General features: G+C 73.5%; 110 protein-coding genes, 1 tRNA gene and 1 pseudogene (2 of these 112 running past the window's edge). 77 read left to right on the top strand and 35 right to left on the bottom strand.

Annotation, left to right across the window (positions count from 1 at the left end; genetic code table 11):
- The 11 genes from uvrA to ACWPXV_RS02220 all read left to right on the top strand — a co-directional run.
- A protein-coding gene (gene uvrA, locus ACWPXV_RS02170; RefSeq protein WP_454083681.1) for an excinuclease ABC subunit UvrA crosses the window boundary here: on the top strand, nt 1-780 show its 3' end. 2,061 nt of this gene lie to the left of the window's left edge; only the last 780 of its 2,841 coding nucleotides appear in the window; its start codon lies off the left edge, out of view; the stop codon is at nt 778-780.
- A 47-nt stretch (nt 781-827) separates the two neighbouring features.
- Nucleotides 828-1,313, top strand: a complete 486-nt coding sequence (locus ACWPXV_RS02175; RefSeq protein WP_454083682.1) for an OsmC family protein — start codon at nt 828-830, stop codon at nt 1,311-1,313.
- Between the two features lie 5 nt (nt 1,314-1,318).
- Nucleotides 1,319-3,517, top strand: coding sequence for an excinuclease ABC subunit UvrC (uvrC, locus tag ACWPXV_RS02180; protein WP_454083683.1), 2,199 nt, complete (start codon nt 1,319-1,321; stop codon nt 3,515-3,517).
- A gap of 4 nt (nt 3,518-3,521) precedes the next feature.
- The gene (gene rapZ, locus ACWPXV_RS02185) at nt 3,522-4,490 is read left to right on the top strand and encodes an RNase adapter RapZ (protein ID WP_454083684.1); all 969 of its coding nucleotides are present in this window, start codon (nt 3,522-3,524) and stop codon (nt 4,488-4,490) included.
- Complete coding sequence (locus ACWPXV_RS02190; protein WP_454083685.1) at nt 4,487-5,485, top strand: gluconeogenesis factor YvcK family protein; 999 nt, start codon at nt 4,487-4,489, stop codon at nt 5,483-5,485. The genes rapZ and ACWPXV_RS02190 overlap by 4 nt, the downstream gene beginning before the upstream one ends.
- Before the next feature lie 91 nt (nt 5,486-5,576).
- Nucleotides 5,577-6,557 (top strand): DNA-binding protein WhiA, encoded by a 981-nt coding sequence (whiA, locus tag ACWPXV_RS02195; RefSeq protein ID WP_454083686.1) that lies wholly within the window; start codon nt 5,577-5,579, stop codon nt 6,555-6,557.
- 225 nt (nt 6,558-6,782) lie between these two features.
- A complete protein-coding gene (gap, locus tag ACWPXV_RS02200) occupies nt 6,783-7,790 on the top strand; it encodes a type I glyceraldehyde-3-phosphate dehydrogenase (protein WP_454083687.1) in 1,008 nt (335 codons plus the stop codon).
- Nucleotides 7,791-7,886: 96 nt separating this feature from the next.
- Complete coding sequence (locus tag ACWPXV_RS02205) at nt 7,887-9,077, top strand: phosphoglycerate kinase (protein ID WP_454083688.1); 1,191 nt, start codon at nt 7,887-7,889, stop codon at nt 9,075-9,077.
- A gap of 4 nt (nt 9,078-9,081) precedes the next feature.
- Nucleotides 9,082-9,867, top strand: coding sequence for a triose-phosphate isomerase (tpiA, locus tag ACWPXV_RS02210; RefSeq protein ID WP_454083689.1), 786 nt, complete (start codon nt 9,082-9,084; stop codon nt 9,865-9,867).
- Between the two features lie 152 nt (nt 9,868-10,019).
- Nucleotides 10,020-10,262, top strand: a complete 243-nt coding sequence (gene secG, locus ACWPXV_RS02215) for a preprotein translocase subunit SecG (protein WP_454083690.1) — start codon at nt 10,020-10,022, stop codon at nt 10,260-10,262.
- 15 nt (nt 10,263-10,277) lie between these two features.
- Nucleotides 10,278-10,634, top strand: coding sequence for an RNA polymerase-binding protein RbpA (locus tag ACWPXV_RS02220; RefSeq protein ID WP_251838428.1), 357 nt, complete (start codon nt 10,278-10,280; stop codon nt 10,632-10,634).
- On the opposite strand, the gene pgl is transcribed toward ACWPXV_RS02220, so the two are convergent.
- Genes pgl through tkt form a run of 6 tightly spaced genes read right to left on the bottom strand, consistent with a single transcriptional unit; the run spans nt 10,594 to nt 19,062 of the window.
- Nucleotides 10,594-11,496: a 6-phosphogluconolactonase gene (gene pgl / locus ACWPXV_RS02225; protein ID WP_454083691.1), complete on the bottom strand. Its 903-nt coding sequence runs from the start codon at nt 11,494-11,496 to the stop codon at nt 10,594-10,596. The genes ACWPXV_RS02220 and pgl overlap by 41 nt on opposite strands.
- Nucleotides 11,493-12,425, bottom strand: a complete 933-nt coding sequence (locus ACWPXV_RS02230) for a glucose-6-phosphate dehydrogenase assembly protein OpcA (protein ID WP_454083692.1) — start codon at nt 12,423-12,425, stop codon at nt 11,493-11,495. Before ACWPXV_RS02230 ends, pgl begins: the two co-directional genes overlap by 4 nt.
- A gap of 11 nt (nt 12,426-12,436) precedes the next feature.
- The gene (gene zwf / locus ACWPXV_RS02235; protein WP_454083693.1) at nt 12,437-13,975 is read right to left on the bottom strand and encodes a glucose-6-phosphate dehydrogenase; all 1,539 of its coding nucleotides are present in this window, start codon (nt 13,973-13,975) and stop codon (nt 12,437-12,439) included.
- Nucleotides 13,976-13,996: 21 nt separating this feature from the next.
- On the bottom strand, nt 13,997-15,715 hold the full coding sequence (locus ACWPXV_RS02240; RefSeq protein ID WP_454083694.1) for a glucose-6-phosphate isomerase: 1,719 nt from the start codon (nt 15,713-15,715) through the stop codon (nt 13,997-13,999).
- Entirely contained in the window at nt 15,712-16,833 is a 1,122-nt protein-coding gene (gene tal / locus ACWPXV_RS02245; RefSeq protein WP_454083695.1) for a transaldolase, read from the bottom strand. Before tal ends, ACWPXV_RS02240 begins: the two co-directional genes overlap by 4 nt.
- A 57-nt stretch (nt 16,834-16,890) precedes the next feature.
- Nucleotides 16,891-19,062, bottom strand: coding sequence for a transketolase (tkt, locus tag ACWPXV_RS02250; RefSeq protein ID WP_454083696.1), 2,172 nt, complete (start codon nt 19,060-19,062; stop codon nt 16,891-16,893).
- A 300-nt stretch (nt 19,063-19,362) separates the two neighbouring features.
- Between tkt and ACWPXV_RS02255 the strand changes: the two genes are divergently transcribed.
- The 10 genes from ACWPXV_RS02255 to ACWPXV_RS02300 all read left to right on the top strand — a co-directional run bounded on the left by ACWPXV_RS02255 (nt 19,363) and on the right by ACWPXV_RS02300 (nt 27,834).
- Nucleotides 19,363-20,301: a heme o synthase gene (locus ACWPXV_RS02255; protein WP_454083697.1), complete on the top strand. Its 939-nt coding sequence runs from the start codon at nt 19,363-19,365 to the stop codon at nt 20,299-20,301.
- A gap of 7 nt (nt 20,302-20,308) precedes the next feature.
- A complete protein-coding gene (gene xerD / locus ACWPXV_RS02260) occupies nt 20,309-21,280 on the top strand; it encodes a site-specific tyrosine recombinase XerD (protein WP_454083698.1) in 972 nt (323 codons plus the stop codon).
- A 241-nt stretch (nt 21,281-21,521) separates the two neighbouring features.
- Nucleotides 21,522-21,866: an antitoxin gene (locus ACWPXV_RS02265; protein ID WP_307784916.1), complete on the top strand. Its 345-nt coding sequence runs from the start codon at nt 21,522-21,524 to the stop codon at nt 21,864-21,866.
- Nucleotides 21,867-22,152: 286 nt separating this feature from the next.
- On the top strand, nt 22,153-23,019 hold the full coding sequence (locus ACWPXV_RS02270) for a ParA family protein (protein WP_454083699.1): 867 nt from the start codon (nt 22,153-22,155) through the stop codon (nt 23,017-23,019).
- On the top strand, nt 22,988-23,884 hold the full coding sequence (locus ACWPXV_RS02275) for a segregation and condensation protein A (RefSeq protein ID WP_454083700.1): 897 nt from the start codon (nt 22,988-22,990) through the stop codon (nt 23,882-23,884). The genes ACWPXV_RS02270 and ACWPXV_RS02275 overlap by 32 nt, the downstream gene beginning before the upstream one ends.
- Nucleotides 23,877-24,497, top strand: coding sequence for an SMC-Scp complex subunit ScpB (gene scpB / locus ACWPXV_RS02280; RefSeq protein ID WP_454083701.1), 621 nt, complete (start codon nt 23,877-23,879; stop codon nt 24,495-24,497). Before ACWPXV_RS02275 ends, scpB begins: the two co-directional genes overlap by 8 nt.
- Nucleotides 24,494-25,237: a pseudouridine synthase gene (locus ACWPXV_RS02285; RefSeq protein WP_454083702.1), complete on the top strand. Its 744-nt coding sequence runs from the start codon at nt 24,494-24,496 to the stop codon at nt 25,235-25,237. Before scpB ends, ACWPXV_RS02285 begins: the two co-directional genes overlap by 4 nt.
- Nucleotides 25,238-25,301: 64 nt before the next feature.
- The gene (locus ACWPXV_RS02290) at nt 25,302-26,423 is read left to right on the top strand and encodes a prephenate dehydrogenase (protein WP_454083703.1); all 1,122 of its coding nucleotides are present in this window, start codon (nt 25,302-25,304) and stop codon (nt 26,421-26,423) included.
- A complete protein-coding gene (gene cmk / locus ACWPXV_RS02295) occupies nt 26,420-27,130 on the top strand; it encodes a (d)CMP kinase (protein WP_454083704.1) in 711 nt (236 codons plus the stop codon). Before ACWPXV_RS02290 ends, cmk begins: the two co-directional genes overlap by 4 nt.
- A complete protein-coding gene (locus ACWPXV_RS02300; protein ID WP_454083705.1) occupies nt 27,127-27,834 on the top strand; it encodes a lysophospholipid acyltransferase family protein in 708 nt (235 codons plus the stop codon). Before cmk ends, ACWPXV_RS02300 begins: the two co-directional genes overlap by 4 nt.
- Nucleotides 27,835-27,960: 126 nt before the next feature.
- On the opposite strand, the gene ACWPXV_RS02305 is transcribed toward ACWPXV_RS02300, so the two are convergent.
- Nucleotides 27,961-28,746 (bottom strand): ABC transporter permease, encoded by a 786-nt coding sequence (locus ACWPXV_RS02305; protein WP_454083706.1) that lies wholly within the window; start codon nt 28,744-28,746, stop codon nt 27,961-27,963.
- Nucleotides 28,743-29,639: an ATP-binding cassette domain-containing protein gene (locus ACWPXV_RS02310; protein WP_454083707.1), complete on the bottom strand. Its 897-nt coding sequence runs from the start codon at nt 29,637-29,639 to the stop codon at nt 28,743-28,745. The genes ACWPXV_RS02305 and ACWPXV_RS02310 overlap by 4 nt, the downstream gene beginning before the upstream one ends.
- A 130-nt stretch (nt 29,640-29,769) precedes the next feature.
- Here ACWPXV_RS02310 and ACWPXV_RS02315 point away from each other — a divergent pair, with 130 nt between their 5' ends.
- The 5 genes from ACWPXV_RS02315 to ACWPXV_RS02335 all read left to right on the top strand — a co-directional run bounded on the left by ACWPXV_RS02315 (nt 29,770) and on the right by ACWPXV_RS02335 (nt 34,476).
- Entirely contained in the window at nt 29,770-31,086 is a 1,317-nt protein-coding gene (locus ACWPXV_RS02315) for a sensor histidine kinase (RefSeq protein WP_454083708.1), read from the top strand.
- Entirely contained in the window at nt 31,056-31,745 is a 690-nt protein-coding gene (locus ACWPXV_RS02320) for a response regulator (protein WP_454083709.1), read from the top strand. Before ACWPXV_RS02315 ends, ACWPXV_RS02320 begins: the two co-directional genes overlap by 31 nt.
- Before the next feature lie 52 nt (nt 31,746-31,797).
- On the top strand, nt 31,798-33,279 hold the full coding sequence (gene der, locus ACWPXV_RS02325) for a ribosome biogenesis GTPase Der (protein ID WP_454083888.1): 1,482 nt from the start codon (nt 31,798-31,800) through the stop codon (nt 33,277-33,279).
- Nucleotides 33,279-34,307 (top strand): hypothetical protein, encoded by a 1,029-nt coding sequence (locus tag ACWPXV_RS02330; RefSeq protein WP_454083710.1) that lies wholly within the window; start codon nt 33,279-33,281, stop codon nt 34,305-34,307. The genes der and ACWPXV_RS02330 overlap by 1 nt, the downstream gene beginning before the upstream one ends.
- A 95-nt stretch (nt 34,308-34,402) precedes the next feature.
- Nucleotides 34,403-34,476, top strand: a tRNA-Pro gene (locus tag ACWPXV_RS02335).
- A 190-nt stretch (nt 34,477-34,666) separates the two neighbouring features.
- On the opposite strand, the gene ACWPXV_RS02340 is transcribed toward ACWPXV_RS02335, so the two are convergent.
- The 4 genes from ACWPXV_RS02340 to ACWPXV_RS02355 all read right to left on the bottom strand — a co-directional run bounded on the left by ACWPXV_RS02340 (nt 34,667) and on the right by ACWPXV_RS02355 (nt 37,645).
- Nucleotides 34,667-35,263: a hypothetical protein gene (locus ACWPXV_RS02340; protein WP_454083711.1), complete on the bottom strand. Its 597-nt coding sequence runs from the start codon at nt 35,261-35,263 to the stop codon at nt 34,667-34,669.
- Between the two features lie 121 nt (nt 35,264-35,384).
- Nucleotides 35,385-36,194 (bottom strand): alpha/beta fold hydrolase, encoded by an 810-nt coding sequence (locus ACWPXV_RS02345; RefSeq protein WP_454083712.1) that lies wholly within the window; start codon nt 36,192-36,194, stop codon nt 35,385-35,387.
- A 25-nt stretch (nt 36,195-36,219) separates the two neighbouring features.
- Nucleotides 36,220-36,783, bottom strand: a complete 564-nt coding sequence (locus ACWPXV_RS02350; RefSeq protein WP_454083713.1) for a DJ-1/PfpI family protein — start codon at nt 36,781-36,783, stop codon at nt 36,220-36,222.
- A 115-nt stretch (nt 36,784-36,898) separates the two neighbouring features.
- The gene (locus ACWPXV_RS02355; RefSeq protein WP_454083714.1) at nt 36,899-37,645 is read right to left on the bottom strand and encodes a GntR family transcriptional regulator; all 747 of its coding nucleotides are present in this window, start codon (nt 37,643-37,645) and stop codon (nt 36,899-36,901) included.
- A 173-nt stretch (nt 37,646-37,818) separates the two neighbouring features.
- Here ACWPXV_RS02355 and ACWPXV_RS02360 point away from each other — a divergent pair, with 173 nt between their 5' ends.
- Genes ACWPXV_RS02360 through ACWPXV_RS02390 form a run of 7 tightly spaced genes read left to right on the top strand, consistent with a single transcriptional unit; the run spans nt 37,819 to nt 46,061 of the window.
- A complete protein-coding gene (locus tag ACWPXV_RS02360) occupies nt 37,819-39,096 on the top strand; it encodes an iron-containing alcohol dehydrogenase (RefSeq protein ID WP_454083715.1) in 1,278 nt (425 codons plus the stop codon).
- Nucleotides 39,093-40,571 (top strand): NAD-dependent succinate-semialdehyde dehydrogenase, encoded by a 1,479-nt coding sequence (locus tag ACWPXV_RS02365; protein ID WP_454083716.1) that lies wholly within the window; start codon nt 39,093-39,095, stop codon nt 40,569-40,571. The genes ACWPXV_RS02360 and ACWPXV_RS02365 overlap by 4 nt, the downstream gene beginning before the upstream one ends.
- 56 nt (nt 40,572-40,627) lie before the next feature.
- Nucleotides 40,628-42,064 (top strand): extracellular solute-binding protein, encoded by a 1,437-nt coding sequence (locus tag ACWPXV_RS02370; RefSeq protein WP_454083717.1) that lies wholly within the window; start codon nt 40,628-40,630, stop codon nt 42,062-42,064.
- Between the two features lies 1 nt (nt 42,065).
- On the top strand, nt 42,066-43,010 hold the full coding sequence (locus ACWPXV_RS02375; RefSeq protein WP_454083718.1) for a carbohydrate ABC transporter permease: 945 nt from the start codon (nt 42,066-42,068) through the stop codon (nt 43,008-43,010).
- Entirely contained in the window at nt 43,010-43,921 is a 912-nt protein-coding gene (locus ACWPXV_RS02380; RefSeq protein WP_454083719.1) for a carbohydrate ABC transporter permease, read from the top strand. Before ACWPXV_RS02375 ends, ACWPXV_RS02380 begins: the two co-directional genes overlap by 1 nt.
- Nucleotides 43,921-44,985: an ABC transporter ATP-binding protein gene (locus tag ACWPXV_RS02385; RefSeq protein WP_454083720.1), complete on the top strand. Its 1,065-nt coding sequence runs from the start codon at nt 43,921-43,923 to the stop codon at nt 44,983-44,985. Before ACWPXV_RS02380 ends, ACWPXV_RS02385 begins: the two co-directional genes overlap by 1 nt.
- Nucleotides 44,985-46,061: an ABC transporter ATP-binding protein gene (locus ACWPXV_RS02390; protein ID WP_454083721.1), complete on the top strand. Its 1,077-nt coding sequence runs from the start codon at nt 44,985-44,987 to the stop codon at nt 46,059-46,061. Before ACWPXV_RS02385 ends, ACWPXV_RS02390 begins: the two co-directional genes overlap by 1 nt.
- A gap of 12 nt (nt 46,062-46,073) precedes the next feature.
- On the opposite strand, the gene ACWPXV_RS02395 is transcribed toward ACWPXV_RS02390, so the two are convergent.
- The 3 genes from ACWPXV_RS02395 to ACWPXV_RS02405 are packed head-to-tail and all read right to left on the bottom strand — an operon-like array spanning nt 46,074 to nt 49,993.
- Nucleotides 46,074-46,727: a response regulator gene (locus tag ACWPXV_RS02395; RefSeq protein ID WP_454083722.1), complete on the bottom strand. Its 654-nt coding sequence runs from the start codon at nt 46,725-46,727 to the stop codon at nt 46,074-46,076.
- Nucleotides 46,724-47,974, bottom strand: a complete 1,251-nt coding sequence (locus tag ACWPXV_RS02400) for a sensor histidine kinase (protein ID WP_454083723.1) — start codon at nt 47,972-47,974, stop codon at nt 46,724-46,726. Before ACWPXV_RS02400 ends, ACWPXV_RS02395 begins: the two co-directional genes overlap by 4 nt.
- Before the next feature lie 27 nt (nt 47,975-48,001).
- Nucleotides 48,002-49,993 carry a serine hydrolase domain-containing protein gene (locus ACWPXV_RS02405; RefSeq protein ID WP_454083724.1) on the bottom strand — a complete coding sequence of 664 codons (1,992 nt, stop codon included), beginning with the start codon at nt 49,991-49,993 and terminating at the stop codon, nt 48,002-48,004.
- Nucleotides 49,994-50,280: 287 nt separating this feature from the next.
- On the opposite strand from ACWPXV_RS02405, the gene ACWPXV_RS02410 reads away from it, so the two are divergent.
- The 5 genes and pseudogenes from ACWPXV_RS02410 to ACWPXV_RS02430 all read left to right on the top strand — a co-directional run bounded on the left by ACWPXV_RS02410 (nt 50,281) and on the right by ACWPXV_RS02430 (nt 56,084).
- The gene (locus tag ACWPXV_RS02410; RefSeq protein ID WP_454083725.1) at nt 50,281-50,958 is read left to right on the top strand and encodes a DUF4956 domain-containing protein; all 678 of its coding nucleotides are present in this window, start codon (nt 50,281-50,283) and stop codon (nt 50,956-50,958) included.
- The gene (locus tag ACWPXV_RS02415; protein WP_454083726.1) at nt 50,955-51,734 is read left to right on the top strand and encodes a VTC domain-containing protein; all 780 of its coding nucleotides are present in this window, start codon (nt 50,955-50,957) and stop codon (nt 51,732-51,734) included. Before ACWPXV_RS02410 ends, ACWPXV_RS02415 begins: the two co-directional genes overlap by 4 nt.
- An 18-nt stretch (nt 51,735-51,752) precedes the next feature.
- Nucleotides 51,753-53,717: a carbohydrate-binding domain-containing protein gene (locus tag ACWPXV_RS02420; RefSeq protein ID WP_454083727.1), complete on the top strand. Its 1,965-nt coding sequence runs from the start codon at nt 51,753-51,755 to the stop codon at nt 53,715-53,717.
- 140 nt (nt 53,718-53,857) lie between these two features.
- Nucleotides 53,858-54,631, top strand: a complete 774-nt coding sequence (locus ACWPXV_RS02425; protein ID WP_454083728.1) for a response regulator transcription factor — start codon at nt 53,858-53,860, stop codon at nt 54,629-54,631.
- A pseudogene (locus ACWPXV_RS02430) lies at nt 54,628-56,084 on the top strand (sensor histidine kinase). Before ACWPXV_RS02425 ends, ACWPXV_RS02430 begins: the two are co-directional and overlap by 4 nt.
- Before the next feature lie 60 nt (nt 56,085-56,144).
- On the opposite strand, the gene ACWPXV_RS02435 reads toward ACWPXV_RS02430, so the two are convergent.
- On the bottom strand, nt 56,145-56,585 hold the full coding sequence (locus tag ACWPXV_RS02435; RefSeq protein ID WP_454083729.1) for a hypothetical protein: 441 nt from the start codon (nt 56,583-56,585) through the stop codon (nt 56,145-56,147).
- A 196-nt stretch (nt 56,586-56,781) separates the two neighbouring features.
- Between ACWPXV_RS02435 and ACWPXV_RS02440 the strand changes: the two genes are divergently transcribed.
- Together ACWPXV_RS02440 and ACWPXV_RS02445 are read left to right on the top strand one after the other, a co-directional pair.
- Nucleotides 56,782-58,614 (top strand): BACON domain-containing protein, encoded by a 1,833-nt coding sequence (locus ACWPXV_RS02440; protein ID WP_454083730.1) that lies wholly within the window; start codon nt 56,782-56,784, stop codon nt 58,612-58,614.
- A 43-nt stretch (nt 58,615-58,657) separates the two neighbouring features.
- Nucleotides 58,658-60,031, top strand: a complete 1,374-nt coding sequence (locus tag ACWPXV_RS02445) for a purple acid phosphatase family protein (protein WP_454083731.1) — start codon at nt 58,658-58,660, stop codon at nt 60,029-60,031.
- 6 nt (nt 60,032-60,037) lie between these two features.
- Here ACWPXV_RS02445 and ACWPXV_RS02450 read toward each other — a convergent pair whose 3' ends face one another.
- Entirely contained in the window at nt 60,038-60,499 is a 462-nt protein-coding gene (locus tag ACWPXV_RS02450; RefSeq protein ID WP_454083732.1) for a hypothetical protein, read from the bottom strand.
- A gap of 88 nt (nt 60,500-60,587) precedes the next feature.
- Here ACWPXV_RS02450 and ACWPXV_RS02455 point away from each other — a divergent pair, with 88 nt between their 5' ends.
- On the top strand, nt 60,588-61,595 hold the full coding sequence (locus tag ACWPXV_RS02455) for a serine hydrolase domain-containing protein (protein WP_454083733.1): 1,008 nt from the start codon (nt 60,588-60,590) through the stop codon (nt 61,593-61,595).
- On the opposite strand, the gene ACWPXV_RS02460 is transcribed toward ACWPXV_RS02455, so the two are convergent.
- Nucleotides 61,582-62,976 carry a hypothetical protein gene (locus ACWPXV_RS02460; RefSeq protein ID WP_454083734.1) on the bottom strand — a complete coding sequence of 465 codons (1,395 nt, stop codon included), beginning with the start codon at nt 62,974-62,976 and terminating at the stop codon, nt 61,582-61,584. The genes ACWPXV_RS02455 and ACWPXV_RS02460 overlap by 14 nt on opposite strands.
- 320 nt (nt 62,977-63,296) lie before the next feature.
- Between ACWPXV_RS02460 and ACWPXV_RS02465 the strand changes: the two genes are divergently transcribed.
- Entirely contained in the window at nt 63,297-63,671 is a 375-nt protein-coding gene (locus ACWPXV_RS02465; RefSeq protein WP_454083735.1) for an HNH endonuclease, read from the top strand.
- Nucleotides 63,672-63,773: 102 nt separating this feature from the next.
- Nucleotides 63,774-64,049 (top strand): hypothetical protein, encoded by a 276-nt coding sequence (locus ACWPXV_RS02470; protein WP_454083736.1) that lies wholly within the window; start codon nt 63,774-63,776, stop codon nt 64,047-64,049.
- A 32-nt stretch (nt 64,050-64,081) separates the two neighbouring features.
- Here ACWPXV_RS02470 and ACWPXV_RS02475 read toward each other — a convergent pair whose 3' ends face one another.
- The 8 genes from ACWPXV_RS02475 to ACWPXV_RS02510 all read right to left on the bottom strand — a co-directional run bounded on the left by ACWPXV_RS02475 (nt 64,082) and on the right by ACWPXV_RS02510 (nt 72,127).
- The gene (locus ACWPXV_RS02475) at nt 64,082-65,353 is read right to left on the bottom strand and encodes a lanthionine synthetase LanC family protein (protein ID WP_454083737.1); all 1,272 of its coding nucleotides are present in this window, start codon (nt 65,351-65,353) and stop codon (nt 64,082-64,084) included.
- Entirely contained in the window at nt 65,350-66,282 is a 933-nt protein-coding gene (locus ACWPXV_RS02480; protein WP_454083738.1) for a T3SS effector HopA1 family protein, read from the bottom strand. The genes ACWPXV_RS02475 and ACWPXV_RS02480 overlap by 4 nt, the downstream gene beginning before the upstream one ends.
- Complete coding sequence (locus tag ACWPXV_RS02485) at nt 66,279-67,355, bottom strand: phosphotransferase family protein (RefSeq protein WP_454083739.1); 1,077 nt, start codon at nt 67,353-67,355, stop codon at nt 66,279-66,281. The genes ACWPXV_RS02480 and ACWPXV_RS02485 overlap by 4 nt, the downstream gene beginning before the upstream one ends.
- A complete protein-coding gene (locus ACWPXV_RS02490; RefSeq protein WP_454083740.1) occupies nt 67,355-69,193 on the bottom strand; it encodes a S8 family serine peptidase in 1,839 nt (612 codons plus the stop codon). The genes ACWPXV_RS02485 and ACWPXV_RS02490 overlap by 1 nt, the downstream gene beginning before the upstream one ends.
- A gap of 64 nt (nt 69,194-69,257) precedes the next feature.
- Nucleotides 69,258-70,082, bottom strand: a complete 825-nt coding sequence (locus ACWPXV_RS02495) for an AfsR/SARP family transcriptional regulator (RefSeq protein ID WP_454083741.1) — start codon at nt 70,080-70,082, stop codon at nt 69,258-69,260.
- Nucleotides 70,083-70,192: 110 nt separating this feature from the next.
- Complete coding sequence (locus ACWPXV_RS02500) at nt 70,193-70,393, bottom strand: hypothetical protein (protein ID WP_454083742.1); 201 nt, start codon at nt 70,391-70,393, stop codon at nt 70,193-70,195.
- A gap of 210 nt (nt 70,394-70,603) precedes the next feature.
- Nucleotides 70,604-71,002 carry a hypothetical protein gene (locus tag ACWPXV_RS02505; protein WP_454083743.1) on the bottom strand — a complete coding sequence of 133 codons (399 nt, stop codon included), beginning with the start codon at nt 71,000-71,002 and terminating at the stop codon, nt 70,604-70,606.
- A gap of 129 nt (nt 71,003-71,131) precedes the next feature.
- The gene (locus tag ACWPXV_RS02510) at nt 71,132-72,127 is read right to left on the bottom strand and encodes a TIGR01777 family oxidoreductase (protein WP_454083744.1); all 996 of its coding nucleotides are present in this window, start codon (nt 72,125-72,127) and stop codon (nt 71,132-71,134) included.
- A gap of 103 nt (nt 72,128-72,230) precedes the next feature.
- Between ACWPXV_RS02510 and ACWPXV_RS02515 the strand changes: the two genes are divergently transcribed.
- From ACWPXV_RS02515 to betT, 5 genes are all read left to right on the top strand, one after another.
- Nucleotides 72,231-74,303, top strand: a complete 2,073-nt coding sequence (locus tag ACWPXV_RS02515) for a DUF222 domain-containing protein (protein ID WP_454083745.1) — start codon at nt 72,231-72,233, stop codon at nt 74,301-74,303.
- Between the two features lie 99 nt (nt 74,304-74,402).
- A complete protein-coding gene (locus tag ACWPXV_RS02520; protein ID WP_454083746.1) occupies nt 74,403-75,041 on the top strand; it encodes a GyrI-like domain-containing protein in 639 nt (212 codons plus the stop codon).
- A 244-nt stretch (nt 75,042-75,285) separates the two neighbouring features.
- A complete protein-coding gene (locus ACWPXV_RS02525; protein ID WP_454083747.1) occupies nt 75,286-75,699 on the top strand; it encodes a YccF domain-containing protein in 414 nt (137 codons plus the stop codon).
- Nucleotides 75,700-75,702: 3 nt separating this feature from the next.
- Nucleotides 75,703-76,608: a Gfo/Idh/MocA family protein gene (locus ACWPXV_RS02530; RefSeq protein ID WP_454083748.1), complete on the top strand. Its 906-nt coding sequence runs from the start codon at nt 75,703-75,705 to the stop codon at nt 76,606-76,608.
- A 161-nt stretch (nt 76,609-76,769) separates the two neighbouring features.
- Nucleotides 76,770-79,025 carry a choline BCCT transporter BetT gene (betT, locus tag ACWPXV_RS02535; protein WP_454083749.1) on the top strand — a complete coding sequence of 752 codons (2,256 nt, stop codon included), beginning with the start codon at nt 76,770-76,772 and terminating at the stop codon, nt 79,023-79,025.
- Nucleotides 79,026-79,051: 26 nt separating this feature from the next.
- On the opposite strand, the gene ACWPXV_RS02540 is transcribed toward betT, so the two are convergent.
- Nucleotides 79,052-79,369: a hypothetical protein gene (locus tag ACWPXV_RS02540; RefSeq protein WP_454083750.1), complete on the bottom strand. Its 318-nt coding sequence runs from the start codon at nt 79,367-79,369 to the stop codon at nt 79,052-79,054.
- A gap of 168 nt (nt 79,370-79,537) precedes the next feature.
- The gene (locus tag ACWPXV_RS02545; RefSeq protein WP_454083751.1) at nt 79,538-80,830 is read right to left on the bottom strand and encodes an endo-1,4-beta-xylanase; all 1,293 of its coding nucleotides are present in this window, start codon (nt 80,828-80,830) and stop codon (nt 79,538-79,540) included.
- 99 nt (nt 80,831-80,929) lie between these two features.
- Between ACWPXV_RS02545 and ACWPXV_RS02550 the strand changes: the two genes are divergently transcribed.
- Nucleotides 80,930-81,511 (top strand): GNAT family N-acetyltransferase, encoded by a 582-nt coding sequence (locus tag ACWPXV_RS02550; RefSeq protein WP_454083752.1) that lies wholly within the window; start codon nt 80,930-80,932, stop codon nt 81,509-81,511.
- Here the strand turns inward: ACWPXV_RS02550 and ACWPXV_RS02555 are convergent.
- The gene (locus ACWPXV_RS02555; RefSeq protein ID WP_454083753.1) at nt 81,508-82,236 is read right to left on the bottom strand and encodes a competence/damage-inducible protein A; all 729 of its coding nucleotides are present in this window, start codon (nt 82,234-82,236) and stop codon (nt 81,508-81,510) included. The genes ACWPXV_RS02550 and ACWPXV_RS02555 overlap by 4 nt on opposite strands.
- 98 nt (nt 82,237-82,334) lie before the next feature.
- Here ACWPXV_RS02555 and ACWPXV_RS02560 point away from each other — a divergent pair, with 98 nt between their 5' ends.
- Together ACWPXV_RS02560 and ACWPXV_RS02565 are read left to right on the top strand one after the other, a co-directional pair.
- The gene (locus tag ACWPXV_RS02560) at nt 82,335-83,090 is read left to right on the top strand and encodes a LamB/YcsF family protein (protein WP_454083754.1); all 756 of its coding nucleotides are present in this window, start codon (nt 82,335-82,337) and stop codon (nt 83,088-83,090) included.
- Nucleotides 83,087-84,790, top strand: a complete 1,704-nt coding sequence (locus ACWPXV_RS02565) for a 5-oxoprolinase subunit B/C family protein (protein ID WP_454083755.1) — start codon at nt 83,087-83,089, stop codon at nt 84,788-84,790. The genes ACWPXV_RS02560 and ACWPXV_RS02565 overlap by 4 nt, the downstream gene beginning before the upstream one ends.
- A gap of 243 nt (nt 84,791-85,033) precedes the next feature.
- Here ACWPXV_RS02565 and ACWPXV_RS02570 read toward each other — a convergent pair whose 3' ends face one another.
- Entirely contained in the window at nt 85,034-85,201 is a 168-nt protein-coding gene (locus ACWPXV_RS02570) for a hypothetical protein (RefSeq protein WP_454083756.1), read from the bottom strand.
- Nucleotides 85,202-85,255: 54 nt separating this feature from the next.
- Between ACWPXV_RS02570 and ACWPXV_RS02575 the strand changes: the two genes are divergently transcribed.
- From ACWPXV_RS02575 to ACWPXV_RS02610, 8 genes are all read left to right on the top strand, one after another.
- Nucleotides 85,256-85,777: a hypothetical protein gene (locus ACWPXV_RS02575; RefSeq protein WP_454083757.1), complete on the top strand. Its 522-nt coding sequence runs from the start codon at nt 85,256-85,258 to the stop codon at nt 85,775-85,777.
- 185 nt (nt 85,778-85,962) lie between these two features.
- A complete protein-coding gene (gene rlmC / locus ACWPXV_RS02580) occupies nt 85,963-87,087 on the top strand; it encodes a 23S rRNA (uracil(747)-C(5))-methyltransferase RlmC (RefSeq protein ID WP_454083758.1) in 1,125 nt (374 codons plus the stop codon).
- Nucleotides 87,088-87,155: 68 nt separating this feature from the next.
- Entirely contained in the window at nt 87,156-87,593 is a 438-nt protein-coding gene (locus tag ACWPXV_RS02585; RefSeq protein WP_454083759.1) for a DUF2243 domain-containing protein, read from the top strand.
- Nucleotides 87,590-88,357, top strand: coding sequence for a cytochrome c oxidase assembly protein (locus tag ACWPXV_RS02590; protein WP_454083760.1), 768 nt, complete (start codon nt 87,590-87,592; stop codon nt 88,355-88,357). The genes ACWPXV_RS02585 and ACWPXV_RS02590 overlap by 4 nt, the downstream gene beginning before the upstream one ends.
- A gap of 76 nt (nt 88,358-88,433) precedes the next feature.
- Nucleotides 88,434-89,582 carry a zinc-dependent alcohol dehydrogenase gene (locus ACWPXV_RS02595; RefSeq protein ID WP_454083761.1) on the top strand — a complete coding sequence of 383 codons (1,149 nt, stop codon included), beginning with the start codon at nt 88,434-88,436 and terminating at the stop codon, nt 89,580-89,582.
- 13 nt (nt 89,583-89,595) lie between these two features.
- Nucleotides 89,596-90,186, top strand: coding sequence for a hypothetical protein (locus ACWPXV_RS02600; protein ID WP_454083762.1), 591 nt, complete (start codon nt 89,596-89,598; stop codon nt 90,184-90,186).
- A gap of 77 nt (nt 90,187-90,263) precedes the next feature.
- Nucleotides 90,264-90,686 carry a hypothetical protein gene (locus ACWPXV_RS02605; RefSeq protein ID WP_454083763.1) on the top strand — a complete coding sequence of 141 codons (423 nt, stop codon included), beginning with the start codon at nt 90,264-90,266 and terminating at the stop codon, nt 90,684-90,686.
- A gap of 109 nt (nt 90,687-90,795) precedes the next feature.
- Nucleotides 90,796-92,025, top strand: a complete 1,230-nt coding sequence (locus ACWPXV_RS02610; RefSeq protein WP_454083764.1) for a GDSL-type esterase/lipase family protein — start codon at nt 90,796-90,798, stop codon at nt 92,023-92,025.
- Between the two features lie 8 nt (nt 92,026-92,033).
- Here the strand turns inward: ACWPXV_RS02610 and ACWPXV_RS02615 are convergent, their stop codons facing one another.
- The gene (locus ACWPXV_RS02615; protein WP_454083765.1) at nt 92,034-93,056 is read right to left on the bottom strand and encodes an adenosine deaminase; all 1,023 of its coding nucleotides are present in this window, start codon (nt 93,054-93,056) and stop codon (nt 92,034-92,036) included.
- A 116-nt stretch (nt 93,057-93,172) separates the two neighbouring features.
- Here ACWPXV_RS02615 and ACWPXV_RS02620 point away from each other — a divergent pair, with 116 nt between their 5' ends.
- From ACWPXV_RS02620 to ACWPXV_RS02670, 11 genes are all read left to right on the top strand, one after another.
- Nucleotides 93,173-94,186: a class I SAM-dependent DNA methyltransferase gene (locus ACWPXV_RS02620; RefSeq protein WP_454083766.1), complete on the top strand. Its 1,014-nt coding sequence runs from the start codon at nt 93,173-93,175 to the stop codon at nt 94,184-94,186.
- Between the two features lie 24 nt (nt 94,187-94,210).
- A complete protein-coding gene (locus tag ACWPXV_RS02625; RefSeq protein ID WP_454083767.1) occupies nt 94,211-96,421 on the top strand; it encodes a chemotaxis protein CheW in 2,211 nt (736 codons plus the stop codon).
- Complete coding sequence (locus tag ACWPXV_RS02630; RefSeq protein WP_251839795.1) at nt 96,421-96,837, top strand: chemotaxis protein CheW; 417 nt, start codon at nt 96,421-96,423, stop codon at nt 96,835-96,837. Before ACWPXV_RS02625 ends, ACWPXV_RS02630 begins: the two co-directional genes overlap by 1 nt.
- Before the next feature lie 216 nt (nt 96,838-97,053).
- Nucleotides 97,054-98,553: a methyl-accepting chemotaxis protein gene (locus tag ACWPXV_RS02635; protein ID WP_454083768.1), complete on the top strand. Its 1,500-nt coding sequence runs from the start codon at nt 97,054-97,056 to the stop codon at nt 98,551-98,553.
- Between the two features lie 10 nt (nt 98,554-98,563).
- Nucleotides 98,564-100,210, top strand: a complete 1,647-nt coding sequence (locus ACWPXV_RS02640; RefSeq protein WP_454083769.1) for a methyl-accepting chemotaxis protein — start codon at nt 98,564-98,566, stop codon at nt 100,208-100,210.
- 85 nt (nt 100,211-100,295) lie between these two features.
- Nucleotides 100,296-101,405: a chemotaxis-specific protein-glutamate methyltransferase CheB gene (gene cheB, locus ACWPXV_RS02645; protein WP_454083770.1), complete on the top strand. Its 1,110-nt coding sequence runs from the start codon at nt 100,296-100,298 to the stop codon at nt 101,403-101,405.
- Nucleotides 101,402-102,223: a CheR family methyltransferase gene (locus tag ACWPXV_RS02650; protein ID WP_454083771.1), complete on the top strand. Its 822-nt coding sequence runs from the start codon at nt 101,402-101,404 to the stop codon at nt 102,221-102,223. The genes cheB and ACWPXV_RS02650 overlap by 4 nt, the downstream gene beginning before the upstream one ends.
- Nucleotides 102,220-102,603, top strand: coding sequence for a response regulator (locus ACWPXV_RS02655; protein WP_454083772.1), 384 nt, complete (start codon nt 102,220-102,222; stop codon nt 102,601-102,603). The genes ACWPXV_RS02650 and ACWPXV_RS02655 overlap by 4 nt, the downstream gene beginning before the upstream one ends.
- Nucleotides 102,600-103,076, top strand: coding sequence for a chemotaxis protein CheX (locus ACWPXV_RS02660; RefSeq protein ID WP_454083773.1), 477 nt, complete (start codon nt 102,600-102,602; stop codon nt 103,074-103,076). Before ACWPXV_RS02655 ends, ACWPXV_RS02660 begins: the two co-directional genes overlap by 4 nt.
- Before the next feature lie 2 nt (nt 103,077-103,078).
- Complete coding sequence (locus ACWPXV_RS02665; protein ID WP_110851675.1) at nt 103,079-103,441, top strand: response regulator; 363 nt, start codon at nt 103,079-103,081, stop codon at nt 103,439-103,441.
- Nucleotides 103,438-103,923 (top strand): hypothetical protein, encoded by a 486-nt coding sequence (locus ACWPXV_RS02670; protein ID WP_454083774.1) that lies wholly within the window; start codon nt 103,438-103,440, stop codon nt 103,921-103,923. Before ACWPXV_RS02665 ends, ACWPXV_RS02670 begins: the two co-directional genes overlap by 4 nt.
- A gap of 10 nt (nt 103,924-103,933) precedes the next feature.
- On the opposite strand, the gene ACWPXV_RS02675 is transcribed toward ACWPXV_RS02670, so the two are convergent.
- Entirely contained in the window at nt 103,934-104,740 is an 807-nt protein-coding gene (locus ACWPXV_RS02675) for an SGNH/GDSL hydrolase family protein (protein WP_454083775.1), read from the bottom strand.
- Nucleotides 104,741-104,803: 63 nt separating this feature from the next.
- Nucleotides 104,804-105,475: a uracil-DNA glycosylase gene (locus ACWPXV_RS02680; protein ID WP_454083776.1), complete on the bottom strand. Its 672-nt coding sequence runs from the start codon at nt 105,473-105,475 to the stop codon at nt 104,804-104,806.
- A gap of 119 nt (nt 105,476-105,594) precedes the next feature.
- On the opposite strand from ACWPXV_RS02680, the gene ACWPXV_RS02685 reads away from it, so the two are divergent.
- The 4 genes from ACWPXV_RS02685 to ACWPXV_RS02700 all read left to right on the top strand — a co-directional run bounded on the left by ACWPXV_RS02685 (nt 105,595) and on the right by ACWPXV_RS02700 (nt 109,544).
- Entirely contained in the window at nt 105,595-105,876 is a 282-nt protein-coding gene (locus ACWPXV_RS02685) for a DUF3263 domain-containing protein (protein WP_152192572.1), read from the top strand.
- Nucleotides 105,877-105,920: 44 nt separating this feature from the next.
- The gene (locus ACWPXV_RS02690; protein WP_454083777.1) at nt 105,921-106,535 is read left to right on the top strand and encodes a LytR C-terminal domain-containing protein; all 615 of its coding nucleotides are present in this window, start codon (nt 105,921-105,923) and stop codon (nt 106,533-106,535) included.
- 318 nt (nt 106,536-106,853) lie between these two features.
- Nucleotides 106,854-108,485 (top strand): chaperonin GroEL, encoded by a 1,632-nt coding sequence (gene groL / locus ACWPXV_RS02695; RefSeq protein WP_454083778.1) that lies wholly within the window; start codon nt 106,854-106,856, stop codon nt 108,483-108,485.
- 180 nt (nt 108,486-108,665) lie between these two features.
- Entirely contained in the window at nt 108,666-109,544 is an 879-nt protein-coding gene (locus tag ACWPXV_RS02700; RefSeq protein WP_454083779.1) for a DUF4031 domain-containing protein, read from the top strand.
- A 54-nt stretch (nt 109,545-109,598) separates the two neighbouring features.
- On the opposite strand, the gene ACWPXV_RS02705 is transcribed toward ACWPXV_RS02700, so the two are convergent.
- Nucleotides 109,599-109,889, bottom strand: a complete 291-nt coding sequence (locus ACWPXV_RS02705; RefSeq protein WP_251839781.1) for a WXG100 family type VII secretion target — start codon at nt 109,887-109,889, stop codon at nt 109,599-109,601.
- A gap of 52 nt (nt 109,890-109,941) precedes the next feature.
- Complete coding sequence (locus ACWPXV_RS02710; RefSeq protein ID WP_454083780.1) at nt 109,942-111,039, bottom strand: HD domain-containing protein; 1,098 nt, start codon at nt 111,037-111,039, stop codon at nt 109,942-109,944.
- A gap of 105 nt (nt 111,040-111,144) precedes the next feature.
- On the opposite strand from ACWPXV_RS02710, the gene ACWPXV_RS02715 reads away from it, so the two are divergent.
- The 3 genes in view from ACWPXV_RS02715 to moaA are tightly spaced (at most 11 nt apart) and all read left to right on the top strand, a layout consistent with a single transcriptional unit that may run on beyond the window.
- Nucleotides 111,145-111,621: a MogA/MoaB family molybdenum cofactor biosynthesis protein gene (locus ACWPXV_RS02715; RefSeq protein ID WP_454083781.1), complete on the top strand. Its 477-nt coding sequence runs from the start codon at nt 111,145-111,147 to the stop codon at nt 111,619-111,621.
- Nucleotides 111,622-111,632: 11 nt separating this feature from the next.
- Nucleotides 111,633-112,049, top strand: a complete 417-nt coding sequence (locus ACWPXV_RS02720) for a molybdenum cofactor biosynthesis protein MoaE (protein ID WP_454083782.1) — start codon at nt 111,633-111,635, stop codon at nt 112,047-112,049.
- Nucleotides 112,046-112,215, top strand: the 5' portion of a protein-coding gene (gene moaA, locus ACWPXV_RS02725) for a GTP 3',8-cyclase MoaA (RefSeq protein ID WP_454083783.1). 853 nt of this gene lie beyond the right edge of the window; the window shows 170 of its 1,023 coding nt (coding positions 1-170); it begins with the start codon at nt 112,046-112,048; its stop codon lies off the right edge, out of view. Before ACWPXV_RS02720 ends, moaA begins: the two co-directional genes overlap by 4 nt.

Genomic DNA, 112,215 nt, shown 5'->3' on the forward strand with positions numbered 1-112,215 from the left:
AAGGTCGTCCACGTCGACCAGAGCCCGATCGGCCGGACGCCGCGCTCCAACCCCGCCACCTACACCGGCGTGTGGGACCACGTGCGCAAGCTCTTCGCCGAGACCCCGGAGGCCAAGGTCCGCGGCTACGGCCCCGGGCGCTTCTCCTTCAACGTCAAGGGCGGGCGCTGCGAGGCGTGCAAGGGCGACGGCACGCTGAAGATCGAGATGAACTTCCTCCCGGACGTCTACGTCCCCTGCGAGGTGTGCCACGGCGCGCGGTACAACCGCGAGACCCTCGAGGTGCGCTTCAAGGGCAAGACGGTCGCCGAGGTCCTTGACATGCCGATCTCCGAGGCCGCCGAGTTCTTCTCCGCCTCGCAGAAGATCTCGCGCTACCTCAACACCCTCGTCGACGTCGGCCTCGGCTACGTGCGCCTGGGCCAGAGCGGCACGAGCCTCTCGGGCGGCGAGGCGCAGCGCGTCAAGCTCGCGTCCGAGCTCCAGCGCCGTACCAACGGGCGCAGCGCCTACGTCCTCGACGAGCCGACGACGGGCCTGCACTTCGAGGACATCCGCCGGCTCCTCGAGGTACTGCAGAACCTCGTCGACAAGGGCAACAGCGTCATCGTCATCGAGCACAACCTCGACGTCATCAAGAACGCGGACTGGGTCGTCGACATGGGCCCGGAGGGTGGCTCGGGCGGTGGCATGGTCATCGCCGAGGGCACCCCCGAGCAGGTGGCCAAGGTCGAGGCCTCGCACACCGGCCGCTTCCTCGCGGAGGTCCTGGGCCGCTGAGCGGCAAAGCCGACGTGACGGCGATCACCCCGGGCTAGGGTGGCCGCATGGGCGCACTCCACACCTACACGGTGACCGTCGACTGGACCGGCGCGGACGACACCGGGACGCGGAGCTACACCTCCTACTCCCGTGACCACGAGGTGCGCGTCGAGGGCAAGCCGACCCTGTTGGCCACCTCCGACCGCAAGGTCGCTGCCGACGTGTCCCGGTACCGCGCCGAGGAGCTCTTCGTCGGCGCGGTCTCCCAGTCCCAGATGCTGTGGTTCCTGCGCACCGCGGCGGCGCATGGCGTCGTCGTCGTCGGCTACACCGACGTCGCGACAGCGACCGAGCGCATCGAGGGCGCCAACTCCGGGCCCTTCTCCGACATCGTCCTGCGCCCGCGGGTCACCTACGCCCAGCCGATCAGCGAGGAGGCGGCCGTGCGCCTCCACGAGGACGCCCGTGTGCAGAACCACATCGCACGCTCGCTCAGCTGCCCCGTCCGGGTGCAGCCGGCGCCGCCCGCCCGGGAGGCGCACGTAGGCTGAGCGGTATGGCCGACCCGTCCACCTACCGCCCTCGTCCGTCGGAGATCCCGACGTCACCCGGCGTCTACCGCTTCCGCGACCCGCACGGCCGGGTGATCTACGTCGGCAAGGCGAAGAACCTCCGCTCGCGGCTCGGCAGCTACTTCCAGGACATCGCGAACCTCCACCCGCGCACGCGGCAGATGGTGACGACGGCCGCCTCGGTGGAGTGGACGGTCGTCGAGACCGAGGTGGCGTCCCTCGCGCTCGAGTACTCCTGGATCAAGGAGTACGACCCCCGCTTCAACATCAAGTACCGCGACGACAAGTCCTACCCCTACCTCGCGGTGACGATGTCCGAGACGGTGCCCCGCGCCACCGTGATGCGCGGCGCCCGCCGGAAGGGCAACCGCTACTTCGGGCCCTACGGCCACGCATGGGCGATCCGCGAGACGGTCGACCTCATGCTCCGCGTCTTCCCGGTGCGCACCTGCTCCAACGGCGTGTACCGGCGTGCCGAGCGCTCCGGGCGCCCCTGCCTCCTCGGCTACATCGACAAGTGCGCGGCGCCCTGCGTCGGACGGATCTCGGTGGAGGACCACCGCCGCCTCGCCGAGGACTTCTGCGCGTTCATGGGCGGCCAGACCCGCCCCTTCGTGCGCCGCCTCGAGAGCGAGATGAAGGCCGCCGCGGGCGAGCTCGACTTCGAGCGCGCGGCCCGGCTGCGCGACGACCTCGGTGCCCTCAAGCGGGTCGTGGAGAAGAACGAGGTCGTCCTGCCGGACGGCACCGACGCCGATGTCTTCGCGATGGCCTCCGACGAGCTCGAGGCCTCCGTCCAGGTGTTCCACGTCCGGGACGGACGGGTCCGCGGCCAGCGGGGCTGGGTGGTGGAGAAGGTGGAGGAGGCGACGGACGCCGAGCTCGTCGAGCGGCTCCTTCAGCAGGTCTACGGCGACCTCGGCACCGAGGCCGACGACGAGGCGGAGTCGGCCCGTACCTCTGCGGTCCCGCGGGAGGTGCTCGTGCCCGTCCTGCCCGCCGACCTGCCGCAGGTGACCGACTGGCTCAGCGGCCTGCGCGGCTCCGCCGTGTCCGTGCGGGTCCCGCAGCGTGGGGACAAGCGCGCCCTCGCCCAGACCGTGAGGCGCAACGCCGAGCACGCGCTCGTGCTCCACAAGACCCGGCGCGCGGGCGACCTCACCACCCGGTCCCAGGCGCTGGCGGACCTCGCCGAGGCCCTCGACCTCGAGGAGGCCCCCCTCCGCATCGAGTGCTACGACATCTCCCACACCCAGGGCACCCACCAGGTGGGCTCCATGGTCGTCTTCGAGGACGGCCTCCCCCGCAAGAACGCCTACCGCCGCTTCGTCGTCCGCGGCGCGGACGGCAGCGGCGCCCGGGACGACACCGAGGCGATCGCCGAGGTCCTCACCCGCCGGTTCCGCCACTACCGCTCCGCCCGCGAGGGCGCGGTCGACGACGACGGCAAGCCACTCGTGTCCGGCCCGGTCGACCCCGAGACGGGGCGTCCCACCCGCTTCGCCTACCCGCCCAACCTCGTCGTCGTCGACGGCGGGCAGCCGCAGGTGGCGGCGGCGCAGCGGGTCTTCGAGGAGCTCGGCGTCGAGGACGTCGCCCTCGTCGGCCTGGCGAAGCGCCTCGAGGAGGTGTGGCTGCCGGGGGAGGACTTCCCCCTCGTCCTGCCCCGCACCAGCCCCGGCCTCTTCCTCCTCCAGCGGCTGCGCGACGAGGCCCACCGCTTCGCCATCGCCGCCCACCGCGGGCGGCGGAGCAAGGCGATGACCCGCTCGGTCCTCGACGACGTCCCCGGCCTCGGCCCCACCCGCGCCAAGGCGCTGCTCGCCCACTTCGGGTCGGTGGCCGGCCTGCGCAAGGCGACGGCGGAGGAGATCGCCGGCGCCGTCAAGGGCGTCGGTCCGCGCACCGCGCAGGCCGTCGTCGACGCCCTCCGCACGGCGCCCACCGCACCGACCGGCCCCTCGGCGGAGGAGGTCACCGCTCCCACCGGTGCCACACCGGACGCCGCCGGGGAGGCCGTCGCCACGCCCACTGGTGCCGCACCGGATGCCGCCGGGGACGCGGTCGCCGGCACTACCGACGCCACACCGGACGCCGCCGCGGGACGGGACGCCGCGGTCGCTGCCGGGGACGGCCTCGGCGCCGAGGACGCCGACGGGGACCGGCCCGGCCTGGCATCCTAGGGGGATGAGCACCTCAGGAGGACAGGGCCCGGCCGACGGCGACGAGCGCGCACCGCAGACCGTGCCGGAGGGCATCCCACTGCTCGAGGCGGAGACGACGCCCCCGGAGTCGGACCGCCGCGAGCTCCTCATCATCACCGGGATGTCCGGGGCCGGCCGCACGCGGGTGGCCAACACCCTCGAGGACATGGACTGGTTCGTCGTCGACAACCTGCCGCCGCGGATGCTCGAGCCGCTCGCCCGGATGATGACCGCCTCCGGGGGAGGGGTGCAGCGCCTGGCAGCCGTCGTCGACGTCCGCAGCGGAGAGTTCTTCGCCGAGCTCCTCAGCATCCTCGACGAGCTCCGCGGCCACGGCCTGGAGTACCGCATCCTCTTCCTCGAGGCTGACGACGCCGAGCTCGTGCGCCGCTACGAGCAGGTCCGCCGCGCCCACCCCCTCCAGGGGGACGGCCGCATCCTCGACGGCATCGCCCAGGAGCGCGAGCTGCTCGCCGAGCTGCGCCGCCGCGCCGACTCGATCATCGACACGACAAAGTTCAGCCCCTACGACCTCGCGCGCCACATCCGCCAGCGCGTCGGGGAGGCCGGTGCCCAGCCGGTCCAGATCACCCTCGTGTCCTTCGGCTTCAAGCACGGCCTGCCGCTCGACGCGGACCACGTCGTCGACGTCCGCTTCCTGTCCAACCCGTACTGGGTGACCGAGCTGCGCCACCTGTCCGGCAAGGACGAGGCCGTCAACCGGTACGTCCTCGACCAGCCCGGCGCGCGGGAGTTCATCGACCGCTACGTCGACACCCTTGAGCCCGTGATCGCCGGCTACGAGCGCGAGCTGAAGAACAACGTGACGATCGCCGTCGGCTGCACCGGGGGACGCCACCGGTCGGTCGCCGTCTCGGAGGCGATGGGGGAGGAGCTGCGCGACCGAGGGCTGCAGGTGCGCACCCTCCACCGTGACGTGGGGCGGGAGTGACCGCGGAGCAGTGGCCCTCGGCGGGTACCCGGGGGCCGCGCGTCGTGGCTCTCGGCGGCGGGCACGGCCTGGCCGCCACCCTCGGGGCGCTGCGCCACGTGTGCAGCGCGCTCACCGCCGTCGTCACCGTCGCCGACGACGGCGGGTCCTCCGGCCGCCTGCGGCACGAGCTCGGCGCGCTGCCCCCGGGGGACCTCCGCATGGCGCTGTCCGCGCTCTGCGACGACTCCGAGTGGGGGCTCACGTGGCGTGACGTCCTCCAGCACCGCTTCAGCTCGTCCGGGCCGCTGGACGGGCACGCGCTGGGCAACCTCCTCATCGTCGCGCTGTGGGACCTGCTGGGCGACGAGGTCGCCGGCCTCGACTGGGTGGGCCGGCTGCTCGGCGCCCGCGGGCGCGTGCTGCCCATGGCCGCGGTGCCGCTCGACATCGAGGCACGCGTGCGGATGAGCGGCACGGAGCAGGAGCGGGTCGTGCGGGGCCAGTCCCGGGTGGCTGTGACGAGCGGGAACATCAGCTCGGTCCGCCTCATCCCCGAGGAGCCGCCGGCGCACCCGGAGGCGGTCCGTGCCGTCCTCGAGGCCGAGTGGGTCGTCCTCGGCCCCGGCTCCTGGTACACCTCGGTCATCCCGCACCTGCTCGTCCCCGAGCTCGCCCGCGCCCTCGCGGAGACCGACGCGCGGCGGGCCGTCACGCTCAACCTCTCGGCGCAGCCGGGGGAGACGGAGGGCATGTCGGCGGCCGACCACCTCCACACGCTCGTCGAGCACGCGCCCGACCTGCGCATCGACGTCGTCCTCGCCGACCCGGCCGCCGTCGAGGACATCGACGGCCTGCTCTCCGCGGCGCGCGGCCTGGGTGCGCGCGTGCTGCTGCGGCAGGTCCGCGCGGGCGACGGGACACCCCGCCACGATCCCCTGCGGCTGGCCGCCGCCTACCGCGACGCGTTCGACGACGTGCTGGGCGATGTGGGCGAGGCCACGGGGCCCTCGTGAGGATCGAGCGGCAGACCATGAGAAGGTGCAGGCTGGCCCCCGTGCGGGGGCCGTGGGACGAGGGAGCACGGTGAGCGGGAGGAAGTCGGCCATGTCGTTGACGGCGTCCGTCAAGGACGAGCTGGCCAGGCTGCAGGTGGACAAGATGTCCGCACGCAAGGCCGAGGTCGCAGCCACGCTCCGCTTCGCGGGCGGGCTGCACATCATCTCCGGGCGCATCGTCATCGAGGCCGAGCTCGACCTCGGCGTCGCGGCCCGGCGCCTGCGCCAGGCGATGGCGGAGATCTACGGCCACTCGAGCGACGTCGTCGTTGTCTCCGGCGGTGGCCTCAAGCGCGGCAACCGCTACGTCGTGCGCGTGGTCAAGGACGGGGAGTCCCTGGCCCGCCAGACCGGCCTGCTCGACGGCCGTGGCCGCCCCGTGCGCGGGCTCCCGCCGGGTGTCGTGTCCGGCGGCGTCGGCGAGGCCGTCGCCGCGTGGCGCGGCGCCTTCATCGCCCGCGGCTCGCTCACCGAGCCGGGCCGCTCCTCGGCCCTCGAGATCACCTGCCCCGGCCCGGAGGCCGCCCTCGCGCTCGTCGGCGCGGCGCGCCGGATGGACGTGTCCGCCAAGGCCCGCGAGGTCCGCGGCGTGGACCGCGTCGTCGTCCGCGACGGCGACGACATCTCCGCGCTCCTCGCCCGCATGGGCGCGCACGACGCCGTCCTCACCTGGGAGGAGCGGCGCACCCGCCGCGAGGTGCGCGGCACTGCCAACCGGCTGGCGAACTTCGACGACGCGAACCTGCGCCGCTCGGCCCGCGCCGCCGTCGCGGCCGGCGCCCGCGTCGAGCGCGCCTTCGAGATCCTCGGCGAGGGCGTGCCCGACCACCTGCTCCAGGCCGGCCAGCTGCGCCTCGCGCACAAGCAGGCGAGCCTCGAGGAGCTCGGCGCCCTCTCCGACCCGCCGCTCACCAAGGACGCGATCGCCGGCCGGATCCGCCGGCTGCTCGCCATGGCGGACAAGCGCGCCCACGAGCTCGGCATCGGTGACACCGAGGCGGTCCTCACCCCGGACATGTACGACCTCTGAGCTGCGGCGTGACCCTCGTCACCGCCAGGGGGGAGGGTTCGCCCAGAGCGGACAGATCGGTCGTGTCCACGTCGGACCTACGTCCCTGCGGCCCCTTTTGTCCCGGTGTAGGTTTGTAGGTGCTGGTGGCCCAGCCTCCACGGCGGGCCCGCCACAGCGCCCCTCGGGCGCTACTTCGACAGTCGACTTGTGTGTGCGCCGAGCGGCGCACTAGAGGAGGACATAGTGACCATCCGCGTCGGTATCAACGGCTTCGGCCGCATCGGCCGCAGCTTCTTCCGGGCCGCGCTCAAGAGCGGTTCGGACCTCGAGATCGTGGGCGTCAACGACCTCACCGACAACAAGACCCTCGCCCACCTCCTCAAGTACGACTCCATCATGGGCGTGCTCGACGAGGAGGTCTCGTACGACGAGGAGTCCATCACCGTCGGCGGCAGGAAGATCCACGTCTCCGCGGAGAAGGACCCGGCCCAGCTTCCCTGGGGCGACCTCGGTGTCGACATCGTCATCGAGTCCACCGGTCGCTTCGTCGACCGCGACTCCGCCAAGGCGCACCTCGACGCCGGCGCCAAGAAGGTCATCATCTCCGCGCCGGGCAAGGACGTGGACGCCACCTTCGTCATGGGTGTCAACCACACCGACTACGACGCCGAGCAGCACCACATCTTCTCCAACGCCTCCTGCACGACCAACTGCCTCGCCCCGATGGCCAAGGTCCTGCACGAGAACTTCGGCATCGTCCGTGGCCTCATGACCACGATCCACGCCTACACCGCCGACCAGAACCTCCAGGACGGCCCCCACAAGGACCTGCGCCGCGCCCGCGCCGCCGCCCTCAACATGGTGCCGACCACCACCGGTGCGGCCAAGGCCGTCTCCCTCGTGCTCCCCGAGCTCAAGGGCAAGCTGGACGGCTACGCCATGCGCGTGCCGACCCCGACCGGCTCCGCCACCGACCTCACCTTCACGGTCGAGAAGGAGGTCACCGTCGAGCAGGTCAACGCCGCGATGAAGGCCGCCGCCGAGAGCCCGGAGCTCAAGGGCATCCTCAAGTACACCGAGGACCCGATCGTCTCCCAGGACATCGTCGGTGACCCGCACACCTCGATCTTCGACGCCGGCCTCACCAAGGTGATCGGCGACCAGGTCAAGGTGCTCAGCTGGTACGACAACGAGTTCGGCTACTCCAGCTCGCTGGTCAAGCTCGCCAGCTACGTGGGCGAGCGTCTCTGAGGCTTCGCCTCCACCCAGCAGTGAACACGGACGCCCGCGTGCCGCCGAACGCGGCACGCGGGCGTTCGTGCGTCCGCACCCGACTCTAGGAGAGCCATGAAGACCATCGACACCCTGGGCGACCTGCGCGGCAAGCGCGTCCTCGTCCGCTCCGACTTCAACGTCCCGCTCGACGGCACGACCATCACCGACGACGGCCGCATCCGTGCCGCCCTGCCGACCCTCACCGCCCTGCTCGACGCCGGCGCGAAGGTCATCGTCACCGCTCACCTCGGCCGCCCCAAGGGCGCGCCGGAGCCCAAGTACTCCCTCGCGCCCGTCGCGAAGCGCCTCGGCGAGCTGCTCGGCCGCGAGGTCCTCCTCGCCGAGGACACCGTCGGTGAGGACGCCAAGGCCAAGGCCCAGTACATCGAGGAGGGCCAGGTCCTCCTCCTGGAGAACATCCGCTTCGACGCCCGCGAGACCTCCAAGGACGAGGCCGAGCGAGGCGCCCTGGCGGACGAGCTCGCGCTCCTCGCCGACTTCTTCGTCTCCGACGGCTTCGGTGTCGTCCACCGGAAGCAGGCGAGCGTCTACGACGTCGCCCAGCGCCTCCCGCACGCGGCCGGCCAGCTCGTCTTCAAGGAGATCGACTCCCTGAGCAGGGCGACCGGTGACCCGGAGCGGCCCTACGTCGTCGTCCTCGGCGGCTCGAAGGTGTCCGACAAGCTCGGTGTCATCGGCAACCTCCTCACCAAGGCCGACCGCCTCCTCATCGGCGGCGGCATGGTCTTCACCTTCCTCGCGGCCAAGGGCTACGACGTCGGCACCTCCCTCCTCGAGGAGGACCAGGTCGAGACCGTCAAGGGCTACCTGCGCGACGCGGAGGCCAACGGCGTCGAGATCGTCCTGCCCACCGACATCGTCGTGGCGCCGGAGTTCAAGGCCGATGCGCCCGCCACCGTCGTCCCGGCCGACGCCATCCCCGCCGACCAGATGGGCCTGGACATCGGCCCCGACTCCGGCCGCCTCTTCGCCGAGAAGATCGCCGACGCGAAGACGATCGTGTGGAACGGCCCCATGGGCGTCTTCGAGTTCGACGCCTTCTCCGCCGGCACCAAGGCCGTCGCCCAGGCGATGCAGGACGCCGCGGGCTTCACCATCGTCGGGGGCGGCGACTCCGCCGCCGCGGTCCGCGTGCTCGGCTTCGACGAGGACAAGTTCGACCACATCTCCACCGGTGGTGGCGCCAGCCTCGAGTACCTCGAGGGCAAGGTCCTTCCCGGCGTCGCGGTTCTGGAAGACTGAGCCCATGACCAACCGCACCCCGCTGATGGCGGGCAACTGGAAGATGAACCTCGACCACCACGAGGCCACCCACCTCGTGCAGAAGCTCGCCTGGGAGCTCAAGGACAAGGAGCACGACTACTCGGCCGTCGAGGTCGTCGTCGTGCCGCCCTTCACCGACCTGCGCTCCGTGCAGACGCTCGTGGACGGCGACAAGCTCGACGTCCGCTACGGCGCCCAGGACGTCTCCGCGCACGAGAAGGGCGCCTACACCGGCGAGATCTCCGCCGCGATGCTCGCCAAGCTCGGCGTCAGCTACGCCGTCGTCGGGCACTCCGAGCGCCGCCAGTACCACGCCGAGGACGACGCCCTCGTCGGTGCGAAGGCCAAGGCCGCCCTGGCCCACGGCATCGTCCCGATCATCTGCGTCGGTGAGGGGCTCGACGTCCGCCAGGCGGGCGACCAGGTCTCCTACACCCTCGCGCAGGTCGACGGCGCCTACGCCGGGCTCGACGCGGAGGCCGCCGCGAAGACGGTCGTCGCCTACGAGCCCGTGTGGGCCATCGGCACCGGTGAGGTCGCCACCCCGGAGGACGCGCAGGAGGTCTGCGGCGCGATCCGCGCCCGCCTCGCCGAGCTGTACAGCCAGGAGGTCGCCGACTCCGTCCGCGTCCTGTACGGCGGCTCGGTGAAGTCGGGCAACGTCGCCTCCATCATGGTCAAGGAGGACGTCGACGGCGCCCTCGTCGGAGGCGCCAGCCTCCAGGCCGAGGAGTTCGCGGCGATCGTCCGCTACCAGCAGCACGCCTGACACACCCCGCCACGGTCCCCGGACGCGATCGGCGACCGGGGGCCGTGGCGTGTCCCGGCCAAGTTGGTCCACGACGAGGCCGTCATCACTTATCCTGGTCGGGTTGCGGCTGCGCCGCCGCCCGCCCGTTCACCGAAAGGAGCCTCCGGCTCGTGGATGCCCTCCGGATCGTTCTCGAGGTGCTGCTGGTCCTCACCAGCATCTTCCTCATCCTGTCCATCCTCATGCACAAGGGGAAGGGTGGTGGCCTCTCGGACATGTTCGGTGGCGGAATCAGCTCCTCGATCGGCTCCTCCGGGGTCGCCGAGCGGAACCTCAACCGCATCACCATCGGCATCTCGCTCCTGTGGGGGACGGCAATCATCCTCCTCGGCCTCATGCAGCGTTTCGTCTGAGCGGGGAGAACCACCATGGCTGGAGGAAGTGCGATCCGCGGGTCCCGCGTCGGTGCGGGCCCCATGGGCGAGGCCGAGCGCGGCGAGGCCGCCCCTCGGATCCGGGTGACCTACTGGTGCGCCAAGGGACACGAGACGAGCCCGAGCTTCGCCACGGAGCCGGAGATCGTCGTCCCCGAGACCTGGGACTGCCCGCGCTGCGGGCTGCCCGCCGGCCAGGACCGTGAGGCCCCGCCGGAGCCCCCGCGCAACGAGCCGTACAAGACGCACCTCGCGTATGTGAAGGAGCGGCGCACGGACGCCGATGGGGAGGCCCTCCTCGAGGAGGCCCTCACTGCCCTCCGCGCCCGCCGCGGCACCACCACGCGCTAGCAGCACCAGCACCTCGTACGCCGACAGCCGGATTCCTCCCGAGGAATCCGGCTGTCGGCGCCGAGGTGGGTGGGTGACCGGCGGGGTCAGGGAGGGCGGAGGTGGCGGCGAGGTCGACGAGCCACAGGGTGCGGCCGCTCGCCTGCACACGACCGGCGGGGACGGACGCGCCGTCGCCCGTGCCGCCGTCGGCCTCGGGCAGCGAGGTGCCGGCCAGCGCGGCGGCAACGGCCGGGGCCTTGCCCTCGCCGGAGACGACGAGCCACACCTGGTGCGCCGCGCACAGCGTCGGGAGCGTGAGGCTCACCCGCTCCGGCGGCGGCTTGGGGGAGTCCGCCTCGGCGAGGGCGCCGAGCGACTCGTCCGCGAGGCTCGGGCGCCCCGGGAACAGCGAGGCGACGTGCCCGTCGGGACCCATCCCGAGGAGGACGACGGCAAGCTCGGGCACCTCGGCGCCGGGCGCGGCGTGCGCCGCCAGCTCCTCGGTGTACGCGCGCGCGGCGGCGTCGACGTCGGCGACCGTGTCCGGCCCCGGGACGGCGTGGACGTGCTCGGGCCGCAGCGGCAGGTGGTCCAGCAGCGCCTCGGCGGCGTCGACGTCGTTGCGCTCCGAGTGGCCCGCGGGCACGAAGCGCTCGTCGCCCCACCACACGTGGACGGCGGTCCAGTCGACCGCGTCGCGCAGCGGGTCCGCCGCCACGGCGCGCAGGACGTCGACGAGGATGCTGCCACCCGTGAGGGCGACGTGGACCGGCGTGGCCACGGACTGCGCGTCGACGAGCGCGAGAAGGAAACGGGCCGCCGTCGCCCGGGCGAGCAGCTCGCCGTCGGGGTGGACGACGACGGGTGCCTGGGTGCTCATGACCGAACCTCCGTGGGGACGAGGGGGAGTCCGCGCGTGAGCGTCCGACCGTAGGTCTCGTCGGCGTCGAGACGGCGCAGCTCTTCGGTGAGGCAGTCCGCCAGGGCGCGCTCCACCAGGTTGATCCGCTGGTCGATGCGGCCGGGACGGCTGAGGATGGCCACGCTCGCGCCCGGCTTGCGGCGCAGCGTGATCGACCCGTTCGCCCGCTCCAGCTCGACGTGGGTCACGGCCTTGGAGTCCTCGACGCCGACCTCCACCGGGACGCCGAAGGCGTCCGCGAGCCAAGCAGCGAGCATGTACACCGACGGCCGGTTCCTCGCGCCCGTCACACGGGCGGCGATGATCGGGTCGTGGGGCGGCTCGTCGAGGGTCGCGGCGAGCAGCCCTCGCCACAGGGTGACCCGGGACCATGCAAGGTCGGTGTCACCCGGCGCGTAGCCCGGCGCGAGCGCGCGCAGCGTGCCGAGCGGGTCGGCCGACGCCGTGGCGTCGGTGATCCGTCGCTGAGCCATCGCCCCGAGCGGGTCGCGGCTCGGCTCGGCCGGCGGCTCGCCCGTCCACCACACGACGATCGGCGCGTCGGGCAGCAGGAGGGGCATGACGAGGGTGTCGACGGCGTCGGCCGGCTCCCCCGTGGGCTGGAGGATGACGACCTCGCTGAGGCCGGCGTCCCCACCGACGCGGATCTCCGCGTCGATGCTGGCGGCGCCGTTGCCGTCGCCGGGGACGACGGCGATGATCCGGCAGGGGTGCTCGCGGGAGGCCCCGTTGGCGGCCGAGATCCCGTGCTCGGCGGCCGCGAGGTCGTCGGCGACGATGATGAGGGTGAGCACCCGGGTGAAGGAGTTGGCGCCGCTGGAGCGGCGCATGGCCGAGAGGCGGCTGCTCACCGCGGCGGAAGTCGTCGCGTGCATCGTGGTGATCATGCTCGTCTCCTTTACGGCATCCGCCAGCGGCGGCCGTCGCGTGCCAACATCTCGTCCGACCCCGCCGTGCCCCACGACCCCGGCCGGTAGGCCTCGGGGCGCCCGTGGGACTCCCAGAACTCCGTGATCGGGTCGAGGATCTGCCAGGACAGCTCGACCTCCCGCTGGTGCGGGAAGAGCGGCGGGTCGCCGAGGAGCACGTCGAGGATGAGCCGCTCGTAGGCCTCGGGGGAGTTCTCGGTGAAGGCGTTGCCGTAGCCGAAGTCCATCGACACGTCGCGGACCTCCATCGCGGTGCCCGGGACCTTGGCGCCGAAGCGGATCGTCACGCCCTCGTCGGGCTGGACCCGGAACACGATGGCGTTCTGCCCGAGCTCGCCGGACGAGCCGAGGTCGAAGGGCAGGTGCGGGGCACGCTTGAAGACGACGGCGATCTCCGTGACGCGCCGCCCGAGCCGCTTTCCGGCTCGCAGGTAGAACGGGACCCCGGCCCAGCGGCGGGAGTCGACCTCCAGGCGCATCGCGGCGTAGGTCTCGGTGACGGAGTCCGGCGAGATGCCGTCCTCCTCGTGGTAGCCGCGCACGTGCTCCCCGCCCTGCCACCCGGCTGCGTACTGGCCGCGCGCCGTCGAGGTGGTGAGGTCGTCCCCGAGCCGAACGGCCGAGAGCACCTTCTCCTTCTCGCGGCGCAGGGAGCCCGCGTCGAAGGAGAAGGGCTCCTCCATCGCAGTGAGCGCGAGGAGCTGGAGCAGGTGGTTCTGGATGACGTCCCGGGCCGCGCCGATGCCGTCGTAGTAGCCGGCGCGGCTGCCGATGCCGATGTCCTCGGCCATGGTGATCTGGACGTGGTCGACGTAGTGGTTGTTCCACACCGGCTCGAAGAGCTGGTTCGCGAAGCGCATCGCGAGGATGTTCTGGACGGTCTCCTTGCCCAGGTAGTGGTCGATGCGGAAGACCGAGTCCTCGGGGAACACCTCGGAGACGACGTCGTCGAGCTCGCGGGCCGACTCGAGGTTGTGCCCGAAGGGCTTCTCGATGATGACGCGGCGCCACGCGTCGGTCGTCGGCTCCGACAGGCCCGAGCGCTTGAGCTGGTTGAGCACGAGTGGGAAGGACCGCGGCGGCACCGAGAGGTAGAAGGCGTGGTTGCCGCCCGTGCCGCGCTCGGCGTCCAGGGCCGCGACCGTCTCGGCCAGCGTGTCGAAGGCGGCGTCGTCGTCGAACTCGCCCTGGACGAACCGGAAGCCGGAGGCCAGCTGCTCCCACGTGCGCTCGGAGAACTCCGTGCGGGCGTGCTCGCGCACGGCGTCGTGGACGATCTGCGCGAAGTCCTCGGTCGACCAGTCGCGCCGCGCGAAGCCGGTGAGGGCAAAGGACGGCGGCAGCAGGCCGCGGTTGGCAAGGTCGTAGATCGCCGGCAGCAGCTTGCGCTTGGCGAGGTCGCCCGTGACGCCGAAGATGACGAGGCCGGCAGGCCCCGCGATCCGGGGCAGGCGGCGGTCCCGGGGGTCGCGCAGCGGGTTGTCCGGCGGGGTCGGTGCGGTGCTCATGGTCTCCTCACGGCCCTGTGGTCAGGTGGTCCGGCGCGTCAGACTACCCGTGAGCCAGGCGAGGGCGTCCGGGGTGTCCACGCGCAGCCGCAGCACCGGCCGGCCGAGGCCGGTGAGCACCCGCGCGTCGGCGTCGGCCTGGGCCGCGACGAGCTCGGCGAAGTCGAAGTCGCGCCCCGGGATCGACACGTGGGCGGGCGCGCCGCCGGTGATCATGAGGTAGACGCCGTGCGGTGGGCCGCCCTTGTGGAGCTGGCCGGTGGAGTGGAGGTAGCGCGGGCCCCAGCCGAAGGTGACCGGACGTCCCGTGCGCTCTGCCAGGCCGTCGCGCACGCCCCGGAGGAGGTCCGGCGCGCGGCCCTCCCGGTCGAGGTAGGCGAGGACGGCGAGGTAGCCGTGCTCCGGGTCCAGCTGCTCGAGGAGGGTGGTGACGGCGTCGGGCACGGTCCGCGCGCCGGCGAGCAGGGCACGCGGGGCCCGGACCTCGACGCCGGAGTCGCTGAAGGCCGGCGGCTCGAGGGACGGCATGCCGCCGAGGAACTCGCGGGTGGCCTGCTTCGTCGCCTCGACGTCGGGCTGGTCGAAGGGGTTGACGCCGAGGAGCCGCCCGGCGACGGCGACGGCGTGCTGCCACAGGAGGAAGGTGCCGCCGAGGGAGCCGGAGACGGTGATCTCGGTGGAGTCGGTGTCGGCGTCGAGGTCCGCGCTCACCGCGACCCGCCGCGCGCCGTCGGCGACGTCGTCGAGCTCGGCGGCGGCGTCGTCGGTGAGGGGGGTGAGGAGGACCGGCAGGGTGCGCTCGTCGCGGGCGGCCAGCTCGGGGGCGTGCTCGTCGGCGACGACGGGGACGAGGCCGCGCCCGCCCTTGCCGAGCGACTCCGCGAGCAGCTGCTCCGCCCACGCGGTGAAGTGGTAGAGCCCGCTGCCGGCGTCGACGAGCAGCACCGTCTCGCGCAGCGGGCGCGTCGCGGCCAGCGCGGCGCCGAGGACGAGGGCCGGGTTGGCCTCGGTGTCCTCGGCGAAGAAGGGTGCGACCTCGGCGGCCTCGTCGAGGAGCCGGCCGACGTCGACGCCGGCGAGGGCGCTCGGCACGAGACCGTAGGCGGACAGCGCGGAGAACCGCCCGCCGACCCGCGGGTCGGCGGCGAAGACGGCGCGGTACCCCTCCTCCCGGGCAAGCTCCTCGAGCGGCGAGCCCGGCTTGGTGAGGACGACGACGTGCCGGGCGGGGTCGCGGCCCGCGGCCTGGAGGGCGGCGACGAAGGCGCGCCGGTGGGAGTCCGTCTCCACCGTGGTGCCCGAGCGGGAGGCGACGACGAGCACCGTGCGCGCGAGGTCGCCCTCCAGCACGCGCTCCACCTGCGTGGGCACCGTCGAGTCGAGGACGGTAAGCGGGGCGCCGAGGGAGCCGGTGATGACCTCTGCGGCGAGGGACGAGCCGCCCATGCCGGCGAGGACCACGTGGTCCAGCCCCTCGGCCCGCAGCTCCTCGCGCAGCGCGCTCACCCGCTCGACGAGCTCGCGGGAGGTCTGGTGGAGGTCGGTCCAGCCGAGGCGGTCGCCGACATCGACGCCCTCGCCCCACAGCGACGCGTCCTGCGCCGCGAGCCGGGAGGCGACGTGCTCCTCGAGAAGGGCGGGGACGGCGTCGTGCACGGCCTGCGCCGCCGCCCCGGTCGCGCTCACCTCGACGACGGCGGTCTCCTCGTCACCCGCCCAGGTGACGATCGCGGGGCTCATTGCCGGCCCGGTGCCTGCAGGCCGGTCGTGACCCGCTCGCTCAGCTGGTCCCAGCTCTGCTGGAACTTCTCCACGCCCTCCGTCTCGAGGGTGTCCATGATCTCGCCGTAGGAGATCCCCAGGCGCTCGAGCCGGTCGAGGACCTCCCGCGCCTCGTCGTAGCCGCCGCGGACCGTGTCGCCCCGCAGCTCGGCGTGGTCGGCGACGGCGCGCAGGGTGGCCTCCGGCATCGTGTTGACGACGCCGTCGGTGACGAGCTCGTCGACGTAGCGGGTGTCGGGGTAGGCGGGGTCCTTGACCCCGGTCGAGGCCCACAGCAGGCGCTGCGGGTGGGCCCCGGCGTCGGCGAGGGACTGCCAGCGCTCGGTGCCGAAGATCTCCTCGAAGGCCTCGTAGGCGAGGCGGGCGTTGGCGATGGCGACCTGGCCACGCAGGGTGCGGGCGTCGTCGTCGTCCAGCTCGTCGAGCCGGGCGTCGACCGCCGAGTCGATCCGCGAGACGAAGAAGGAGGCGACGGAGTGGATCGTCGAGAGGTCCACCCCGGCGAGCTGTGCACGCTCCAGGCCGTCGGTGTAGGCCCGCGCCACGGCGCGGTAGCGGTCGAGGGAGAAGATGAGGGTGACGTTGACGCTGATGCCCTCGGCGATCGCCTCGGTGATCGCCGGCAGCCCCTCGGTCGTCGCGGGGATCTTGACGAGGAGGTTGGGCCGGTCGACGAGCTGCCAGAGCTCGCGGGCCTGGGCGATGGTCGCGTCGGTGTCGTGGGCGAGGTACGGGTCGACCTCGATCGAGACGCGCCCGTCGACGCCACCGGTGCTCTCGTAGACCTCGAGGAACCGGTCGCAGGCGTTGCGGACGTCGGAGGTGGTGAGCGCGGTGATCGCGGTGGGGACGTCGGCGCCGTCACCGGCGAGGGCGGCGAGGTCGGCGTCGTACCGGGTCCCCTCCGACAGCGCCGAGGCGAAGATCGAGGGGTTCGTCGTCACGCCGACGACGTGGTCCTCCGCGAGGAGCGAGGTGAGGGACTGGGCCCCACCGCCCTCGAGGCGTTCGCGGGACAGGTCGTCCAGCCAGACGGAGACGCCGAGACTGCTCAGCTCGGCCAGGTGGTTCGTCATTGCTCCTCCTCGCGTGGGCCGGGCCCCGGCGGCGGGTGCCGCCGGGGCCCGGTCGTGCTACTTGGGCAGGTCGCCCGTCCCGCCGGGGGCGGCGTCCTGGTCGGTGCCGGGGGAGTCGTGGCCGGCCGCGGCCAGCGACTCGCGCGCCTTGGCGACGGTCGCCTCGGCGGTGATGCCGAACTCCTCGTACAGGCGCTCGTAGGCGGCCGAGGCGCCGTAGTGCTCGATGCTCACGCAGCGGCCGGCATCGCCGACGATCTCGTGCCAGCCCTGGGCGACGGCGGCCTCGACGGAGACGCGTGCCTTGACCGAGCCGGGCAGCACCTCCTCCTGGTAGGCGTCGTCCTGGAGGGCGAACCACTCGCGGCAGGGCATCGACACGACTCGCGTGGCGACGCCGTCGGCCTGGAGGGTCTCGCGGGCCGCGAGCGCGACCTGCACCTCGGAGCCGGTGGCGATGAGGATGACCTGCGGCGTGCCGCCGGTGGCCTCGGCGAGGACGTAGCCGCCGCGGGCGACGCCCTCGGCGCTGGCGAGCGTGTCGCCCTCGGCCGCACCGGAGCCGCGCGCCGGGTTCGGCACGTTCTGGCGGGTGAGGACGAGACCGGCGGGACGCTCGGTGTTCTCGATGATCGTGCGCCACGCGACGGCCACCTCGGCGGCGTCGGCGGGACGGACGACGTCGAGGCCGGGGATCGCGCGCAGGGCGGCGAGGTGCTCGATCGGCTGGTGGGTGGGGCCGTCCTCACCGAGGCCGATGGAGTCGTGCGTCCACACGAAGGTGCTGGGGATGCCCATGAGGGCGGCCAGGCGCACCGGCGGGCGCATGTAGTCGGAGAAGGTGAGGAAGGTGCCGCCGTAGGGGCGGGTGAGGCCGTGGAGGGTGATCCCGTTGAGGATCGAGCCCATGGCGTGCTCACGGATGCCGAAGTGGAGCGTCCGGCCGTAGGGGTTGCCGGGGAACATCTTCGTGGAGCGCTGGACCGGGAGGAAGGACGGCTCGCCCTTCATCGTCGTGTTGTTCGAGCCGGCGAGGTCGGCCGAGCCGCCCCACAGCTCGGGCAGCACGGGCGCGAGCGCAGCGAGCACGGAGCCGGACGCGGATCGCGTGGACACGGCCTTGCCCTCCTCGAAGGCGGGCAGCGCGTCGGCCCAGCCCTCGGGCAGCTCTCGGGCGCTCAGGCGCTCCAGGAGGGCGGCGCCCTCGGGGTTGGCGGTGCGCCACGCCTGGAAGGAGGTCTCCCACTCCTGGCGGAGGGCGGCGCCGCGGTCGCGGACCTGACGGACGTGGCTGAAGACCTCGTCGGTCACCTCGAAGCTCTGCTCGGGGTCGAAGCCGAGGACCTCCTTGAGGCCGCGGACCTCGTCGCCGCCGAGGGCGGAGCCGTGGATCGCGCCGGTGTTCTGCTTGGTGGGGGCGGGCCAGCCGATGATCGTGCGCAGCGCGATCATCGTCGGGCGGTTCGTCTCGGCCTTGCCGGCCGCGATGGCGGCGGCGAGCGCGTCGACGTCCTCGGTGTAGCCGGTCCCGCCGTCGGTCCAGTCCACCCGCTCGGTGTGCCAGCCGTAGGCGGCGTAGCGGGCGAGGACGTCCTCGGTGAAGGCGATGTTGGTGTCGTCCTCGATCGAGATCTTGTTGTCGTCCCAGATGACGATGAGGTTGCCGAGCTCCTGCACGCCGGCGATGGAGCTCGCCTCGGAGGTGACGCCCTCCTGGAGGTCGCCGTCGGAGGCGATGACGTAGATGTGGTGGTCGAAGGGGCTGGTGCCCGCGGCGGCCTCCGGGTCGAGCAGGCCACGCTCGCGGCGGGCCGCCATGGCCATGCCGACGCCGTTGGCCAGGCCCTGGCCGAGCGGGCCGGTGGTGACCTCGACGCCCTCGGTGTGGCGGTACTCGGGGTGGCCGGGGGTCTTGGAGCCCCACGTGCGCAGCGCCTTGAGGTCGTCGATCTCGAGGCCGTAGCCGGAGAAGTAGAGCTGGATGTACTGCGTCAGCGCGCTGTGCCCGGCGGAGAGCACGAAGCGGTCGCGGCCTGCCCAGTGCGGGTCCGCGGGGTCGTGGCGCATGACGTTCTGGTAGAGCAGGTAGGCGGCGGGGGCCAGGCTCATCGCCGTCCCCGGGTGGCCGCTGCCGACCTTCTCGACGGCGTCGGCTGCCAGGACGCGCGCGGTGTCCACCGCGCGACGGTCGAGGTCGGTCCACCCGGCCTGGGTGCTGGTCTCGCTCACTAGGTCTCCCTCGGTGTGGGTCACGGCCGGCCGGGAACCCGACCGGTACGTCTACGGATGTGGTGACCCTATCGCCGCCGTCGGCCGCACAGAGATTGTTGCCACATGGTGCACAGCGTGCACCCGGTGTGAGCAAGTCGGCACCCCCTTCCGGGCGCGGGGACTGGCCGTTCCCGGGGGGCAGGCCCGTAGGATGGGGGTTGCCCGCGCAACAGTCGGAGCGCGAGATGGGAAGTGGAACGACGCGTGCGTAGTGTGCAGCCGGCGCCTGGGCGCCAGACCGAGGAGGTGGCACCCCACGTGTCCGACCGTTCGACGCTGCGGTCCAGCCCCGGCCCCTCCGGACCGACGACGACCCGCGCCGACCGCGTCAAGGCCTACGTCGCGCTGACCAAGCCGCGCATCGTCGAGCTCCTCCTCATCACCACCGTCCCCACGCTCTTCCTCGCCGCCGGTGGCTGGCCGGGCCTGTGGCTCACCGTCGCCACGATGATCGGCGGCTACGCCTCCGCGGGCTCCGCCAACACGTGGAACATGATCATCGACCGGGACATCGACAAGCTGATGAACCGGACGAAGCAGCGCCCGCTCGTCACCGGTGTGCTGTCCGTGCGGCAGGCGACCGTCTTCGCCGTCGTCCTCGGGGTCTTCTCCTTCCTGTGGTTCGGCCTGCTCGTCAACTGGGCCTCGGCCTGGCTGTCCCTGGCCGCCGTCGCCATGTACGTCGTCGGGTACACGCTCCTGCTCAAGCGGCGGACCACCCAGAACATCGTGTGGGGCGGCGCGGCGGGCTGCATGCCCGTGCTCATCGGCTGGTCCGCGGTGACCGGCACGGTGGAGTGGCCTGCGCTGGTCCTGTTCGGGATCATCTTCTTCTGGACCCCGCCGCACTACTGGCCCCTGTCCATGCGCTTCAAGAAGGACTACGCGCGTGCCGAGGTGCCGATGCTGCCGGTCGTCGCCAGCGACACGAAGGTCGCCGTCCAGATCCTCCTGTACGGCGCCGCCATGGTGGCCTGCTCCCTCGTGCTCGTGCCCGTGGCCGGGATGACGTGGGTGTACGCGGTCATCGCCGGTGCGGCCGGTGCCTGGTTCATCGCCGGGTGCCTGCGCCTGCTGGCCCGCGCCCGCCACCCCGAGCGCGGCAAGCTCGCGGCGATGAAGGTCTTCCACGCCTCGATCACGTACCTGACGATCGTCTTCGTCGCCGTGGCGGTCGACCCGTTCCTCCCCCTGTAGGAGCGACGTGACGCGCACGACGACGACGTCTGCCGCGCAGCCGGGCCCCTCGACCGCACCGGCGCTGGAGCGCGCGCTGGAGGAGTACCTCGCCCACCTCGGGGTGGAGCGCGGGCTGAGCGAGCACACCCTGTCCGCCTACCGGCGCGACCTCAGCCGCTACGCCGCGTACCTCACCGCGCGCGGACGCCGCGAGCTGGGGGAGGTGGCGCCCGCCGACGTCGCCGAGTACGTGGAGGCGGTGCGCACCGGGTCCGACGGCGGGCGGGCGCTAGCCGTCTCCTCCGCCGGCCGCGCCGTCGTCGCCGTCCGGGGCTGGCACCGCTTCGCCGTGCTCGAGGGGCACGCCGCCCAGGACCCGAGCGCGGACGTGCGCGCCCCCGCGACCTCGCGGCGGCTGCCCAAGGCGCTGAGCACCGACGACGTCGAACGGCTCCTCGAGGCCGCCTCGCTCGGCGAGGGGCCGGTGCCGCTGCGTGACCGGGCGCTCCTGGAGGTGCTGTACGGCACGGGGGCCCGGATCAGCGAGGCGGTCGGCCTGTCCGCCGACGACCTCGACCTCGACGGCGGCACGGTGCGCCTGTTCGGCAAGGGCCGCCGCGAGCGGGTGGTGCCGGTGGGCCGCTACGCCGTCGAGGCGGTGGAGGCCTACGTCGTGCGTGCACGGCCGGAGCTGGCGCGCGCCGGCCGGGGGACGTCGGCGCTGTTCCTCAACCAGCGCGGCGGGCCGCTGAGCCGGCAGAGCGCGTGGGCGGTGCTCCAGACGGCCGGGGCACGCGCCGGGCTCGGGGAGCACGTCTCCCCGCACACGCTGCGCCACTCCTTCGCCACCCACCTCCTGGCCGGCGGCGCCGACGTCCGTGTGGTCCAGGAGCTCCTCGGCCACGCCTCGGTGACGACGACGCAGATCTACACGCAGGTGACCGTCCAGGCGATGCGTGAGGTCTACGCGACCGCCCCCCCCCGCGCCCGCGGCTAGCCGGCCTCCGCCCCCGCGGCTCGCCGGCCTCCGCCTGGTACGCACCCCCGGTCGTCTCGACGCACCTCCCGCCGGCGCCCAGCGGACGCAAGGTGCGTCCCGGACGATCCGGTGGGAGCCGGCCGCTGCGCCCGCGCCCCGGGCGGTGGGCGTGGTCGGCAAGCCAGCGGTCCCGCGCTCCCGGGGTGCGGGCGCGGCGAGGGGCGCCCATCCTGGGCGGAACCCCGACCGAGGAGGACCCATGGGACTCGGAGACATGGCCAAGAAGGCCAAGGACGCCCTGAGCAGCGACAAGGGCGAGCAGACGAGCGACAAGGTGCTCGACGGCGCCGCGGACCTCGCGAACAAGGTGACCGGCGGGAAGCACGCCGACAAGGTCCAGCAGGGCCGTGACGCCGCGGACGCACGCATCGGCACCACCGAGGCGGACCCAGCCACGACGAGCACGACGACGCACGCGACCGGCGGGACCGACGGCGTCAACGCGGCCGGCAACGCCGGTGGCAGCAGCCACGGCTCAGGCACCACGACCGCCGGGGCCGACAGCCCCGGGCCGGACCAGCCCACCGGCCGCCACCGCGCCTGACCGGCCGGCGGGACCACCACCTCCCGCTGCTGAGGGCCGAGCAACTCCCCTGACAGCGCGTGCTGTCAGGGGAGCTCGTCGTCCTGGGCGCGAGACGGGGGGCGGGAGGAGGAAACCCGCTGTCGGCGCGAGGGCCGGGGACGTCGGAGTGGCGAGGAATCCTGCTGTCGGCGCGAGGTGCGGGGGTCGTCCGAGGCGGCGAGGAATCCGGCTGTCGGCGGGGGAGAGTGGGGGTGCTCCCGCGTGCCGCTCGCCTCGGACGCCGTCGGCGAACTAACGTGGAGGGGTGAGCGACGCACACCAGCCGACCCTGATCGACGCCTCCGGCGACGGGCAGGTCGCCGACTTCCCCGAGCCGGCGCCGCTCGACTCCCACGGACCGGCGCGCATCATCGCGATGTGCAACCAGAAGGGCGGGGTCGGCAAGACGACGACGACGATCAACCTCGGCGCCGCGCTGGCCGAGTACGGCCGCCGCGTCCTTATCGTCGACTTCGACCCCCAGGGCGCCGCCTCCGCGGGCCTCGGCGTCAACGCCAACGAGCTCGACCGCACGATCTACTCCGTGCTCATGGAGCCCCGCTCCGACGTCCGCGAGATCATCCACGAGACGGCGGTGGAGAACCTCCACATCGTGCCGGCGAACATCGACCTGTCCGCCGCCGAGGTGCAGCTCGTCACCGAGGTCGCCCGCGAGCAGGCCCTCAGCCGCGTCCTGCGCCCCGTCCTGGACGACTACGACCTCATCCTCGTCGACTGCCAGCCCTCGCTCGGGCTGCTCACCGTCAACGCGCTCACCGCGGCGCACGGCGTGATGATCCCGCTCGAGGCGGAGTTCTTCGCGCTGCGCGGCGTCGCCCTCCTCATGGAGACCATCGACAAGGTGAGCGAGCGGATCAACCCGCGCCTCGAGCTCGACGGCATCCTCGTGACGATGTACGACGGCCGCACCCTCCACGCCCGTGAGGTCCTCGAGCGGGTCCGCGAGGGCTTCGGTGAGCGGGTCTTCGACACGATCATCAACCGGACGATCAAGTTCCCCGACGCCACCATCGCCCTCGAACCGATCACGAGCTACGCACCCACCCACGCCGGTGCGCACGCCTACCGGCGCCTGGCCCGTGAGCTCGTCGCCCGCGGTGACGTCGCCTGAGGCGGCCGCGGCCGCACCCCCGAACCCGCAGCCAGCGGCCGCCGGCGCCGCACCCCAGGACCGCACCGCCTTCGCGGTGACGCTGGAGAACTTCACCGGACCCTTCGACCTCCTCCTGTCCCTCATCGCCAAGCACAGGCTCGACATCACCGAGGTCGCGCTGGCGAGGGTCACTGACGAGTTCATCGCCCACCTCGCCGGCCAGGCGGAGTGGGACCTCGGCCAGGCAAGCGAGTTCCTCGTCGTCGCTGCGACCCTCCTCGACCTCAAGGCCGCCCGGCTCCTGCCGCGGGGCAGCGTCGAGGACGAGGAGGACCTCGAGCTCCTCGAGGCCCGCGACCTCCTCTTCGCCCGCCTCCTCCAGTACCGCGCCTACAAGGAGGTCGCCGCCGACCTCGAGCGCCGCTGGGCCGTGGGCACCCGCTCCTACCCGCGCTCGGTGAGCCTCGAGCCGCACTTCGCGGCCCTGCTGCCCGAGCTCGTCATCCGGGTGGGCCCCGAGCGCCTCGCCCAGCTCGCCGCTGCGGCCTTCGCCCCGCGTCCCGGGCCGCCGCAGGTGGACCTGGGCCACCTCCACGCGCCCGTCGTCCCGGTCCGCGAGCAGGCGGCCCTCATCGTCGAGCGGCTCCGCCGCCACCGCACCACGACGTTCCGCGCGCTCACCGACGACGCCGAGTCGACCGCCGTCGTCGTCTCCCGCTTCCTCGCGCTGCTCGAGCTGTTCCGTGAGGGCGCCATCACCTTCGACCAGGCACAGCCCCTGGGCGAGCTCACCGTACGGTGGTCCGGGAGCGAGGAGGGCGACGTCGTCGTCGCCGACGACTACGACGCCACGGACGAGGACGAGGGGCACGACGATGACTGACGCCGCCGAGCAGGAGGCGCCGCGCTACGAGGCGGTGCCCGACGACGTCATGCCGCGCGAGCACCTCGCCGCCCTCGAGGCGATCCTCATGGTCGTCGACGAGCCCGTGCCCGCCGCCCAGCTGGCCAGCGTCCTCGGCCTGCCCACGGGGCAGGTCGCCGAGCTGCTCACCGAGCTCGCCGCGGACTACGCGGGGGAGCGTGGCGGGCGCCCGCGCGGCTTCGAGCTGCGTGAGCTCGCCGGCGGCTGGCGCGTCTACTCGGCGCCGACCTACGCCGACGTCGTGGGCCGCTTCGTCGTCGACGGCCAGACCGCCCGCCTCACCCAGGCCTCCCTCGAGACGCTCGCCGTCATCGCCTACCGCCAGCCCGTCTCGCGCGGGAGGGTGGCCGCGATCCGCGGCGTCAACGTTGACGGCGTCGTCCGCACCCTTCTCGCCCGCGGGCTCATCGAGGAGGCCGGGCACGACGACGACGGCGGCGCGGTCCTCTACCGGACGAGCTCCTACTTCCTCGAGCGGATGGGGCTGGGCTCGCTCGGCGACCTGCCCCCGCTCGCCCCCTACCTGCCCGACCTCGACACCCTGGACGACCTGGAGGGAGACCTGCGATGACCGACGTGCACCAGCCCGGAGGAACCCGACTGCAGAAGGTCCTCGCCGCGGCGGGCTACGGCTCGCGACGCGCCTGCGAGAACCTCATCGCCGACGGGCGGGTGACGGTCGACGGACAGCGCGTCGACGAGCTCGGCACCCGCGTGGACCCGGCCACCGCCGTCATCCACGTCGACGGCGTGCGCCTGCAGCTCGACGACACGAAGGTGACGCTGGCGCTGCACAAGCCCGCCGGTGTCGTCTCGACGATGAGCGACGAGCAGGGGCGCCCGGACCTGTCGCAGTACGTGTCCGACCGCGCCGAGCGGCTCTTCCACGTGGGCCGACTCGACGAGCAGACCGAGGGGCTCATCCTCCTCACCAACGACGGCGAGCTCGCCCACCGCCTCGCGCACCCCTCCTACGAGGTGGCCAAGACCTACGTCGCCACCGTCGAGGGTGACGTCCCGCGCGCGCTGGCCCGCCGCATGCGCGAGGGCATCACGCTCGAGGACGGCCCCGCCCACGCCGACCGCTTCACGGTGCTCGAGACGTCGCCGAGCGCGTCCGTCGTCGAGATCGAGCTGCACGAGGGCCGCAACCGCATCGTGCGCCGCATGCTGGAGCAGGTGGGCCACCCGGTCATCCGCCTCGTGCGCACCCGCTTCGGCACGGTGCGCCTGGGCCAACTCAAGCCCGGCCACACCAGGGTCATCTCCGGCACCGAGCTCGGCACGCTGATGTCGAGCGTCGGGCTGTGAGCCGAGCGGTAGTCTGTCCCGGGCGCCGCGCCGGGCGGCCCCCGGGCAGGGAGGAAGCAGGAGCGTGACGAGCCAGGCGGCACCCCTGACGACGGGCCCCGTCAAGGTCGTCGGCACCGGGCTGCTCGGGACGAGCATCGCGCTGTGCCTCGCCGGCCAGGGCGTGCCGGTCCAGCTCTCCGACGCCTCGCCCTCCGCGCTCGCCCTGGCCCGCGACATGGGCGCGGGTGAGCCCGTCCACGACGCGAGCCCCGAGCCCGCCGTCGTCATCGTGGCGACCCCGCCCGATGTCGCCGGCCCGGTCGTCCTCGACATGCTCCGCCGTCACCCCGCCGCCGTCGTCACCGACGTCGCGAGCGTCAAGGCCGTCATCGCGGCCGAGGTCGCCGAGGGGGCCGACGACGGCGCCCGCACCCGCTACGTCGGCTCCCACCCCATGGCGGGCCGGGAGCGCTCCGGCGCGATCGCCGCGGACGCGGACCTCTTCGCGGGCCGGCCGTGGGTCATCTCCGCCGCCGGCGACGCCTCGCCCGCCGCCGCGGGTGCCGTGCGCGCCCTCGCCCTCGACGTCGGCGCCCTGCCGGTGCCGCTCGCGCCGCAGGAGCACGACGACGCCGTCGCCCTCGTCTCCCACATCCCCCAGCTGGCGGCGTCGCTCGTCGCCGCGCGCCTCGTCGACGCGCCCGAGGCGGCGCTCTCGCTCGCCGGGCAGGGCCTGCGCGACGTCACCCGCATCGCCGCCTCCGACCCGCGGCTGTGGGCCGCGATCCTCGTCGGCAACGCGGGGCCCGTCGCCGCGGGGCTGCGCGAGCTGCGCGCGGACCTCGACGCGCTCATCGACAGCCTCGACCGCGCCGCCACCGCCGGGCCGCTGGCACCCGGGGCGATGGGCGCGCTGAGCGCCGTCGTCTCCGCCGGCAACACCGGCGTGGGACGGGTCCCGGGCAAGCACGGCGGCGCCCCGCGCCGCTACGGGACCGTGCAGGTGCTCGTCCCGGACGAGCCCGGCGAGCTGGGCCGCCTCTTCGGCGAGGTCGGGGAGATCGGCGTGAACATCGAGGACCTTCTGCTCGAGCACTCGGCCGGCGCCCGGGTGGGCATCGCCCACCTGTCGGTGGTGCCGGCCGCAGCGGCCGAGCTGGAGCAGGAGCTGACGACCCGCGGATGGAGAGTGGTGGCGGAATGACGGCACCGGTGACGGTGGCGATCGACGGGCCCTCGGGCTCGGGGAAGTCGACGATCAGCAGGCGGCTCGCTGCCGCGGAGGGCCTGGCCTACCTCGACACCGGGGCGATGTACCGCGCCGCGACGTGGTGGTGCCGCCGCCAGGACGTCGAGCTCACCGACACGGCTGCGGTCGCCGCGGCGACCGAGGTCATGCCGCTCGACATGGGGGTGGACCCGGGCGACCCGACGATCACGTGCGACGGCGTCGACATCACCGCCGCGATCCGGCTGTCGGAGATCTCCTCGGTCGTCTCGGCGGTCGCGACGAACCTCGACGTCCGCGCCCAGCTGCGGGAGCGCCAGCGCGCCATCATCGCCGCCGAGCGGCAGCCGGGCGGGCACAGCGCGGGCCGCGGGATCGTCGCCGAGGGACGCGACATCACGACCGTCGTCGCCCCGGACGCCGACGTGCGCATCCTCCTCACCGCCGACGAGGCCGCGCGCCTGGCGCGCCGGGCCCGGGAGCTCCACGGCACCGTGGACGACCAGGCCATCGCCGCGACCCGCGACGAGGTCGTGGGCCGTGACGCCCAGGACTCCACGGTCTCCACCTTCCTCACCGCCGCCGACGGCGTCGTCACCATCGACTCCTCGGCCCTCGACATCGACCAGACGCTCGCCGTGGTGCGACGCGTCGTCGCGCAGGCGCGGCAGGAGGAGCAGTGAGCACCGCGCGCCCGGCCGCCCAGCCCTCGCGCGGCTCCCGGGTCAAGCCCGAGGACATCTACCGCTGGGGCCCGGTCTGGTCCCGGCGCGTGGGCCAGTTCCTCGACCACGTGTGGTGGAGCACCAAGGTCTACGGCGCGGAGAACGTCCCGCGCACGGGGCCGGTCATCATCGCGTCCAACCACACCGGCGTCATCGACGGTCCCCTGCTCCACGGCGCCATCCCGCGCGGCTCGCACTTCATCATCAAGCAGGAGTTCTGGGACTCCCCGCTCGGCTTCCTCATGACGCTCGCCGGGCAGATCCCGGTGGACCGGCGCAACGGGCGGGCGTCCCTCGCCGTCGCCCAGCAGATGCTGCACGAGGGGCGCGCCGTCGGGATCTTCCCCGAGGGCAACCGCGGCTCGGGCAACGTCCAGTCCACACGGGCGGGCGTCGCGTGGCTCGCGGTCCACGGGAACGCGCCGGTCGTCCCGGTCGCCTGCCTCGGCACGCGGCCCGCCGGCAAGAAGGTCGGGTACGTCCCGCCGCCGCGCGCCCGCCTGCACGTCGTCTTCGGCAAGCCGATCGTGCTCGACACCGAGAAGCGTGAGGGCGGCAACCGCGAGGTCATGACGCGGGCGATGGAGCAGATCCACCAGGGCCTGGCCGCGCACGTCGAGGACGCCGTCCGCCAGACCGGCATCCCCCTCCCCACCCACTGACGGACGCACCCGCGCCCCACCCCTCCGCGCCCGCACCCCTCCGCGCCGAGAGCTGACTTGTTACGGCCGATGGTCGGTAACAACTCAGCGCTCGGCGCGAGAGGGGCGGCGAGGAGCGCGGCGGGGCTAGCTGACGTCGCGGCGGGCGGTGCGCCAGAGGCCGACGACGAGGGGCAGCCCGATCCAGACGAGCGAGGACGTCGCGAGCTGGCCCCACGCCGCCGCCGTCATCTGGCCCTCCATGAGCGGGCCCATGGCGGAGTCGAGGCTGAGCCACTCGGCCGGGCGCTGCAGCGCGGAGACGAGCACGGTGAGCACGGTCCACACGGTCGGCAGCGCGAGGTAGGCGACGATCGCGATCGGCGTGCTCAGCAGCGCCAGCCCGAACGCGAGGCCCTGCGCGACGAGCAGCAGCAGCGCGAGGAGCATCCCGCCGAGCACGGACCACTCCATGGCCCACGAGCCGTCACCGTCGAGCGCGACCATCCCGACGACGTTGAACAGCGCCCCGGCCAGCAGCGCGGCGACCATGACGGCGAGCCCCAGCCCCAGGGCCGAGACCATCTTGGCGGCGTTGACCCGCGTGCGGCGCGGCTCGAGCGTGAAGGTCGTCAGCGCGGTGCGCTGGGACCACTCGCCGGTGGCGGCCATGATCCCGAGGAGGGGCAGGAGGAGCATCTGCGCGAGGGAGGAGGCCATGGTGAGCTCCTGCCAGGTGCGGTTCTCCGGCTCGCCGGTGAACAGGACGAGGGCGATGAGCCCGGCGTTGAACAGGACGATCACCGCGAGCAGCCACCGCCCGGCGCGGGTGTCGACCTGCTTGCGCAGCTCGACGAGCGCCAGGCGCGTGAAGGGGACGGCCGGGGGAGCGGTCCGGATGGATGCGGGGCGGGTGGCGGTGGTCGCGGTCATGCTGCGGTCTCCTCTCGCCCGTGCTGGGCGGTCGTGTCGAAGAACAGGTCCTCCAGGCCGGTGGCGGCCGTGGGACGCAGGTCGGTGAGGACGACGGCGGCGCCCAGGGCGGTCCGGCCGACCTCCTCCGCGGTGGCCGACGTCGTGAGCCCGGTTCCCGCGCGGGTCACCTCGTGCCCGGCGGCGGTGAGCGCGTGGGCGAGGGTCGCGTCGTCGAGGCTGCTCACCTGCGTGCCCGGGGTGGCGAGGAGCTCCTCGGCGCTGCCCTGGGCGAGGACGCGGCCGCTGCCGATGATGACGAGGTCGTCGGCGACGGCCTCGACCTCGCGCAGGAGGTGGGAGGACAGGAGCACGGTGCCGCCGTCGTCCGCGAAGCCGCGCAGCAGCGCCCGCATCCAGCGGATGCCGGCGGGGTCGAGGCCGTTGACGGGCTCGTCGAGGATGAGGACCTCCGGCTCGCCGAGGAGGGCGTGGGCCAGGCCGAGGCGCTGGCGCATGCCGAGGGAGTAGGTCCGCGTCCGTGCGCCGGCCTCGGAGGCGGTGAGGCCGACGGTCGTGAGGACCTCGTCCACCCGGCCCGGGCGCAGGCCCATGAGCCGCGCGGACAGGTGGAGGACCTCACGGCCGGTGCGCCCGGCGTGCTGGGCGGAGGCGTCGAGGAGGACGCCGACCCGGCGGCCGGGGTTGACGAGCTCGCGGAAGGTCGAGCCGAGGATGGTGGCGCGGCCCGACGTCGGCGTCGTGAGGTCGGTGAGCATGCGCATGGTGGTCGACTTGCCGGCGCCGTTGGGGCCGAGAAAGCCGGTGACCCTGCCGGGCCGGGCGGTGAAGGAGACGTCGTCGACGACGGCGCGGGTGCCGTATCTCCGGGTGAGGTGCTCTGCGGTGATCATGGGGACCACACTTGCGGCCGGCGACCGCGCGCGGATCGGCGGTCCGGCTCGGGCGGGTCAACCTTTCGGCTGACGACGGCGAGCCCGCGGGCGGACCGGGCGCACACCCGGCGTCCTTAGGCTGGGAGGCATGCACCCCGTGGCCCTCTCTCCGCCGGCCGCCCCCGTGCGGTGGGCGCCCCCGCAGGCTCCCGAGCGCCCTGTCGGGCCCCCGCCGTTGCGCCCCTGGTCGCGGATCTGGCGCTACCTCGCGGCGGCCGGTACGGGGATGGTGCTGTGGATCGCCGTCTCCGTCGACTTCATCGCGGTCGCCGAGGCCGACTCGTCCGACGCCGTCGTGGGCCGCGTCGGCGCGGCCCTGCTGCTCGACGGCGTGCTCGGCGTCGTCGCGCTGTGCCCGCTGCCGCTCCGGCGCCGCCACCCCGTCCTCACCGCGGTCCTCACCGGACTGTGCGGGATGGTGTCCGCGGCGTCACTGGGAGCCGCGGCTGTCGCGGCTGTGTCCGTCTCGACCTGGCGGCGGTGGCAGTGGGTGGTCCCGGTCATGGTGACGTGGGCGTGGTCGACCGTCGTCTACGAGCTGCTGTGGCGCCCGGCCATCCTCGACGAGGCCATGCCCACCGGTTACGCCACCCTGTCCGGAGGCTTCGCGATCGCCATGGCCGCCACGTGCGCGGCCACCGGCTACTACATCGGTGCCCGCCGCGAGCTGCTCGTCACGCTCCGGGTACGCGCGGAGACGGCCGAGCGGGAGCAGGTCCTCAAGGCGGACGCCGCCCGGGAGGCGGAGCGCACGCGGATCGCCCGCGAGATGCACGACGTCCTGGCCCACCGGATCTCCCTCGTGGCGATGCACGCCGGGGCCCTGGCCTACCGCACCGACCTCTCCCCGGAGGAGACCGCGGAGGCTGCCGGGGTCATCCAGAGCAGCGCGCACCTCGCCCTCACCGAACTGCGCGAGGTGCTCGGCGTGCTGCGCGCCGACGGTGGGGAGGTCAGCGTCGACGGCGCCCCGGCCGAGCCGCCGCAACCGCTCCTCACCCAGGTGCGTGAGCTCGTCGACGGCGCCCGCGTCCAGGTGGAGGCGGCGCTGGACCCGAGCGGCCTGCCCGGTGGGGACCTGCGCGCCGTCGCCGACCTCCCGGCGACCACCTCACGCACCGCCTACCGCGTCGTCCAGGAGGCGCTGACCAACGCGTGCAAGCACGCCCCGGGGAGCGACGTCGTCGTCCACCTCGCCGGCGGCGCGGGCGGGCTGCTCACCATCGAGGTCCACAACGGCCCGCCGGCCTGGGGCCGGCAGCTCCCGGCGGCGCCCGGGAGCGGTTTCGGGCTCGTCGGCCTGGCCGAGCGGGTCGAGCTGGCCGGGGGAGTGCTCGAGCACGTCGCCGGGCCGGACGGCTCCTTCACCGTGCGATGCTGGCTGCCGTGGGAGGAGAGCCGGTGAGCGCGTCGCGCGTGCGCGTCGTCGTCGTCGACGACGACGCCCTGGTCCGCACCGGCCTGCGGCTCATGCTCGGCGGGAGCGACGTCGTCGAGCTCGTGGGCGAGGCAGGCGACGGGCACGAAGGGCTCACCGTCGTCGAGCGGGAGCGGCCCGACGTCGTCCTCATGGACATCCGGATGCCCGGCCTGGACGGGCTCGCGGCGACTCGTCGGCTCACCGAGCGTGGCTCCAGTGCGCGCGTCATCGTCCTCACGACCTTCGACACCGACGAGATGGTGCTCACGGCCCTGCGTCACGGTGCGGCCGGCTTCCTCCTCAAGGACACCCCGCCCGCCCAGCTCGTCGACGCCGTCGTCCGGGTCGCCCGTGGGGAGCCGATGCTCTCCCCGAGCGTCACCGCCCAGGTCATCACGGCGGCCACCCGCACCCCCGACGACACCCGCGAGAAGCAGGCCCGCGAGCGGGTTTCCCGGCTCACCGACCGGGAACGGGAGGTGGCTGTCGCCATCGGACGAGGGCTGTCCAACGCCGAGATCGCCGCCGAGCTGTACCTCGGCCTGGCGACCGTCAAGACGCACATCGGGCGCCTGTTCACCAAGCTCGAGGCGGGCAACCGGGTGCAGATCGCGCTCTGCGTGCACGACGCCGGGCTCACCTGAGGGAAACGTCCCACGCGCGGCGGTTAGCGTGGAGCACCCCCGACACGCGACAATGGCGGGCGTGAGTGACACCGAGGACTTCCCGACCACCCCGGCCGACGACGAGCAGCGCGCCGCGGCCCTGCGCGCCGGCCTGTCCGACTACGTGCTGGACGAGGAGGACGCCGCCCTTCTCGCGTCCGCCGACGGCGCCCCCGCCGAGGACGGACCGGAGGCGCCGCTGCCGGTGCTCGCCGTCGTCGGCCGCCCGAACGTCGGCAAGTCGACGCTCGTCAACCGTGTCCTCGGCCGCCGCGAGGCCGTGGTCCAGGACGTCCCGGGTGTCACCCGCGACCGCGTCAGCTACCCCGCCGAGTGGGCCGGGCGCCGTTTCATGCTCGTCGACACCGGCGGCTGGGAGCACGACGCCGCCGGTCTCAACGCGCGCGTCGCCGAGCAGGCCGAGGTCGCCATCGCGATGGCCGACGCCGTGATGTTCATCGTCGACGCGACCGTCGGCCCCACGAGCACCGACGAGCAGGTCGTCCGGATGCTGCGGAAGTCCGGCAAGCCGGTCGTTCTCGTCGCGAACAAGGTCGACTCCCCGGTCCAGGAGTCCGACGCCTCCGCGCTGTGGTCCCTGGGCCTGGGCCAGCCGTGGTCGGTGTCTGCGCTCCACGGGCGCGGCTCGGGCGACGTGCTCGACGCCGCTATGGCCGTGCTGCCCGAGGTCTCCGGCGTCGCCTCGCCGCTCCCCGAGGGCGGGCCGCGCCGCGTGGCGCTCGTCGGGCGCCCGAACGTCGGCAAGTCCAGCCTCCTCAACGCCATCGCCGGGCGGGACCGCGTCGTCGTCGACTCCGTCGCCGGCACCACGCGCGACCCGGTCGACGAGCTCGTCCTCCTGGGCGACCGGCCATGGTGGCTCGTCGACACCGCCGGCATCCGCCGTCGCGTCCACCAGACCAAGGGCGCGGACTTCTACGCCTCCCTGCGCACGCAGGCCGCGCTGGAGAAGGCGGAGGTCGCCGTCGTCCTCATCGACTCCTCGGTCCCGCTGACCGAGCAGGACACCCGCGTCATCCAGCAGGTCATCGACGCCGGGCGCGCGCTCGTCATCGCCTACAACAAGTGGGACCTCATGGACGACGACCAGCGCCACCTCCTGGAGCGCGCGGTCGAGCAGGACCTCGTCCAGATCCAGTGGGCGCCGCGCGTCAACATCTCCGCCAAGACCCGCTGGCACGTCGACCGCCTCGTCAAGGCGCTCGACACCGCGCTGGGCGGCTGGGACACCCGCATCTCCACCGGCAAGCTCAACTCCTTCCTCGGTGAGCTCACCGCCGCGAACCCGCACCCGGTGCGCGGGGGTAAGCAGCCGCGCATCCTCTTCGCGACGCAGGCCGACAGCCGCCCGCCGCGCTTCGTCATCTTCGCGACCGGGTTCATCGAGCACGGCTACCGCCGCTTCATCGAGCGCAAGCTGCGCGAGAACTTCGGCTTCGTCGGCACGCCGATCGAGATCAGCGTGCGCGTCCGCGAGAAGCGCCGCCGCTGATGCCCGACGGCGCGGTGTCCCGCCGGCACGTCCTCCTGCGGTGGGGACTGCCCCGGGACCCGCGCGCCGGTGAGCACGTCCTCGGCTTCGTCCTGACGACGGTGGTGACGATCGTCGTCACCCGCGGCCTTCTCCAGCTCACCGGCTTCCCGCAGGTCGGTGGGGAGACGCTGCACGTGGCGCACGTGCTGTGGGGCGGGCTGTTCATGGCGCTGGCCATGGTGCTCGCGCTGTCGTTCGCGGGGCCGGTCATCCGGCCGCCGGCGGCCTTCCTCGGTGGCATCGGCTTCGGCCTGTTCATCGACGAGGTGGGTAAGTTCCTCACCAACGACAACGACTACTTCTTCCAGCCGGCGCCGATGATTATGTACGTCACGCTCGTCGTGCTCATCGTCCTCGCCGACGTGCTCCACGGGCGCCGCCCGCCGCACCCGAGCGAACAGCTCGCCGCCGCGGCGGACCACGCCGTCGCCGGGCTGGCGGGTGGGCTGAGCCCGCAGCGCCGGCAGGTGGCGCGCGAGCTGCTGCGGCAGGGGAGCGGTGGCCGCGGGGAGGCCGAGGTCGAGGCGCTGCTCGCTGCCGTCCCCGAGGACCACAGCGAGTTCCCCGACCCGATCGAGCTGGTCGCCCGCAAGATCCGCGGACTGCTCCGCGGCGTCGTGCGCGGCTCGTGGACGACGGCGGTCGCGGGTGCGTTCCTCGTCCTCGCCGTGGGTGGGGGCGTGGTCGTCATCCTCACCGCCGACCACGGCGCACCGAGCTGGTCCCTGTGGGCGGCGGCCGCGTCGTCGGTGCTGGTCGTCGCGGTGGCGGCGCGCGCGTGGACGCTCCTGGGCCGGGACCGCTACGACGCGTTCCAGTGGCTGCGGCGTGGCTTCACTCTGCAGCTGCTCGTCACCGTGGTGGGGCTCTACCGGATCGATCCGTGGCCCGCGACGGCCGTCATGGCGATCGCCCTGCTCGGGCTGGGCGTCGTCCAGGCCGAGAAGGTGCGTCTGGAGCAGACGGGGCAGGGCGCCGCCCACTGAGCCGGTGGACGTGACGCCGCGCACAGTGGCCTGTCGCAGTTTCGGTTCGGCCGCGTCTCTGGGGTAACCTTCTCTAGGTTCGTTCGCGAGCCAGACGGGCTGTGGCGCAGCTTGGTAGCGCACTTGACTGGGGGTCAAGGGGTCGCAGGTTCAAATCCTGTCAGCCCGACAGAATTGAGCAGGTCAGAGGCTTGATCGGGAGGTTCCGGTCGAGCCTCTTCTGCTATTCGGAATCAGCTCGGGCATCGACCGGGTGCCTGATTCGCGGTCAGCGGCTTCGAGTCACGGACTCCTGACCCGCCCTGGCAAACGTCCCATTCAGTCCGCACGATGACTGTGTCGCTGGGCGCTCGGGACACTCAACCGCGTATGCCGACCAGGGGTCGAAGCACGTCGGCAAACAGCCACAGAAGAAGCATCCACAGATAGCTGCCCGCGGCCGATACGACGAGAATGTGACAGGCCGAACGGCGCAGCTGCCAGCGCACGACTCTGGATCTACGCCGGCGCGGCGTGGGCACCGCGGACGTGGCGTGGACCCAGGCGTCTATGGCATCCGCCAGGTCCAGATACCGACGGTAGGGACGCAGGGCCTGAGGCAGCGACGAGCCGTACGCCGCAGATCCGATACTGCCGCCCCGACGCAGCTCCACCCCGACACCATCGTCGCCGTAGGCTCCTAGAACCTCGGCGGCAGGTACGGCCCGCTCGATGATGACGTCGACGAAGACGAGGTCGCGGTCGCGAACCGCGATGTGCGAGGTCGCAATCAGCAGGTGGAGCCAGACCCAGGTCGTGAGGCTGGTGCCCCAGAGCAGGAAGGACCGGCCGCCACCATCGATCGAGTCCGTCAGTGACACGAGCGTCGCGATCACGGCAAACACGCACAGCCCGCCGACTCCCACGAGACGAACTTCCAGCGGGGGAGGGCCGATCAGCCGTGTTCGCGCGTCCATGACCGGAGTATCGGCGAGACCACCGGTTTCATGACTCCTCTGGACACGTGAGCCACCGAGGCGCACCGCAGGCCTCGGACTTGGTGCTGCCCACTGTGTCTCCGGTACGCGGGCACGCCCATCAATGGTGCGAGAGGAAGTCCGACAGCAGGCGGTGGAACTCACGCGGGTGCTCGACCGCCGGCGCGTGCCCGCACCGCCCGAGGACGTGCAGGCGCACGTCGGCGAGGTGGTCGAGCAGGGGCAGGGCCGCCTGCCGGAGTGGCGTGACATGGTCCTGAGCACCGTGGACGAGCAGCACCGGCGCGCCGACGGCCGCAAGCGTCTGCTCCGACAGGGTGAGGTCCTGGGACCACCGGGCCCGGGGCGGCGGGAAGATCGTCGCGAAGGCAGCCTGGCCGGCCTGCATCGCCGCGGTGCGGGCCGCGACCGCCTGCTCCGTGACGAGCGCCTGGTCCAGCAGGAGGCGGCTCAGCATGTCGCGCGCGCCCTCCTCGGTGGCGGGGGCGGCCCACACCGCGTCGAGCTCGGCCGACAGCGGTGCCCCCGGCGCTCCCATGGTGGACACCGGCACGACGTGGGTGACCTGCTCGGGGCGCGTGGCCGCCAGCGCCAGGGCAACCGCACCGCCCATGGAGTGGCCGACGACGGCGTACGAGCGGTGCCCGAGGGCGTCCATTAGTCCAGCGGCCTGCTCGGTCCACACCCGCAGCCCGCCGCGGGAGCCCGGCGGCAGGGGAGTAGGGCCGAAGCCCGCATGGTCGGGAGCCACAAGGTGCCACGACTCCCCGAGCGCCTCGATGGTCGCCGCCCAGGCTCCGGACCCGGTGGTCCCGGGTCCGGAGCCGTGCAGGAGGAGCACCGCGGGTCCGGTGCCGCCCTGGACGACGTGGACGGGCGAGCCGTCGACGACGACGGTGCGCTCGTCCATCACCGGTCGCCGGCGGTCGCGTCCATCAGGCGTTGACGAGAGAGTTCGAGAAGAGCTCCATCATCGCCCGGCCGAACTGCGGCATGTCCGGCCAGCCCCGGCACGAGACGAGGTTGCCGTCGACGACGTCGGGCGCGTCGACGACCGTCGCGCCGGCATGCTCCATGTCGCGGGTGATGGGAGGGAAGCACGCGGTCCTGCGGCCCTTGAGCAGCCCGTAGTCCGCCGGCACCTGCGCGCCGTGGCACACGAGCGCGATCGGCAGATTGCGCGCGAAGAAGTGCTCGGTGATGCGCCGCACGTGGTCGTCCACCCGGATCCACCCGGGAGCGCGGCCCCCGGGGATGATGAGGCCGTCGTAGAGATCGACGTCGACGTCCTCCCACAGCACGTCGACCGGCAGCTTGCGGCCGGGCTTCTCGACGTACGCGTCGCAGCCCGGGTCGAACTCGTGGATGACGAGCTGGACGTCACGCATCGACTTGTTCGCGACGTCGACGTCCCATCCGCCCTCCTGTATCCGGTAGTAGGGGTACATCGTGTCCAGCTCCTCGGCGGCATCGCCGGTCAGGAGCAACGCTCTGGGCACCTTGGTTCTCCTCGCACTCAACGTTGGGTGTGGGGTGGTGCTCGGCCGAGTGGTCGAGCAGCCCGGATCCGATCCGATCGGATCCGATGCGTAAGGATCGCGCGTCGTCATCCTGTCAGTCAAGACCCCCTGTGGAGGACGTGTCCGCGGGCCGGGCGTCGTCGAAGAGGTGACGGAACCGGTCGCCCGAGAGCAGGATGTGCCGGCGCATGGCATAGGCGGCCTGGTCAGGGTCTCGCGCCGCGATCGCGGCGAGGATCTCGTCGTGCTCGCTCATCGCGAGGTTGGTGACCTGGGTGTCGTAGAGCAGCCGGAACAGGTGCACGTGCGTGTGCAGCCGGGCGAGCGCCTCGCGGACCAGCCGGTTCCCGCCGCTCTTCGCGACGAGGTCGTGGAAGGCCGCGTCCCGCAGACCGAAGGCGCCGTACGCCTGCGGCCCGTCGCCCTCCTCCAGCTGCGACATCTCCTCGAGCAGCCCGCGCAGCTCCGCGACCTGCGAGGCGGTCGCCCGTTCGGCCGCTCGGCGGGCTGCTGCCGGCTCCAGGAGCAGGCGGATCTCGAGCATGTCGTCGAAGCGCTCACGGGTGATCTGGGGCGGGATCCGGTAGCCGGCGTGAGGCACCCGGACGACCAGCCCGTCGGCCTCCATGCGGTTGAGCGCATCGCGGATCGGCGTCTGTGAGACCCCGAGCTCGCGCGCCAGGGCGTCGATCGTCACGCGGGAGTCCGGCACGATGCGCGACGACATGAGCTGACGCAGCAGCGTGTCGTACACCTCGTCGGCAAGTCGTCCGCGGGGGCGTCCGTTCAGCTGCGCGCCACTGAACCCGCGGTCCCGTCCGACCGTCGCTTCGTCGTCCACAGGGGTGTGCCCCTTTCCACCTCGTTGGGGAGCATGGTTGACAGCGACTGCTTCGCTGCTCCATGATCTCGGCAATCAGATCGTATAGGAAAAGCACAGCGGCTCTTCCTCCCGCATCGTCGCGTACCGGTCCCGCTGGCTCTCTCCTCCCAGAATCTATCCCTGGAGTCTCCATGAGCATGCTCGGTGTCCTGCGAGGGCCTCGACACGTGGTGTTCGGCGCCGGGCAGCGGCACGCCCTGGGCGCGCTGACCGCCGCTCTCGGCTCCCGCGCCCTCGTCTGCACCGACGCCCGCTTCGGTGCGACGGCGGAGTTCGCCGAGCTGGTCGGGCTGCTCGAGAGCGCCGGGGTCCAGGTGACGGTGTTCGACGAGGTGCTGCCGGACGTGCCGGTGCACCAGGTGAGCCAATGTGCCGAGCTCGTGCGGTACGCCGCCCCGGACGTCATCGTCGGGATGGGCGGTGGCAGCTGCATCGACCTCGCCAAGGCGGTGGCCGTGGTCCTCACGCACGGTGGTGAGCCGTCGGACTACTACGGCGAGCTGCGTGTCCCCGGTCCGGTGATACCGGTCGTGGCGCTGCCGACCACCGCCGGGACCGGGTCGGAGGTGACGCCCGTGGCCGTCCTCACCGATCCCGAGCGCGTGAGCAAGGTGGGGATCTCCAGCCCGCACCTCATTCCCCACACGGCCGTGTGCGACCCGGAGCTCACACTCGGCTGTCCGCCGGCCCTCACGGCGAGTGCGGGTGCTGACGCCCTGGCGCACGGCATCGAGGCCTTCACCGCGGTGCGCCGTCCGGTGACCACCGAGCTGGTGACCGAGCGCGTCTTCGTCGGCAAGAACGAGCTGACGGACTCCTACGCGCTGATGGCCGTCCGGCAGGTCGCGAGCAGCCTGCATCGCGCCTGGTCGGACCCGAGCGACATGGGTGCGCGCGAGGCGATGATGCTCGGGGCCACCGCGGGCGGCTTCGCCCTTGGCACGTCCGGCACGGCGGCGGCGCATGCGCTCCAGTACCCGGTCGGCGCCCTCACCCACACCCCGCACGGGATCGGGGTCGGCGTCCTGCTGCCCTACGTCATGGAGTTCAACCGTCCCACGCGGGTCACCGAGCTCGCCGCCGTCGCCGTGGCGATGGGCGCGTCCGCGGACGCCTCGGACGAGGACCTCGCCGACGAGGCGATCGACAGGGTCGCGGCCCTGCTCGCCTCGGTGGGGATCCCAGCCACCCTCGCGGACCTCGGTCTGCCAGCCGACCGGCTCCGCTGGACGGCCGAGCAGGCGCTGGGCGCCGCGCGGCTCGTCGCGAACAACCCGCGGCCGCTCGACGTCGACGCCCTGGAGCGGATCGTCCGCGCCGCGTACACCGGCGACCGCGCCGCCCTCCGAGAGACCACCACTCCAGCCTCGGCCTCGCCGGGCCTCACCACGACAGCAGGTGCCCGATGAGCATCACGATGCACGAGTCCATGCGCCCCGTCCTCGACGCCCTCGACGTCCCGACCGACCTCCTGGTGGCCGGCACGTGGCGCGGCGGCGCCGACGGCGGACGGATCGACGTCCGGGACCCCGCCTCGGGTACGGTGCTCGCCTCGGTCGCCGACGCCCGGATCCCCGACGCCGAGGCGGCGGTGGACGCCGCGGCTGCCGCGGCGGCCGGGTGGGCGGCCACGGCGCCCCGCGCCCGGGCCGAGCTGCTGCTGCGGGCCTTCACCCTCATGCACGAGCGGAGCGAGGAGCTCGCCCTGCTCATCAGCCTCGAGAACGGCAAGTCCCTGACGGACGCACGGTCCGAGGTGACCTACGCCGCCGAGTTCTTCCGCTGGTACGCGGAGGAGGGCGTGCGGCTGCGCGGCCAGGTGGGCCGCTCACCGAGCGGGGCCAACCGGCTCGTCGTCACGCACCAGCCCGTGGGCATCAGCGTGCTCATCACCCCGTGGAACTTCCCCGCGGCCATGGCCACCCGGAAGATCGCGCCGGCCCTGGCCGCCGGGTGCACCGCGATCCTCAAGCCGGCCACCGAGACCCCGCTGACGGCCCTTGCTGTCGCAGCCCTGCTGCAGGAGGCCGGGCTGCCGGCCGGTGTGCTCAACGTCGTCACGACCACCCAGCCCGGCCCCGTCGTCGGCACGATGCTCACCGACCCCCGGACGCGCATGCTCTCGTTCACCGGCTCGACGGAGGTGGGCCGCCGTCTGCTCCGCACCGCCGCAGACCAGGTCCTCAAGTGCGGGATGGAGCTCGGCGGCAACGCCCCCTTCGTCGTCCTCGCCGACGCCGACCTCGACGCGGCGGTCGAGGGCGCGATGGTCGCCAAGATGCGCAACGGGGGCCAGGCCTGCACCGCCGCCAACCGCTTCTTCGTGCAGGGCGCCGTCCACGACGCCTTCGTGGACGGCCTCGTCGCCCGGATGGCCGCGCTCAGGGTCGGGCCGGGCTCCGAGGAGAGCACCGAGTGCGGGCCGCTCATCAACGAGGACGCCGCCCGGAAGGTCGACGAGCTCGTGCAGGACGCACTCGCCCGTGGCGCTCGCGCCGTGCTGGGCGGCACACGGCCCGACGGTTCGGGCTGCTTCTACCCCCCGACGGTGCTCGTCGACGTACCGCCGGACGCCGGCGTCCTGCACGAGGAGATCTTCGGGCCGGTGGCCCCGGTGGTCCGCTTCGAGCAGGAGGAGGAGATGCTGGCGATGGTCAACGACAGCGAGTACGGCCTCGTCAGCTACCTCTACACCGGGGACCTCGGCCGTGGTCTGCGCCTCGCAGAAGGCATCGACAGCGGCATGGTCGGCCTCAACCGCGGGCTCGTCTCCGACCCCGCCGCGCCCTTCGGCGGCACCAAGCAGAGCGGCTTGGGACGCGAGGGGAGCACCGAGGGACTCCTCGAGTTCATGGAGACCCAGTACATCGCGACGTCCTGGTGACGCCGCCACAGCAGCAACGGATCCCAACCATCCCGATGCAGGAAGCAGGAGAACTGATGAGCAACGCACAGCGAGACCGACGGAGCTCTCGCCAGGGCCGCACGGTGAGGGCGGCGGCGGCGACCACGCTGGTCGTCCTCACGCTGGCGGCCTGCGGCGGTGGCGGCGACAACGACGCCGACGCGGACGACGGGAACGGGGACGCCGCCGGCCCGGCAGCGCCCGCGACGATCCCCGAGCTCACCGACGAGCCACTGGACCTCAGCTTCATCTGGTTCGACTGGCCCCCCGCCCAGCTGCTCGAGGACTTCGCGAACGCGGAGTACACCAAGGAGCGCCCGAACGTGACGATCAACGTCAACACCGTGCCGAACGCGAACTGGCACGACGCGATGTTCACGCAGTTCGCCGCGCGGCAGACCGACTTCGACATCGCGGTCCTCGACTCGCAGCACATCGGCGAGGCCGTGACGAACGGCAGCATCCTCGACATCACCGACTTCATCAACGAGAACATCGAGACCGACGCCTACGACCCCTACCTCCTGGCCGCCTACGGCCAGTACCCCCAGGCCGAGACGGGGCAGCGTGACGAGAACGCCAGCATGTACGGGCTGCCGCTGCTCGGTGACACCTGGACGATGATCTACCGCAAGGACCTCATCGGCGACGAGCCCCCCGAGACCTGGGACGAGATGATCGAGGTCGCCCGGCAGTGCCAGGAGGACAACCCCGGCGTCAGCGGGCTCGCCTTCCACCAGGCCAACGGCTCCGACGCCGCGGCGGTCACCTACAACACCGTCAACGCCCTGTACGGCGGCAACCTCTGGAACCGCGCGGAGGGCCAGATCGAGGGCGTCATCAACGACGAGGCCGGCCAGCGGGCGATGGACATCCTCGTCAACGACATGAAGCCGCTCACCGCACCGGGCTCCGGCAACTGGTTCATCGACGAGGTCAACGCGGCCGTCGCCCAGGGGACCGCGTGCATCGCGTTCAACTGGATCGCCGCGAGCGGTGGTCTGCTGGACCCGGCGCAGACGGTGCTCGGCGAGACGCGCGAGGAGATCCTCGAGAAGCTCGGGTTCGCCACGCTGCCGACGCAGGACACGGACCTCGTCCCCCTCGGCGGCATGGGGATGCACATCTCGGCCTACGCCCCCGACGAGCGGGTGGCCGAGGCGCTGAACTTCATGCGGTGGTTCGAGCAGGAGGACATCCAGAAGAAGTGGGCCGAGGCCGGCGGCGTGCCGTCGCGCACCGACGCCCTGGAGTCCCCCGAGTTCCTCGAGGCCGGACCGTTCAACCAGGTCTACGCCGACTCCGTCTCGCGCCAGCGCGACATGTGGAACGTGCCCGAGTACGCCCGCCTCATCGACATCGAGAACACCAACGTCAACGCGGCCCTCAACGGCGCCAAGGACCCGGAGACGGCGCTGAACGACATCGCCCGGGAGCAGCAGGCCGTGCTGGACGGCGACGGCGGGCTCTGACATGAGCACGACGACGTCGGCCGACGCCCCGGTGCAGGAGGCAGCGTCCCTGCCTCCTGCACCGGGTCGGGCCCCCCGCCTGCGTGACCGCGGACTCGCGCTGGCCTTCATCTCCCCGGCGATGCTGCTGCTGCTCGGGATGTCCGTCTTCCCGCTGCTGTGGGCGCTGTACCTGTCCTTCACGGACTACTCAGCCACGAGCAGCGTGCCCGGCGACTTCGTCGGGTTCGAGAACTACGCCGACGTCCTCACGTCGTCGGAGGTCCACACGCGAGCGGTGACGACGGCGCTCTTCGTGGCCGGTGCGGTGATCCTGCAGACCGTGCTGGGCTTCTCCATCGCCTACCTCATCTCGCGCCGGACACGCGGGCGCGGGCTGCTCACCACGCTGTTCCTCATCCCGATGATGCTCTCGCCCGTGGTCGTCGGTCTGTTCTGGCGCTTCATGCTCGACGCGCAGTTCGGGGTGGTCAACAGCATGCTCGTCTCGCTCGGCCTCGAGCCGGTGGAGTGGCTGACCCAGCAGCGGACGGCGCTGTTCTCCCTCATCCTCGTCGACACCTGGCAGTGGACGCCGTTCATCATGCTCATCGCGCTCGCCGGGCTCACGGCGGTGCCGAAGTACCTCTACGAGGCCGCGTCCATCGACCGCGCCTCGGAGTGGTTCCGGTTCCGCAACATCACCCTGCCGATGGTGTGGCCCCTGCTCCTCATCGCGGTGATGTTCCGTGCGATCGAGGCCTTCCGCCAGTTCGACCTCGTCTACGTCCTCACGAGCGGCGGACCAGGGGTCTCCACCGAGACGTTGTCCTTCCACGTCTACAAGGTCGCGTTCCTCGGGTTCCGCACCGGGACCGCCTCGGCCTACGGGATCCTCATGGTCATCGTCGTCATCGTGCTGGCGCAGCTCTACCTGCGCTACCTCAACAAGCTCAAGGAGGGCTGATGGCCATCTCCGTCGACGACGCCGTCCCCGGGCCCGTCACCCGCAGCTCGGCCCGCGCCCGCCGCGGGAGCACCGGCAGGGTCCGGTCCGCGATCGAGATCGTGCTCCTGGCCGTGCTCATCGGCTCCCTGCTCTTCCCGGTCGTGTGGATGCTCCAGACCTCCATCAAGACGGGCCAGGACATCTACGCCGTGCCGGCGAAGTTCTTCGGCTTCGACGTCACCCTGCAGCACTACAAGGACGTCTTCGTCGCAACCGGCGGAGGCCGCTCGGACCTGTCCGGGTCCTTCCTCAACTCGGTCATCGTGGCCGGGAGCTCGACCGCACTGGCGACCCTGCTCGGGGTCCCCGCGGCGTGGGCCTACTCGCGCTTCACGCTCAAGGCGAAGAAGGACCAGCTCTTCTTCATCCTGTCCACCCGGTTCATGCCGCCCGTCGTCGTCGTCATCCCGATCTTCCTCATGTACCGCGAGCTCGGGCTCATCGACACGAAGCTCGGTCTCGTCCTCGTCTACACGGCGTTCAACCTGCCGTTCACGATCTGGATGATGAAGGGCTTCGTGGACGAGGTGCCCTCGGAGTACGAGGACGCCGCGATGCTCGACGGCTACACCCGGCTGCAGGCCTTCCGGAAGTTCACCCTGCCCCTGCTCATCCCGGGCATCGCCGCGACGGCGGTGTTCGCGCTCATCTTCTCCTGGAACGAGTTCGTCTATGCCATCTTCCTCACGTCCAGCCAGGAGGTGCGGACGGCCCCACCGGCCATCGCCGGCCTCATCGGAGGCACGACGGTGAACTGGGGCCTGGTCGCCGCGTCGGCGGTCGTCTTCGCGCTGCCGGTCCTCATCTTCGCCTACCTGGTGCGCAAGCACCTCGTCGCCGGTGTGACCCTCGGGGCGGTGCGGCGCTGATGGCGGGCATCGAGGTCACCTCCCTGCACAAGCGGTACCCGGACGGGACCGTGGCGGTCGAGCACGTCGACCTGTCCATCGGTGACGGCGAGCTGTTCGTCATGCTCGGCCCGTCGGGCTGCGGCAAGACGACGACGCTGCGAGCCATGGCGGGGCTGGAGCGCCAGACGTCCGGCGACATCCACATCGGCGACACGCTGGTCAACGACCTGCCGCCCGCCGAGCGGGACATCGCCATGGTGTTCCAGTTCTACGCCCTCTACCCGCACCTCAAAACGCGGGACAACCTCGCCTTCCCCCTGCGTGCCGAGGGCATGCCCAAGGCGGAGATCCGCGAGCGGGTCGACGAGGCCGCCCGGATGATGCACCTCGGCCCGCTCCTGGACCGCAAGCCGCACCGGCTCTCCGGCGGTGAGCAGCAGCGGGTCGCCCTGGCCCGCGCCCTCGTGCGGCGCCCGCGCGCCTTCCTCATGGACGAGCCGCTCACCAACCTCGACGCCGAGCTGCGCGCCGAGACGCGGACCGAGATCAAGCACCTGCAGGCCCAGCTCGGCACGACGATGGTCTACGTCACGCACGACCAGGTCGAGGCGATGTCGCTCGGGCACCGCATCGCCATCCTCAACAAGGGTCGGGTGGAGCAGGTCGGGACGCCGCTGGAGGTCTACGACCGTCCGGCCAGCCTGTTCTGCGCCGCCTTCATCGGCTCCCCGCCGATGAACCTCTTCGAGGTCGAGGTGGCGGACGGTGCGCTGCGGACCCCCGGTGGTCTCGCGCTCGCCCCACCGCCCGGGCTGCGGCGCGACCGCCCGCTCGTGGCCGGCGTGCGGCCCGAGGCGCTGGAGGTCACCCCGGCCGGGGAGGACGGGACGGTCCCGGGACGCGTGGTGTCGGTCGAGGTCCTGGGCGACGAGATCATCTACGTCGTCGCGAGCGGGGACAGGGACATCCGCGTCCGGATGCCCCCGACCACCCGCTTCGCGGCCGAGGCCCCGGTGGGCCTGCGGCACACCGGCGGGACCCCGCCGGTCTACGACTCGAGCACGGAAGAGCTGGTGGCCTGATGGGAACGGTTGCTGCCTACGGGCTGCGCAAGGCCTTCGGAGAGGTGCAGGCGCTCGACGACGTGACGCTGGAGGTGCCCGACGGCTCCTTCTTCGTCGTGCTCGGCCCCTCCGGTGCGGGCAAGACGACGACGCTGCGGGCGATCGCGGGGCTGGAGAAGCTCGACGCCGGCTCGGTGCACCTCGACGGGAGGGACGCGACCGGTGACACCCCGGCCGCGCGCGACCTGGCGATGGTGTTCCAGAGCTACGCCCTCTACCCGCGCAAGACGGTCTTCGAGAACATCGCCTCGCCACTGCGCGCCCGCAGCGCCTCGGCGGACGAGATCGCCACCGCGGTCACGGAGGTCTCCGGACTCCTGCACATCGAGCGGCTCCTCAAGCGGAAGCCCGGCCAGCTCTCGGGCGGAGAGATGCAGCGCGTCGCCCTGGCCCGGGCGCTGGTCCGCAACCCGCGCGCGTTCCTCATGGACGAGCCCCTGACGAACCTCGACCTCAAGCTCCGGGTCGAGATGCGCACCGAGCTCACCCGGATCCACCGCAGCCTCGGCGGGACCTTCGTCTACGTCACCAACGACCAGGTCGAGGCGCTGTCCATGGCCGACCAGGTCGCGGTGCTCCGCGAGGGCACGGTGCAGCAGGTCGGGACCCCGACGGAGGTGTACGACCGCCCGGCGAACCAGTGGGTCGCCGCCTTCGTCGGGAGCCCGCGCATCAGCCTGCTCGCCTGCCACGCGCAGGGGGACCGGCTCGTCGGTGCGGAGGGCTGGACGCTGCCACGGCCGCGGTGGACGACGGCGGAGGACGGCCGACCGCTGCTGCTCGGCGTGCGCGCCGAGGACCTGTCGGTCGAGTCGCGCGGTGACGCGGCGCTCGGCGGTGAGCTCTACGGACTCGAGCCGCTCGGTGACCGCACCGTGGTCGACGTCAAGGTTGGCAAGGAGATGCTCAAGGTCAAGGCACGGCCGACCGTCACCGGCACGCCCGGCCAGCGCATGTCCGTCACCGTCGACCTGGACCGTGCCCACCTCTTCGACGCGGACACCGGCCTGGCGCTGTCGGCGGTGGGCCGGTAGGGGGCCGCCACGCTAGGCCCCCGCCACGCCGCTCCGGTAGGCCCACACCGCCGTCTGCAGCCGGTCGCGGGTACCGAGCTTCGTCATCGCGCGGCCGAGGTGGGACTTCACGGTGGACGGCTCGACGTAGAGCGCCGCGGCGATCTCGACGTTCGACATTCCCTCCGCCAGCAGCCGGATGATGTCCCGTTCCCGCGGGGTGAGGACGCCGGCCGCCTCGTCGGGGTCGGGGGCCGGCCGGCGGCGGGCGAACTCGGAGATGACGCGGCGGGTCACCGTCTGGTCGATCATCCCCTCGCCCCGCGAGAGCCGGCGGATCGCGTCCGCGACGTCGTCGGGGTCGGAGTCCTTGAGGACGAAGCCGCTCGCACCGGCCTCCAGGGCACCGAAGACGTACTCGTCGAGGTTGAAGGTCGTCATGACGAGGACGGAGGGCAGGTCGCCGTCGCGCTCGGCGACGATCTGCCGCGTCGCGGCGAGGCCGTCCCCGCCCGGCATCCGCACGTCCATGCACACGACGTCGGGACGGGTGCGGCGCACCATCGTCACCGCCTCGGGGCCGCTCGACGCCTCACCGACGATCTCGATGTCGCCGGCGTCCTCGAGAAGCACGCGGAACCCCGCGCGCACCACGAGCTGGTCGTCCACCAGCGCGACCCTGATCATCGTTCTCCCTCACTGTCCGTGGCGGGGACGTGCAGCCGCACGCGCCACCCGCCGTCGTCCGTCGGCCCCGCCTCGAGGCTGCCGCCCACCAGCGCCGCACGTTCCCGCATGACGGCCAGGCCGGTGCCGCCGCGGTCGCCCTCCGCCGGCGTGCGCCCGGGCGCGGCTGGGCCGTTGTCGACCTCGAGGGCCACGCCGGCCGGCTCGTGCACCACCCGCACCTCCACGGGTCCGCCCGGCGCGTGCTGCCGCGCGTTCGTCAGCGCCTGCTGCGCCACCCGGTAGACTGAGACGTCGGCGAGCGGGGGCAGCGGCGTCGGCGTGCCCACCTCCTCGACCCGGACGTCGTCACCCAGCTCGCGCGCGGCCCTCACGAGATCCTCCAGGGCGCCCACACCGGGGACCGGGCTGAGGGGGTCGCCCTCGTTGCCGCGCAGCAGCCCGACCATCTGGCGGAGGCTGTCGAGCGTCTCGCGGCCCTGGTGGCGCAACCACGCGGCTCCCTCCCGCGCCGCCTGAGGGTCGCGGTCGACGAGGCGCTCGACGGCGGCCGCCTGGACCACCATCCCGGACAGGTGGTGAGCAGCGACGTCGTGCAGCTCCCGGGCGAGCCGGGCACGCTCGTCCGCGATCGCGCTCTCCACCCGGGCGTCGCGCTCCCGCTCCAGCCGGGCGGCCCTCTCCTGGAGGAGCCACAGCTGCTCACGGCGTGCCGCGAGGTACAGGCCCGCCAGCACGGACGCGCCCCACACCAGCAGCGCGGAGGAGACGTGCTGGACGACGGCGTCCGCGCCCGCGCCGCGGACCACGGTGACGACGGCGCCGCCCAGGCCCTCGACGAGAGCCGCCCCGCCCGCCACGCTGAGTGCGCGGCGGGCCGGCAGCCGGGTGCCGACGGTGGCGGCGACGACGAACGCCGCGACGGCCCGTAGCGACAGCTCCGGGGACAGGGCGACGAGCGCGAGCTGGGTCGCGACCACCGCCACGAGGGACGCGGCGAGGGCCACCCGCCGGAACGACAGGGCCAAGGACTGGACGACGACGAGGACGAGCAGCCACCGCACCACCTCCGCCGGCGGCACGTCCTGCGCCGGCACGACCTCCAGCGTCGCGACGACACCGAGCAGCATGAGCACAGCCAGGACGACGGCGAAGGCCGCGTCCCGCGCCAGCGGCCCGTGCAGACCGAGCCGCGACAGCCGGGTGTCCCACCAGGTCCCGGTGCTCGTGACCGGGGTGGTGTCCATGGTGGCCAAGCCTCCCACGCCCACCGCTCAGTACGTGATGTCGGGGGAGAGCAGCAGGAGCTGGTTCACCGCCATCGACGTCGCGGCGAAGGCGAGGAGCAGGACGCTCGCCGCCCCGACGCGGAACCACCCGGTGCGCGCCCGCAGCTCGGCCACGACGCGCCACCCCGCTGCCAGCACACCGAGCACGCCGACGGCGGTGAGCACCTGGACGGCCCGGATGAGCACGACCGGTACCGGCTGGAGGCTCATGACACCGAGCACGACGGCCACCCACCCGGCCAGCGCCACGACCGCGACGACGGCCGCGATGCGGCTGAGCCGGCGCGGCAGCAGGACCGGAGCCGGCGCGCCCGCGGCCTCGCGCGGTCCCGGGACGTCCGTGCCGACGGCGGAGCGACGCGCCCGGACCTTCCGCACCACGGCACCCACCGGCCACGCGAGGGCCGTGAGCAGGAGCACGACGGCGCCGCCCGCGAGCGCCGGGAGGGCGGCGGACCGCGCGGCGGTCACCGGCACCATCGACATCGCCGAGTCGTGCCCGATCAGCTCGACGCGCCCGGCGTCGTCGGTCCGCACGGTGAGCACGCGGTCCCCGCCCACCTGCTGGTACACCCACGGCTTGATCTCCGTGTACTCGGCCGCGTCCAGCTGTCCGGGCCCGGGGGTGAAGCGCACCCGGTCACCGTCGACCACCTCGGCGCGGGTGGGCTGCAGCGGGCCCATGGCCGTGAGGAAGGTCGAGGAGAAGCCTCGCGTGCTCTCGTAGGAGCCGGCCAGCACCTCGGCGTGCTCCTGGCGGACGTCGGCCGCCACGGTGCTCGCCGGGACCTCCCCGGGGTAGTACCGGTCGGCGAAGTCCTCGAGCAGCTCCTCGCGCAGCAGGTACGCAGCGCCGTCGGCTCCCGTGCTGTTGAAGGAGAGGTACAGGCCGGTGCCGTCGTCGGGCCACAGCTGGAGGTGGGAGTGGAAGGCGGTCGTGTCACCGCCGTGGCCCACCACCCGGTGGCCGTGGCGCGACTCGTCGAACCAGCCCAGCCCCATCCGCGGCCCCTCCCCGAGGATGCCGAGGGTGTCGGCGTCCAGCGCCGGCTCCGTCATGAGCTCGCGCGTGGCGCGGGAGAGGATCTCCTCGCCCTCGTGCTGACCGAGGTTCGCGAGCATGAACCGCGCCATGTCGGTGGCCGTCGCGCTCAGCGCCCCCGCCGGCGGCTGGCCGACGACCTCGAAGGGCAGCGGGTCCTCGTCGGACGTCGGGTACCCGAGGGCGACGTCGCCGGCGAGGTGGTCGGGCAGCGGCTGCGCGAAGGACGAGGATGTCATGCCGGCCGGCTCGAGCACGTGCGTCGCGACGTACTCCTCGAAGGGCACGCCGCTGACCGCCTCGACGACGTACCCGGCGAGGGCGTTGCCGTAGTTCGAGTACGCCGGCGTCGTGCCGGGCTCGAAGACCTGCTCCGGCGGGGCGGTGACGAGGGAGTCGCGCAGGTCCGGCGTCGTGTCCGTGCCGATGAGCCCGGCGATGCGCTCCTCGAAGCCGGCCGTGTGCGTGAGCAGGTGCCGCAGCGTGACGGGGTGCTCCAGGCCGAGGTCCAGGCCGGTGTACTGCTCGACGTCGGTATCCAGGTCCAGCTCGCCGTTCTCGACGAGCTGCATGACCGCCGTCGCCGTGAAGAGCTTGGACACCGAGCCGACCCGGAACAGGGTGCGGTCCGGGTCCACCGGCGTCCCGGCCGAGACGTCCGCCTCCCCGAAGCCGCGGGCGGTGAGGATCTCACCGTCGTGCACGACGGCGACGGTCGCGCCGGCGATGCGGCCCTCCTCGAGGGCGGCGGGAAGGGTCTCGTCGAGCCAGGCGTCGACGTCGGAGCGCTCGAGCGGGGCCGCGACCGCCTCCGGCTGCTCCGGGGGCGGGGGCGCGGCCTCGGGCGCGGTCCCGCACGCCGCGAGGGTGGCGACGACGCCGGCGAGCGCGAGCGCGATCCGCTGGGCGGTGCCGCGACGGGTCTGCGTGGGCATGGTGTCCTCCTGCTGTCGCGAGCGCCCCGGCGGCTCCGGGGCGTCCGGCTCGCGACCTGTTCCCAGGCTGACCGGTGGCGCTGCACGGACGCTTCGGCCGCAGTGGGGCATGGGGTGCCGACCTTTGGGGGGAGGGCACCTCCTCCTCGCGGCCCCTCGGGTGAGCGGCGCGCGGCGACAGTCCGGCCGCTGAACTCACACGCGGCTCACAGGATCGTCAAAGCACCGTCGAAGCCGGCGGTGGCGGAATGGGAGCTGTCCAGTTCCCAGCACACTCAGGAGCCCCCGTGCCGAACCTGCTGCTCGTCCTCGCGGACGTCGTCGCCGTCGTCCTGCTGACCTTCGCCCTCTACCTGCCCCGGCACCGGAGACGTGACCTCGCCGTCGCCTACCTCGGCGTCAACGTCGGTGTCCTCGCCGTCGCGGCGGCCCTGTCCTCGAGCACGGTCGGAGCCGGCCTCGGGCTCGGGCTCTTCGGCGTGCTGTCGATCATCCGTCTGCGCTCGAGTGAGCTGTCCCAGCGCGAGGTCGCCTACTACTTCTCCGCCCTCGCCCTCGGCCTGCTCGGCGGGCTCCCCGTCAGCACCCCCGCGGTCAGCGTCGCCTTCATGGGCCTCGTCGTCGCGGTGATGCTCGTCGGTGACCACCCGCGCGTACTGCCGCGCCTCCGCTCCCAGACGGTGCTGCTCGACCGCGCCATCAGCCGCGAGGACGAGCTCGCCACCCACCTCGCCGACCTCGTCGGTGGGCGGGTGCACTCCGCCAGCGTCCAGCGGCTCGACCTCGTCAACGACACCACCCTCGTCGACGTCCGCTACACCGTCCCCACATCACGACGGCGTCAGACGGGCGGCGACGGCGCCGCGGCACCCGTCCGCGAACCGCTCGCCACCACCGGACTCTCGCGTCCCGCCGCGGACTCGCCCACGGCAGGCCTCGCCGGCGCGGCACCGGTGACCCGATGAGTGCCGTCGACCTCGACCTGCCGCTCGACCGGCTCCCCGCCGTCGGCCTCGACGACCTCAACGCACGGGCAGCGCGCCTGACCCGGGTGGACCGCAAGTACCTGCTGCCCCTCGACGACACGGCAGCCCTGCTGGCAGACCTGCCTGCCGCCGTCGCCGCGCTCGAGATCGACGGGCGGCGCACCTTCGGCTACGAGTCGGAGTACCTCGACACCCCCGCGCTCGACTCCTTCGCGCTCACCGCGCACCGCAGGCGACGGCGGTTCAAGGTCCGCACGCGTACGTACCTCGACACGGGGGAGAGCTGGATCGAGGTCAAGACCCGCGGCCCCCGGGGCACGAGCGTCAAGGTCCGGCGCCTGCGTGGAGCCGGGGCAGCGTCCCAGCCCACGAGCGCGGAGCGCTACTTCGTCGCCGACACCCTGCGCGACGCGGGCCTCGACCCGGCACAGGTCCCGTCCCTCGCGCCAGTCCTCCTCACGCGCTACCGCCGGGCCACGCTCCACCTCCCCGACGAGGGTGCCCGCGTCACCATCGACACCCATCTCGAGTGGACCGCGGACGGCCGCCACCGGGACGCCCCCGGCATCGCCGTCGTCGAGACGAAGACCGCCTCCACGCCCTCCGCGGTGGACCGGCTCCTGTGGGCACGCGGCCACCGACCGGTGCCCGTCTCGAAGTTCGCCACGGGCCTCGCCCTGCTCCACCCCGACCTCCCCGCCAACCGGTGGCACCGCACGCTCCGCCGTCTCGACGACGCCCACCGCACCCACTGACCCGAGAGAGACACCACCATGCGCACCATCACCCGACCCCTTGCCTCCCTGCTCCTGCTCGGCGGCCTCCTCGCCGGCTGCTCGTCCGGCACCGGCCCCGCCACGAACGCCGCCGAGCAGGTGGTCGCGGCCGACGACGCCACCACCGCCGCGAGCACCGCCGCTGCTGCCTCCGTCGAGGAGGCGCTCGCCGCCAACCTGCCGGCCCACGAGACCGAGGCCGAGTGGGACGCGGCCGGCGAGGTGTCCATCGACCTCGCCGACGACGCGACCACCGTCTCGGGTGACGGCGCCGCCGTCGACGGGGACACCGTGACCATCACCCAGCCCGGCACCTACCGCCTCAGCGGCACGCTCGCCGACGGGCAGGTGGTCGTCAGCTCCACCGCCGACGGCGTGGTCCGCCTCGTCCTCGACGGTGCCGACATCACGAGCTCGACGACCGCGGCGATCGCCGTCGAGGACGCCGATCAGGCCGTCGTCGTCCTCGCCGAGGGCTCGACGAACGCCCTCGCCGACACGGCCCGCACCGTCGCGGACGACTCCGACGAGCCCGACGGCGCCCTCTTCTCCCGCGCCGACCTCACGATCACCGGCACCGGCTCCCTGGCCGTCACCGGCAGCACCAACGACGGCATCGCCGCCAACGACGGTCTCGTCATCGACTCCGGCACCCTCACGGTCGAGGCCGTCGACGACGGGATCCGCGGCAAGGACTACGTCGTCGTCTCGGGCGGGAGCCTCACGGTGACCGCCGGCGGCGACGGCCTGAAGTCCGACGAGGACGAGGACCCCACGGCCGGGTACGTCGCCGTCCTGGGCGGCGCCGTCACGGTCGGCGCAGGGGCGGACGGGCTGGACGCGGCCTCGGACGTCATCGTCGGCGGCGGCACGCTCGACGTGACCACGGGTGGCGGCGCGGGCGGGACGCTGGCGGAGGACGCGTCAGGGAAGGGGCTGAAGGCGAACGTCGCCGTCGTCGTCGGGAGCGGGCGCACCACCGTCGACGCCGCGGACGACGCCGTCCACTCCGACGGCGCGGTCACGATCGCCGGTGGCGCGCTCACCCTCACCAGTGGCGACGACGGCGTCCACGCCGAGCAGTCGCTGGCGGTCATGGACGGCACACTCACGGTCACCGGGTCCTACGAGGGCCTGGAGGCCGCGACCATCACGATCGCGGGCGGTGACACCTCCCTCGTCGCCTCCGACGACGGCATCAACGCTGCCGGCGGCGACGCGGATACCGGCGGCACGCCCGTGAGCCCGGGCGAGGAGACGGCGGGGGAGTACGCCGTGACCGTGACCGGCGGGACCGTCGCCATCGACGCCGGTGGGGACGGCCTCGACTCCAACGGCACGGTCGACATGAGCGGCGGGACGGTCGTCGTCTCCGGCCCCACCATGGACGGCAACGGCGCGCTCGACGTGCAGGGGGTCTTCACCGTCGACGGCGGCGTCCTGTTCGCGGCCGGCAGCTCCGGCATGGCGACGGCACCCGGGACGGACTCTCCGCAGGCGTCGATCCTCGCGAGCTTCGACACCCAGCCGGCAGGCACGGTCGTCTCGGTGGCGACGACCGACGGTGAGGTGGTGGCCACCTTCGAGTCGGCGAAGGAGTTCTCCTCCGTCGTCCTGTCCAGCAAGAAGACCGTCGCGGGGCAGACCTACGAGCTCCTGGTCGGGGGCACCGTCTCCGGCACCGCCACGGCCGGCCTCTACGACGACGGCGACCTCACCGGGGCGAGCACCGTCGCCACGGTGACGGGCGGCGAGTACGCCGCAGGGGGCATGGCAGGCGGGGGACCCGGCGGCGGTGGGCCGGCAGCCGCACCGGGTGGCGGTGGCGGGTTCGGCGGCGACGTCGGTGAGCGGCCCGAGCCCCCGGCCGGCGGCTTCGGCGCGCCCGGGACCCTGCCGGGCCGCGGCGACGGCACGACCGAGACGACCGAGGACGACGTCGACACCGCGACGACCACCTGAGCGCGCACCGCGCTGCCCGGGCCTGCACGTCAGGTCCGGGCAGCGGCGCACCCGGGTCTTGCCTCACGTGGGCGTCACCTCACAGGCAAGCCACAGCCAGTCCTCAGCCAGTACCGATGGCCGCGCGCGATGATGACGTCATGACCACCCCCGCCACGCCCGTCGGCGGGCTGCGCGACGCGTTCACCCGTGCGGACGGCTCCCCGGTCCGGGCGCTCGTCGTCGACGACGAGCCCGCCCTCGGTGACCTGCTCGCCACCGTGCTCCGCTACGAGGGCTGGCACGTCGAGACCGCGGTGACCGGCTACGCGGCCGTCCGCCTCGCCAAGCGCCAGGCGCCCGACGTGGTCGTCCTCGACGTCATGCTCCCGGACCTGTCCGGGCTCGAGGTCCTGCGCCGCATCCGCGCCTTCCACCCCAAGGTCCCCGTCCTCTTCCTCACCGCGAAGGACGCCGTCGAGGACCGGGTCGCCGGGCTCACGGCGGGGGGCGACGACTACGTGACGAAGCCCTTCAGCCTCGAGGAGGTCGTCGCCCGGCTGCGGGCGCTGCTGAGACGCGCCGGCGCCACCGCGGAGAGCGAGGACAACGTCATCGTCGTCGGGGACCTGCGGATGGACGAGGACAGCCACGAGGTGTCGCGCGGCGGCGAGCCGGTCGCGCTCACGGCCACGGAGTTCGAGCTGCTTCGCTACCTCATGCGCAACCCGCGGCGTGTGCTGTCCAAGGCGCAGATCCTCGACCGCGTCTGGCAGTACGACTTCGGCGGCCGCGCAAACATTGTCGAGCTCTACGTCTCCTACCTGCGGCGCAAGATCGACGCCGGACGAGAGCCGATGATCCACACGGTGCGCGGCGTCGGCTACCTCCTCAAGGCCGCGACCGACGTGCCCGGCACGGATCCTGCCCAGTGAGGCGCTGGACGCTGCGCCGTCGCCTGGTCGCGGTGCTCGTCGGACTCATCGCTGCCGTGGCCCTGGCGACGGGCGTCCTGTCCACCCTCGCCCTGCGTGACTCGCTCATGGACCAGCTCGACGAGCGGGCGCTGGCCTCCAGCCAGCGTGCCGTCGGCGCACAGCACGAGGGCCCGGCAGGAAACCCGCCACCCGCCCCGCCCGACCCCGGCTCGGCCCCGCCCGGGCTCGAGGTGCCCGGGCAGCGGACCGGGACCGTCAACGTCTCGGTCGGCGAGGACGGGACACAGTCCGGCTTCATCGACGACGACGGGTCGTTGCGTCCGCTCACCGACGACCAGGAGGCAGAGCTCCTCGCCGTCACCCCGGACGCGGGCCCACGACGGTCGAGCTGGACGGCCTCGGCTCCTACCGCGCCGTCGCCGTCAGCGCTTCCGACGGCACCGTCGTCACCGGCGTGTCAACCGACGAGGTGGACGCCACCGTCCGTGACTACGTCGTCGCCGAGGCGGGCATCGCCCTTGCCGGCATCGCCCTCGCGGCCGTCGCGGGCGGGCTGCTCGTGCGGCGCCAGCTGCGGCCGCTGGACGACGTGGCCGCGACGGCCACACGCGTGGCCGGGCTGCCGCTCCACGAGGGCCAGGTCGCGCTGCGCGAGCGGGTGCCCGAGCAGTACACCGACCCGGCCACCGAGGTGGGCCAGGTCGGTGCGGCCCTCAACCAGCTCCTCGGGCACGTGGAGGGAGCCCTGCAGGCGCGGCACGAGAGCGAGACTCACGTGCGCCAGTTCGTCGCCGACGCCAGCCACGAGCTGCGCACGCCGCTCGCCTCGATCCGCGGGTACGCCGAGCTTCTCCGGCGCCTGCCCGGTGAGCTGCCACCGGAGGCCGTGCGCGCGGTGGCGCGGGTCGAGTCCGAGTCGCAGCGGATGACTGCGCTCGTCGAGGACCTCCTGCTGCTCGCCCGGCTCGACGCGGGCCGGCCGCTCGAGCGCGTGGAGGTCGACCTCGCGCTGCTCGCCGTCGACGCGGTCGCCGACGCGCACGTCGCCGGGCCCGGCCACGCCTGGGAGCTCGACCTCCCCGACCCGGAGACCGAGGCCCCGGCGACCGTGGTGGGGGACGAGGACCGGCTGCGGCAGGTCCTCGCCAACCTGCTCACCAACGCCCGGGTGCACACCCCGCCCGGGACGACGGTGACGACGACGGTCCGCCGCGAGGGCACCGTCGTCGTCCTCCGCGTGCTCGACGACGGGCCCGGGATACCAGCCGACCTCGTCCCGCGGCTGTTCCACCGCTTCGCGCGGGGCGACGCCGCTCGCAGCCCCGGCAGCGGCTCGAGCGGGCTCGGCCTCGCAATCGTCGACGCCGTGGTCCGCGCGCACGATGGCCGGATCGACGTCGACGGAGAGGCGGGCGCCACCGCCTTCACCGTCACCCTCCCGGCCGGCTGAGCTGCACCCGCGCGGTGGCGGCGCAGTCACCGGCTCGGGCGTGAGCGCGCCCTGGTCGGGTCAGGCGGTGCGCAGGACGAGCATGAACTGCCCGCCGCCCGGCTCCACCTGGGTCGTGACGGGGAGGTCGGGGGCGAACCGGGACAGGCGGTCGAGCAGCCAGGCGGCGGCCGCGTCGGCGTCCTCGCGGCTCGGGCAACGCGCGACGACCTCGCGGCCCTTCTTGCGCCGCAGCCGCTCCACGGTCCCCGCGATCGGCGCGGGGTCGACGACGAAGAGCTCGGGCGACCACGGCACCACCGGCTTGACGGCTCCCTTGCGCGTGTTGCACGCACGGTGCGCGAGACGCTCGGTCCCCGGCGCCGCCTTCTTCGACGCGGAGGCGCCGAGGTCGACGCTGGGACCGAGGTCGGAGTTGACCGAGGCGTCGGGGTCGACGGGCTCGTCGCACAGCCAGCAGCGCCACGAGTCCCGCTCGCCCACCACGTTGAGGTTGCTCATGGACGAACCGTAGTCCCGCCTGCTGACGCACCGCTGACGCGGCCACCGCCGCACGTGCCTCCGGAGCGGTGCCCGGACCCGTGCGGTCGGGGTGAGCACCGGGGTGACCGACGTGCTGAGCCCCCAAGCACCCTGGACGCGACCCCGCGCCCGGCAGACGCTGGGACCCGGACGACACGATCGTGGGGAGACGCTCATGTCACCGTTCACCGCTGCTGGCCCTCGTCTGGAGCGCCGCCGCTGGACCGCGGCAGCCTTGGCGCTGATCCTCGTGGCCTGCGGGCTCCTCGGAGCCTCGGCCGCCGAGCCGGCGGACCCACCCGAGGTCCTCCTCAGCGCCTCCTCCGACCGCAGCAGCCCGCGGCCCCTGGACGGCGCCGCCCTCGGCACGGGCGGCGCGTACGTGTTCGTCGCCGAGCGCGCGGACATCGAGAAGGTCTCGTTCTGGCTGGACGACCCCACGCGGAAGAAGAAGGCGCGCAAGGTCGAGACCAACGCGCCGTGGGACTTCGCCGGCTCGGCCAAGGACGACGCTGCCCTCCCGTGGGACCCCGGCTCGGTGGGCGCCGGGACGCACACGGTCACGGTGCTCGTCGTGCTCACCGACGGGACGACGGCGCTGGTCCACTCCACCTTCACCACGGGTGCCGTCACGCCTGAGCTGGCGGCGTCCCCGGCCGTGCTCCAGCTCGTCACCGAGGCGGACGGGCCCCCGCTCGCCCGCACCGTCGAGCTCACCTCCGCCCCGGGCACCGCGGACGTCACGGCGAGCTCGGACGCTCCGTGGCTCACGGTCGCCCCGGCGCAGGGGACGACGCCGCGCCCCCTCGCTCTCGCCGTCGACCCGGCCGGTCTCGCCCCCGGGACGCACTCCGCGACCGTCACCCTCACGGCCGCCGGGTTCACGCCCGCCTCCGTGCGCGTGGACCTCTCCGTCCTCGCGGCACCGGGGGAGTACGACCTCTGGTTCAGCCCGCACGCCGACCGCTCCGCCGCCGTGCCCCTCGCCGGCGCCACCGTCAGCGGCCCCGTACGCATCTTCACCGGCCCCGACGACGGCGTGACGGCCGTGTCCTTCTACGTCGACGACCCCGCGCGGGCGCGCTCCCCGTACCGGTCCGAGCGCACGGCCCCCTTCGACCTCGCCGGCGGCTCGACCGGCCAGGCGGACGCCTTCGACACCACGACGCTGACCGACGGCAGCCACACGGTGACCGCCGTCCTCACCCTGGCGGCGGGCGGGACCGTCGTCGTCGACTCGCCCTTCCACGTCGCCAACGCCCCCGGACCGGCGCTCGCCCTCGCCCCGGTCTCCCTCTCGGTGCAGGCGACCGCCGGGTCTGCGCCCGTCACCCGGACGGTGGCGGTGTCGTCGGGCGCCACCCCGGTCCCGGTGGCGGTGTCCTCCGACGCGTCGTGGGTGGGCGTGACGACGGCCGCCGGCTCGACGCCGACCACCGCGACGGTGACCCTGGACCCGGCCGGCCTGGCGGCGGGCACCCACACCGCCGTCGTCACCGCGTCGTCTCCCGGCCTGCCGAGCGTGACCCTGCCCGTCACGCTCACCGTGTCCGAGGACGTGCCCCCGCCGCCCCCACCCCGCCGCCGACGCACACGCTCGCGCTGTCCGCCGCCCCCGACCGGTCGGACCCGAGTCCCCTCGACGGCGCCGAGGTGCGTGGGGACGTCCACGTCTTCGTCACCCCGGAGGCCGGCCTGTCGAAGGTCGAGTTCTTCGTCGACGACCCGCAGCTCAAACGCAAGCCCGACAAGAGCGAGGGCAACGCGCCGTGGGACCTGGCCGGCTCGGCCACCGACGAGGGCGCGCTGCCCTACGACACCTGGCAGCTCGTCGACGGCGCCCACACCGTCACCGCCCGCCTCACCTCGACGAGCGGGACGAGATCCACCGTCACGGCGGCGTTCACCGTCCTCAACGGCACGCCGGTCCTCACCGCCCATCCGCGCCAGGTCACCGTCGACCTCGCCCCCGGCGGGACCGCACGCTCCGACCTCGCCGTGCGGATGAGCGACAGGTCCGCCGTCCCGCTCACAGTGTCGACGGACGTGCCATGGCTGACCGCCACCCGGCGACGGCGACGACGCCGGGTGAGCTCGCCGTCGTCCTCGACACTGCCGGGCTCGCCGTCGGCACGCACACGGGTGCGGTGACGGTCACCGCGCCCGGCCAGGACGCCGTCGTCGTCCCTGTCGAGCTGCGGCTCGCGTGGCCGCCGCCGGACCAGGTGCACCTGTCGTGGACGGCGGACCCGGCCACGACCCTCACCGTCACGTGGCGGACCACGTCACCGGGGACACCGTGGGTCGAGTACGCCCCGGCCGGGTCGGGCGGTCCGTGGACGCGGGCCGAGGCGAGCCCGCGTGCCTCGGGCACCAGCGGCCAGCTGTGGACCGCGACGCTCACCGGACTGGCGCCGGGGGAGTCCTACGAGTACCGCGTGGTCCAGCCCGAGACCTCCTCGCAGACGTGGACGGCGCGCACGGTCGCCCCGGACGCGGAGACGCGCGCCGTCTACTTCGCCGACACCGGGATCGACGGCCGCAAGGACGGGCTCACCGTCGCGACCGGCCGGTCGGTCGAGCTCCTCACCGAGCTGCACCCCGACGTCCTGCTCGCGGGCGGTGACTACGCCTACTTCAACACCGAGACCCGGTTCACCGCCCTCGACGACGCCATCGACGCCTGGTTCCAGCAGCTGGAGCCCGCCGCCGCCCAGTCACCGCTCATGCCGACGTACGGCAACCACGAGGTGCTCCTCGGTGAGGGCTTCGAGCCGTGGGCGGCGCGCTTCCCGACCCCCGAGGGGTGGAACGACCGGCGCTCCTACTCCTTCGACGTCGGGCCCTTCCACTTCATCTCCCTCCACGCCGTCCACAACACCGGCAAGCTGCCGACCGCCGAGATCACCTGGCTCGAGGCGGACATCGCGGCGGCGAAGCAGGCCGGGCGGCCGTGGATCGTCCCCTTCACGCACGTGAGCGCCTTCGCCGCCGGGTCCGTGCACCCCTCCAACCTCGCGCTGCGCGACCAGCTGGGCCGGGTCTTCGAGCGGCACGGCATCCGCCTCGTGCTCCAGTCCCACGACCAGGCATACCAGCGCACGTGGCCGCTCACCGGGGCGGGGAGCGGGGGTGAGTTCACGGCGACGACGACGGATCCGACCTGTGCGGCGCCCCGCGACGGTGTCGTGTGGATGACCGTCAGCCCGGCCGGGAAGCTGAGCAACCGCAGCCGTGACTTCTCGCCCTACGCCGAGACCCCCGCACCGTTCTGGAGCGCGATGCGCGACAACACCCGCCACCACCTCGCCGAGCTCACCGCGAGCGCCGCCGGGGACCTCGAGGTGGAGGTGCTCGGGTACCGCGCGGAGGGGGAGGTGGAGGTCGTCGACACCGTGACGATCGCGCGCGAGGCGTGCGGGTAGGGGCCGTTACCTGGCAGCGGCCTCGTGCCACCGCTGCAGGAGACGCAGGTGGCCCCCGGACTGGGGCAGCTCGACCTGCTTGTCGCCGTGCCGCTGCAGGTAGACGAACCGGTCGCCGAACATCACGGGCCGGCCGGCCCGCACCTCGCTGATGTCCTGCCAGCGATAGGTCCGCCGTCGTCGTACCTCGGTGACGTGGACGCCATCGATGTCGACTCTCGCGCTCGCGCGTAGCTCGCTGAACGCGACCACGAGGAACACGACGACGGAGGCCAGCCGCACCCACCAGAAGACACGGTCACCCGTCGTCTCGACGCGCCCGCCCGTGGCGTCGGTGAGGACGACGAAGACGTTGAACAAGGCGAGCAGCAGGAACATCACGCCCACCCAGGGTCGGCCGACGCGCCACGACTCCTCCGACGGCAGCCGGCGGCTCTCTTGTCGCGGTCGCGCGGCGTCGGGAGACATGGCTCCAGCATGCCGGGCCCCGGCGGGCCGGGCCACCGCGGGAAAAGTCCTCGCGGCCCGCCCGCGGCCTCCCGTAGGGTCGCGCCCCGTGGACATCGACGCACGCACTCTCGACGACGCCCTGGCCGAGGCCTCCTTCTCCGGCGTCGTGACGGTCGACGTCGGCGACCGGCGCGTCCTCGAGCGCACCGCGGGCTACGCGAACCGCCCGCTGCGGGTCCCGATGACCGCGGACACCCGGATCGCGATCGCCAGCGGGAGCAAGGCCTTCACCGCCGTCGCCGTCATGCGGCTGGTCGAGGACGGGGTGCTGCGGCTGCACCAGCCGGTGCGCGAGCTGCTCGGCGAGGACCTGCCGCTCGTCGACGACGCCGTGACCGTCGCGCACCTGCTCGGCCACACCTCGGGCATCGGGGACTACCTCGACGAGGACTCCGACTGGGAGCCGGAGGACTACGTCCTCACCGTCCCGCCCCACACGCTCACGACGGCGGCGGCCTTCCTGCCGATGCTCGAGGGGCACCCGCAGAAGTTCCCACCCGGCGAGCGGTTCTCCTACTGCAACGGCGGCTACATGGTCCTCGCCCTGGTCCTCGAGCGCGTGACGGGGGAGACGTTCCACGACGCCGTCCGCCGTCTCGTCCTCGCGCCGGCCGGGCTGCAGGAGACGGACTTCCTCCCGCTCAACGCGCTGCCGGCCGGTGCCGCCACCGGGTACGTGCACGACGACGGCGACCTCACCAACACCCTCCACCTCCCCGTCCTGGGGAACGGTGACGGCGGGGCGTTCACGACGGCGGCCGACCTCCACCGCTTCTGGTGCGCGCTCCTCGACGGGCGCATCCTCACCCGCGAGAGCGTCGACACCCTCACCCGCCCGCGCCACGACGTCCCCGACGAAGGATTGCGCTACGGCATGGGCTTCTCCCTGCACGAGTCCGCCCACGCCCTCGTCATCGAGGGCTACGACGCGGGCGCATCCTTCCGCTCGACGCACGTCGTCGACTCGCGCACCACGGTGAGCGTCCTCGGCAACACGTCCGAGGGCGCGTGGCCGGTCATCGGGGCCCTTGCGGAGGCTGTCACCAGCGGCTGATGGTGACGTCACCGGACGAGGTGTGTCCCGACACGAGCCGGGTGGCGTCCGGGTCGTCGACGACGTCGACGCGGACGTGGCCGGAGGAGGTGTCGGCATCCACCCGGTAGACGTGGTCGGGCAGGGTGAGCTCGACGTTGCCGGAGCTGGCCCGGGCGGTCACCCGTTCCGGGGCCTGCCCACTGAAGCCCGCCGCCGCCGCCATGGCGAGCGCGAGCCGGGGGCTGGCGGCCACCACGTGGTCCTCCAGGCGGTCCGCCAGGGCGAGGAACGTGGCGGCCGCGCCGGAGTCGAGGAACTCGTCGTCGGCCGCGAGCAGCACCGCTGCTGCCGCCTCCTGCCTGTCGGCGGCCAGCAGGGCCCGGACCGCTGCCTCGGGGTCGCCGTGCTCACGCCACCAGCCGGCCGCCGCCGTCAGCACCTCCTGCGCCCGCCCGGGAGCGGTGGCGTCCAGCTCGCGGGCCAGCGCCTCCCGGAAGAGGCGGTGACACCGGTACCACTGCCGGTGCTCGTCGAGGGCGAAGAGGAACAGGTCCGCTCGCTCCGAGCGGTCGAGCAGCTCACCGGACCCGGTGCGTCCTAGGGCCGCGTCGCACAGGTCGGCGCAGAGCCGGTCCAGCGGCGCGGTCTCGACGAGGAACCGGCGGTGGTCCTCCGGGAGCCGGGTGAGCACCTCGCTGCCGAGGTAGTCGAGGACGTGCCGGTCGTCCCCGCGGATGGCGGCGACCTGCCGGGACGGCTCGGCCGACGTGCGCAGGCCCAGCGCGGCGAGGTGGAGCCCGGCCGCCCAGCCCTCCGTGCGGTCGACCAGCCTGGCGACGTCGTCGCTGCCCAGCCGGAGCCCGCCGACGTCGTCGAGCAAGCCGGCGGCCTCCTCGGCCGAGAAGGCGAGGTCCACGGCCCGGACCTCCGTCAGCTGTCCGCGGGCGCGCAGGCGTGCCAGCGGCAGCGGCGGGTCGGAGCGGGAGGACAGGACGACCCGGACGCCGGCCGGCAGGTAGGCCAGGGCGAACTCGAGGCCCTCGTGCACCTCCCGGTCGGTGATCGCGTGGTAGTCGTCCAGGACGAGCACGTACTCACCGCCGTCGGCCGCCAGGTCGTTGAGGAGGACGGGCACGGCCACCCGGACGGGCGGGAGACCGGGCACCGCGAGTGCGGCCAGCGCGGCGGAGCCGATCCCCGGCCGGGCGCGGTCCAAGGCCATCGTCACGTAGGTCCAGAACCGCACCGGCTCGTCGTCCCCGTCGTCGAGGCTCACCCACGCGACGGGTCGGTGGACGACGGCGCGCGCCCAGTGGGCGAGCACCGTGGTCTTGCCCCACCCGGTCGGCGCGACGACGACGGTCAGCGGTGTCCGCGGCGGGTCCGCCAGCTTCTCCACGAGGCGGCCACGGGTGACGCCGCCGGGCGGGTCCAGGGTGGGGCGAGCTTCCCGACGAGAAGCGGCGCCGGTGCACCGGTCGTCTGTCCACTCGTCATCGGCGGCCTGCCTCGGGGTCGGCCCTGCTCGCCGGCTCAGCGACCGGAGGCGGTCGGGACAGGGCGTCCGGCGGGAGTCGACGTCATCGTTGGCCTGCTTCCGGGCGACGTGCGTGGCCAGGGGCTTCCAGCATGGCGGCGCACCGCACGTCGCGGCAACACCTTCGCCGCCCGAGGTTCCCTGACCGGGCCTCGTCGGCCCGGCTGGGGCACGCTGGTCCCGTGCGGCAGCATGCGCGACGGACCGAGCGGCTCGACGCGGCCGTCCTGGCGCAGGAGGGCCGCTGCTTCTGGTGCGGCCAGGCCTTCGGGCGGCTCGTGGCACCGACCGTCGACCACGTCGTCCCACGCGCCAAGGGAGGGCCGTCGCGGGCGGAGAACGAGGTGGCGGCGTGCCGGCGGTGCAACGGCGAGCGGGGGCAGCGCTCACCGGTGGAGTGGCTGGAGGAGTGCGTGCGCCGCGGGTGGCCGGCGGACGCGGCCGCGCTGGGCGGCGTGCTCGACCGGCTCGACGCCGCGATCGACGTGCACGGCGGGCAGCGGCGGGCGCGGCCGTACCTGCGGTCCCAGCGCCGCCGGCTCGCGCGGGTGCGCTGAGGCCCAAGGCCGTCGCAGGCAGGGCTCGAAGCCCTCGTCATGGCGAGGTCCCGCGACCGGGCACCGCTTCACGACGTGCGCACGGAGTGGCACGATCGTGGTGTGAGTGGCGACAACGACACGCCCGGCGCCGACGCCGGCCCGGAGCGACCCCGCGAGGAGTCGCCTGCCACGGGTCGTGTCGTGGTGGGTCTCGACGACGGCGCGCCCGCCACCGCGGTGGCGGCGGCACTGGGCGAGGCCGGCATGGCAGACGTGCACGAGCTGTTCGACGGCGTGCTGGTCGGCACCGCCCCGGTGGACGACGCCTTCCTCGACCGTGTCAGCCGGATCGCCGGCGTCCGCTACGCCGAGCGGGACGTCCTCCACGACATCTGACCGCGGCACCGAGGGCGGCGCTCGCTCGGCCGTCACCAGCCGCCCGGCCCCGGCAGCAGCGGCGTGGGCGCCGGGGTGGCGCCCACGGCCCGGGCCAGGGCGAGCGCGATCCCGGCCGTGCCCGTCATGAGACCGGGCACCTCACCGGCGCCGGGCAGCCCGCACGGCCACGCTCCCGAGACGTCGCGCTCGGCCACGAGGATCGCCGCGACTCTCCGCGCCGCGGCGGCGTGCTCTGCCGCACCGAGGGCGCGTGCCGCCACGGTGTAGAGCTCGGCCACCCCGCCGAGACCGTGGCACGAGGAGCAGTCGCCGGCGGTTCCTCCGTGCAGCGCGGTCCCGGCACTGACCGCGAGGTCCCGCGCCGCCTGCAGCGCGGCCGTCGCCTCGGCGAGCAGGCGGGGGCCGGGCGTGAGCGCCGCGAGGCGGAGCCGGCTGAGGCCGATCCCGATCCCGCCGTGGCACCACGCCGTCGTCCACCCGGTCGGCCCGCCCTGCGGCAGCCCGCCGCGCAGGTCGGGCCACGCGCGGCGGTCCGGGTCGTACCAGCCTCGCTCGTAGGCGAGCGCGTCGGCGCAGGCAGCCTCGAGGCCGGCGGGCGTGCCGTGCCTGGCCGCGAGCTCCCCGAGGGCCAGCGCGATGCCAGCTGCCCCGTGGCCGAGCCCCAGCAGGGGCGGCCCGTCGGGGTCGGTCGGGTCCACCCACGCCGCCCCCCACGCCTGCGGCTGCGCGGTGTCGACGAGCCGGGCCGCTGCCACGCGCGCGGCGGTGAGCAGCTCCTCCAGGGCGAGCTCGTCCGCCAGGGACGCGAGTCCGAGCGCCGCGCCGGCATCCCCGCTGATGAGGTCGCTCACCGACCCGTCGCCCCCCGACACCACGTGAGCGACGTCCCGGGCCAGGCCGGCCGCCACGCGGCGGAGGTCGTCGTCGCCCAGCCTGCGGGCCGCGACCGCCGCCGCGTACGCGATGCCGCAGGCCCCGTCCCAGTAGCCCGGCAGGCCGGCCGCCAGCAGGTCCGGTGCTCCGGCCAGGGCGTGCCTCGCCGCACCGCGCACCGTGGTGGCGAGGGCCCCGTCACCGGCCCGGTCGGCCGCCGTGCCGATCAGCGACGCCAGCGCGAGCGCGACGCCGGCCGTGCCGTCGTAGAGGTTCGTGCCGATGTCACCGTGACCGAGGACGGCGGCGTCGCCGTCGACCCCGACGACGATCTCCGCACGCCAGGTGACGCCGTCGTCGGCGGTTTCGGCACGGTCCACGAGGTCGCGGCAGATGGCGGCGGCGGCCTCGAGCGGCCCGGCGCTCACGTGCCCGCCTCCCACGGGGTGCCGGGGTCGATGCCCGCGTCGGTGAGCGCGGCGAGGAGCCGGCCGGTGCGCTCCTCCACCGTTGCCGCGGCCCACCCGGCGGCGGACCGCCCGACACCTGCCGCGAGGGCCCGGCAGACGTGCTCCCCGAAGGACAGGGTGGTCCCGGGGTCGTCGGCCCAGCTGACGCCGGGCCGGAGCGGGCACGTCAGCGGCGGGACAGGGGCGTCGAGCAGGCCCGCGAGCGGTGCGTCGTGCAGCGCGTCGAGGACGGCCGGTCGGTCGGCCCGCCGGTGGTAGACGACGACGGCGTCCACCCGCGCGTACCCGTCCGGGAGGACCGGGCACTTGAGTTGGTGGCTGGTGCCGCCCAGGGCGTCGCCCACGGCCCGCACGACCCTGGCGACCGTCGCCGCCCGCGCGTCGAGGTAGACCCGGCCGAAGGGCGGCTCGGGCGGCACGTCGGTGAAGGTCCACCACAGACCGCGCTCGACGTCGACCATCTCGAGGGGCGAGAGCACGTCGACGATCTCGCCCGGAGCGGGTGGGACGCCGGGGCGCGCGCGGGCGACGTACTCGCCGCTGCGCACCTGCCGCACCGCCTCTGCTCGTTGCGCCATGACGCTGCCGTCGGGTGCGGCGGTGAGCACGACCCACGGCTCACCGGCCGGGCGGTCGGCCGTCCGCGCCGCGCGCAGCACGGCGACGAGGGAGCCCGCGTGCAGCGGGGGGTCGGCGATGCGCGCGGGTCCGGTGACGGCCGGGGGCTCGGTGTACCAGCGGGCGTAGAGCGCCTCGGCGAGGGTCGCCGCCCCGGGCACGGCCGCGGCCCACGCCGCGGGCTCGCCGGTGACGAGGCCGGCCAACCGCTCGAGCTGGCGAAGGACGAGCGCGGGCGTCAGCACCGCCGTCGTCGCAGGGCGCGTCATCCTGGTGCCAGAGCCGACGCGACGGAGTCCCGGACGTCCGCCTCGTGCGCGCACACCCACCGAGCGGCGTCGAGGAGGTGGGCGACGACGGGGTAGGCGGCATCGCCCGCCGCGCCGGCGCACTCGATCGCCAGCTGGACCGTGCGTGCGACGAGGCACAGCGTGACGCGGGTGGCGAGGTCGGCGTCGTCCGAGGTGCCGCCGTCGTCCGCTGGGCGCGTCTGCGCCGGCCCGAGGGCCCAGGGTGCGTCGTCGGCGTACGCCCGCAGGAGCGCCCGCTGCGAGGGGTCGACCACCGGCGACGGCGTCGATCCGGTGAGCCGGACGCGGAGCGCGAGCGTGTCGGCCAGTGCCGAGCCCACGTCCCACGCCGGGTCGCCGCGGCCCGACAGCTCCCAGTCGAACAGGGTCGTCCGCGGCCCGGGGGCCACGGCGACGTTGTCCCACTTGAGGTCGGCGTGGACGAGGCACGCGGGGCGCAGCGCGTCCGCGGCTCGGGTGAGGGCGGCGCCGAGAGCGGCGTCCGCGACGACGGCGGTCCCGGCATCGCGCAACGACGCGGACGTCTCGCCGGCGAACCACTCCTCGGGCTGTGTCCGCGGCAGGTGCACGACGCCGACGGCGGCGCGGCCGAGGAGCGGGACCTGCGTCGTCGTGGTGTGCAGCCGCGCCAGGGCGCGGCCCAAGGACGCCGCCACGGGGGGAGAGGGGAACCCGGGCTCCAGGCACCGGCTCGTGAAGAGGTGCTCCGCGGGCGCGGCGACGAGCGCGAGGACCTGCGTCCGCTCGTCGAGGTGCACCACCCGCGGAACCACGTCGGCCAGGCCCGGCACCCACGTCGAGAGGCGGTACACGTAGAGCTCGGCCGCCAGCGTCCGCCCGCTGTCGCGGGTGCGTTCCGAGGTGGTCTTGACGACGTACGTGGCGCCGTCGGGCAGGGTGACGTGGCTGACGCGGTGGGAGCTGGACCGGTCCCACACGGACGTCCCGGCGGGGACGGACAGGCCCGCCGCCGCCAGCACGTCGAGTGCTGGCGGCGGCGGCGCCACGGTCGCCTGGGCGGGGGCGCTCATCAGTAGGTGGTCCCGTAAGGGTCGAAGCCGTAGGGGTCGTAGTCCGACCAGCCCGGACCGTTCCCGGGCTCGAAGTCCGGTCCGCCGGGACCCCCGAAGGTCGGGCAGCCGGCCAGGCTGGGGCACCCGGCCAGGCTCGGGCACACGCCCCGCGAGGGACAGATCGGTCTGCTGGGGCAGGCGACCTCGGTGACGACGTTGCACATCGGCGGGGCCGTGGGGCACCGGTCGATGACGCTCGGGCAGGCGGTGATCGGTCGGGAGACGCACCCCGTCACGAGCTGTGACGGGCACACGACGACGAGCGACGGGCAGGAGAAGGCGGGCCGGCTCGGGCACCGGATCGCGACCGACGGGCAGGACAGCATGACGGTGGGGCAGCGCACCACGACGGACGGGCAGGTGGTGATCACCAGGCTCGGTCGAGGCGGGAGTGCGGCGCGGACCGCGGCATCGGCCTGGACGAGGCCGTGCCCGTACTGGTTGTTCGGGACCGGGTCGCCCGGGTTGTCACGCAGCGGCCGGGCGGTCGTGCGGATGATGTTGCCGACCTCGGCAGCGGTGAGCGCCGCGTTGCGGGACAGGATCAGCGCGGCGACGCCGGCGACGTGCGGCGAGGCCATGGAGGTGCCGTTGCTCGTCGCGTAGGTGTTGTCCCAGTACGTGCTGCGGATCCCCGTGCCGGGTGCGGCGACGTCGACGTGCGGTCCGGTGTTGGAGGCCTGCGTGGCGCTCCAGACGGAGCGGGCGTCGCTCTGGTCGGTCGCCGCGACGGCGATGACGTCGGGGTGGGCGGCGGGGAAGTGCGGGGCGGCCGAGTTGTCGTTGCCCATCGCCGCCACGACGACGACGTTGCGGCTGACGGCGTAGGCGATGGCCTCGCGCTCGACCGTCGTGTCGGTGTACCCGCCGAGGCTGAGGTTGATGACGCGGGCACCGTGGTCCGCCGCCCACCGGACGGCCGCCGCGGTCGCCGCCGTGGAGCCCATGCCGCTCACCCGGCCGGTCGCGGTCTCCCGCACGCGGGCCAGGCTGCGCAGCGGCATGAGGCGCACGTTCCACGCCACGCCGGCCACCCCGACGGCGTTGTTGCTGAGTGCGCAGATGGTCCCGGCGACGTGGGTCCCGTGGCCCACCTCGTCCTGCGCGTCGTTGTCGACCCCGGTGAAGTCGCCCTCGAAGACCCACCCGGGCCTGGGGACGGTGCCGACGGGGAAGTCGATGAAGTCGCGACCGCCCACGAGCAGCGGGGCGAGATCGGGGTGGTTGAGGTCGACACCCGAGTCGATGACCGCCACGATGACCGACGGGTCGCCGGTGACCACGTCCCAGGCGGCCTCGCAGCCGATCCGCGTGAGCCCCCACTGGCTCGCGTACTGGGGGTCGTTGGGGACGGCGTCGGCCTCCCGCCACCGGTTGGGCTCGGCCCAGGCGACCGAGTCCAGCCCGCCGAGCCGCTCCGCCGCCTCGACGGGGGAGGTGTCGGCGCCGAACCGGACGAGCAGCGTCGTGTCCAGGCCGAGGTCGTCGGCCATGGCGCTGCCGGCGACCAGCTGCGTCGGTCCGGGGGCGTAGACCCGCGCCACGGAGGAGATGCCGAGGTCGTTCAGGGCCTCGGTGAGCGGCCCGCTCTCGCCGAGGGCGCTCGCGTCCGCGCCCGCCGCACCCCGCAACGGCATCGTGGGGATGCTGAGCAGCTCGGCGGCCGCATCCATCTCCAGGGCGACGACGATCTCGCCGGGGATAACGTCGTCGTCCTCGGGCCCGATGATGGTCGGCGGCCCTCCCGGTGGCGTGGGCGGTTCGTGGTGCACGAGGTCTGAGATACGGCGCCGCATGCGAGGTCACCCTCCTTGGTGGGGTCGGATGCTGGCAGCATGCTCGGCCGGTGTCACCGCACCGTCACGCGATCGCTCCCGTCCGGCTCGGCTGGTCAGCGCCCACCGGAACACCCAGCAGGTGCGACGGCAACATCGACCTGCCGGCGTCCTCGTCAGCCGCGACGACGAGGCGTGTCAGTCCCGGGCTGGGCTCGACACCCAGCTCGCGGCGCACGAGCTGCCGGTAGTGTGCGTAGAGCCGCCGCGCCTCGACGACGTTGTTCTCCGCGAGGTGGGCCTCGATGAGGACCCGTTGCGCGCTCTCGCGAAGCGGCTCCACGCCGACCGCGTCGATCGCCGCCTCGACGGCCTCCGCGCACCTGCCGAGGAGGACGAGCTCCCGGCTCAGCTGCTCCAGAGCGTGCAGGATGCGCTGCCGTACCCGCTCCCGCTCGAAGCTCACCCAGTCGTCGTACCACCCGGGGAGGAGATCGAGGGCGTGGACGTCCCACGGCGGCAGGTGGAGGTCCGCAGGCGTCGCGAAGCCCGCGACGAGCCGCGTCGCCCAGTCGCTGACGGTCGCGACGTCGGAGGTCGTGTCCGGCCGCAGCCACAGGGACCACTTGTCCGCCTCGACGAGGTCGATCCCCGCTCGCCTCAGCCGCCACAGCGCGGAACGGAGGTTGCCGGCTGCTCGTTCATCGTCACCGTAGGGCCAGAGGGACCCCGCGACGTAGCGCCGGTCCAGCCGTCCCGCGTGCAGCGCGACGAAGACCAGGAGTCGTTTGCTGCCTTCCGGCACCTCGACGTGCCGCCCCGCCGCGACGACGTACGGACCGCAGAAGAGGCACAGCTCACCCGGGACCGGACCCGTGGTCCTGCTCGGAGAGGGTGCATGCTCGCTCATGGTCGGGGCCTCGCTCGTCGACGCTCACGACCGTAGGCTGCCGGGCGTCACTCGAGCGTTACTGGGCCGTCGCACGGGAGCTCGAGGTCCTGCCCGTGGTGCGCGAGCACTCACTCGTCCCCGGCGACCTCCTCGAGGAACGCCTCGACGAGCCGGACGACGTCCTGGGGCGCCAGGGTCACGGTCTTCCGGGGCGGCGCGCTCGTGCTCAGGTCCCCGAGGATCGAGACGGTGAACAGCCGACGTCCAGGTGCCTGCTGCTCTGCCCGGATGACGCACATCGCCGCGCGCCCTGCGCCCTCGCGGCTCACCAAGCCGGTTCGCCCGCTTCGCTCCCGACCGCGACCGCGACCGCGGCCGTGGCCGCACGGGCTGGTGCGGCGAGGCGACGCCCGTCGCCGTCCGCGAGGCGGGTGTGCACCGCCGGCCCGGTGGGTGGGCGCTGGAGAGAACCCATGTCGGTCATGGTCCGCCCGTGCCGTCACGGTGCCGTTCCGCGTGGCGCGGCCGGCCAGGGGTGGCTACGGCCGGGGCTGGCCTGAAGCGGCGGCGTGCCAGCGCCGGAGGACGTCGAGGCGCTCAGTCGACCGGGGGAGGCGCACTGCTTCGCCGTCGTGGCGGACCAGCTCGACGAACGATTCCCCCCACTTCGCCGCGGAGCGGATCTCGGAGATCTCCTGCCAGCGGTAGGTGCGCCGTCGCAGCTCCTGGTGGTGCACACCGATGCCGTCGACGAGGACACGGGGACGCAGCTCGTACAGCGCCTGGAGGGTGAACGTGCCCACGAGGACGATCCTGACCACCGTGAGGACTCGGTCAGCTGCCGTGACGACGTCGCCGGCACTCAGGTCGACCACGACGAGCGCGGCGTTCGCCACGGCCAGGACGGCGGCGAACACCCCGAGCCACCGGCGACCCACGGACCATGACTCCTCCGGTGGGAGGCGTGCGTCGTTCCGCTCCTCCTCCGACTCCGGACCCATCCCGCCAGCATGGCAGGCGACGACGGCGGGGGACGGCGGATCCGCCGCCGTCGGCGTCGTCGCGGGTCAGCCCAGGCGCCGACGGCCACCACCGCGTCGCTGCTCGCGCGCCCGTCTCACGAGGTCCGGTGCCGCCAACTCCCACGTCGGGTGGCGGAAGGTGAACCCGGCGTCGGCGAGCCGTCCGGGAAGCACCCGCCGGCTCTTGAGGAGCAGCTCGGTGTCGGTTCGCAGCGCGAAGGCACCGACCTCGGCCATGAGCCGGGTGGCCGGCAGCGCCACCGGCTGCCCCCACGCCCGCCGCAGCACGCGCATGAACGCGCGCTGCTGAACCGGCTCGGGGGCGGCGAGGTTGACCGGGCCCTCGACGTCGTCACGCTCGAGCAGGAGCTCGACGGCGCGGACGAAGTCCTCCTCGTGGATCCACGAGACGTACTGCCGCCCGCCGTCGACCGCACCGCCCAGGCCGAGCCGGGCCATCCACGACATGTAGTCGAAGACGCCGCCGCGGTCCGGCGTCATGACCATCGCGGTGCGCAGGGCCACGCGACGGGTGGTAGGTGTGTCGGCCCCGGCCTGCGTCTCCTCCCACCGCCGCGCGATGCGCACGCTGTACTCCCAGTAGAGGGGGATGTCCGGCTCGTCACCGCCGATGACGCCGGTGCGCTCGTCGTGGGGGAGGTCGCCGGGCCGGCTGCGCGCGTCGGCGTAGATCGTCGCGGTGCTCATCTGCAGCCACACGCGCGGCGGACGCTCGGCCCGGGCGATCGCCTCACCGACGGCGCGCGTCGAGTCGACGCGCGAGGACATCATCTGGCGCAGGTTGGCGTCGGTGTACCGGCAGCTCACCGACCGGCCGGCGAGGTTGACGACGGCGTCCGCGCCGTCGATCTCACGCGCCCAGGGACCCACGGTGCGTCCGTCCCAGACGACGTGGCGGACACCCTCCTCGAGCCGTTCCGGCCGGCGGCTGAGGACGACGACGTCGTCACCTCGCGCCGCCAGTGCCCGCCGCAGTGCGCCACCGACCTGTCCGGTTCCTCCCGGGATCACGATCTTCACGGCGTCGAGCGTAGCGGCCGACGGCGACCCGTCAGGACTGTTGTCCACACCCCTTGCACGTTCGAACGTGTGTTCGATATCATAGGGGAAGGAGGGACCAGCGATGACACTGAGCGAGCGGGAGCACGTCGACCCGGACGGCGACGCGCCGCGCGGCTCGGAGCCCGAGGCGCTCGCCGAGGCCCGGGTGGCAGATCTCCTGAGCAGGCTCGCCCCCGACTCGCCCCTGCGCTCCGCCGACCTTCTCCCGCCCACCGAGTGCGACTCGCTCGTCCACGCCGAGTTCGCCAGCTTCCGGCTCCCGAAGTACGCGGAGGAGGGGCCCGCCGACTGGGCGCGGCAGACGGTCGCCGAGCTCCTGCCCGTCCCGCAGGCGCTGGGGGACTACCTCGAGCACCTGCCGCCGGGGCCGCGTCTGGCGCAGCTCCTCGACGTCATCGAGACCGCCGACGGCGTCGACGACTACTCGCTGGTCGAGGTCGTCGCCGCCTACCGGCGGATGGAGTCGTGGGCGGCCGCACGCACCGCCCGCGCGGCCGCGGCCCTCAGCAGGCGTCCCGCACTCAACCCCACGTGGCCGGGGAAGGTGGCCGGCCGGGACCGGGGCGAGTGCGTCGTCGGCGAGGAGCTGGCCATGCGCCTGCGGACCAGCCGCCAGAGCGCGATGCGGATCGTCTCCAACGGGCGCGGGTTCGACGGGCTCTTCCACCTCACCGGTGAGGCGCTGGAGGACGGGCAGATCGACTACCCGCGAGCGCAGGCGATCGTCAAAGCACTCGAGGACCTTCCCTCCGACGTCGCCATGGCGGCTCAGTGGGAGGTCATCGACAAGGCTCCCGGCCGCACACTGCGCCAGCTGCAGAACGACCTCTCACGGGCCGTCATCGCGGTGGACCCCGACCACGCGGACGAGAGGCACCGCCGCGCGAGGCAGCGACGCTGCGTGTCCCGCCCCCAGCCGCTGCCCGACGGCATGGCGCGGGTGTCGGCCACGGTCCCGGCCGCCGACGCCATCGCCTTCGACCTCGCTCTGGACTCCGCGGCCCGGTCCGCCAAGCACCAGGGGGACAAGCGCACCCTCGACCAGCTCCGTGCCGACGCGTTCGCGCTCATGGCGCACACCGCTCTCGCCTGCGGCCACATCGGCCCGGACGCGGCCCTGCGCGTGTGCGGCTGCGGGGTCGTCGCCGAGCCGCCCGACGGCTGCCCGACGTCCCCACCTCCGCCGGGCGCTTCACCACCTGGAGTGACAGAGACACCGCCCCCTCCGGGTGCTCCACCGCCCGAGGTTCGGGGCACCGCGCCTCCACCGGGTGCTCCAGCGCACGATCCGGACGCCCCGCCATCGGCCCGCCCCGCGAAGACTCCGACCACGTCCGGCCCGCCGTACCCGGGGCACCGGCTCCCCGGCGGACTCCTGCCCACGATCCGCCTGGGCACGCTGGGCGGCAGCAGGGTCGACGTGCGGATCACCGTCCCGCGCGGCGACTACCTGCCCGCGCCGGGGGAGCAGAGCCCGCTCGAGCGGATCACCGAGCCCGTCGCCGAGCTCGAGGGGTACGGACCCGTGCCACCGGTCATCGCCCGGGCGTTGGCCGCCGGCGGGGTCTGGCGCAGGCTCGTCACCGATCCCGCGACGAACCAGGTCATCGACGTCGGACGCACCCGGTACCAGCCGCCGGCCGCAATCGCCGAGCTCGCCCGCGAGCGTGACCGCACCTGCGCCCGCCCCGGCTGCCCGTACCTCGCACGGCACAGCCAGCTCGACCACGAGCACGAGTGGCAGCACGGTGGCGTCACCTCCGTGGAGAACACCGACCCCGAGTGCGGGCGGGACCACGCCGTCAAGACCATCGGTGCCTACACCGTCGCCCACGGCACCGACCGGACCTACGCCTGGGCCGGCCCCGTCGGCCACGGGTACCTCCGCCGCCCTGACGGCACGATCGTCACGATGCCGCGTCGTACCGCCGAGGAGCTGCGGGAGCTGGGACGGCGGTCCGTCAGGCAGCGCCGGGCGATCGACCCCGCGTTCGTCGACGGCGTGCTCGCGCAGATCTCCGCCGGTACGGACGTCGGTGGGAGCTGGGCGCCGCCGGGAGGACCCCGGGCCGCCTCGCCGTGGCCCGGGGCCGACGGGCCGTCATGGGCAGCCGACGACGCGCCCCCGTTCTGACGGGCACGGCGCCGCGACGAACCGCGGCCCGCGCCCTGGCGAAGCCGTCCGCCCGCTGGCACCATCTGTGCACCACTGGAACGACCCGAGAGGCCGGCGATGGCTGAGTCGACGCCAGGAGCGAGCAGGACGGACCTCAAGAAGACCTTCGACGGTTACCAGGCCAGGCGTGGGGAGTTCCGGGTCCTCGAGATCCCCGAGCTCCGCTACCTCATGGTCGACGGCCACGGCGACCCCAACACCGCGCCCGCCTTCTCCGCCGCGGTCGAGACCCTCTACCCGGTGGCGTACGCGCTGAAGTTCGCGAGCAAGGAGCAGCTCGGCCGCGACTACGTCGTCCCGCCGCTCGAGGGGCTGTGGTGGGCGAACGACATGGAGGCCTTCACCTCCGCCCGTGACAAGTCCCAGTGGGACTGGACGCTCCTGCTCCTCGTCCCCGACTGGGTCCCCACCTCCCTCGCCCACGACACCGTCGAGCAGGTGCGCACCACCAAGCGGCCCGCCCTCATCGACGAGCTGCGCGTCGCGCCGCTCGCGGAGGGCACCTGCGTCCAGACCTTGCACGTCGGTTCCTTCGACGAGGAGGCCCCCGTCCTCGACCGCCTCCACCGCGAGGTCCTGCCAGGGCGCGGCCTGCGCCCCACCGGCACCCACCACGAGATCTACCTCAGCGACATGCGCCGGGTCGCGCCCGAACGGCAGCGCACCATCCTGCGCCAACCGGTGGCCCCGACCTGACGGCCCCGCCCGACCGCCGCGTGACCGCCACCCCGCGCGGCGGCCTCACCATCCCGCGCCGCGTCACCGCCCCGCCCGACCACACCTCACCAACCCGCGCGGCGGCCTCACCATCGCGCCCCGCGTGACCACCACGCCCGACCACCTCACCATCCCGGGCCCGCGTGACCGCCATGCCTGACCGCTCCGCCTCGCAGCCCGTCCCGCACAGCCCCGACCCGTCCCATCCCGCTACCGTGGTCCCATGCGCACCATCGGCAACGTCCTGTGGCTCCTCCTCGCCGGCTGGTGGCTCGCGCTGCTCTACGTCGTCGCCGGGGTCATCGCCTGCATCCTCATCATCACCATCCCCTTCGGCATCGCCTCCTTCCGGCTCGCGAGCTTCGTCCTGTGGCCCTTTGGCCGCCGGTCGGTGTTCCGCCGCGACGCCGGCGCCCTCGCCCTCATCGGCAACGTGCTGTGGATCGTCCTGCTCGGCTGGGAGCTCGCCGTCGCCCACCTCCTCGCCGGCCTCCTCCTCTGCGTCACGGTCGTCGGCATCCCCTTCGGCATCGCGTGCTGGAAGATGGTGCCGCTCGCGCTCCTCCCGCTCGGCCAGGAGATCGTCCCCGTCAGGGACAGCTCGGCGACGCTCGCGGCGCCCGTCGGGAGGGCCTGACCGGTGCGCGTCGCCGTCATCGGCCTCGGGGACATCGCGGCCAAGGCCTACCTGCCCGTCCTCACCGCCACCCCGGGCCTCACCCCGGTGCTCGTCTCCCGCCGCCGCGAGACGGTCGACGCCGTCGGTGACCGCTACCGCGTCGCGGACCGCTTCACGGCCCTCGACGCCGCGATCGCCTCCGGCCTGGACGCCGCCACCGTCCACGCCCCGACCGACGCGCACGCGCAGATCGTCGAGACGCTGCTGCGCCACGACGTGCCCGTCCTCGTCGACAAGCCGATCGCCCCGCACCTCGAGACCTCCGCCCGCCTCGTCGCGCTCGCCGCCGAGCGCGGCGTCTCACTGGCCGTCGGCTTCAACCGCCGGTGGGCCCCCGCCTACCGCGCCCTTGCTGACTGGCCGGACCGCGACGTCGTCAGCCTCCACAAGCACCGCTCCCACCCGCTCGGCGAGGCGCGGCCCATGGTCCTGGACGACTTCATCCACGTCCTCGACACCCTCCGCTTCCTCGTCCCGTCCACCCTCGAGGACCTCACCGTCTCGGTCCGGCACGACAACGCCGGTCGCACCCGCCGTCTGGCGGTCCAGTTCACCGGGGAGGGCCGGCTCGCCACGGGCGTCATGAGCTGGACGTCGGGCGGCGCGCACGAGCTGCTCGACGTCGTCGGCGACGGCCGCCGCAGGCAGGTCACCGACCTCGCCGACGTCGTCGACCACGACGGCGGGGAGCGGCTGGTCCGCCGCGACGGGTGGCGTCCGGCCACCGAGCTGCGCGGCTTCGACGCCATGTGCGCGGACTTCCTCGACGCCGTCCGGGAGGGCCGGCGGATCGACGCCGCCGACGCGCTCGTCACCCATGAGCTGTGCGAGCGGGTCGTCGCCGCGGCGACCCCGCCGCCGGCCTGACCGGCGCGGGGGCGCCTCAGCGAACCCGCCAGATGGCGGCGTTCCCGCCGCCGTGACCCAGGGCACTCGTTTCGCCCTCCTCACCCGACGATGAGACCTTGAGGTGCGCGGGCACGGCCCCGCGCGGATCATGTGCCGAGTCTGAGGAGGATGAGCCGGGGATGGCAGAGGACGAGTCGAGACCCACCGGGTCCGCGATCGACCGCGGTCGGTTCGGTGCCGTCGAGCGACGCCGTCCACACCCTGACGACGACCCGAACCGCGCCCCCAGGTCCAGCGCCGAGCTGAGCAAGGGCCCCACCGAGCTCGCCGAGAACCGCGGCGCCCGCGTCAACTGGCGCGTCTTCGTCATCTCCGCCAGCGTCATCGTCGCCTTCTCGCTGTGGGCGATGCTCGCCCCGACGAACGCGGCCAACGTCATGTACGACGCCGTCGTCACGCTCGCCACCAATCTCGGCTGGTTCTACGTCGTCACGATCGTCATCGTCATCCTCTTCGTGCTGTGGGTCGCCCTGTCCAAGGAGGGCCAGGTGCGGCTGGGGCCGGACCACTCCCGGCCGCAGTACAAGCTCTTCACCTGGGTGGCGATGCTCTTCGGCGCCGGGGTGGGCATCGACATGCTCTTCTACTCGGTGACCGGCCCCATCGCGCAGTTCATCATGCCGCCCTCGGTCGATCCGCAGTCCGCCGAGGCCGCCCAGGACGCCGTCGTGTGGACGATGTTCCACTACGGCATCTCCGGCTGGTCGATGTACTCCCTGCTCGGCATGGCGATGGGTTACTTCGCCTACCGGTGGGGGATGCCGCTGTCGATCCGCGCCGCCCTCTACCCGCTGCTCGGGCGCCGGGTGCGGGGGGCCACCGGCGACGTCATCGACATCTTCGCCCTCATCGGCACCGTCTTCGGCGTCGCGACCTCGATGGGCATCGGCGTCGTCCTCCTCGAGGTCGGCTTCTCCTACCTCTTCGGGCTGCCCGAGGGACTGGGCCTGCAGATCGCGCTCGTCCTCGTCGCCGTCGTCATGACCGTGGCCGGCTGCCTGTCCGGCGTCGACCGCGGGATCCGGCTCGTCTCCGAGCTCAACCTGTGGATCGCCGCCGCGATGATGCTCTACATCCTCGTCACCGGCCAGACCGCCTTCCTCATCAACGCGCTCGTCACCAACATCGGCCGCTTCGTCAACACCCTCCCCGCGCGGACGCTGGAGACCTTCGCCTACGAGCCCGACGGCGCCGCGTGGATGGGCGGCTGGACCCTCTTCTTCTGGGCGTTCTGGCTCGCCTGGGGTCCCTTCGTCGGGCTCTTCCTCGCGCGCATCTCCCGGGGCCGCACGCTGCGCGAGTTCGTCATCGCCGCCATCACCGCCCCGGTGCTGTGCGACTTCTTCATCGTCTCGATCTTCGGCAACTCGGCGCTGGCGGTCGTCATGGACGGTGACATGGAGTTCGCCCAGCTCGCCATCGACAGCCCCCAGCAGGGCTGGTACGCCCTGCTCGAGATGTTCCCCGGCGCCGCCTTCCTCATCGGCCTCGCGACGCTCTCCGGGATGCTCTTCTACCTCACCAGCGCCAACTCCGGCGCGATGGTCATGGCGAACTTCTCCTCGACCATCCCGGACCCGGCCCAGGACGGCGCCAAGTGGCTGCGCATCTTCTGGGCGCTGCTCACCGCGCTCCTCACCGTCGCGATGCTCATCGCGGGCGGGGTGACGACGATGGAGTACGCGACGCTCATCTTCGCCTTCCCCGTCACGGTCATCGCCTACCTCGTCATGGCGTCCTTCTCCAAGGTGCTGCGCATGGAGCGCGCCGAGCGGGAGGGCCACGTCATGCGGCGCCGCGCGGCGGCCGCGCACGGCGGACAGACGCCCGAGAAGACCTGGCGCCAGCGCCTGGCCCAGCTGCGCTCCTACCCCTCGAAGAAGGCGGTCGGGCAGTTCATGGAGCGGGTCGCGCAGCCCGCCCTGTCCGCCGTCGCCGCCGAGTTCCGCGAGCAGGGCTACGAGGCGACGCTCACGACGGCGCCGGGCACCGAGGTCGACATCGACACGCACACGCTCGTCGTCGCCATGGGGGAGCAGCGCAACTTCCACTACGAGGCCGCGGCCGTCGAGGTCCCCGTGCCCCGGATCGGCGGGCGGCCAATGCCCCCGGGCGACGACGTCTACTACAAGGTCGAGGTCTTCACCCAGACCGGCAGCGAGGGCTACGATCTCATGGGCCTCACCCAGCAGCAGGTCATCAACGACGTCCTCGACCGCTACGAGGCGCACCTGTCCTTCCTCAGCTACACCACCGAGCACGACTTCGCCTCGGTCATCACGCCGATCGTCACTGCCCCCGACGAGCCCGCGCTGCCCGCGGTCGCCGACGACGTCGAGCGCATCGACGACGACGGCGACCGTCGCGCCCCGTAGCGCGGCTCACCAACCGGGACGCTGCCTCACAGCACCCAGCACAGCAGCGTCCCGGCGGCGCCCAGCCACGCCCAGCCGGGCAGCCCGAGCGGCAGCTCCGGCTCCCGGCCGCTGAGCTCGCGCCACGCGCGGTGGACGAGCGGCCACGTGGCGGCGAAGAGCGCCCCGCCGAGCAGCGGACCCCAGCCGGCCGCGACGAGCCGCACCACCCAGGTGAGGCCGAGCACCGCGACGCCGGGCACGAGCGCAGCGACGACGACGAGCGTGAGCAGCATGGACGGGACCTGCTGGCTCGGCGACGGGTCCTCGGCCTGTGCGGCGCGCAGGTCGGAGATGTTCGACATCCGGATCACTCCCTAGCAACCCAGGGGCGTGGCGAGAGCGTCGCCGACGCCCTCGTTCCGGTACGGATGGTCCCGGGGAGCAGCGCTCGACGGCCAGGACCACCCTCATGATGCCACCGGCTCGCCCCGGCGTTCAGCAAGCGCGGGGGATCGTGGCGCGTCGTGTCGTCAGCGGCTGAGCCGCGCCTCCACGGCGGTCTGCCCGGCCGTGTCCAGCGCAAGGTTCGCGGCGGCGCCGCCGGCACCCACCGAGTAGTCCCCGAGGAAGCCCGAGACCCGCACGCGCCCCTCGGCGTCGGTCCGCAGCGTCGTCGCCGGCAGCCACCACTCCTCCTTGACGAGCCGGCGCAGCGCCTCGTACCCGGGCTTGGGCGTGCCGTCGCTCCGGACGAGGCCTGCCGGGGCGCCGAGCCAGGCGCCGTCGTCGGTGAGCCCCCAGTAGGTGATGGCCTGGACCGAGGGGTGGGACAGCAGGGAGCGGTAGTGCCGCACGACCTCCTCCGCCTGGCGCTCCTCGCCCTCGGGCGTCGAGGGCCACGACGGCACCTGGAAGTCGTTGAGGTCGACGATGTCCGGGGGCATGAGATCACCGGAGAGGAGCGTCGTCTCGGTGAGGTGGAGCGGCAGCCCGAAACGGGCGAAGCGGTCGACCATGGCGAGCATCTTCTCCTCGCCCCAGTAGCCCTGGTGCATGTGGGTCTGCAGCCCGAGGGCGTCGACCTGGATGCCGGCCTCGAGCACCTCCTCGATGAGGCGCTCGTAGTCGGCGGAGAGGTCGAAGTCGTTGAGCAGGAGGGTCGCGGACGGGTTCGCCGCCCGTGCCTCCTCGAAGGCGAGCCGGACCGTCGGGACCCGCCCCTGCTCCCGGCACAGGCGCGTGATCGCGTTCTCGTGCTCCTCGTTGGCGAACTCCGGCATGATGACGACCTCGTTGATGGCGTCCCACGTGTCGATGACGCCGGCGAAGTCCCCGACCTCCCGCCGGATCCGGCCGCGCAGCGTCTCGGCGACCTCCGCCGTCGGCAGCTCGCGCAGCCAGTCCGGCGCGAGGGTGTGCCAGGCGAGCGGGTGGCCCTTGACCGTGACGCCCCGATCCTGGAACCAGCGCGCGGTGCGGAGTAGGCGCTCGGTGTCCGGGCGCCCGCGCTCCGGCTCGAAGCCCGCCCAGTAGAAGGGCAGGGTCGCGGTGGTGAAGACGTCGAGCCACAGCGCCGCGAGGTGCTCGCCCTGGTCGGGCGCCGCCCCGCCGAAGACGTTGTCCACCGGCCCGGACGTCTCGCCGTTGGCGAGGGGGATGAGGTCGAAGCCGATGTTGCCGAAGGCGAAGCAGTGGCGGACCTGCTCGACGGTCACCTCGGTGTCCGCCAGGGGCGCGCCGTCCGCGCCGCGCACGGTGACGGTCGCGTGCGCCATGCGGTGGGCCAGGGAGGGGTCGACGGGGGAGGGGGCAGCAGGCGTCATCGACGTCTTCCAGGTCGGGGCGGGACAACGTTGACGCTACCCGGCCCGCCCGGCGTGGCGGGCCTTCCGCCGGGCGGCGGGACGGTGGATCATGGCGCCATGGCGATCGAGGTGCGTCCCGCCGTCGTCTTCGAGGACGTCGCGACGATGGTCGGCCCGAAGCGGCCGGACGCGAAGGTGTGCTGGTGCCTGAGCTACCGGCTGCCGTCCAAGGAGCACCTGTCCCTGCGCGGACCGGCCCGCGGGGAGCGGGTGCGTGAGCTCGTCGCCGAGAACCCGCCGCCCGGGGTGCTCGCCTACGACGGCGACGACGTCGTCGGCTGGGCGGCCGTCCACCCCCGGGCGGACACGAGCTTCGCCCGCAACCGCCGGATGCCGCACGTCGACGACCTTCCCGTCTGGTCCCTGTGGTGCGTGCGGGTGCGCCCCGGCCACCGCGGCAAGGGGATCGTCCACCACCTCGTCGCGGGCGCCGTCGAGCTCGCGCGGTCCTGCGACGCGCCCGCCGTCGAGGCTTACCCCGTGGACAACGACGGCGCGCGGGTGGACCTGACGATGGCCTACGTCGGCACCCGGGCCGTCTTCGAGCGCGCCGGCTTCGTCAAGGTCGCCGACACGAGCTCCGTGCTCAACGGCTTCCCCCGCGTCCTCATGCGCCGCGACCTGCGAGGCGGCTCCTAGCGGAGCGAGGCGCGCAGCTCCTCGAGCCGCGCGACGGCGTCGTCGAGCAGTGTCTCGTCGGTGCCCCGGACGACGACGTTCGTCCCGCGCAGCTGCCCCTCGGAGAAGGGGTAGGAGCCGAAGCCCACTCCCGGCATCTCCTCGACGAGCTGCCGCAGCCCGGTGGCGATGCGTCCCTCACCGACCTCGAAGCGCACCTCGCGCGAGCGGATCGGCACCCCGGCGGTGAGCGTGGGCAGGAGGGCCTCGAGCATCGAGACGAAGATGCTCGGCACGCCGGCCATGACGTGGACGTTGCCGATGGTGAAGCCCGGCGCGCCGGAGACACCGTTGACGATGAGGCTCGCGCCGTCGGGGATGCGGGCCATGCGCAGCTGGTCGGCCGTGGGGGTGGCGCCGCGGCGGGCGAGCGCCTCCTCGAGGAGCGCCCGGGCGTCGGCGCGCACGTCGATGCCCACCCCGAAGGCGGCGGCGACGGCGTCCGCGGTGATGTCGTCGTGCGTGGGACCGATCCCGCCGGATGTGAAGACGTAGGTGTACCGCGCCCGCAGCGCGTTCAGTGCCTCGACGATGTCGTCGTGCTCGTCCGGGACCACGCGGATCTCGGCGAGGTCGATGCCCACCCGCGTGAGCTCGCCGGCCAGGTGGTAGGCGTTGGCCTCTCGGGTGCGTCCGGAGAGGATCTCGTCGCCGATGACGAGGATGGCGGCAGTGGGGTTCGACATGAGCACAGCGTGCCGCCGCCCCGGCCGCTCGCACAATCGGGGCGAGCGGCGGATACGCTGCCGCGCAGCGGAGACCGCCCGCCCGAAGGGAGCCCTCAGTGCCGATCGACCTCAACGCCGACGTCGGGGAGTCCTTCGGCGCGTGGACGATGGGCGACGACGCCGCGATCCTGCGCGTCGTCACGAGTGCCAACGTCGCCTGCGGCTTCCACGCCGGGGACCCGCGGACCGCCCGCCGCACCTGCGCGCTCGCCGCCGAGGCGGGCGTGGCCGTCGGCGCGCACGTCTCCTACCGCGACCTCGCCGGCTTCGGGCGGCGCTTCCTCGACGTCGACCCCGGCGAGCTGACCGACGAGGTCGTCTACCAGATCGGGGCGCTGCAGGCGCTGGCCGCTGCGGCCGGCACCGAGGTGCGCTACGTCAAGCCGCACGGCGCGCTCTACAACGCGATCGTCCACCACCGCGAGCAGGCCCGCGCCGTCGCGGCGGCTGTCCGCACCGTCGACCCCGGGCTGCCGGTCCTCGTGCTGCCGGGCACGGTCATCGAGGAGGAGGCGGGCGCCGCCGGCCTGCGCCCGGTCGTCGAGGCCTTCGCCGACCGCGCCTACCTGCCCGACGGCACGCTCGTCCCGCGCTCGCGGCCGGGCGCCGTCGTCACCGACCCGCAGGAGGTGGCCGACCGGGTGGTCCGGATGGCGACCGAGGGCACCGTGACGGCCGTCGACGGCACGGCCGTGACGGTCCGGGCCGAGAGCGTGTGCGTCCACGGTGACACCCCCGGCGCCGTGGTCCTCGCGACGGCGGTGCGCGAGGCCCTCGACGCCGCCGGCGTCCCGGTGGCCGGCTTCCGGTGACCGGCCACGACGTCCGCCCGGTGGGGGAGCGGGCGCTGCTCGTCGGCTGCGCCGACCTCGCCGAGGTGCTCGGTCTGCACGCCCTCCTCACCGCCTCACCGCTGCCCGGCCAGGTCGAGGTGCTCGCGGCCGCCCGCACCGTCCTCGTCCGCGTCACCGACCGGCCCGCCCGGGACCGGCTCGCGCCCCTGCTGCGCGAGCTCCAGGTGACGTCCGCACCCACGCCGGCCGGGGACGTCGTCGTCATCGACACGGTGTACGACGGCGCGGACCTCGCCACCGTGGCCGCGCACACCGGCCTCAGTGTCGAGGCGGTGGTCGCCGCCCACTCGGGGGAGGAGTGGACGGCCGCTTTCGGTGGCTTCGCGCCCGGCTTCGCCTACCTCGTGGGGCCGACGACGCTCGCCGTGCCGCGGCGGGCCAGTCCGCGCACCGCCGTCCCGGCCGGGGCGGTCGCCCTCGCCGGCCACTTCTCCGCCGTCTACCCGCGGTCCTCGCCCGGTGGCTGGCAGCTCATCGGCCGCACCAACGCGCCCGTGTGGGACCTTGATCGGCAGCCGCCGGCGCTGTTGCGGCCCGGTGACCGGGTGCGGTTCCGGCCGGTGCGCGAGCACGTCGCCGGCGGCGGGGCCGAACCGGCGGCGGCCACCGCCGCGGGCGCGGAGAGCGGCGCCACCGCTACGGGCGCGGAGAGCGGCGCCACCGCCGCGGGCGCGGGGAGCGGCGCCACCGCCGCGGGCGCGGAGAGCGTCGCGCCCGCCGGTCACGCCGCCACCGCGAGCGCCGCGGGGCCCGCACCTACCTCCGCCCTCACCGTGGTGGCCACCGGCGCGCAGAGCCTCGTGCAGGACCTCGGGCGTCCCGGCCTGCTCGACCTCGGCGTCAGCCCCTCCGGCGCCGCGGACCGCGGCTCCGCACGCCAGGCCAACCGCCTCGTCGGCAACGACCGCGCCGCCGCCGTCGTCGAGACCGTCCTCGGTGGCCTCGAGCTGCGCGCCACCGGCCACCACGTCCTCGCCGTCTCCGGCGCCCCGGTACCCCTCACGCTCCTCCACGACGGCGAGGAGCTCGCCCACCCGCCGACCGACGCGCCCTTCCTCCTGCCCGACGGGCACGTCCTGCGGCTGGGCCCGCCGGCGGTGGGGCTGCGTGCGTACGTCGCCGTCCGCGGCGGCATCGCCGTGCCGCCCGTGCTCGGCAGCCGCTCCACCGACCTGCTCTCCGGCACCGGGCCGCCGCCCCTCACCGCCGGCACCGTCCTGCCGGTGGGCCCGCCGCCCGGCCGCGCCGTCGGGCAGCCCGAGCCCGCCCGCGTGCAGGCCACCGAGGAGCTGACCGTCGGCGTCGTCCTCGGGCCGCGGGCGGACCGGGTGACCGCAGCGTCCCTCCACCGGTTGCTCGGTCAGGCGTGGACGGTCACCGACCGGTCCAACCGGGTGGGTCTGCGCCTCGACGGCGCGCCGCTCGAGCGCGTGGACGACGCCGAGCTGGAGAGTGAGGGCACCGTCGCCGGAGCGGTCCAGCTGCCCTCGGACGGACGTCCCGTCGTCTTCCTCGCCGACCACCCGGTCACCGGCGGCTACCCCGTCCTCGCCGTCGTCCGGGACACGGACCTCGACGTTCTGGCTCAGGCCAGGCCCGGGGACCGGCTACGCTTCCGGGACGCCACGTGGCCTTGCGCCGACGCGGCGCAGACGTAGGTTGTGTGAGGAAGCACCATCAACATGGGGGGTAGGACGCCGCATGGGCGACGCCGAGATGACCATCGACACCGACGAGCAGGAGCGCTCGGCGCCGACGTCGGTTCCCTCGCACAAGGCCCCGGACCAGGCCACCCCCCTGCGCCGCCCGAGCAGCGACCCCACGCTGGGTGACGGTCGCAAGCCGCCGACGACCCTCGGCTGGGCGCCCACCCCACCCTCACCGACCGCCGGGTCCTCGACTCACCCGCCTTCGTCGTCGTCGACGACGTCGCGAGCCGCGAGGCCGCGGGCGCGCTCGTGGCCGAGGGCCTCGAGCGGCTGGGCCCCCGTCGAGCGCATCCCGGCCGACGGCACCGGCCCGCGCAACGGCCGCCAGTCGGGCCCTTCCACCACCCGCTCGTCGTCCACGTCGGCTCGGCCGGCGCGGTGCGGGAGCCTTCTGCGGACACCGTCGCCCGCACGGTGAGCGCCTACCGTCCCGGTGCGACGATCGTCTACGAGCCGGGACTGCAGGGCGAGCTGCCCGGCCCGCGCGAGGAGGTGCAGGCCCGCGTCGAGGCGCTGGTCGCGCGCGCCGACGTCGTCATCGCGACGACCGCCGACCTCGAGCTGCTCTACCCCGGCGAGGCACGCGAGAGCGTTCTGCGCCGGTGGGTCGGGGCAGGTCCGGGCATCGTCATCGTCTCGGCCGCCGGTGAGGGCGCCTGGGCGGCCAACGCCGTCGGCGTGACGGCCACCGTGCACGGCCGCGGCGCACAGGACGCGGGCGAGGCCTTCGTCGCCGGCGTCATCGACGGGCTGTGGAAGGGCGGGCTCCTCGGCGTCGCCAACCGCGCGGACCTGCGCACCCTCGTGTGGGGCTCGCTCCACGAGCTCGTCGAGCACGCTGTCGTCGCGGCCTCCGTCGCCGCCCGCTCCGACGGCCTCGGTCCCACCCGCGAGGAGCTCGACGCCGCCCGCGGCATCCCCCAGCTCGGCCGCTGACCCAGCCCGGCGCTGACCAGCCCGGCACGATGCGTCGCCCCTTCGGCTCAGGCCAGGGTGCGAGAAAGGGCGACGGCTGACCGGAAAGTGCGCGGCAAGCTGCTGAGAGACCCAGGCGGCCGGGCCCCGAGGGTGACGGATCTCTACTGCCGCCGCGCCACCCCTGGCCGTACGCTGGAGCGGCCATGCAGTGCTCCTACTTCGACGCCGCCCGCTGCGGCTCGTGCACCCTCATGGGCCGCCCCTACGCCGAGCAGCTCGCCGGCAAGCAGGAGCACGTGCGCACGCTGCTCGCCGCGCACCGCGGGCTCGGCTGGCTCGAGCCACTGGCCAGCGCGGAGGCCGGCTACCGGAACAAGGCGAAGATGGTCGTCGGCGGCAGCCTCGCCGCCCCGACGCTCGGCATCCTCGACGCCGAGGGCCGCGGCACCGACCTGCGCGCCTGCGGGATCATCGCCCCCGGCATCCGCGCCGCCTTCGAGGCGCTCACCGGGTTCATCACGACGGCGGGGCTCACCCCGTACGACGTCCCCACCCGGCGCGGGGAGCTGAAGAACCTCGTCGTCACCGAGTCCCCGGACGGCGAGCTCATGGTGCGCTTCGTCCTGCGCTCCTCGGAGGCGCTGCCGAGGGTCCGCAAGCACCTGCCAGGCCTGCGCGCCGCGCTGCCGCGCCTCGCCGTCGTCTCCGTCAACCTCCTGCCTGAGCACAAGGCCGTCGTCGAGGGCGAGGAGGAGATCGTCCTCACCGAGCAGCAGACCCTCACGATGCGCCTGGGAGAGGTCGACCTCCACCTGCGCCCGCAGGGCTTCTTCCAGACGAACACCGCCGTCGCCGCCGCCCTCTACGCGCAGGCGAGCCGATGGGTGGAGGAGGTCGCGCCGTCGTCGGTGTGGGACCTGTACTGCGGGGTGGGCGGCTTCGCCCTCCACTGCGCGGCGCCGGGACGCGAGGTCGTGGGCATCGAGACGAGCGAGGCGGCCGTCGCCGCCGCCGAGCGCAGCCGCCTCGACGCCAGGCTCGAGTTCGTGCGCTTCCTCGCCGGCGACGCGACGGCCTTCGCGCTGTCCGCCCCGGAGGCCCCCGAGCTCGTCATCGTCAACCCGCCGCGTCGCGGCATCGGTGCCACCCTCGCGGGCTGGCTGGAGGAGTCCGGGGTGCGCCACGTCCTCTACTCCAGCTGCAACGCGACCTCCCTGGCCCGCGACCTCGCCGCCATGCCCTCGCTCGTGCCCGTGCAGGGCCAGGTGCTCGACATGTTCCCCCAGACGCCGCACGCGGAGGTCCTCGTCCGGCTCGAGCGCCGCTGAGCCCTTCCTGCTGCCGCGCGCCGTCCGCCGTGGCAGGCTCGTGGCCGACCACGGGGAGGGAGCGGGGGATGGACGGACGTGACCGCCGGCGCTCGGCCTGGGTCGCCGCGCTCATCGGGGTGGGCGTCATGGCGGCCGTCGACGAGATCGTCTTTCACCAGGTCCTCGGCTGGCACCACTTCTACGACCGCTCCACCCCGGAGGTGGGGCTCATGACCGACGGCCTGCTCCACGCCGCCGAGCTCGTCATGCTCGTCGCGGGGATCTTCCTCGTCGCCGACCTCGCCCGGCGCCGCGCACTCCACCGCGGCGCGGCCGGCGCCGGTTTCCTCCTCGGCGCCGGCGCGTTCCAGCTCGTCGACGGCATCGTCGTCCACAAGGTGCTGCGGCTGCACCAGGTGCGCTACGACGTCGAGCTGCTGCCCTACGACGTCGCCTGGCTCGCCTCGGCGCTGCTGCTCGCGCTCGCCGGGGCGCTCCTGCTCCTGCGCGCGCGGCGCACGTGACCCCCTGGCTGCCGAGCGCCCTGGCCGCGGTCGCGCTGCTCGGCGGCTACCTCGGGCTCCTCGCCCGGCGACCGGCCGGCCTGCCGCCGTGGCCGGCGTGGCGCACCGGCCTGTGGGTGGCCGGGGCGCTCACGGTCGCGGCCGCGCTGGCGCCGCCGCTCGCGGTGGCGGCGGCCACGGACCACCGCGCCCACATGGCCCAGCACCTGCTCCTCGGGATGTACGCGCCGCTCGGGCTCGTGGCCGCCGCGCCGGTCCGGCTCGCCCTCGGGTCCCTGCCGACGAGCGGAGCCCGGCGGCTCTCGGCCCTGCTCCGCAGCCGCCCGCTCCGCGTGCTCGCCCACCCCGTGGTGGCGGCGGTCCTCAACGTCGGCGCGATGTTCGTCCTCTACCTCACCCCGCTCCACGAGCGGGCCGCGGAGAGCCCGGCCCTCAGCGCCGTCGTCCTCCTGCACTTCCTCCTCGCGGGCTGGCTCTACACGTGGGCGGTCGCCGGCCCGGACCCGGCGGCGCACCGGCCCGGGCTGCCGCTGCGTCTCGGGGTGCTCGTCGTCGCCGCCGGTGCGCACGCCTACCTCGCCAAGGCCCTCTACGCCCGCGCCGTGGAGGGCCACCACCACGGCGGCACGGCGCACGCGGAGGCCGGTGCGCAGGTCATGTACTACGGGGGTGACGGCGCCGAGGTGCTGCTCGCCGTCATGCTCCTCGCCGGGTGGTACCACCGCGCCCGGCCCCGCGAACGGAGCACGTCCCGAGCCGGCTAGGCGTGCGGTTCCTCGACGCGCGGGCGCGCGTGCCGCGTGTCACCCTGACTGCCCCGACGACGTGGAGGAGACGACCGTGCGCGCGATGGTCTACCGCGGCCCGTACAAGATCCGCGTGGAGGAGAAGGACATCCCCCGGGTCGAGCACCCGAACGACGCGATCGTCAAGGTGCAGCTGGCCGCCATCTGCGGCTCCGACCTGCACCTCTACCACGGGATGATGCCGGACACGCGGGTCGGGACCACCTTCGGCCACGAGTTCATCGGCGTCGTCCACGAGGTCGGCTCCTCGGTGCAGAACCTCAAGCCGGGGGACCGCGTCATGGTCCCCTTCAACATCTCGTGCGGGTCCTGCTACTTCTGCTCCCGCGGCCTTCTGTCGAACTGCCACAACGTCAACCCCAACGCGACCGCCGTCGGCGGCATCTACGGCTACTCCCACACGACCGGCGGCTACGACGGCGGGCAGGCCGAGTACGTGCGGGTGCCCTTCGCCGACGTCGGGCCCACGATCATCCCGGACTGGATGGACGACGAGGACGCCGTCCTGCTCACCGACGCCGTCGCCACCGGCTACTTCGGGGCCCAGCTGGGGGAGATCCGCGAGGGCGACACCGTGGCCGTCTTCGGCGCGGGCCCCATCGGGCTCATCGCCGCCAAGACGGCGTGGTTCATGGGCGCCGCGCGGGTCATCGTCATCGACCACCTCGAGTACCGGCTCGAGAAGGCCCGCACCTTCGCCCACGCGGAGACGGTAAACTTCGCCGAGCTCGACGACGTCGTCGTCCACCTCAAGCGCACGACCGACGGCCTGGGCGCCGACGTCGCCATCGACGCCGTGGGCGCCGAGGCGGACGGCAACTTCCTCCAGCACGTCACCTCGGCCAAGCTCAAGCTCCAGGGCGGCTCACCCGTCGCGCTCAACTGGGCCATCGACGGCGTGCGCAAGGGCGGCACGGTGTCGGTCATGGGCGCCTACGGCCCCATCTTCAACGCCGTGAAGTTCGGCGACGCCCTCAACAAGGGCCTCACCCTGCGGATGAACCAGGCGCCGGTCAAGAGGCAGTGGCCCCGCCTGTTCGAGCACATCAGGAACGGGCACCTCAAGCCCAGCGACATCGTTACCCACCGCATCCCGCTCGAGCACATCGCCGAGGGCTACCACCTCTTCTCGGCCAAGCTCGACGGCTGCATCAAGCCCTTGATCGTGCCCAGCGCGAGCTGAGAGGAGACAGACCATGAGCGAGCGCATCCCCGTCTACACCTCCGCCGCACCGCCGGTGCCCTCGGCCGAGGAGCTGCGCGCCCGGATCCCCGGGTGGGGCGTCGACCTCGACCCCGCCGACCGGCCCTCCTGCCCCAAGGAGCGCGCCGAGCCGACCGGCGCGCACTGGGACCTGCCCGAGCAGCAGGAGGAGACCTCCCCCCGCGAACGGTCCATCGAGCACATGAGGCTCACCCCGGTCTTCGGCACGGTCGCGCCGCTGCACGGGCTGTCCGGCGCCATCCGCCGCTACTCCTACGAGCGGTACAGCGAGGCCCGCGCGGCGCACTGGCTGCTCCTCATCGCCGCGGACCGGGTCGACGCGATCGAGAGCCACGTCAAGTCGCTCGCGAGCGGCCGGCCCGACAACCCCGTCACCGAGACCGGGGTCCGGGCCGAGCTCACCCACGACGGCCTCGCCGCCCGCCGGGAGAGCAAGCGGGCGGACGTCAACCACCAGTGGATCGACCCGATCCTCGTCGCCGGACCGTGGGTGCTGGCGGGTGCGGCCGCGGTCGCGGGTGCCCGCCGCCTCGTGCGCGGCCGCAGGGACCGGGGGGCGTGACGACGCACAGCCCGCCGCGAGACCCGCGCGACGAGGACGCCTGGGCGGCGGAGCCACTGCCTCGGGTGGTGGGCGAAGTGCGGAGCACCATCGACGGTGACTGGCTGTCCGACGCCCCGCCACTGTTCGACGTGGGCCACGACGCCACGGCGCTGTTCTACGCGACCAACTCCGGCGTCACGCCGTGCCTGCTCCGCGACGACGACGAGTTCCGGGCCGCGCAGCGGCACATCCCCATGGGGTACACCGACCTGTTCCTCTACGAGAAGCGCGCCGTCGTCGACGGCGGCACGCTCGTGCGGCTGTGGCCCCAGCGCCGTACCGACGGCGACGTCGGGGACTTCCGGGTGGTCCTCCCGCGGCAGGGCACGGACCGCGAGCTCCTGCTCGGCGTGCCGAACCCGCTGCGGGCCGCCGTCCGCACGGCCGAGGACCTCTCCGGCCGGCTCAAGGCACCGGTGGTCGTCGCTCGTCTAGTCAGCCGCTGGGGCTGGCACTGACGGCTCGGCACACCCTCCTATTCCCTTGCGGGCCGTCACGGCCCGCGCGGTACCGTGCTGGGCGCCGTCGTGACACAGCGAGCGGCACGGGCGAGAGGAAGCAGGCGGCGTGAGCCAGAGCTGGACCACCACACCGATCACCACAGACGTCCTGCGCGGGGTCCTCGAGCTCGAGCGGGGCTCCCACGGAGTGGTGCCGCACCGGCTGCCGGCGTGGGCGCGGGCCCAGTGCGCCGACCCGCAGCTCCACCTCGCCGAGGGGCAGCCGGCGGGCGCCCGGCTCGCCCTGCGGACCGCAGCCACCGCCGTCGAGCTGGACGTCCTGCCCACCCGCTACGGCTTCCGTGGTGCGCCGACCCGGCCCGAGGGCGTCTTCGACCTCCTCGCCGACGGCGTCCTGGTGGCTCGGTCCGTCGCCCCCACCGCCACCACCGTCACCATCGACACGACCACCGGCGCCACCGAGCACCGGCCCGGCGAGGTAGGCACCGTACGGTTCACCGGCCTGCCGGCGGGGGAGAAGGACCTCGAGCTCTGGCTGCCGCACAACGAGGCGGTCGAGCTCGTCGCGCTGCGTACCGACGCGCCGGTCCGGCCCGCTGCGGTGAGCGGGCGGCGGGTGTGGCTGCACCACGGCAGCTCGATCAGCCACGGCTCCAACGCCGAGCACCCGACGGGGACGTGGCCCGCGCTGGTCGCGCTCGGCGCGGGGCTCGAGCTCGTCAACCTCGGCCTCAGCGGCAGCGCGGTCCTCGACCCGTTCGTCGCCCGCACGATGCGTGACACGCCGGCGGACCTGCTCAGCGTGAAGATCGGCATCAACGTCGTGGGCGGGGACGTCATGCGCCGCCGCGCCTTCGGACCCGCGGTCCACGGCTTCCTCGACACGCTGCGCGAGGGGCACCCGACGGCGCCCCTGCTCGTCGTCTCCCCGCTGTACACGCCGATCCACGAGGACACGCCAGGTCCCGGCGCCTTCGACCTCGAGGCCCTGGCCGCGGGCCGCACCGCCTTCCGCGCCACCGGCGACCCGGCCGAGGTCGCTGCCGGGAAGCTCACCCTCGCCGTCGTGCGCGAGGAGCTCGCCGGGATCGTCGCGCAGCGGGCCGCGGCCGACCCGCACCTCTTCTACCTCGACGGCACCGGGCTCTACGGCCCAAAGGACTACGCGGAGCTCCCGCTGGCGGACGAGCTGCACCCCGACGGCGCCATCCACCGCCGGATCGCCGAGCGCTTCAGCGCGCGGGTCCTCGGCGGCGCGTGGGGTACCGTCCCGGTAACAACTCAGCTCTCAGCGGGAGGGAGGGGAGCCCCTTCCTCGCCGAGAGCTGAGTTGTGACAGGACGTTCAGGCGCCGGCGGCGTAGGCCTCGAGCTCGGCGAGGTACCGCTCGCGCTCCCGGCCGCTGAGCCAGGCGATGTCGAAGGAGTTGCGGGCCAGCCGGACGAGCTGCTCGCGGCCCAGGCCGGCGACCTCGGCCAGGCGCACGTAGTTCTCCGCGACGTACCCGCCGAAGTAGGCAGGGTCGTCGGAGTTCACGGTCACCTTGACGCCCTGCTCGAGCAGGCCGACGATCTCGGTCTCCTTGACGCCGTCGACGACCCAGCCGTTGGAGATGGGGCAGCAGGTGAGCCCCAGCCCGCGCTCCTTGATCGCCGCGACGAGCTCGGGACGCTCGAAGGCGTTCGAGCCGTGGTCGATCCGGTCGACGCGGATGTCCTCGATCACCTGGCGGATGTGCTCGTGGGTGCCCTCCTGGTCGATGTCGCAGTGCATCGTGAGGAGGTAGCCCTCCTGGCGGGCGCGGGCGAAGACGGCGGCGAACTTCGCGGGCGGGTTGCCGCGCTCGTCGGAGTCGAGGCCGACGCCGAGGATCCAGTCACGGTAGGGGAGGGACTCCATGAGGGTGCTCATCGCGTGCTCGGCGGTGAAGTCACGCAGGAAGCACATGATGAGCTCCGCGTGGATGCCGAGGTCGCGGCGCGCGTCCACCAGGGCCCGGCGCAGGCCGCCGATGACCGTCTCGAAGGGCACGCCGCGCGAGGTGTGGGCCTGGGGGTCGAAGAAGATCTCGGCGTAGCGGACGTGCTGGCTCGCCGCCCTGGTGAGGTACGCCGTGGCGAGGTCGTAGAAGTCGTCGGCGGTGACGAGCACCCGCATCGAGTCGTAGTAGACCGTGAGGAAGGAGGAGAGCGAGTCGAAGTCGTAGGAGGCGCGGACCTCCTCCGCGGAGCTGTGCTCGAGCTCGATCCCGTTGCGCTGGGCGAGGGCGAACTTCAGCTCGGGCTCCAGGGTGCCCTCGATGTGCAGGTGCAGCTCGGCCTTCGGCAGGCCGGTGATGAAGTCCTGCAGGTCGGCGGTCACGGTCACGCGTGTGCTCCTTCGGTCGGTGCCCGGCCCGCTCGGCCGGGTGCCCGCCGAGGCTATCGGCCGCGAGCGGCCTCTCGAGGCAGCGTCTCGGCGCGCGCCCGTGTCAGCCTGGTGCCATGAGCAGCTTCGACGACAAGGCAGCCGGCTGGGACAGCGACCCGGCCAAGGTGACGCGCGCGCGGGAGGTGGCCGACGCCGTCGCGGCCGCAGTGCCGCTGGCCCCGGGGCTGCGCCTGCTCGAGTACGGAGCGGGCACCGGGCTCGTCTCCGAGGCGCTCAGCGGGCGGGTCGGCCCGGTCACGCTGGCGGACAGCTCGGCGGGCATGCGCGAGGTGCTCGCGGAGAAGGTGGCCTCGGGGCGCCTTCCCGGCGGGCAGGTCTGGGACCTCGACCTCGAGACCGACGAGGTGCCGGCCGAGCGCTTCGACCTCGCCGTCGCCTCCCTCGTCCTGCACCACGTGCAGGCCCTGGACCGGGTCCTCGCCGGGCTGACCGAGCTCCTCGCGCCGGGCGGCCACCTGTGCGTCGCGGATCTCGACCGCGCGGAGCACGGCACCTTCCACGAGCACGACTTCGACGGCCACGACGGCTTCGACCGGACGGAGCTGGCGGCCCGGCTCGAGACGGCGGGTCTCGTCGACGTCGTCGTGCGCGACTGCGGCACGATCGACCGCGACGGCGTCACCTACTCGGTGTTCCTCGCCGTCGCGCGCCGTCCGGGCCGGCTCAGCCGGCCGGGGGCGGCGGGGGCAGGTAGTCGGCGGGCTGCTGCGCGCGGGCGGAGGCGGCGGCACGGGCGCGGCGGCAGGTGCCTGCGGGCCGGCCGCGAACCGCTCCTCGAGCTCGGTCCCCTCCGCCTTCGAGTACGCGTGCTGCATCCCGCAGAAGGTGCAGTCCATGACGTAGCGCGTCGATACGACGAACAGCGGCACGAAGAACAGCGTGAACTTCCGGCGGAGCTTGTGGAGCCGGTGCGCGGCGGGGTTGTGGCAGCGCGGGCACACCATGGTGAGCGTCGCGACGAGGTCGGCGTAGCCCTTGAAGCCGAAGATGATCATGCGGGCGAACCTAGCGCCCAGGCACCGGCCCGGCGATGGGGAGAACTCCACCACTACGATCCGGAGGCATGACCTCCCACCTCCCGGCGGCCGGCCGTGCGTGAGCTCGTCGTCCTCGGGACCGCCTCCCAGGTGCCCACCCGCACCCGCAACCACAACGGGTACCTCCTCCTGTGGGACGGGCGCGGCTACCTCTTCGACCCGGGCGAGGGCACGCAGCGACAGATGATCCACGCCGGGGTGTCGGCCACGCAGGTCCACCACATCTGCCTCACCCACGTCCACGGGGACCACTGCTACGGCCTGCCCGGCGTGCTGTCGCGGATGGTGCTCGACGGCGTCACGCACCCCGTCCACCTCCACTACCCGGCGAGCGGGGAGGCGGTGGTCCGGGCGCTCGTGTCCGTCGCGACGCCCGGGCTGGACCTGCGCCTCCACCCGCACGGGGCGGCCGGGGAGGTGGCCCCGGGCCTCGAGGTGCGGCCGCTGCACCACCGGGTGGAGACCTACGGCTACCGCCTCGTCGAGCCCGACGGGCGCACGCTGCTGCCCGAGCGGCTCGCGGCCGCGGGGCTCAGCGGCCCGGACGTGGGGCGGCTGCAGCGGGAGGGCCGCGTGGACGGGGTGGCGCTCGAGGACGTGAGCGTGCCGCGCCGCGGGCAGCGTTTCGCCTTCGTCATGGACACCGCGCCGTGCGCGGGAGCCGAGGAGCTGGCCGAGGGTGCCGACCTCCTCGTCGCCGAGTCGACCTTCTCCGACGAGGACGCCGAGCTCGCCCGCTCCGCCCAGCGCCTGAGCCTCATCGCCACCGAGCTGCAGGAAGGCGTCATGAAGACGCGCATGCAGCCCATCGAGCACGTGTGGAACAAGATGCCGCGCGTCGTGCGGGACCTCGCCTCGATACTCGGCCGCAAGGTCTCCCTGTCCATGCTCGGCGGCGAGACCGAGCTCGACCGCTCGCTCCTCGAGGCCGTCAAGGACCCGCTCACCCACCTCGTGCGCAACGCCGTCGACCACGGCATCGAGGCGCCCGCGGACCGTGTGGCGGCCGGCAAGCCCGAGCAGGGCCAGGTCACGCTGCGCGCCTACCACGCGGGTGGGCAGGTCATCGTCGAGATCGCCGACGACGGCCACGGGATCGACCCCGACGCCGTCGCGGCCAGCGCCGTCCGGAAGGGGGTGCGCACGGAGGAGCAGGTGCGGGCGATGAGCCCGCAGGAGATCTACGAGCTGCTCTTCCTGCCCGGCTTCTCCACCGCCAAGGCTGTGACGAACGTGTCCGGCCGCGGCGTCGGCATGGACGTCGTGCGCACGAAGATCGAGGCGATCGGCGGCTCCGTCGACGTCGACTCCCAGCCGGGAGCCGGCACCACCTGGCGCCTGCGCATCCCGCTCACCCTGGCGATCATGCCGGCGCTCACGGTCACCTGCGGGCCCCGCACCTTCGCCATCGCCCAGACGAACCTCCTCGAGCTCGTCGCCGTCGAGTCGAGCCAGCTCGAGTACGTCGGCACCGCCCCGGTCTACCGGCTGCGTGGCGCGCTCCTGCCCCTCCTCTCGCTCGCCGAGGTCCTCGGCATGGAGCACGAGGAGCAGTCGTCGCACACCATCGCCGTCCTCCAGGCCGACGAGCAGCGCTTCGGCCTCCTCGTCGACCGGGTGCTCAACAACGAGGAGATCGTCGTCAAGGCGCTGTCCTCGCGGATCAAGCAGATCGGCCTCTACTCCGGCGCGACGGTGCTGGGCGACGGCGACATCGCCCTCATCCTCGACGTCCAGGCCATCGCCCGCCGCGCCCTCATCGGGGAGCTCGGCCAGCTCGTCCGCGCCAGCCGTGCGCCCGAGGCCCGCGCGAGCGGCACCGAGCAGCAGCTGCTCGTCGTCGCCATCGGCGAGGGCCGGCGCGTGGCCATCCCGCTGGCCGACGTCACCCGCCTCGAGCGGATGCCCGCCGACCGCCTCGAGCGCGTCGGCAGCCGCGAGGTCGTCCAGTACCGCGGCGACCTGCTGCCCGTCGCCCGCCTGGACCGGGTGCTCGGCGCGATGAGCTACGAGCAGCCCGAGGAGCTCCTCGTCATCGTGCTCACCTCCGGCGGCGTCACCGTCGCCGTCGTCGTCGGCGAGATCGTCGACATCGTCACCGACGACCCGGCCAGCCGCAGCGGCCTCGAGGACACCGGGCTCACCGGCTCGACCGTCATCAAGGACCGCGTGACCGAGCTCCTCGACGTCAGCGACCTGCTCCACGCCGTGGGCATCGCCCCCTTCGACACCTCCGCTCTCGACGAGGACCTGGTGAGGATCTGATGAGCACCCAGTACGTGACCTTCACCCTCGGGGACAACCTCTACGGCATCGGCGTCGGGCAGGTGCAGGAGGTCCTGCCCTACCGCGCCACCGCCAGCGTGCCGCTCGCGCCCGCGGAGGTCGCCGGCCTCGTCAACCTCCGCGGCCAGGTGGTCCTGGCCCTCGACCTGCGCACCCGCCTGGGCCTCGCGTCCCGTGGGACGAGCGAGCCGATGATGGTCGTCGTCAAGCTCGGCGGGGAGCCCGTCTCGCTGCTCGTCGACGCGATCGGCGACGTCGCCGAGGTCGACGACGCCCAGTTCGAGGCGCCGCCCCAGACGCTCACGCCCGAGCTGCGCGAGGTCATCCGCGGCGCCTACAAGCTCGACGGCCGCCTCCTGCTCGCCCTCGACGTCGACGCCGTCACCGCGGCCTGACACCGACCCACCCACCTCTGGAGAACCCCATGGCCGTCCTCGCCCCGAGCGGACGCGACCCGCACCGGCTCCGTCGCCGGTCCCGGTCCAGCGCCCCACCGAGCCCATGCCCGCCCCCGCCCGTAGGCGCCGCATCAGCGACGTCTCGCTGCGCAAGAAGATCATCGGCAGCTCCTCGGAGCCGCCGCGCTCGTCCTCAGCCTCGCCGGCGTCGCGGTGTGGGGCACCCTCAGCGCCGCGGACTTCGCGACCGAGACGCTGGAGCACGACGTGCGCTCCGAGGAGGTCACCGGGCAGATGCGCCTGGCCTTCTCCCAGGCCCAGTTCCTCGGGGCGGCGAGCCTCCTCGTCGCCACCCCGCAGGACGCCCAGTCCGTGCTGGAGGAGCGCGATGCACATCTCGCCGAGCTCACCGCCCTCGCCGAGGAGTACCGGGCCGAGCTCGCCCCGAACGCGGAGGCGGCAGCCCTCGTGGCCGACGTCGAGACCGCCGTCGAGGACTACCTCGAGGCGGCGGGGGCCACGGGCGAGCTGATCGGCCGCGGTGACGGCGCCGGTCCGGAGGTCGGTGAGCTGGTGGCTGAGATGGACGCCCAAGCCGTCCTCATCTCCGACGACCTCTCCGCCGTCGCGGAGATCCACGAGACCGAGTCCGCGAAGGGCCTGGAGGAGATGGAGGGCACCGCGACGACGGCGATCATCTCCGCGATCCTGTGGGCGGCCATCGGTGCGGTCGTCATGGTGGCCGGTGGCGTGCTCATCGGCCGCCGCGTCTCCCGCAACGCCCTTCAGCTCGTCCGGACGACGACGGCGATGGCGGCCGGAGACCTGACGACGGCGACCGACATCACGGACCGGGACGAGCTCGGTCAGGTCGCCGAGGCGCTCGACGCGGCGCAGCACAAGCTGCGCGATCTCGTCGCCGAGGCCTCCGGCACCGCGCAGGCGGTCGCCGCCGCCGCGGAGCAGCTCTCGGCGAGCAGCGGCACGCTGCGGGCCACGACCGAGGGGACCTCCTCGCAGGCCGGCGTCGTCGCCGCCGCGGCCGAGCAGGTCTCCGGCAACGTCCGGACCGTCGCGGCCGGCGCGGACGAGATGGGCGCCTCCATCCGCGAGATCGCCCAGAACGCCGCCGAGGCTGCCGACGTCGCCGCCCAGGCCACCGGCGTGGCCGAGACGACCAACGAGACGGTCGCCAAGCTCGGCACGTCCTCCCGCGAGATCGGTGAGGTCGTCAAGGTCATCACGACCATCGCCGAGCAGACGAACCTGCTCGCGCTGAACGCGACCATCGAGGCCGCGCGGGCCGGGGAGGCGGGCAAGGGCTTCGCCGTCGTCGCCGGGGAGGTCAAGGAGCTGGCGCAGGAGACCGCGCGGGCCACCGAGGACATCGCCCGCCGTGTGGACGCGATCCAGCTCGACACGGCCAGCGCGGTCGGCGCCATCGCCGAGATCTCCCGGATCATCGGCGCCATCAACGACTACCAGCTGACGATCGCCTCCGCTGTCGAGGAGCAGAACGCGACGACCGACGAGATGTCCCGCAGCATTGCCGAGGCCGCCACCGGCTCCGGGGAGATCGCCGGGAACATCACCGCCGTCGCCGCCTCCAGCGCCGCCGCCAACGACACCCTCGTCCAGCTGACGGCCGCGGCCCAGGAGCTCGCTGGCATGTCCGCCAGCCTCCAGAACCGCCTCGCGCAGTTCCGCTTCTGATCGGAGCTCCATGTCCTCCTCCACCCCCATGTCCCAGCCCCCGGCGCGCCTGCGCCGCACCGGCGTCGCGACCCGGCTCTACGTCGCCTTCGGGATCGTCGCCCTGTTCGTCCTCTTCGCCGCCGGCATCGGCCTTGCTGCCGTTGGACAGCAGCGGGAACAGTCCGCGGAGCTCGCGCGCGCCGAGAGCATCGCCCAGCTCGCCGAGGAGGCGCGCTTCCAGATCGCCGACGCGACCGGCTGGCAGGGCCTCTACCTCAGCGACGTGGCCGTCCTCGGTGCCGAGGTGGGCCTCGCGACCGACTCCTACAACATGGCCGGCATGGCCGAGTCGCGGCAGGCCGTGGAGGCCTGGCTCGACGAGCTCGACGCCGTGGACCTGCGTCCCGAGGAGGAGCAGGTCTTCGGCGGGCTGCGTCCGGCATGGGAGGACTTCTTCGCCTGGGACGCCCAGGTGGTCGAGTGGCTCGCCCCCGACACGCAGGAGGGCCAGGAGACCGCCCTCGAGTCCATCAACGGGGGAGAGGCGGGGGAGGCGTACTCCACCGTGCTCGCCATCGCCGACGAGGCGCAGGCGCTCGCCGACGAGCAGGTCGCCGCGGCCCAGGCCGCACAGGCCGACGGCCAGGCGACCGCGGTCACGCGCCTGGCGGCCGTCGGCGTCATCGGCATCCTCCTCGCAGTGCTCTTCGCCGGGCGCACCACTCGGCTCCTCCTGCGCCGCATCACGCGTCTGAGGCATGTCGCCGAGCGACTGAGCGCCGGGGACCTCACCGCGCGGACCGACCTCACGCGCACCGACGAGCTCGGTGACGTCGGCCACGCCCTCGACGAGGGTGTGGCAGCCGTCCGGGACCTCGTCAGCGCGGTCGGTGACTCCGCGCACCGGGTCTCCGGGTCCACCGGGGAGCTGGAGGCGCGCACCCAGCGCGTGGCCGGCGAGGTGGCCCAGACCTCCGCCCAGAGCGCCGCCGCCGCGGCCGCCGCTGAGCAGGTCTCGGCCAGCGTGCAGACCGTCGCCGCGGGCGCCGAGCAAATGGGTGCCTCCATCCGCGAGATCGCCCGCACCGCGGGGGAGGCGGCCTCGGTCGCGTCCCGTGCCAGCACCGTGGCGCAGTCGACGAACCACACCGTCGCCAAGCTCGGCACCTCCTCCCAGGAGATCGGCGACGTCATCAAGGTCATCACCTCGATCGCCGAGCAGACGAACCTCCTCGCCCTCAACGCGACCATCGAGGCCGCCCGGGCCGGTGAGGCAGGCAAGGGCTTCGCCGTCGTCGCCGGGGAGGTCAAGGAGCTGGCGCAGGAGACCGCGCGAGCAACCGACGACATCGCCCGCCGGATCGAGACCATCCAGGGCGACGCGGGCGCCGCCGTCGGCGAGATCGACGAGATCGCCCGCATCGTGGGGTCCATCAACGACCTGCAGCTCACCATCGCCTCGGCGGTGGAGGAGCAGACGGCGACGACGAACGAGATGAGTCGTGGGCTGTCCGAGGCCGCCACCGGCTCGGGCGAGATCGCCCAGAACGTCACCGCCCTCGCCTCGGCCGCCGAGACCCTCGACGCCGTCCTCGGCGGGATGAGCACCGAGGTCGGCGACCTCGCGGGGCTGTCCACCGAGCTGCGCGACCGCGTCACCCAGTTCGCCTACTGAGCACCGGCGGGCCCGAGCCTGCCACCACCACCCACCCGCGCCGCCCCGGCGACGCACCGATGACCCGAGAGAGGAGGAACCCCGCATGAGCGTGCGTGTCCTCGTCGTTGACGACTCCGTCGTCATCCGGCGCCTCGTCACCCAGGCACTGGGCGCCGATCCCACGATCGAGGTCGTGGGTGTCGCCGCCAACGGGCGCCTCGCCCTCGGCAAGGTCGAGCAGCTCGCTCCCGACCTCGTCACCATGGACATCGAGATGCCCGAGCTCGACGGCATCTCCACGGTCCGGGCGTTGCGGGCCTCCGGGCACCGGATGCCAATCATCATGTTCTCCACGCTCACCGAGCGTGGGGCCGCCGCCACCCTGGAGGCCCTCGCGGCCGGCGCGACGGACTACGTCGCCAAGCCGTCCGGCGTGGGCGGTCTCCAGGAGGGGCTGCGGCGGGTGGCCGAGGAGCTCGTCCCCAAGGTCCACGCCCTCGTCCCGGGCCGGCGCCGAACCGAACGCCTCGCCCCGGTCGCCACGACGGCGACGACGACGGCGGTGGCCACGCCCCCCACCGCCACCACTCGCGGACCCGTCCGCCTGCGCCCGGCCACGCCCCGGACCACGCCGGTGCGCGCCGTCGTCCTCGGCTCCTCCACGGGTGGGCCGGCCGCGCTCGCCGAGCTCGTCGGGGGCCTCACCGAGGCACCTCCGGTGCCCGTCGCCATCGTCCAGCACATGCCAGCCGTCTTCACCCGCCAGCTCGCCGACCGGCTCGACCGGATCGGGCCGGCGACGGTCGTCGAGGCCACCGACGGCGAGGCGCTGCTACCCGGGCACGTCTACGTCGCCCCCGGCGGGCGCCACCTCCTCGTGGCCGCCGAGCGGGGCGGCCTGCGGGCCCGGCTCACCGACACCCCGCCCGTCAACTACAGCCGCCCCTCCGTGGACGTGCTGTTCCGCTCCGCCGTCGCCGCGCTCGGCGGGGAGCTGCTCGCCGTCGTCCTCACCGGGATGGGCGCCGACGGCGCGGCCGGGTCCGGCCAGGTCGCCGACGCCGGTGGCACCGTCCTCGTGCAGGACGAGGCGACGTCCGTGGTGTGGGGGATGCCCGGGGCGACAGCCGCCGCCGGGCACGCCCACGCCGTCCTTCCACTCAAGGAGATCGCCAGCGCAATGAGAAAAGTCATGGGGGAGGCACGACGATGAGCGTGTCAGCAGAGACTTTCGGGTACGTCGCGGACCTCGTGCGGACCCACAGCGCGATCCAGCTCGCGCCCGGGAAGGAGTACCTCGTCGAGAGCCGGCTGCTGCCGCTCGCGCGCGAGAAGGGCCTCACCGGGCCCGCGGCGGTGGACAGCTACGTGCGCGACGTGCGCCGCAGTCCCGACCGCGGCGAGCTCACGCGCGTCGTCGAGGCCCTCACCACGAACGAGACCTCGTGGTTCCGCGACACCTCGCCGTTCACGGCGCTGCGCCAGCACGTCGCCCCGGCGGCTCGCGCGCAGAACCCCGGCACGCTGCGGATCTGGTCGGCGGCCTGCTCCACCGGCCAGGAGCCCTACAGCATCGCGATGACGCTGCTCGAGACCGGTGAGCGCCGCTTCTCGGTGCTCGCGACCGACCTGTCGACCGCCGTCCTCGCCCAGGCGCGGGCCGGGCAGTACAGCCAGCTCGAGATGAACCGCGGCCTGCCCGCCGCGATGCTCGTGCGCTACTTCGAGCGGGCCGGCGCCGGCTGGGGCGTCAAGGACGAGCTGCGCCGCGCCATCACCTTCGCGCAGCACAACCTCCTCCAGCCACCGCCGGCCGGTGGCCCCTTCGACATCGTCTTCCTCCGCAACGTCCTCATCTACTTCGACGCCGCCACCAAGCGGGACATCCTCTCCCGCACCCGCCGGGCCATGCGGCCGGGCGCTTTCCTCGTGCTCGGTGCCGCCGAGTCCATGGTGGGCATCGACGACGCGTGGGAGCGCGTCCCGACCGCTCAAGGTTCCGTCTACCGAGTGCCAGGAGGCATCTCATGAGAGCTCTCGTCATCGACGACTCGCGCGCGATGCGCCGGATCGTCTCCCGCCTGCTGCAGGACCTCGGGTACACCACCGACGAGGCGGCCGACGGCTCGCAGGCGCTGGCCCTGCTCGAGGCCGACAGCGGCTACGACCTCGCCTGCGTGGACTGGAACATGCCCGTCATGGACGGCCTCACCTTCGTCTACGCCGTCCGTCAGCGCCGGGAGTGGCGCGGGATCACGCTCATGATGGTGACGACCGAGTCCGAGCACGGCCAGATCGTGCGCGCGCTCGCCGCCGGCGCCCACGAGTACCTCATCAAGCCGTTCACGCCGGACGCCCTCAAGGGCAAGCTCGAGATGCTCGGGCTGCTGCCTGTCAAGGAGACCGCATGACCGCCACGATGGCCGAGCACGTCGTCACGATCGCGCAGGACATGTTCACCGCGATGATCGACGGGGAGCCGGGACTGCTCACCGACCGGATGGACGACGTCGTCGTCCTCGCCGATCCCGTCCGCGCCTGGGTGGAGATCCAGGGCGAGCCCTCCGTGCGGACGGTCGTGGCCACCGGCCGCGACACCGCCGACCGGATCGCCCGCGCCCTGCTCGCCATGGGCCCCGCCGAGCCCGTCGCCGTCGAGGACGTGCGCGACGCCCTCGGGGAGATCGCCAACGTCATCGGCGGCAACCTCAAGGGCCTCATGGCGGGGAGCAACGCGCTGAGCCTGCCCGTCGTCACCCTCGACGACACCCAGCCGGACGGGGACCTCGTGTGGGAGCGCGCGCTCCAGTGGCACGAGGCACCCCTCGTCATCTCCGTCTGGGAACCCGACACCACCACCGACGCAAAGGAGGACACGCAGTGAGCCTGCGAGTCATCGTCGCCGACGACAGCAAGGTCATGCGGCAGATCGTCATCCGCACCCTCCGGCAGGCCGGGTACGGCGACTGGGAGGTGACCGAGGCGACCAACGGCGCCGAGGCGCTCGAGCTCGCGCTCGCCCAGCAGCCCGACCTCGTGCTGTCGGACTGGAACATGCCCGAGATGACGGGCATCGAGCTGCTCCGCGGGCTCAACGCCTCTGGCAGCGAGGTCCCGCTCGGGTTCGTCACCTCCGAGGGGTCCCCGCAGATGCGCGAGCTCGCCGAGAGCGAGGGGGCGCTGTTCCTCATCGCCAAGCCCTTCACACCGGACGCGTTCCGCTCGACCATCGACCCCCTCCTCGCATGAGCGCCACGACCCCGCTCCCGCCGCTCAAGGAGCTGCGCGACCTCTTCACCATGCTCGTCGGGCGTGACTGCGAGATCGCCGTCGCCGACGAGTCCGTCACCCCGGCCACCGAGCCGGGCGTCGTCGTCGGCGTGTACGTCACCGAGTTCCTCCGCGGCGAGGCGCTCGTGGCCGTCGACACCCACCTCGCCGCGGCCCTCGGTGGGGCGATCGCGCTCATCCCGCCGCGCGCCGCGCAGGCGTCCCTCGGCCCGCTGCCGGAGACGCTGCTCGAGAACGTCACCGAGGTCCTCAACGTCACCTCGGCGCTCTTCAACGTCGGCAACGCCCCGCACCTGCGCCTGGAGTCGGTCCACGACTCCGGCGCCGGACCGCTCCCCGCCGACGTCGCCACCTGGCTGCGCAGCTACGGCCCCCGCCTCGACACGACCGTCGACGTGCAGGGCTACGGCAGCGGCCTGCTGTCGGTGGTGCTGCGGTAGCCGGCCTGCGCTAGGCGGTCTCGACGGTGACCGGCTCCGGGTACTTCGCCCGGCGCAGGTCACCGGAGGACTGCCGGCGCAGGCGGCGCTGCACCCAGGGCAGGGCGTAGGCCCGCGCCCAGCGGGCGTTGCCCCGCCAGCGGTCGGCCCGCACCTCGGGCGGCAGGGGAGCGAGCGGGTCGTCCCAGGCCTCGAGGTCCGGGACGAGCCCGAGCCCCACGAGGGCGGCCTGCGCCACCCGCTCGTGGCCCGCCGTCGACAGGTGAATCCGGTCCTCGGCCCACATCCGCCAGTCCTGGACCGCGCGCATTCCCCACAGGTCGAGGACGTGCGCGCCGTGCCGGTGGGCGATCGACCACAGGCCGGTGTTGTAGACGGCCACCTTGGACCGGGTGCGCCGGATGACCGGCGCTCCGGCGGGGTCGGAGCCGGTGACGAGGAGGACGTCGCTGCCCGCTGCCCGCAGCCCCGCGACGGCGTCCTCGAGCGACTGCAGGAGGGCGTCGACGTCCGCGCCCGGGCGCAGGATGTCGTTGCCGCCCCCGGTCACGGACACGAGGTCCGGGCGCAGGTCGCGCGCGGTGGGCAGCTGCTCGCTGAGGATCTGCCCGAGCAGCCGGCCCCGGACGGCGAGGTTGGCGTACTCCAGCGGTGGCTGACCGGCCACGACCCGGCGTCGCGAGAGCGCCCCCGCGAGGAGGTCGGCCCAGCCGCGGTGGCGGGTGGGGTCGGTGGGGTCGGGGTCGACCATGCCCTCGGTGAGGGAGTCCCCGACGGCGACGTAGCGGCCCCACGGAGGGACGGTGGAGGTGCTCACGTCACGATCCTGCCACCGCCGGCGGGTGGGGCGCCCGGCGGCGGAAGCGGGCCGAGCGCCGGGTCAGGGCAGCGTCCAGCGGACCGGGCGGCCGCCCTGCTCCTCGAGCAGCGCGTTGGCGCGGGAGAAGGGGCGCGAGCCGAAGAAGCCGCGCGACGCCGAGAGTGGACTGGGGTGCGCCGAGGCCACGACGGGCACCTCACCGAGCAGCGGGCGCAGCGTCTGGGCCTGGTTGCCCCACAGGATCGCCACGAGCGGCGTCCCGCGCCCCACGAGTGCCCGGATCGCGTGCTGGGTCACCTCCTCCCAGCCCTTGCCCCGGTGGGAGGCGGGCTGGCCCGGCTGCACGGTGAGCACCCGGTTGAGGAGGAGCACGCCGTCGTCCGCCCACGGGGAGAGGTCACCGGTGGACGGCGGGTGGGTGCCGACGTCGTCGACGAGCTCGCGAAAGACGTTGACGAGGCTGCGCGGGATGGGGCGGACGTCCGGCTGGACCGAGAAGGACAGGCCCATCGGGTGGCCGGGGGTGGGGTAGGGGTCCTGGCCGACGACGATGACGCGGACGTCCTCGAAGGGCCGGGTGAAGGCGCGGAGCACGTCCGGGCCGGCCGGGAGGTAGCCGCGGCCGGCGGCAACCTCGGCGCGCAGGAAGTCGCCCATGGCGTGGACCCGGTCCTCCACGGGCGCCAGCGCCCGGGCCCAGCCGGGGTCGAGGATGTCGGCGAGCGGAGTCACGCGGGCAGCCTAACCGGGCCGGTCGCCCACCGGCGGGGAGGAATGACATCGCTGTCATTCCCCCCTAGCATGGGGTGGTCGCGGCGCCGAACTCGACGCGCCGGGCAGGAGGAGGAGACATGGACACCGCTTACGCGTTGGGTCCGCAGGCCGCGCTCGGGGACACCGAGCGCGAGATCCTCGCCTTCGAGCGTCAGTGGTGGAAGTACGGCGGCGCCAAGGAGACGGCGATCCGCGACCTCTTCGGCATGAGCGCCACCCGGTACTACCAGGTGCTCAACTCCCTCATCGACACCGAGGCCGCCCTGGCGACCGACCCCATGCTCGTCAAGCGGCTGCGGCGCATGCGCGACGCCCGCCAGCGCGAGCGCTCCGGGCGCCGACTGACCCCCTCGAGCTGAGCGTCCCGCCCCGGGCCGCGTCCGCGAACGGTTAGCCTGCTCGCGTGAGTCAGTATCCCGAGGACGAGTTCGACGTCGCCGGCCGCGACCGTGGCCCCCAGGGCGTGCACCGCGAGCCGCGGTCCCTCCTGCGTGCCCTCGCGCCCTTCCTCGCCGTCATCGTCATCGTCCCGCTCCTCGCGTGGGGCGCGGTGAGCCTGCTCGCCGGCAACGACGGCGAGCCCGCGGCCGAGCCCGCGCCCGTCGAGACCACCGCCGAGCCGAGCGACGAGGCCACCACCGAGGAGGAGACCTCGTCCGAGGAACCCTCTGCGGAGGAGACCGAGGAGGAGACGACGCCGGAGGACGAGACGACCGAGCCCGACGACGAGGCCGTCCTCACGACGTCGATCTCCGTGCTCAACGGCGCCGGGATCAACGGGCTCGCCGGGGACGTTGCCGGGCAGCTGGGCGAGGCGGGTTTCACCACGGTGGGCGCGGCCGACTACGGCGCCGGCACGCCGGAGGTCACGACCCTCTACTACCGGAACGCCGATCTCGCCGCGACGGCGGAGGCCATCGGTGAGCTCCTCGGCGTCGACAACCTCGTCGAGGCGCCGTCGGCCACGCAGAACGTCGAGATCGCGCTCGTGCTGCGCTCGGACTTCGCCGGGCGTTGACCTTCGTCTCACCGGACATTGACCGTGAGGAGACTCACACCTAGGGTGGGGGCCGTCCCTCCACAGCGTCGTGGGGATCGCCGGGCCGGCAGTCCCCGTGACCGCCGGCCCGGCCCACCTCGCCCGGCCGTCCTCGCTGCTTGCACTCTCCGGTGGAGAGTGCCAAGATCGAGTTAGCACTCTCGTGCTGAGAGTGACAACAGACTCGGGCCGCTCAGTGAGGTCCGCGAGCCGGCGGGACGTGACCGCCCGGCGTGCGGGCCGTCCGTCGCGGGCACTGGCCGACCCAGCCACGCTACAAGCGGAGGATCTATCCCCATGGCAAAGATCATTGCCTTTGACGAGGAGGCCCGTCGCGGTATGGAGCGCGGGCTGAACCAGCTCGCCGACACCGTGAAGGTCACGCTCGGCCCCAAGGGCCGCAACGTCGTGCTCGAGAAGAAGTGGGGCGCCCCCACGATCACCAACGACGGCGTGTCCATCGCCAAGGAGATCGAGCTCGAGGAGCCCTTCGAGAAGATCGGCGCCGAGCTGGTCAAGGAGGTCGCCAAGAAGACCGACGACGTCGCCGGTGACGGCACGACGACGGCCACCGTCCTCGCCCAGGCGCTCGTCCGCGAGGGCCTGCGCAACGTGGCGGCCGGTGCGAACCCCATCGCGCTGCGCCGCGGCATCGACACGGCCGTCAAGGCCGTCATCGAGCAGCTCTTCGTCCAGGCGAAGCCGGTCGACTCCAAGGCGCAGATCGCCGCCACCGCCGCGATCTCCGCCGGCGACCCGGCCATCGGCGAGCTCATCGCCGAGGCCATCGACAAGGTGGGCGCCGAGGGCGTCATCACCGTCGAGGAGTCTCAGACCTTCGGCCTGGAGCTCGAGCTCACCGAGGGCATGCGCTTCGACAAGGGCTACATCTCGCCCTACTTCGTCACCGACGCCGAGCGCCAGGAGGCCGTCCTCGAGGACGCCTACGTCCTGCTCGTGGAGTCCAAGATCTCCAACGTCAAGGACCTGCTGCCGCTCCTGGAGAAGGTCATCCAGTCCGGCAAGCCGCTCGTGATCATCTCCGAGGACGTCGAGGGCGAGGCCCTGGCCACGCTCGTCGTCAACAAGATCCGCGGCACCTTCAAGTCCGTCGCCGTCAAGGCCCCGGGCTTCGGCGACCGCCGCAAGGCGATGCTGCAGGACATGGCCATCCTCACCGGTGGTCAGGTCATCTCCGAGACCGTCGGCCTCAAGCTCGAGACCGCCGAGCTCGACCTCCTGGGCCAGGCCCGCAAGGTCGTCGTCACCAAGGACGAGACGACCATCGTCGAGGGTGCCGGCAACCCCGACCAGATCGAGGGCCGGGTCGCCCAGATCCGCGCCGAGATCGAGAACTCCGACTCGGACTACGACCGCGAGAAGCTCCAGGAGCGCCTCGCCAAGCTCGCCGGCGGCGTCGCCGTCCTCAAGGCGGGTGCGGCCACCGAGGTGGAGCTCAAGGAGCGCAAGCACCGCATCGAGGACGCGGTCCGCAACGCCAAGGCCGCCCAGGAGGAGGGCATCGTCGCCGGTGGTGGCGTCGCCCTCATCCAGGCCGCCAAGGACGCCTTCGAGGGCGACCTCGGCCTCACGGGTGACGAGGCGACCGGCGCGAACATCGTCAAGGTCGCCGTCGACGCCCCGCTCAAGCAGATTGCCATCAACGCCGGCCTCGAGGGCGGCGTCGTGGCGGAGAAGGTCCGCCACCTCCCCGCGGGCCAGGGCCTCAACGCCGCCACCGGCGACTACGAGGACCTGCTGGCGGCCGGCATCGCCGACCCGGTCAAGGTGACGCGCTCCGCGCTGGAGAACGCCGCCTCGATCGCGGGCCTGTTCCTCACCACCGAGGCCATCGTGGCCGACAAGCCGGAGAAGTCGTCCGGCGCCCCGGCCGGTGGCGACGACATGGGCGGCATGGGCGGGTTCTGATCCCACCCGGGGGCTGACCGGCCACGCCGGCCACTCCCACCCCCCCGTCTAGCACCGACAGCCGGATTCCTCGAGGAGGGATCCGGCTGTCGGCGTCTCCGGCGAGCGGGCGGCCGGGGACGAGCGGCATGGACAATGAGGGCTGGCGGTGCGCCGGCACCGCGAGGACGGAGGCGGAGCGTGGCGGTCCTGCTCGACACCCCACGCTGGCCCGCGCACGGCACCCTGTGGGCGCACCTCGTCTCGGACACCAGCCTGGCCGAGCTCCACGGCTTCGCCGCCCGGTGCGGCGTCCCCCGCCGCTCCTTCGACCTCGACCACTACGACGTGCCCGCCGCCCGGCACGCCGAGCTCGTCGCCGCCGGTGCTCAGCACGTCGAGGGCCGTGAGCTCGTCCGTCGCCTGCGTGCCAGCGGGCTGCGCGTGCGCGCCACCGACCGCCCCGCGCGCAGCGAGCTCGCGCGGCGCTGGGCCGAGCTGCTGCCCGAGCACCCCGACGTGGGGGAGGAGCTCGCCGTCCGCTGGAGCGAGACGCACCGCGTCTACCACGGCGTGGACCACCTGCTCGAGGTCCTCGACCGGCTCCGGCTCCTCGCCGACGGCGCGGAGCCGGTGGGCCGCGCCGTCGTCCTGGCGGCGTGGTGCCACGACGCCGTCCACGACGGCGCCACCCCCGCCGACGAGGAGGCCTCCGCCGCGCTGGCCGCCAGGCTCCTCGGCCCGGTCGTCGGCAAGGCGGAGGCGGCCGAGGTGGCCCGCCTCGTCCGGGTCACCGCCGACCACGCCGCCGGCCCGAGCGACGCCCCGGGGCGGGTGCTGTGCGACGCCGACCTCGGGGTGCTCGGCGGCACGCCCGAGGCCTACCTCCGCTACACCGCGCAGGTGCGCGCGGAGTACCGCCACGTGCCCGAGCCGGACTTCCGGCGCGGGCGCGCGGCCGTGCTCGCGCGCCTCCTCGACCGCCCCCGCCTCTACGCGACGCCCACCGGGTCCCGGCTGTGGGAGGCCGCCGCCCGTCGCAACGTCGGCGCCGAGCTCGCCCGGCTGCGCGAGGGCTGAGCCGAACGCGTCCCCGGAGGAATCCGGCTGTCGGCGGTGAGGGGGCTGGCTGAGTCAGCGGGCGAAGAGCCCGTGCGCGCTGGTCTCGGCGTCCGCGTAGGTGCGGGCCGCCAGGTCCAGGGCCTCGGTGATCTGGGCGAGCGACTGCTCGACCACCTGCTGGGTGGCCCGCCACTCCTGGGCCACGCCCGCGAAGCTCTCCGCGGCCGCGCCGCTCCACGTGCTCTGCAGGTCCAGCAGCTGCGTCATCATCCCCGCGACCTCCGCGTGGATAGTGCCGGCACTGGCCCGGGCACGCGCGGCGGCCGCCTCCACCTCGACACTGTCGACCTCGAAGCGGGTCATGGTCGTCTCCCTCCGTCGGCCGCACCCTCGTGGCGCGGCGCTGAGATCGACGCTAGGAGCGCGGCGGTTTGGGCGGGGGCCGGAAGAGCGCACTTGGGGACGGCGCCGCCTCGTCCGGGAGCTGTGCGGCAGCGCGCTCGCGCCGCTTGCGGCGGATGCGGCGCCGCAGCTCGAACTCCGGGTCCCGCTCGATGCCCGACAGCACCGGCTCGCCGTCCTCGGGCAGGTCGGGCTCGTCCGGCGTCACGGCAGGCGCGGGCGTGGCCTCCGGGGCCGCCGCGGTGACCGGTACCTGGGCCGGCGGGGCCGGAGGTGTGGCAGGCGCGTCGCGCCGCCCCGTCGCCGCCTCACCCGGGCCGGACGCGGCGGGCCGCGGGGCGGACGTGGCGGTGCCGCGGCTCGGCCAGCTGGTCGCGGAGCCGTGCCGGGGGGAGCACTCCTCGGCCGGCTGCTCCGTGCCGCCGAGCTCGGCGAGCCGGGCACGCAGGTGGCTGAGCTCGGCCGTGAGGTTCTCCCGGGCCGGCTCCTCCCACGACAGGCTGAAGGGGCTGACGAAGAGCCGTCGCCGCTGCAGCAGCCGGGTGAGGATGGTTAGCCGCGAGGCGACGTAGTCAGGCTCGGGGATGTGGGCGTACTCCTCACGGATCGCCCGGCGGTAGGCGGCGTAGCGCTGGGGCTCGACGGCGAGCGTGCCGAGGTCGGCGTCGCACAGGGCGAGCGCGTCGACGTCGTGCTCGTCGGCGTCGTGGCGGGCGAGGGCCCGGACCAGCTCCTGGACCCGCTCGGTGACCGCGTCCGGGACGCCGAGCGCGGCCAGCTGCTCGCCGGCCAGCGCGGCGCTCGCCACCTCGTCCTCCCCGCCGCGGCGCGCGTAGGCCACCTGGGCCGAGCTGTTGAAGACCGCGCCGTGGTACCAGGCCGCGAGACGGACGACGTCGGGGACGTGCGTCTCCTCGGCGAGCTCGTTGACCCGGGCGAGGACGTCGATGAGGTGACGCAGGTTGTGGAAGCGGCGCTCCGGCTCCTGCCAGCGCTCCACGAGCTCACGCGCGGTGCGCTGGATCTGCTCGCGCGGAGCGGTCGCACCGACGGCGACAGTACTGCGCACGAACGCGGAGACGAGCCACTGTGGCGCGTCGGCGAGGCTCACCCGGCCCTCCCCTCATCGACTGGTCATCGTAGACCCGTCCGCACGGCGCGTCAGCCGGGACCTCGGTACGGGTGCCGACGGGTGGCGATCACGTAGCCTGGCGGAATGCTGGACAACGTTCCCGCGACGGTCCTCACCGTCTCCACCCGGTGCAGCCGGGGGGAGCGGACGGACGAGTCCGGCCCCCTCGCCGTACGGCTGCTCGCCGACCTCGGTTGCGCCGTCGGGCCGGTGCGCATCGTCCCGGACGGCGAAGAACCCGTCCGGGAGGCGCTGCGGACCGCGCTCGCCGACGGTGCCCGCGTCGTCCTCACCACCGGAGGCACTGGCGTGAGCCCTACCGACCGCACACCTGAGGCCACCGGCCCGCTGCTCGAGCGCGAGCTCACCGGGGTCGCGGAGGCCGTGCGCCGTCACGGGACCGCGCCCGCCGCCGTCCTCAGCCGCGGGCTCGTCGGCACCGTGGGGAGCGCCGTCGTCGTCAACGCGCCGGGCAGCACGGGCGGGGTGAGCGACACGGTCGCCGTCGTCGGCCCGCTCCTCGGCCACATCCTCGACCAGCTGGACGGGGGCGACCACTGATGGGGGACGTCATGCTCACCAAGATGAGCGAGGAGCCGCTGGACCTGGCGGCCCACCTCGCCGCCGTGTCGACCTCCGCCACGGGCGCCGTCGCCACCTTCACCGGGCAGGTCCGCGACCACAGCCCCGACGCCGCGGGCCCCGTCGTCCGGCTCGAGTACAGCGCCCACCCCGACGCCGCCGAGGCCCTCGCGCGGATCGCGGCGGAGGTCGTCGCCACGCACGACGACGTCCGCGTCGCCGTCAGCCACCGCACCGGCGTCCTCGACGTGGGCGACGTCGCGATCCTCGCCTGCGCCGCCAGCTCCCACCGCGACCTCGCCTTCACCGTGTGCCGCGAGCTCGTCGAGCAGGTCAAGGCCCGGCTGCCCGTGTGGAAGAAGCAGGTCCTGGACGACGGCAGCCACACGTGGGTGGGATCGGCATGAGCGTGACCATCTCCCCCGAGCTGCGCCGGCCGCTGGTCGACCGCTTCGGCCGCGTCCACACCGACCTGCGCATCTCCCTCACCGACAAGTGCTCGCTGCGGTGCACTTACTGCATGCCGGCCGAGGGCGTGCCGTGGCTGCACCGCGACTCCATCCTCACGACCGA

It is taken from the genome of Georgenia sp. Marseille-Q6866, assembly GCF_965111665.1.

Excerpts from the sequence above, each read along its gene's own strand:
- ACWPXV_RS02685 (WP_152192572.1), top strand. The coding sequence starts at position 105,595 with ATGGACACCGCTTACGCGTTGGGTCCGCAGGCCGCGCTCGGGGACACC.
- ACWPXV_RS02395 (WP_454083722.1), bottom strand. The coding sequence starts at position 46,727 with ATGATCAGGGTCGCGCTGGTGGACGACCAGCTCGTGGTGCGCGCGGGG.
- ACWPXV_RS02305 (WP_454083706.1), bottom strand. The coding sequence starts at position 28,746 with ATGACCGCGACCACCGCCACCCGCCCCGCATCCATCCGGACCGCTCCC.
- ACWPXV_RS02345 (WP_454083712.1), bottom strand. The coding sequence starts at position 36,194 with ATGGACGAGCGCACCGTCGTCGTCGACGGCTCGCCCGTCCACGTCGTC.
- rlmC (WP_454083758.1), top strand. The coding sequence starts at position 85,963 with ATGCAGTGCTCCTACTTCGACGCCGCCCGCTGCGGCTCGTGCACCCTC.
- uvrC (WP_454083683.1), top strand. The coding sequence starts at position 1,319 with ATGGCCGACCCGTCCACCTACCGCCCTCGTCCGTCGGAGATCCCGACG.
- ACWPXV_RS02445 (WP_454083731.1), top strand. The coding sequence starts at position 58,658 with ATGGCTGACCGCCACCCGGCGACGGCGACGACGCCGGGTGAGCTCGCC.
- ACWPXV_RS02365 (WP_454083716.1), top strand. The coding sequence starts at position 39,093 with ATGAGCATCACGATGCACGAGTCCATGCGCCCCGTCCTCGACGCCCTC.
- ACWPXV_RS02585 (WP_454083759.1), top strand. The coding sequence starts at position 87,156 with ATGGACGGACGTGACCGCCGGCGCTCGGCCTGGGTCGCCGCGCTCATC.
- ACWPXV_RS02650 (WP_454083771.1), top strand. The coding sequence starts at position 101,402 with ATGAGCGTGTCAGCAGAGACTTTCGGGTACGTCGCGGACCTCGTGCGG.
- ACWPXV_RS02220 (WP_251838428.1), top strand. The coding sequence starts at position 10,278 with ATGGCTGGAGGAAGTGCGATCCGCGGGTCCCGCGTCGGTGCGGGCCCC.
- ACWPXV_RS02330 (WP_454083710.1), top strand. The coding sequence starts at position 33,279 with ATGCCCGACGGCGCGGTGTCCCGCCGGCACGTCCTCCTGCGGTGGGGA.
- ACWPXV_RS02490 (WP_454083740.1), bottom strand. The coding sequence starts at position 69,193 with ATGCGGCGCCGTATCTCAGACCTCGTGCACCACGAACCGCCCACGCCA.
- ACWPXV_RS02205 (WP_454083688.1), top strand. The coding sequence starts at position 7,887 with ATGAAGACCATCGACACCCTGGGCGACCTGCGCGGCAAGCGCGTCCTC.
- scpB (WP_454083701.1), top strand. The coding sequence starts at position 23,877 with ATGACTGACGCCGCCGAGCAGGAGGCGCCGCGCTACGAGGCGGTGCCC.
- tal (WP_454083695.1), bottom strand. The coding sequence starts at position 16,833 with ATGACGAACCACCTGGCCGAGCTGAGCAGTCTCGGCGTCTCCGTCTGG.
- ACWPXV_RS02415 (WP_454083726.1), top strand. The coding sequence starts at position 50,955 with ATGAGTGCCGTCGACCTCGACCTGCCGCTCGACCGGCTCCCCGCCGTC.
- ACWPXV_RS02620 (WP_454083766.1), top strand. The coding sequence starts at position 93,173 with ATGAGCAGCTTCGACGACAAGGCAGCCGGCTGGGACAGCGACCCGGCC.
- pgl (WP_454083691.1), bottom strand. The coding sequence starts at position 11,496 with ATGAGCACCCAGGCACCCGTCGTCGTCCACCCCGACGGCGAGCTGCTC.
- ACWPXV_RS02640 (WP_454083769.1), top strand. The coding sequence starts at position 98,564 with ATGTCCTCCTCCACCCCCATGTCCCAGCCCCCGGCGCGCCTGCGCCGC.
- ACWPXV_RS02495 (WP_454083741.1), bottom strand. The coding sequence starts at position 70,082 with ATGAGCGAGCATGCACCCTCTCCGAGCAGGACCACGGGTCCGGTCCCG.
- ACWPXV_RS02670 (WP_454083774.1), top strand. The coding sequence starts at position 103,438 with ATGAGCGCCACGACCCCGCTCCCGCCGCTCAAGGAGCTGCGCGACCTC.
- ACWPXV_RS02655 (WP_454083772.1), top strand. The coding sequence starts at position 102,220 with ATGAGAGCTCTCGTCATCGACGACTCGCGCGCGATGCGCCGGATCGTC.
- ACWPXV_RS02265 (WP_307784916.1), top strand. The coding sequence starts at position 21,522 with ATGGGACTCGGAGACATGGCCAAGAAGGCCAAGGACGCCCTGAGCAGC.
- ACWPXV_RS02435 (WP_454083729.1), bottom strand. The coding sequence starts at position 56,585 with ATGAGCAACCTCAACGTGGTGGGCGAGCGGGACTCGTGGCGCTGCTGG.
- ACWPXV_RS02555 (WP_454083753.1), bottom strand. The coding sequence starts at position 82,236 with ATGTCGAACCCCACTGCCGCCATCCTCGTCATCGGCGACGAGATCCTC.
- tpiA (WP_454083689.1), top strand. The coding sequence starts at position 9,082 with ATGACCAACCGCACCCCGCTGATGGCGGGCAACTGGAAGATGAACCTC.
- ACWPXV_RS02385 (WP_454083720.1), top strand. The coding sequence starts at position 43,921 with ATGGCGGGCATCGAGGTCACCTCCCTGCACAAGCGGTACCCGGACGGG.
- ACWPXV_RS02400 (WP_454083723.1), bottom strand. The coding sequence starts at position 47,974 with ATGGACACCACCCCGGTCACGAGCACCGGGACCTGGTGGGACACCCGG.
- ACWPXV_RS02315 (WP_454083708.1), top strand. The coding sequence starts at position 29,770 with ATGCACCCCGTGGCCCTCTCTCCGCCGGCCGCCCCCGTGCGGTGGGCG.
- ACWPXV_RS02720 (WP_454083782.1), top strand. The coding sequence starts at position 111,633 with ATGCTCACCAAGATGAGCGAGGAGCCGCTGGACCTGGCGGCCCACCTC.
- ACWPXV_RS02705 (WP_251839781.1), bottom strand. The coding sequence starts at position 109,889 with ATGACCCGCTTCGAGGTCGACAGTGTCGAGGTGGAGGCGGCCGCCGCG.
- ACWPXV_RS02240 (WP_454083694.1), bottom strand. The coding sequence starts at position 15,715 with ATGAGCCCCGCGATCGTCACCTGGGCGGGTGACGAGGAGACCGCCGTC.
- ACWPXV_RS02515 (WP_454083745.1), top strand. The coding sequence starts at position 72,231 with ATGACACTGAGCGAGCGGGAGCACGTCGACCCGGACGGCGACGCGCCG.
- groL (WP_454083778.1), top strand. The coding sequence starts at position 106,854 with ATGGCAAAGATCATTGCCTTTGACGAGGAGGCCCGTCGCGGTATGGAG.
- ACWPXV_RS02420 (WP_454083727.1), top strand. The coding sequence starts at position 51,753 with ATGCGCACCATCACCCGACCCCTTGCCTCCCTGCTCCTGCTCGGCGGC.
- ACWPXV_RS02375 (WP_454083718.1), top strand. The coding sequence starts at position 42,066 with ATGAGCACGACGACGTCGGCCGACGCCCCGGTGCAGGAGGCAGCGTCC.
- ACWPXV_RS02630 (WP_251839795.1), top strand. The coding sequence starts at position 96,421 with ATGAGCACCCAGTACGTGACCTTCACCCTCGGGGACAACCTCTACGGC.
- ACWPXV_RS02600 (WP_454083762.1), top strand. The coding sequence starts at position 89,596 with ATGAGCGAGCGCATCCCCGTCTACACCTCCGCCGCACCGCCGGTGCCC.
- ACWPXV_RS02360 (WP_454083715.1), top strand. The coding sequence starts at position 37,819 with ATGAGCATGCTCGGTGTCCTGCGAGGGCCTCGACACGTGGTGTTCGGC.
- betT (WP_454083749.1), top strand. The coding sequence starts at position 76,770 with ATGGCAGAGGACGAGTCGAGACCCACCGGGTCCGCGATCGACCGCGGT.
- ACWPXV_RS02230 (WP_454083692.1), bottom strand. The coding sequence starts at position 12,425 with ATGATCACCACGATGCACGCGACGACTTCCGCCGCGGTGAGCAGCCGC.
- ACWPXV_RS02715 (WP_454083781.1), top strand. The coding sequence starts at position 111,145 with ATGCTGGACAACGTTCCCGCGACGGTCCTCACCGTCTCCACCCGGTGC.
- ACWPXV_RS02320 (WP_454083709.1), top strand. The coding sequence starts at position 31,056 with ATGCTGGCTGCCGTGGGAGGAGAGCCGGTGAGCGCGTCGCGCGTGCGC.
- ACWPXV_RS02440 (WP_454083730.1), top strand. The coding sequence starts at position 56,782 with ATGTCACCGTTCACCGCTGCTGGCCCTCGTCTGGAGCGCCGCCGCTGG.
- ACWPXV_RS02545 (WP_454083751.1), bottom strand. The coding sequence starts at position 80,830 with ATGACGCCTGCTGCCCCCTCCCCCGTCGACCCCTCCCTGGCCCACCGC.
- ACWPXV_RS02480 (WP_454083738.1), bottom strand. The coding sequence starts at position 66,282 with ATGACGCGCCCTGCGACGACGGCGGTGCTGACGCCCGCGCTCGTCCTT.
- ACWPXV_RS02340 (WP_454083711.1), bottom strand. The coding sequence starts at position 35,263 with ATGGACGCGCGAACACGGCTGATCGGCCCTCCCCCGCTGGAAGTTCGT.
- rapZ (WP_454083684.1), top strand. The coding sequence starts at position 3,522 with ATGAGCACCTCAGGAGGACAGGGCCCGGCCGACGGCGACGAGCGCGCA.
- ACWPXV_RS02310 (WP_454083707.1), bottom strand. The coding sequence starts at position 29,639 with ATGATCACCGCAGAGCACCTCACCCGGAGATACGGCACCCGCGCCGTC.
- ACWPXV_RS02525 (WP_454083747.1), top strand. The coding sequence starts at position 75,286 with ATGCGCACCATCGGCAACGTCCTGTGGCTCCTCCTCGCCGGCTGGTGG.
- ACWPXV_RS02380 (WP_454083719.1), top strand. The coding sequence starts at position 43,010 with ATGGCCATCTCCGTCGACGACGCCGTCCCCGGGCCCGTCACCCGCAGC.
- ACWPXV_RS02660 (WP_454083773.1), top strand. The coding sequence starts at position 102,600 with ATGACCGCCACGATGGCCGAGCACGTCGTCACGATCGCGCAGGACATG.
- ACWPXV_RS02520 (WP_454083746.1), top strand. The coding sequence starts at position 74,403 with ATGGCTGAGTCGACGCCAGGAGCGAGCAGGACGGACCTCAAGAAGACC.
- ACWPXV_RS02550 (WP_454083752.1), top strand. The coding sequence starts at position 80,930 with ATGGCGATCGAGGTGCGTCCCGCCGTCGTCTTCGAGGACGTCGCGACG.
- ACWPXV_RS02390 (WP_454083721.1), top strand. The coding sequence starts at position 44,985 with ATGGGAACGGTTGCTGCCTACGGGCTGCGCAAGGCCTTCGGAGAGGTG.
- cmk (WP_454083704.1), top strand. The coding sequence starts at position 26,420 with ATGACGGCACCGGTGACGGTGGCGATCGACGGGCCCTCGGGCTCGGGG.
- ACWPXV_RS02450 (WP_454083732.1), bottom strand. The coding sequence starts at position 60,499 with ATGTCTCCCGACGCCGCGCGACCGCGACAAGAGAGCCGCCGGCTGCCG.
- ACWPXV_RS02540 (WP_454083750.1), bottom strand. The coding sequence starts at position 79,369 with ATGTCGAACATCTCCGACCTGCGCGCCGCACAGGCCGAGGACCCGTCG.
- zwf (WP_454083693.1), bottom strand. The coding sequence starts at position 13,975 with ATGAGCACCGCACCGACCCCGCCGGACAACCCGCTGCGCGACCCCCGG.
- ACWPXV_RS02285 (WP_454083702.1), top strand. The coding sequence starts at position 24,494 with ATGACCGACGTGCACCAGCCCGGAGGAACCCGACTGCAGAAGGTCCTC.
- ACWPXV_RS02175 (WP_454083682.1), top strand. The coding sequence starts at position 828 with ATGGGCGCACTCCACACCTACACGGTGACCGTCGACTGGACCGGCGCG.
- ACWPXV_RS02425 (WP_454083728.1), top strand. The coding sequence starts at position 53,858 with ATGACCACCCCCGCCACGCCCGTCGGCGGGCTGCGCGACGCGTTCACC.
- ACWPXV_RS02405 (WP_454083724.1), bottom strand. The coding sequence starts at position 49,993 with ATGCCCACGCAGACCCGTCGCGGCACCGCCCAGCGGATCGCGCTCGCG.
- ACWPXV_RS02370 (WP_454083717.1), top strand. The coding sequence starts at position 40,628 with ATGAGCAACGCACAGCGAGACCGACGGAGCTCTCGCCAGGGCCGCACG.
- cheB (WP_454083770.1), top strand. The coding sequence starts at position 100,296 with ATGAGCGTGCGTGTCCTCGTCGTTGACGACTCCGTCGTCATCCGGCGC.
- whiA (WP_454083686.1), top strand. The coding sequence starts at position 5,577 with ATGTCGTTGACGGCGTCCGTCAAGGACGAGCTGGCCAGGCTGCAGGTG.
- ACWPXV_RS02485 (WP_454083739.1), bottom strand. The coding sequence starts at position 67,355 with ATGAGCGCCCCCGCCCAGGCGACCGTGGCGCCGCCGCCGCCAGCACTC.
- der (WP_454083888.1), top strand. The coding sequence starts at position 31,798 with ATGGCGGGCGTGAGTGACACCGAGGACTTCCCGACCACCCCGGCCGAC.